Below are 115343 nucleotides of genomic sequence, written 5' to 3'. Positions count from 1 at the left end.
CCGCGCCGCAAGTTCATCATCGCCGACACGCCCGGCCACATCCAGTACACCCGCAACATGGTGACGGGCGCGTCCACGGCCGACCTGGCGATCATCCTGGTGGACGCCCGCAAGGGCATCCTGGAGCAGTCGCGGCGGCACGCGTTCCTGACCACGCTGCTCCAGGTCCCGCACCTGGTCGTCGCGGTCAACAAGATGGACCTCGTCGACTACGACCGCGGCGTGTACGAGCGGATCGTGGACGAGTTCACCGCGTTCGCCTCCAAGCTCGAGGTGACCGACCTGACCTTCATCCCGATCTCGGCGCTGCACGGCGACAACGTCGTCGAGCGCAGCGTCAACATGACGTGGTACGAGGGGTCGTCGCTGCTGCACCACCTGGAGCACGTCCACATCGCGTCCGACCGGAACCTGATCGACGTGCGGTTCCCGGTGCAGTACGTGATCCGCCCGCACGCGTCCACCGACCCCGACCTGCACGACTACCGGGGGTACGCGGGGCAGGTCGCGGGCGGGGTGCTGAAGCCGGGCGACGAGGTGGTGCACCTGCCGTCCGGGCTGACCACGACGATCACCCACATCGACGGGCCGCGCGGCCCGGTCGCGGAGGCGTACGCGCCGATGTCGGTGACGCTGCGGCTGGCCGACGACATCGACATCTCCCGCGGCGACATGATCGCCCGGCCGCACAACCGGCCGGAGGTCGCGCAGGACATCGACGCGATGGTGTGCTGGATGACCCCCGACCGGACCCTCATGCCGCGCGCCAAGCTGGTGATCAAGCACACCACGCGGACCGCCAGGGCCGTCGTGAAGGGCCTGCACTACCGGCTGGACGTCAACACCCTGCACCGCGACGAGGAGGCGACCGGCCTCGGGCTGAACGAGATCGGCCGCGTCTCGCTGCGCGTCACCCAGCCGCTGTTCGTCGACGACTACGGCCGCAACCGGCTGACCGGCGGCTTCATCCTGATCGACGAGGCCACCAACAACACCGTCGGCGCCGGAATGATCACCGGCGCGCGCTGAGCCGGGGCGCCGCGGGACGCCGTCCCGCGGCGCGCTCGGAAAGCATCCGTCCAGGCTCCCGGTCCGTCCCCCTCGATTCCCCTCGATAGCAAGGCAGGCCATCGATGCCCCCTTCCGTCGGCGTCGTCCTCCCGACGCACAACCGGCCGGAGCTGCTGCGCCGCGCGCTGGAGTCGGTCCTCGCCCAGGAGTACGACGGCGACCTGCGCGCCGTCGTCGTGTTCGACCGGGCCGAGCCGGACGCCTCGCTCGCCGGGGACCGCGTCGAGGTGATCGCCAACACCCGGGCGCCGGGCCTCGCGGGCGCCCGCAACACCGGCATCCAGCACCTCGGCACCGACCTCGTCGCGTTCTGCGACGACGACGACGCATGGCTGCCCGGCAAGCTCGCCGCCCAGGTCAAGGCGCTGGAGGCCGAGCCCGGCGCGGTGCTGTGCAGTTCGGGCATCGTCATCGACTTCGACGGGCGCGAGCTGCCGCGCCTCGCCGGGACGACCAGCGTCACCTACGACGCCCTCATCAAGGACCGGATGATGAGCGTCCACTCGTCCACCTACGTGGCGCGCCGCGAGCCGCTGATCGAGATCGGCATGGTGGACGAGACGATCCCCGGCAGCCAGGGCGAGGACTGGGACCTCGCGCTCCGCGCCGCGCGCCGCCACCCGGTCGTGAACGTCGACGAGCCGCTCGTCCGCGTGCTGTGGGGGCTGACGTCGTACTACGCGCAGGCGTGGGAGACGAAGGTCGCGGCGCTCGAATGGTTCCTGGAGCACTACCCGGAGATCGGCCGCGAGCCGGGCGCGGCCGGGCGCGTCTACGGGCAGCTCGCGTTCGGGTGCGCCACGGTCGGCCGGCGGCGGGACGCGCTGCGCTGGTCGGCCCGCGCGCTGCGCGCGAACCCGGCCGAGCGGCGGGTGCCGTTCGCGCTGGCGGTCGCGTCCGGGGTGGTGTCCGGCAAGCGGGTCCTGCTCGCCCTGCACACCCGGGGACGCGGAATCTGACCGATGCCTGCCGTTTCCCCGCTTCCACCACCTTTTCCCATGTCGCGACGCTAGTGTCCCCGCTACCGCCCCCGCGTCCGTCAAGGCCGTCCCAGTGTTAGAAGGAGCCCTTCCGTGCACATCTCCGCCCGCCGCATCGCCGCGTCCGGGACGCTCGCGCTGGCGCTCACGCCCGCGCTCGCGCTGACCGCCGTCCCCGCGCACGCGCAGGTCGACCTCGACGCGGTCGCCGAGGGCATCACCGAGAGCGGCTACTACGTCGACTCGCACGCGAAGTACTACCAGTCGGACGGCGCGCAGGAACTGCTCCGCACGGCGCAGGGCCGGTCCGTGGCGGTGTTCATCGCGATCGTCCCGGCGGGGAACGACCCGGCGGCGATCCTCCAGCGGCTCCCGGGCCTGATGCACCGCAAGGGGACGTACGCGGTCCTGGCGGGCGACCAGTTGAAGGTGTCGTCGAACGCGCTGCCGGACGCGCAGGTGAAGTCCGCCTACACGAAGGCCGTCGCGGGCGCGAAGGGCAAGCCCGACCTCGCGCTGCTCCACTTCGTCCGGACGCTGCCCGAGTCGAAGTACGCGCCGCCGAAGCCCGGCAAGCCCGGCAACAACGGCAAGCCCGCGCCCGCCGCGCAGACGCAGCAGGAGGAGCGGACGCTCGCCCAGTCGCAGCCGACCGGCCCCGCGACCGGGTCCGTGGCCGCGAGCCCGAAGGACGACGGCGGGTCGGCGATGCCGTTCGTGCTGGGCGGCGGCGGCCTCGTGGTCGTCGCGGCGGCGGCGGGCGGGTTCCTGCTGCTGCGGAAGCGGTCCGCGAAGCCCGCGGCGGCCGGGGCGCCGGCCGGGGGCGGGCAGCCGCTCGTGCCGCCCGCGCAGCCCGCGGCCGACCCGGGCGAGGCGCGGGCCGAGGCCGCCAAGCCCGAGCCGCCCAAGGACGCCTGAGCGTCTTCCAGGAGGGGTCAGGGCGTTCGGGGGGCCACGAGCAGGATCAGGTGGCGTTCCCCGGCGCCCGCGGACACGCTCTTCCCGGGGGCGCCGCCGAGCGACGTCGCGACCTTGCCGGGACGGCTGCGCGCCGCCCGCCGTCCGGAGCCGAGCTGGCCGCTGCCGCCCGCGCCCCAGGTCAGCGGCGTCCCGTCGGTGAGGATCGCCGCGCCGTACGCCTCGCCCGCGAACACCTGGGCCGCGCCGCGGAGCTTGCCGTCGCCGTCCTCGTCGACCACGTGGACGGGGGACGTGCGCAGCGTCAGCGTCCCGTCGCCGAGCTGCCCGGCGGTGTTGTTGCCCCAGGCGACGACCGTGCCGTCCTTGCGGAGCGCGTAGTTGTTCTTCTCGGCGGCGGCGAGCGCGATGACCCCGCCGAGGTGGCCCTCGCCCTCCACGCCCGACACGAGCGTCGGGGTGAGCCGGTCCTGGCGCGTCCCGTCGCCGAGCTGGCCGAGGTCGTTGTGGCCCCACGCGGCGACCCGCCCGTCGTTCAGCAGCGCCAGGCCGTGCTGCCCGCCGACCGCGACGCGGACGACGCCGTTCAGCCGCCCGGCCCCGTACAGGCCGCGGACCGGCACCGGCAGCGCCCGGTCCTCGCGGGTGCCGTCGCCGACCATGCCGAACGTGTTGGCGCCCCACGCGAGCACCTGCCCGTTGCGGCGCAGCGCCAGCTCGGTGCGCCCGTCGGCGGCGATCGCCGTGATCCCGCTGAGCGGGCGCTCCCCGTCCGGGGACTTCACGGTCGTCGGGTAGAGCGGGCTCTCACGGTCGCCCGTGCCGCGCTGGCCGGACGCCCCGACGCCCCACGTCACGACGGTGCCGTCGCGGCGCAGCGCCATGGAGAAGTCGGTGTTGGCGCTGACGGCGACGACGTCGCCGAGGTGGCCGTCCTGCCCGTCCGGGGCGAGGACGGGGACCGGGACGCGGCTGTCGCGGGTCGTCCCGTCGCCGAGCTGCCCGTGGTCGTTGGCGCCCCACGCGACGACCGTCCCGTCGCCCTTGACGGCGAGCGAGTGCCGCCCGCCGCCCGCGACCGCGCGGACCCCCTCCAGGCCGACCGGGGCGAGGTTCGGGTCCTTGGCCGGGCCCGGACGGCCGAGCTGGCCGTTCTCGTTGAGGCCGCTCGTCCAGACGGCGCCGGCCGGGCCGCCCGCCGCACCGGCGGCGGGCGGCGCGGACGCGGGCGGCGACGCGGCGGGCGCCGCCGTCCCGCCGCAGCCCGCCGCCAGCACGCCGAGCGCCACCAGCGCGGCCGTGAGACGCCCGCCGATCACGCCTTCCGGACGCACGCGAACAGGTGCCTGCGGTAGTTGTCCTCGTAGGGCGGCCGGGCGTCCTCGTCCGGGCCGAGGTCGACGATCTCGTCGAAGCCGGTGTTCTCGCGCAGGAACCGCTCGACGCGGGCCGGGTCCCAGCCGCGCAGCGACTCGGCGAACCACTTCTCGTTGTCCTGGCCGGTGTCGAAGAACAGCACCCGCCCGGTGGCGCGGTCGAGCAGCCTGATCAGCTCCTCCGCGCTCACCGACCCCCGGCCGAGGACGAAGTGGTGCAGCAGGCTGAAGCACGACACGACGTCCCAGTGGCCCTCGTCGTGCCCGCCGAGGAACTCGACGGCGTCGCCCGTGGAGATCACGCCGTCGGGGAGGCCGTACACGGCCTTGCCGAGCGGGACGGCCAGCGGGTCGCGCTCGATCCCCTCGGCCTCGAACCCGCGTCCCGCCATCTGCGACACGAACCAGCCGTAGCAGCTCGCGACGTCCAGGTACCGGCCGCCGGAGACGCCGCGCTCGGCGAGGAACGCGTCCATCTTCGCGAGCCGGTCGGTGCACTGCCGGACGGTCGTCCAGCCGGTCTCCAGCTCGGGCGCGTCGATCGGCTGGTACAGCTCGTGGGTGCCGTCGAGCCAGCTCATCTTGAGCAGCAGGTCCTGCAGGGGAGTGGTGACGGGCAGCCACTTCGCGACGACGCTCGCGCCGTCCGCGCCGCTCATCGCCGCGATCGCGAGGCGGTGGTGGCCGTCCAGGATCTGGAACCGGTCCGAGCCGCGGACGGGCGCGACGAGCACCGGGTCCTGCGGGCCGCTCTGCTGCGGGCGCGGCGCCCCTCCCGGGACCTCCTCGCCCCGGTAGCGGGCCACGAACGCGCGGGCCGCCGCGAGGACGCCCGCCTCGTCGGCGCCGCCGAAGTAGTTGCCGCCCGCCTCGATGCAGCGCAGCCCGAGCCGCCCGTAGGCGCTGCCGAGGATCTGCTCGTCGGTCAGGTCGGCGTGCTCGTCGGCGAGCCGCAGCAGGCCGACGTGCGGGCCGTCGAGGAACGGGGTGGACGGCCACAGCAGGTCGCCGGTGCGGTCGGCGAACTCGCGGGCGGTCCAGCCGCCCTGCGCGCCGACCAGCAGCTTGTCGAACCGGACGGGCACCTTCCACGGGCGGCGCAGCACGGCGGTCGACACCGCGACGCGCGCCGCGGCCGGGATCGGCAGCGAGCGCCCCGCGTCGACCAGCCGTCCGTACACGGGGCCGCTCGGCGCGAGCCCGCTCTTGCGCAGCACCGCACGGGACTTGCGGCGCACCTGGTCAATTCCTGTCATGGTTCCCGTGGGGGGACGAGCCCCCCACACCCCCTCGCTCAATCATGGGTTCAGTTGGTGGCTGGTGTCGTGTCGGGGACCGGCGGGACGGTGACGCCCGCGGGCCCGGATGCGGGCCGGCGGCCCCGCCGTCCCGGGAGCAGGGAGGCGAAGGCGGTCAGGGACAGCCGCTCGCGGCCGGCCCAGAGGAGGACGACGTACAGGACCGCGCCCGGGACGAGCCCGGCGGCCAGCGCGGCCGGACTGGAGCCCGCGACGAGCCGGACGGCCAGCGGCACCGCGGCGAAGCTCACCACCGCCGAGCCGCCCGCCCAGAACAGCCCGGCGCTCGCCGGGGACATGCCGAGGATGCGGCGGACCTGGACGAGCGCCAGCAGCGTCCGGACGAGCAGCCCCGCCGCCCGCGCCGCCGCCGCGCCCGCGATCCCGAACGGCGGGATCAGCAGGACGTTCAGCACCAGGTTCACGGTCAGCGCGGCGCTCTGGTTGACGAGGCTCAGCCCGCTGCGCCCGGCCATCAGCAGCATCACGTCGCGGGCCCCGGTCGCGGTCGCGACCAGCATCGCCATCGCGAGGATCACCGTGACGGTCTCGCCGGTGCCGCGGTACCCGTCGCCGAACGACGCGACGTACACCGGCGCGCCCACCGCGATCGACAGGTGCACCGGCCAGGCGAGCACCAGGTTCCAGGACGCGCACACCGCGAAGATCCGCTGCGCGCCGGTCCGGTCGGACAGGGCCATCAGCTTGCTCACCGCGGGCTGCATGACGTTCTGCACGGCCTGCGTGACGAGCTGGCTGATCACGATGAACCGGGTCGCGGCCGTGTAGATCGCCGCCTCGCGGGGCGAGCTGAGCGCCGCGACGAGCACGATGTCGGCGCGCTGGAACGCCGTCTGGCAGATCTGCGCGAACGCGCGCGGCCCGGTGAACCGCCAGAAGTCGCTCGCCAGCGGCCCCCACCCCGTCTGGGCCGGGGAGTGCGGGGGGGCGCCCTCCCACGATGAGCCGGAACCTCCCGGCGCGACCGGTCCGGCCGCGGCGGACGGGGCCCGGCCACGGCGGCTGATCTTGAGGTACCAGAGCGCCGCGACCACGATGCACGGCAGGTAGGGCGCGGCCCACGCGAACGCCAGCCAGGTCGCGTCGTCGGACAGCACCGCCGCCGCGATCACCCCGGCGACCTGGAGCGTCTGCCGCAGGATCTTGTCGACGAGGACGGTCGGCCGCATCGACCCGTAGCCGCGCGTCGCCGCGAGGAGCGCGTCGTGCGCCCCGGCGAGCGGCAGGAACAGCGCCAGCACCCGCACCATCCCGACCGCCTGGCCGGGGTCGTCGGCGCCGATGTGGCCCGCCGTCCACGACGAGGTCGCGGCCAGCACGAGACCGGCGACCGCCGCCGTCGCCGCGACCGGGACGAGCGCGACCGGGACCGTCCGCAGCGCCGCCGCCCGGTCGCCGAGCGCGAGGTGCCGGGGCAGCCAGCGCAGCAGCCCGGCGTCCGTGCCGAGCCCGGACACCGCCTGCAGGATGATGAACAGCGACGTCGCGGCGAAGAACGTTCCCGCGATGCGCTGCGAGTACAGGTGCGCGACGAGGAAGACCAGCGCCAGGCCCTGCACGCCGGCGACCGCGGCGCCCACGAGGTTGAGGGCGCCGCCCCTCGCCAGCCTGTTCAGATTGGGCCCGCCGGACGGCTCCGGTTCAGGACCCGGCATGGCGGCCCGCTTTGTGCGGCTTCTTCCCGTAGCGGGGCATGCCGGGGCCGGGCTCGGCGGCGGCCGGGCCCTCCGGCGCGTCGTCGGGCTGCTCGGGCGGCATGTACTTGGAGATGTCCTCCTGCGTCCGCGTCGAGGCCGACTCCAGCGCGGCGGCGGCCTCGGCCTGCTCGGCCGCCGCGTCGGCCTCGCCCTGGGCGAGGTCCGACGGCGGCGCGGGCGGCTTCGGCGCGACCGGCTTGCCCGGACCCGAGGGCGGTTCGAGCGCCAGCGGGCCGCGCGGCCGCGCGGACCCCTGCGGCGGGGCGCCGCGCCGCGAGCCGCCCGGCGCCCGGCGCGGCTGCCGGGACGGCGCCTGCCGCGGATCGCGGGGCTGCTGCTTGATCTGCGGCTGCTGCTTGATCTGCGGGAGGGCCTGGGTGGTCAGGGACGCGGCGTCGGCGTCCTGGTCGTCCTCGGCGCGGGGACCGCCCGGCCAGTAGCCGCCGTCGTCGGACGGGTCGGGACGGCGCGGGTCGTCCGGGACGGGCTGCTCGTCCGCCCAGCCGAGGGACGCGTCGCCCGGCACCCGGGTCTCGCCGCTGCCGCGCGTGTCCGCGGGCACCCGCGTCTCGCCGCTGCGCTGCGGCGCGCGGGCCTGCCGGGGCGGCGCGGCCTGCCGCTGCGGGCGGCCGCCGCGCTGCTCCGGCGGCTCCAGCAGGGCGCCGAGCACGGTCACGCCCGCGCGCTCGGCCTCGATGTACGCCTGGCGCAGCTCCTCGCGGGTCGTCACGCCCTGGTTCACGACGAGGACGACCGCGTCCACGAACGTGCACAGCGCCTGCGCGTCGGCGTCGTGCAGGCTCGCCGCGTTGACGACGAGGTACTCGCTGCGGCGGCGCAGCACCTTCACGGTCTCGCGCATCCGCGGGCCGCTGTAGCGGTGCGCGGCCTCGCGGGCGCGCGGCCCGCGCGGCAGCAGCCGGAGCTGCGAGTCGGTGTGGATCAGCAGGGTGGCCGGGTCGGTGCCGCTGAGCAGCGTGTCCGACAGGCCCTTGCCGGGACGGGCGCCGAACAGCCCCGTCATGTCGGCGTCCTCGGTGGTCGCGTCGATCATGATGGTCTTCGCGCCCGCGAACGCCAGCGACACCGCGAGGTTGGCGCTCGCCAGCCGGGCGCTGCCGCCGGGCGTCGCGCTCGTGACGAGCAGCGCCACCGGGGTCTGCGGCGCGGTCGCGACGACCGCCGCGCGCAGCCGCCGGTACGCCTCGCCGACCGGGCTCTTCGGCGCGCTGACCAGGGCGAGCGTGTCGCCGCCCGGACCGCCGGAGGGGATCGTGGAGAGCGCCCGGACGCCGAGCCCCTCGATCGCCTCGGCGTTGCGCAGCCGCTGGTTCAACCGCTCCCGGAGCAGCATGATCACGAAGCCGGCGACCAGCCCGAGCAGGAGGCCGCCCGCGCCGTACATCGCGGGCCGGACGATGCCGGGGCCGCTCGGCGCGGCCGCCGGGGTGATGACCTGGCCCGGGTCGATCGGGGTGCTCGCGATGTCGTTGGACTGCTCGTCGATCACGCCGAGCTGGTTGTTGTAGGCGGTGATCCGCTGCGCGATGGTCGCCTTCTTCGACCCGGACGCGAGGGCCAGCTCGCGGTTGGCCTGGTCGAGCTGCCGCGTCACCTTCGCCGCCTGCGCCTTGAGCTTGGTGAGCTGGTTGTTCACCACGCTCTGCGCGCGCTGCGTCCGGTACTCCAGGTAGGCGTCGGCGAACGCCTGCGCGCCCGCGCGGGCGTCGCCGGAGTCGCCCGTCGTGTAGGTGAGGCTGAGCACCTGCGTGTTCGGCGGGGCGGAGACGCCGATGGCGCCCTCGGCCTCGTGCCCGAGCTTCTTCGCGACGATCCGCGCGACCCCGTCGGTGGCGACGAGCTGCGCCTCCGTCTGCAGGTTCACGAGGTCGTCGCCGCGGCCCTCCGGCGAGTACGGGTTGCCCTCAAGGGGGGTGACGAGGACGGTCGCCGTCGCCTTGTACGGCGGCGGGATCACGATCTCCAGCGCGATGCCCGCGCCCGCCCCGGCGACGCCGAGGACGATCAGCATCGCCGCGTACCGCCGGACCAGGGCCAGGAGCTGCCCCCCCTGCGGGTCTGCCGTCTGGTCAGCTCCCACGACGAATCCCCTCATCGATCCGCGGATGTCTTTTCATCACGACTTTAACCGCGTGTTGCACATGGACGGTTCCGTTCATCTCAACCTCGTCCGGGAGCGGTGGCTCGGTGCGGGGATCTTGCCGGAGGTCCCACCGGGGGCTCCGCCGGGGTGCGCCGCGTGGTCCGGGGCGCCGGGCCCGCGAGCGCGGGGGAGGTCAGCACGATGGCGCGGGGCGGGTTCGCGGACTGGTCGAGGGCCAGCACGCCGCTCGCGACCTCCCGGTCGAGCGCGCGGCCCTTCTCCACCACGACCAGGACGAGGTCGCTGGCGGCGGCCGCCGCGATGGTGTCGGCGCCGGTGATGTCGGGCGTGGTGATCACGACGACGCGCGACTCGCGGCCGGCCTTGTCGACGGCGCGGGTGAGCTGCCGGTCGTCGTCGCTGCGCACCAGCCGCACCCCGAACGTGCGGGGGACCGGGTCCGGGGACGGCGGCTCCGCGTCGCCCTCCCCGGCGATGCGCAGCACGGTCGACGCCGAACCGCCCTCGGTGCACAGCTCCGCCAGCTCGTAGGCCAGCTCGGTGCCCGCCGCGCCCGGCACGCCCGCGACCAGGACCGTCCGCGCCTCGGCGTCGAAGACGAGGTTGCGCAGCCGGCGGCAGACCTCGCGGTGCCCGCCGCCGAGCGTGCTCGCCTCCACCATGATCGGCAGCCGGGAGTGCAGCCGGATGTCGGCGGGCCGCCGGATGCGCCGCGGCCGGGTCTCGCGCAGCAGCACGAACGCGACCCAGGCGAGGAGGCCGAGGCCGATCCCGGTCGCGACGGACACGTCCCGGTTCGGGTCGTCGCGGTGCCGCGGCAGCGTCGCCGCGCGCAGCACCTCGCCCGGCTGCTCCGCCCTGCTCTTCAGGCCGGAGATCTGCTGCTGGACGTCCCGGATCTGCTTCATGATCGCCTGGCGGCGGGTGCGGGTGGTGACGCGGCGCAGCTCGTCCTCGTCGCCGGGCAGGGCGTCGAGCTGCGTCTTCAGCAGGTTGAGGTTCTGCTCCAGGGCCGTCCGGTTGCGCTCCTGGATCTGGCCGAGGATGCGGGCCCGCAGGCCCAGGTACGCCTCCGCGACGACGGAGGCGCCGTCCCGCGCGGTCCGCGGCGACCGCGCCCGGACGCCGATCGTGAACACGTGCGTGTTGGACGGCACGCTCAGCTCGACGCGCTCGCGCAGCTCGTCCCGCGAGGCGTGGAAGCCCGGCTTCGCCGACAGCGTGGACAGCACGCTGTCGGACCAGACGAGCTGCGCCTCGGTGTCCATCGTCGTCTCGCGCGGCTGGCGCTTGTTCGTGTCGATCGACGACCCGATGTTGATGCCCGGGTGCAGCGCCACCGGCGGCGCCAGCACCGAGATGTGCGCGGTGTAGGTCGCCGGGGTCAGCGCGACCTTGGCGCCGCCGAGCGCGCAGCCCGCCACCACCGCGATCACCAGCGCCGCGAGGTGCCGCCGGACGGCGCCCGCGTACCGGGTCACGGGGATCGAGTCCGGCGCGAGCGGCGGTTCCGCCTGCACGCTGGACGGGCCGAGGGTGCGCTTGCTCATCGCCGCCGGGTCACCCTGCCCTCCGCCGCCAGGCGGGCTCCGCGCCGAGCAGGGCGGCGAGCTTGTCGTCCCAGGGCGCGTAGTGGTCGGCCAGCCGGCGGTGCAGGTGGTCCGGCAGCGGCGAGCCGGGGCGCGCGTTGTGCCGCTCGAACGAGTCGGGCCGCCACGCGGGCAGGCCGAGGAACTCCAGGATCGCGTCGTAGCAGGGCTCCGGCTCGGCGAAGAAGTCCTCGGCGTAGGCGACGTGGACGCGGTCGCGGCCGAACAGCTCGAACAGCCGTCCGATCTGTTCGGCGTACTGGCCCCGGTCGACGTAGGAGTGGTGCCGGTGGCTGTGGCTGACGTACGCCGGGTCGGCCTTGATCCTCTCGACCTCGCCCGCGAGCCGCTCGGCCTCCAGGTCGAGCGCCCGCTCGAACGGCTCGGTCTCGAACCCGCGGGCCAGCTCGTGCTTGTGCGCCGAGTACGCGCGGATCACCGGGTCGCGGAGCAGCGCGACCAGCTTCACGTCCGGCAGGTCGCGGGCGATGCGCTCGGGGGCCAGCGGATGGTGCATGTAGTACCCGGCCGACTCGAACGCCAGCGGCCGCGCGTCCGGCATGGCGGCGGCGACGCGCCGCTCGGCCCGCGCCCGCACCGGGAAGTGCCCGCGGTACCAGCCGAAGCCGCGCGGGTAGTTCACGTCGAAGTAGTGCACGCCCTTGTGGAAGTTCGGCTGGACGACCGCCGGGTGCGCGGCGAGCGCCCGGAACAGCGACGTGGTGCCGCCGCGCTGCGTCCCGACCATGAGGAAGCCGGGCATGACGCGGGCGCCGGAGGTGAGGCGTCCGCTCGCCCGGGTGGCGGCGCGGCCCGCCTCCTTGACCCACTGCGGGGCGTCACGGCGTGAGATCACGGGTTCCTCCCGGCGATGGTGGAGTGGAGCAGGGAGAGCAGGCGCTCGGTGTCGGCGCGCAGCGGCTCGCCGATCGGCTCCTGGGCGGCCAGCAGGTAGCGGCGGCACAGCTCCAGCAGGTACAGCCGGACGGTCGCGTCCGCCGCCGCGCCGGTCAGGCCGAGCGGCTCCAGGACGGCGGCGGCGCCGTCCGGCCACGTGGCGTAGGGCGGGCCGGATGCCGTGCGCCTTTCCTTCTGTAGGGCCTCCTGGAGCCGGTAGTGCAACAGGTCGAAGCCGTTCGGGACGCCGCGTCCGAAGCGCTCCCAGTCCCACAGGCGGAGGACGCCGCGGTGCCAGGCCATGTTCCAGGGCGTCCAGTCGCCGTGCCAGGCGCCGAAGTCGAGCGGCAGGTCGCCGTGCGCCTCGCCGGTACGTTCCACGACCTCGCCGAAGCGGGCGCGCTGCCCCTCGTCGAGGACATCGGCCACGCTCGCGGCGGTCGCGTCCCAGAAGGGGCTGTCGCGCAGCGGCGTCCGCTCGACGCCGCCGACCTCGAACAGGGCCCGCATCTCCGCGACCGGGGCCCGGCCGCGCGGGCGCCAGCCGCGCGCGCTCGTCGGCAGCGGCTCAAGGACGAGCAGGTCGAGCGCCCGCCACGTGCCGTGGTGCAGCAGCCGGGGGACGTGGACCCGGCCGTCCAGCCGCCCGTTCAGGTAGGTCAGCGCCGCGGCCTCCCCGGCGAGCAGGCCGCGCGCCGTGCCCGTGTCGCCGACCTTGACGAACGCGACCGGCTCCCCGTCCGGCGACAGCACGTGCAGGATCGGCTTGCGGTTCGCGCGGGCGCTGCCGAGCCCGATGCTGACCACGACCGGGCGGCCGAGCAGCTCGGCGAGCCGGTCCTCGATGGACGGCCCCCCGCCGGTGATGCGGAGGCGGTCCTTCAGCGTCCGCTCCGGAAGCCCGGTGCGGACCGCCGTCGCGGTGAGGCCGCGCGACACCCGCTGCTTCACGCCGAGGTCGTGGCTGTACCGGCGCAGCGCGCTCGCCGCCGCGCCCGGCAGCCCGGCCGGGACGAGCAGCCGCGGGTGCTCGGCGTCCGGCAGGAACGCCAGTTCGCGGCGGGCGCCCTCGGACCGTCCGGGACCGACGGCCGCGACGGCGGCGTCCGGCCACAGCTCCCGGGCGGCGTCGATCCAGGCGTCCCGGACCCGCTCGCCCGCCCGCTCGCCGGTCGGGGCGCTCATCGGGACGTCCCGGCGGTCAGCGCCCGCGCGAACGGGTGCACCTGGTCGCCGGTGGCGTCCCGCCTGGCCCGCCACATCAGCGCCACCGCGATCATCACCGTGTACAGCGGTACCTCCACCATGTCGTAAGTGATCATGAAAAGGGCGAGGGCGATCAGCACCGAGCACCCCGCGAGCGAGTAGGCGCCGCGGTCCCGCCAGTGCCGGAAGAAGCGGATGAGGAAGAACGCGGCGAACGCGACCGTCCCGACCAGGCCGTTGGCGAACAGCAGCAGCCACAGGTGGCCCTGCGTGCCGAGCGGCGGGGAGCCGCACGCCTTGCAGCCCTCCTTGTCGCCGCCGGAGACCTGGCCGAGGTCGCCCTGCACGTTGCGGGTCGAGCCGAACCCGACGATCGGGGACCCGGCGAGCACGCTGCGCGTCGTCTCCTCGGCGAGCATGGTGCGGCGGTTGTTGCTGTGCGGGTTGTCCAGCCGGTCCTGGACGAGCCCCGGCAGCGGCGACAGCGCGACGACGATCGCCCCGGCGGCGGCCATCCCGGCCGTCCAGGCGATCACCCGCGGGCCGCCCACCTGGATCAGCTTGACCACCCCGAACAGCCCGATCGCGCCGAGCGCGCCCCACAGGCCCCGGTTCAGCGAGTAAACGACCGGCCACAGCGACGCGGCGAGGATGGCGAACCCGGCGATCCGGCGCCGCGGCTGGGCGCGCAGGATCCAGGTCAGCAGGAAGTACGGCAGGAAGAAGGCGTACGCGGCGCCCCAGGTGTTGGCGTAGGCGAACGGCGCCATCGGCCGCGACTGCTCGAAGCCGAGGATCGACTCGATGTCGGCGACCTTCGGATGGACGATGTCGCGCACGAACGAGTTGCTCGTCAGCCCGTGCGGCAGGACCATCTCCATCGGCGACGTCAGCTGGATGGACGGGAAGAACGAGCCGATCAGGCCGCCCACCGTCGTCACGATGAACATGTAGCCGAGCAGCTTGCCGATCCGCCCGGACGGCAGCTCGCGTTCGCTCAGGTTGCCGATGTACAGCAGGACGACCGTGAACGAGACGTACCAGGCGAGCCGCCACCCGTAGACCAGGAGGCGGCTGAACCCGCCGCCCGGCTCGGCGAGCGGGGCGTCCGCCCACAGCACGAGCAGGCCGAGGACGACCCAGACCAGGAAGAACAGCCACGCCGCGAACCCGAACGGCGCGACCAGCGTGCCGCGCCGCCGCCACAGCGTCATCGCCATCGGCACCGTCATCACGAGCAGCACCACGTTGGCGAGGCCGAGGATCCACCACAGCGGGAAGCCGAGGAACGCGACGCTGAGCGGCCAGCCCGGCCGCAGCCGCCACGGCAGCAGCCGCGCCGGCGCGAGGGGCGTGCTCCCCGCGATCCCTCGCATCCCGGTCAATCAACGCTCCGTTCCCCTGGACGCACCGCCCGGTGCGCGGATCCCGCCGGGCGCCCGGACCGTCCGTCCGCGCGCCCGTCCAAGTGTCCGTCCGGGCGTCCGTCCGCGCACGGGCCGCCCCGCCGCGACTGGAGGACGTTCACCCCGCAGCCAGGGGCGACAACGGAGCGTGGCCGTTTTCGGCCACTATTTCCGGTCGTCCGAAGGGGGGTGGGAGGCGTCCTCCCGAGGTGCGCAGCGTACCCTGCGGGGCACGCTGGCCGTTCTCGCGGACCCGCGGCACGGCGCCGGTCACCTTCCCGCGCACAATACGACACATCACAGGGCAGCTATGCCTCGACTTTGCACGGAGGGCTTGATGGGCAGACGTAGGTGGGGGGCCTTCGCCGCTGGGGCGGTGCTGGTGCTGGGAACGCTGACGGGCCTCGCCGTCGCCGTCCCGGCACAGGCCGACCAGCGGGGATCCGAACCCGGGCACGGGCGCGTCGTCAGCGCCGACCCGGCGGATCACACCCCGCACGTCGTGGACGGCACCGTCCAGTCGATCATCAAGATCGGCTCCAAGATCTACGTGGGGGGCTCCTTCACCCAGGTGAAGGAGGCGGGCTCGAACAAGCCGGTGCTGACCCGCAACCGGCTGTTCGCCTTCGACGCCGGGACCGGCGCGATCGACCCGGACTTCACGCCCAGCCTCAACAAGGGCGAGGCCAGCGTCCTGCTGCCCGCCCCGGACGGCCAGTCGATCTACGTCGGCGGCACCTTCAGCGAGATCAACGGCGTCCGGCACTTCGTGCTCGCCCGGATCAGCGCGCAGACCGGCGCCCCGATCGCCGCGTTCGACCCGCAGCTCGACGCCCGCGTCCGCGACCTCCGGTTCGCCGGCGGGCGGCTCTACGTCGGCGGCACCTTCACCACGGCCGGCGGCGCCCCCCGGGTCGCGCTCGCCACGCTGAACCCGCAGACCGGCGCCCGCGACGACTTCGTCGACCTGTCCTTCGCCGGGACGCAGACCGGCGACGGCATCACCACGATGTACAAGTTCGACATCAGCCCCGACGGGTCCAAGCTCGTCGGCGTCGGCAACTTCAACTCGGTCGCGGGCAGCACCCGCCGGCAGATCGTCATGCTGGACCTCACCGGCCAGTCCGCGCAGCTCGCGAACTGGGACACCGTCCGCTACGCCGACCAGTGCTCGCAGTCGTTCGACACCTACATGCGCGACATCGAGTTCTCGCCGGACGGCAAGTACTTCGTCGTGACGACCACCGGCGCCTACGGCGGCACCGCGAAGCTGTGCGACACGCAGGCGCGCTGGGAGAGCGGCGCGACCGGCGGCGGCCAGCAGCCCACCTGGGTGAACTTCACCGGCGGCGACACCACCTACGCCGTCGAGATCACCGACACCGCGATCTACACCGGCGGCCACTTCCGCTGGGCCAACAACCCGTTCGCGGGCGACCGTCCCGGCCAGGGCGCCGTCGGCCGCGAGGGCATCGTCGCGCTCGACCCCGTCAGCGGGCTTCCGTTCAGCTGGAACCCCGGCCGTGACAAGGGCGTCGGCGTGTTCGACATGCTCGCCACCGACGAGGGCCTCTGGGTCGGCAGCGACACCGACAACATCGGCGGCGAGTACCACCAGAAGCTCGCCCTGCTGCCCATCACCGGCGGGAAGGCCGTCCCGAACCTCGTTCCCGGCAAGCTTCCCGGCAACGTCTACTACGCGGGCGGCACCGGCTTCCTCGCGCAGAACTACCTCAAGCACCGCTCGTTCGACGGGACGACCGCCGGCGCCGAGGTGAGCGACAACACGGGCGGCGTCGACTGGCGGCAGGCCCGCGGCGCGTTCATGCTCAACGGCGAGCTGTTCTACGGCGGGTCCGACGGCACGTTCCGCCGCCGCACCTTCGACGGGACGACGCTCGGCGCCCCCACCACCATCGACGGCGCCGACCAGCTCACCTCGATGACGACCTGGCACGGCCAGGTGCCGAACATCACCGGCATGTTCTACTACAAGGGCCGGATCTACTACACGCGCGGCGGGTCCGCGCTGTACTACCGGACCTTCAACCCCGAGAGCAACGTCGTCGGCGCCCTGGAGTCCACCGCCGTCGGCAACCTCCCGGGCATGAACTGGTCGTCGGTCGGCGGCATGTTCGTCGACGGCGGCAACCTCTACTACGTCAGCAACAGCAGCGGCAGGCTGTACCGCGTCGCGTTCTCCGAGGCGGGCGTGCCCTCCGGCAACAGCACCCAGGTGAGCACCGCCGACTGGCGCGGACGCACCGTGTTCGTCTACGCGGGCACGCCGAACCAGGCGCCGACCGCCGCGTTCACGGCCAACTGCGACGCGCTCAACTGCTCGTTCAACGCCGCCGGGTCCTCCGACGAGGACGGCACCATCGCGTCCTACGCCTGGGACTTCGGCGACGGCAAGGACGGCACCGGCGCCACGCCGCAGCACGCCTACGAGCAGGCCGGCACCTACACCGTCAAGCTGACGGTGACCGACAACCGCGGCGGGACGGGCACCAAGACGCAGGACGTCACGGTGGCGCCGAACCAGGCGAACATCGGATTCCGCGGCGGGTCGGGCGGCAACGCCAACGTCAAGACCGCGTTCGCGCAGATCCCGCCGACCGTCCAGCCGGGCGACGGCCTGATCATGGTGCTGACCTTCAACAGCAGCACGGTGTCGATGGCGACCCCGCCCTCGGGCTGGACGCAGGTCGACTCGCAGTCGGTGGGCGGCGCGACGTCCGTCCTCTGGAAGCGGGTCGCGCAGGCCGGTGACGCCGGAAGCCAGGTCAACGTCGGCCTGAGCGACTACACCAAGGCCGACATCCGGCTGCTGGCGTACGAGAACACCAACGCCACCGACCCGGTCGCGGCCGTGGCCAAGGGTATCGACGGCGGCACCGTCACCGACCACACCAGCCCGACGGCCACCGTGGGCGACTTCGGCGGCTGGGCGGTGACCTACTGGGGTGACAAGTCGTCCACGACCACGTCCTGGACGGCCCCGGCCGGCGTCACGTCCCGCGGCACCGGCATCGGCTCCGGCAGCGGCCGCATCACGTCGCTGATCGTCGACAGCAACGGCACCGTCGCCACCGGCGGCTACGGCGGCAAGACGGCGACCACCGACGCGGCCAGCCGCGCGGCGATGTGGACGATCATTCTCGCTCGTAAGTAGCCCTGTTTGTCCAGGGGGGCGACCCCCTGGAACCCCCGTTACGAACGGCGGGGCGTTCCCGAGTCCGCGTTCGCGGCTCGGGAACGCCCCGCCGTTCGGCTGTGTTTGCCCAGGGGGACGACCCCCTGGAACCCCCGTTGCGAGCGAGGGGCCGCTTCCCGAGCCGCTGGCGCGTCTCGCGAAGCGGCCCCTCGCTCGGCGGGTCGGGCGGCCTCCGGGCGCTGGGCGCCCTACGGCCGCCCGACCCGTGGCCTCGCTCAGGTCGAGTCCAGAAGGGTTGAAATCGGGCTCGTCCAAGAGGGCGGTCTGGCGCCGTGACAGGGCAGGCGAGTCCGGCAGGGTGTCGAGGGGGCGGGTTCGGGGGCGTGCGGTGGTGTGGGGCGGCGTCGGGGAAAGCAGTGGGTCCCCGGCCGAGCCTTCGGCCGGGGACCCACTGCCTATTTGGGTTCTTGGTGCTTTAGCAGAACTCTCGCCAGGCTGTCTTGCTCTGGGGGTCCAGGAGGCGGAAGTCTCCGGTGCTCCAGTCGAGGTCGAAGTAGGCGACCCAGAGGGCCTGGTTCTTCGCGAGGTAGGCGTTGGTGGCTCTCAGCCAGGCGGCGCGGCGGTCGCCGTTGTCGCCCTTGACCAGGAAGCTGCCCGTCTCGGCCACGCCGAAGGGGAGCTTCTCGGCCCTGCTGGTGGCGATGACCCGGTCGTACATGAGGGACGGGTCGTCGTAGCGGCCCTTCTTCCAGCCGAGGTTGTACACGTCCCAGCCGAGGACCTGGATGACGTCGCGGCCCGGGTAGTAGTCGCGCCAGTCGCGCTTGGACAGCGGGTCGAGGCTCCAGCCCATGAGGACGAGCGTGGCGTGCAGCCTCGGGTTGCCGGCCTTGTCGGCGAGGGTCCGCAGGCGGCGCCAGGCGGCGCGGTAGTCGGCGGCCGTGAACTCGCCGGAGGCGATGTTGTCCTCGGGCTCGTGGTAGTAGACCCAGTAGACGTCGCGGTCGCTGGGCGCGGTCGCGAACCAGGTGGTGAACGCCTTGTCGTACTTGCCGGACAGGACGTCCTTCGGCGCGAGCTTGAACGAGATGATCGGCGGCCGGTGGCCGGTGTTCGGGTTGCCGGGCCACGCCGGCGGGACGCCGCGGTAGAACAGCCGGACGGTCTCAAGCCCGCCGTACTCGCCGTCCATGCGGGTCAGGGCGCGCTGGAACGTCTCGCCCGACTTGAGGTTGAGGGAGACGCCGCAGAGCGTCCGGCCGCCGCCGGGAGTGCCGCCGGACGGCGGCGTGGTCGGCTCGGGCACCTCCCAGGTGGGCTCGGGGCCGGGCGTCGGCAGCGACGTCGCGGTCTGCTCGGGCGTCCCGCCGGAGGCGGACGGGGACGGCGACGGCCGGTCGCCGCGCCGCGTCCTGAGCACGAGGCGCGGGCCCTCGCCGGTCTCCCGCGAGTGCAGGGAGGCCGCCGACCCGGGGCTGCCGTTGGTGATCGCGAACGCGTACCGGCCGGGGCCGGTCACGACGGAGCCGACGTCGAACAGGATCCGGTCGCCGCGGGTGACGGCGGTGGCGACGACCGGGCCCGCGACGGGACGGTTCGTCCAAGACGTGTCGCTCTCCGTCCAGGAGCCGGGCAGGCTGCGCAGCTCCACGTCGCGGGGCCGGTTCTCGGGCCGGTCGAAGACGACCTCCACGCGGGCCTTCGTGACGCGGGGGGTCCCGGCGGGGACGTCGAACGCGACGTACGCCTCGGTGTGCCAGGACGGCCACAGCGACGCGGTGATCTTCTTCGCGGTGCCGAACCCCTTGCCGGGCATCTCGCGGACGACGTAGGTGTCCGCGGCGGCGGGCACGACGGTCCCGGACCCGGCGGACGTGGTGCGGGCGTCGCGGTCCAGCGCGCCGCCGCCGAGCGCGATCGCGCCGGCGGAGCAGCCGACGACGATGAGGGTGCCCGCGGTCGTGAAGTAGAACGCGGGCCGCGGCCCGCGCCGCCGGGCGCGCCGCGCCCGGCCGGGCGGGACGGGCTGCGAGCGGCGCGGGCCGGGCCGGTGATGTCCACCGGGGAACGGGTCGTGTTCAGCCACTGCCGCCCCCTTCATTTCAATGGTCTTTGCCCTCTGTTCACCGCATAGGGCCCGTTTTGTTACCGCCCTTTATCTCACAAGGCCGCTTTCTTCACACCCGTCACGTCCGGAGGCGGCCGGGCTCAGCCCAGCGGGAACATCCCCACGCGGCCGTGGTACTCGTGGCCGAGCTGGTCGGTGTCGCTGCCGACGAGGAGGCCCTTGGGGTCGGCGACGAGGGCCTCGACGCCGTGCCCGAGCGTCCGGGTCGGGTTCCACGAGAGCGCCTTGCCCGTCGCCGGGTTCAGGGCGCCGAGGCCGGGCCGCGACACCGCGCCGGGACCGGCGGAGTCGTGCCCCTGCGGGTTGTCGAGCCAGCGCTGGTGCCCGCCGACGTACACGGCCGCGCCGGTGATGGACGTGGACAGCAGCGTGTCGCCGCCCGTCCAGTTCACCCAGGTCGGCTTCTTGCCGGAGCCGGTGGCGGACGACTCCCAGCGCGCGGCGGAGTCGCACAGCGTGCTGGTGCCGTAGGGGCCGCCGGTGGTGACGACGACGAAGTACTTGCCGTCCGGGGAGAAGTCCATCCCGCGCATGTAGGTGTCGAACGCGCCGAGGTTGCAGGCGTCGGCGTACTCGGTCGTCGCCCAGGTCGACAGCGACGCCGCGCCCGCGCCCGTGTTGATCACCGCGATCTGCGGGCGGCTCTGGCCGTTGACCTTGGTGAACGTCCCGTTGATGACCAGCTTGGTGTCGGCCGGGTCGACCGCCAGCTTGTACACCTTGAGCGCGCCCGAACGCGGCGTGGTGACGCTGAAGTTGAAGCCCGCGTCGGCGGCGCCGGTGAGGGCGTCCACGCGGGCCACGGCGGTGCGGGCCTTGCCGCCCGCCTGCGTGAACGTCCCGCCGATGTAGAGCCGGGAGCCGCGCCGCACCATCGTCGTGACGCGGTAGTTCACGTTCGGCTTGAAGCCGGTGTGCAGCTTGTTGGTGGTGGTGTTGAGCGAGGCGACCGTGCCGGTCTTGGCGCCGTTGACGTTCGTGAACGTCCCGGCGAGGTAGACCCAGCCGCTCGTGCCCGCCTGCAAGGCGTGGACGGTGCCGTCCACCTTCGGGACGAAGGCCGTGCTGACCTTCCCCGTGCTCATGTCGTACGCGAAGAGGTTGTGGCGCTTCAGCGTGGGCTTGCCGCTGCCCGCCTCGCGCACCTCCTCGAAGTTGCCGCCGACGACGACGAGGCCGCCCACGACGGCGACGGCGCGGACGGTTCCGTCAAGCACGTGCGGGGTGTTGTTCACCGGGTTCGCCGAGACCACGGACCCCTGGGCGAGGTCGGCGGACGCCGGGCCCGCCGCGGCGGTCAGGGCGGACGCGGCGAGAGCGGTGGCCGTGATGCAGGCGATTGAACGGCGCATGAATGTGCTCCGGGGTGCGGCCGGGAATAGTGATGACATCCTGTACTACCACAAAGCGGGAAAGCCGGCGGCCGTTCCGGGAAAGCGCTACGGGAAGGAGACCGCGATCACGTGTCCCGGCTCTTGCCGTTCCGGATTCGGTGGACCAGAACCCGGGTCAGATATGCGCCCAGTTCGACGGTGTAACGGCGCCAGAGCCGGCGCGGTTCCCTGGCGAGCCGGTACAGGAAGCCGATCCGCAATTTCAGCACCCAGGCCGGATAGTAGTCGCGCCGTTCGGCGAGGTGCTCGAAGTAGGCGCCGCAGGTGATCACGACGGGCGCGGTCAGCTCGTCCCGGTACTCGGTGACGAACCGCTGCTGGAGCGGCGTGCCGAGCCCGACGTGCAGGATGTCCGGGGCCGACTCGTTGATCTCGGCGACGAGCCGCGCCGCCGTCGCGTCCGGGATCCGGCCGTTCTCGGCGGCCCAGTGGCCGTGCTGCGTCCCGGCGATCTCCAGGCCCGGGTACCACGTCCGGACGTTCTCCGCCGCCGCCTCCGCGACGCCGGGAGCGTTCCCGAACAGGAAGACGCGCCAGCCGTGCTCGGCGGGCTGGCCGAACAGGTGGTCGGTGAGGTCGTCGTTCGCCATTCGCCCCGGCACCGGGCGGCCGAAGATCCGCGCGGCGAGCACCACGCCCCAGCCGTCCGGGAGGTTGAGGTCGAAGCCGTTCATGAGGTCGCGCAGCGCGCGGTCTTTCTGCGCTTTGAGCACGTAGTCCGGATTGGCGAAGGTGACGGTCAGCTTCGTCCGGTCTTTGATCGCCGTTTCCACGAACGTCCGGAACTGCGCGACATCGGTGCGGCTGACCCGGACGCCGAGGACGTCGACGGTGTCATGCGGCCATCGTTGGTCCACGCTCGCCCTGCTCTCCTGACGTGCCCGCGAGGCCGGGCGGTACGACCGGAGAGTGCAGCGTATCCCGGTTCCGGGCGGCGCGGTTCCGCAGCACGAGCGCCACGGCGACGGTGCCGGAGGTCAGGACGACCATCGTCCACGCGAGCGGGACGGCCCCCACCCCGAACATCTTCAGCGAGGACGCGACGAGCACGAGCGCCAGCACGCGGCGGATCAGCCCGCCGGGCGCCCGCGAGGAGATCTTCGAGCCGAGGTACACGCCGGGGATCGACCCGACGAGCAGCGCGGCGGTGACCTCCATCCGGAAGTCGCCGAACAGGATGTGGCCGACGGCGGCCGCGAACACCAGCGGGACGGCCTGGAGCAGGTCGGTGCCGACGAGCTGGTTCGCCTTGAGGGACGGGTAGAGCGCCAGCAGCGCGACGATGATCAGCGAGCCGGAGCCGACGGACGTGATCCCGACGATGAGCCCGCCGACCACGCCGACCAGCACGGTCGGCACCGGCCGCACCTTCACCCGGGAGGCGCCCTCGGCCTCGTCGGCGGGCGCCCCGCGGACCCGGCGGCCGAGCACCCCGCGCGCGACGAGCCCGGCCGCCGCGATCATCAGCGCGACGCCCATCGCCTTGCCGATCAGGTCCTCGACGGACGCGCCGTCGCCGAGCGCCTTCGCCAGCAGCACGCCGGAGAACGCGGCGGGCACCGAGCCCGCGCACAGCCAGCCGACGAGCCGCAGGTCGATCGTGCCCTGCCGGTAGTGGACGGCGCTGCCGACCGGCTTCATCACGGCGGCGGCGACGAGGTCGCTGGACACGGCGGCGAGCGGGCTGACGCCGAAGAACGTCACCAGCATCGGCGTCATCAGCGCGCCGCCGCCCATGCCGGTGAGCCCGACGATGATGGCGACGAGGAACGAGCCGAACGCCATCGTCCAATCGAAGTCCATTGGCATGACCTACCAGGCATATAGGAAAACTCGTCCGTCAGACTAGGACATGCGCTGCACACCTGTTAACCCGGGTCGCGGCCGACCGGCAGTGACCGATCAGGCACCGGGAGTCAGGCGGGCCGAACCCAGCCGCCGTCCACGAGGAGGTCGAGGACGCGGCCGACCGCCTCGTCCGGCGCCATCGTGGACGTGTCGAGCACGAGGTCGGCGTCGTCCGGCTCCTCGTAGGGGTCGGAGATCCCGGTGAACTCGGGGATCAGACCCGCCCGCGCCTTCGCGTACAGGCCCTTGCGGTCGCGGCGCTCGCACTCCTCCAGCGGCGTCGCGACGTGCACGAGGATGAAGTCGCCCACGGCGGACACCATCCGGCGCACCTCCGCGCGGGTCGTCGCGTACGGCGCGATCGGCGCGCAGATCGCGGTGCCGCCGTGCCGGGTGATCTCGGCGGCGACGAACCCGATGCGGCGGATGTTCAGGTCGCGGTCGGCGCGCGAGAACGTCAGGCCGGACGACAGCATCGTCCGGACGACGTCGCCGTCGAGCAGCGTGACCGTCCGGCCGCCGCGCTCGACCAGCGCGTCGGCGAGGCCGCGCGCGACCGTCGACTTCCCCGACCCGGACAGGCCGGTGAAGAACACCGTGATGCCGCGCCGCACCTTCGGCGGGCGGGCGATCGCCAGCTCGGCTGCCACCGCGGGCGGGGTGAACCAGTCGGGGACGGGCTCGCCCGCGTCGAGCAGCTCGCCCAGCCGCTCGGCGGTCAGCTCCGCCTGGACGTGGTCCGGCTCGATCCGCGCGACCGGCCGCCACACCTCGACGTCGGCGTCGTAGGCCCACGGCTCCGGCACCACGATCGGGATCGCGGCGCCGTCCACTTCCGCGTCCGCGAGCAGGTGGGTCGCGCCGTAGGCGGCGGCGACCCGCGCCCGAAGCAGGAGGTCGCGCTCGGGCTCCCCGCCCTCGCGCTCCGGCAGCGGGACGGGGACGATCCGAGCGCCGTCCGGCAGTTCCCGGCGCACGCCGAGCAGCGCCCGGACGAGCGAGTCGTCGTGCTCGCCGCCGAGCAGCGGCAGCACCAGCACCTCCGCGCCGAGCCGCTCCGCGACCTGCCTGAGCTGGCCGAGCTGCTTGCGGTGCAGCGGCTCCCTGGTCGCCACCGCCAGCAGGGGGGCGTCCACCGGGTCCAGTTCGTCGGGGCGGCGGCGCAGGCCGTGGAACGCTCCGTGCGCCGGCGCGCGCAGCGCCTCCAGCGGACCGGCGAGCCGCCAGCCCTGGCCGGTCGGGTCCTGCCACGCCTCGGTGACGTCCAGCAGCGCGACCGGCACGCCCTCCGGATCCTGGAGGACGATCCGCTCGTGCTCCGTCAGCTCCTTCGGCACCGACAGCGTGACCGGCACCGGCCACGGCGTGCCGTCGGCGAGCCGGCCGCCCGCGATCACCATGGCCGCGTCGAACGAGCCGAGGAACCCGGTCAGCGGGCGGTACGCCCCGGCCAGGATCAGCTCGAGGTCGGCGAGCTCCACCGGACCGGGGGTCCAGGCGGGCAGGTCGCGCAGCGTGTCGGGTACGCCGTCGGTCACCGCGGTCTCCGATCTGGCCCGGCGCGCGGCCGGGCGGGTGCGTGCGAATGGGAGTTTCCGCAGGAAAAATACTGCGCCAGGGCGGACGCACGCACCCCCGGACAGCCTCAGATGACCCGGGCGAAACGGTTCTCGGGCTTGCGGATGACGAACGTGACCTCGCTGTGGTCTGCGGTGAGGCGTCCCCTGCTCAGCAGCGAGACCAGCCGGCACAGCAGGTCGGCGGGGCCGGTTCCGGCCCCGAGCGCCTCGATCGACCGGCGGGACGCGTACTCCTCGCACACCACGAGCCCGCGCATCACGCAGTACCACTGCATCCCGGACCGGGACGCGACCCGCTCGTACACCGCGGTCGGCGGGGCCGTCCGTCCGGCGGGCCGCGCCGCCCGCTCCAGGACCCGCTCCGCGCCGCTCCCGGGCGGCATGGCATCGCCCGCGGGCTGCGGGACCCGGGCGTGCGCGCCGCGCCCCTGCCGCGTCCGCCGCCGCCCGCGGCGCGCCGACCTGTGCAGCCAGTGCGGGAGCGTCCGGTCGAGGAACGCGTACGCGGTGTTGCGGTCGCGCAGGTGGACGAGGAGCAGCCCGCCCGGCTTGAGCGCCGCGACGAACCGGTCGAGCACCAGCTCGGCGTGCGGCACCCGCTCGATCAGGTACGTCGCGTGGACGATGTCGAACGCGCGCGGCGGCAGCGGCACGGTGCGCAGGTCGCCGAGGTGCCACGTGTCGAGGTCGGTGCGCTCGACGGTGTGGACGCGCAGCTCGGAGGAGTCCTGGTCGACTCCGGTGACGTGGCGGTCGCGGTCGCCGAGGTCGAGGCCCGTCCCCCAGCCGCAGCCCGCTTCCAGGACGTGGATCCGCTGCAAGGGCTTCTCTAGGGCGTACTGGCGGGCGCGTTCTGAGAAGAGATCACCGTCGCTGGTGGGCGGCGTACGCAGATCGGTCACAGTCTCGCAGCGTAATCGCACGACTGCGCTCCGTCCGCTATTTGCCCTTTCTTGGTAACGGTCGTGTCGCGCTCCGTTCCGGCCGCTCCGTTCCGGGGGCTCCGGGTCCGCGAGTGCCGCGACCTGCGCTCCCGTGCGGGCGGACGGACGGCCGGCGCGGGCGCGTACCCTGGTAGCCGACACCGGGATCCGCTGGGATTCCGGGTTTTCGGGCTGCCCTGGCACGGGGTGCATCGCTGAATTCGCGGGCGAACGGGCGAAGATGACGCTTTCCGGACTTGTTGACCTTGCACGCACCGACCCCGGCTTGGAACGCGCCCTGCGCGCGGCGCGGGCCGACCAGGAGGTGGTCGCGCCCGCCGCGCTGTGGCCGATCCTCGCCGCCGCGCTGAGCCGCGCCCTGGGCGAGCGGGACGGCGGGAAGGGCGTGGTGCTCGCGGTGACCGCGACCGGCCGCGAGGCCGAGGACCTCACCGCCGCGCTGACCAGCCTCCTCGCCCCGGGCCGGGTGGCGCACTTCCCGGCGTGGGAGACGCTGCCGCACGAGAAGCTGTCGCCGCGCTCGGACACGGTCGGGCAGCGGCTCGCGGTGCTGCGCAGGCTCGTCCACCCGGACGCGGGCGGCCCGCCGACCGCCGAGGAGGCCGCGGACGCGGACACGGGCAAGGGCGGCGCGCTGGACGTGGTCGTCACGCCGATCCGCGCGGTGCTCCAGCCGATCGTGTCCGGCCTGGCCGACCTGGAGCCGGTGCGCCTCGGCACCGACGACGACGCCGACATGGACGACGTCGTCCGCCGCCTCGTCGAGGCCGGGTACCACCGCGTCGACCTGGTGGAGAAGCGCGGCGAGATCGCGGTGCGCGGCGGCATCCTGGACGTGTTCCCGCCCACCGAGGAGCACCCGCTCCGGGTGGAGTTCTGGGGCGACACCGTCGAGGAGATCCGCTACTTCAAGGCCGCCGACCAGCGGTCCCTGGAGGTGGCGCGGGGCGGGCTGTGGGCGCCGCCGTGCCGCGAGCTGCCGCTGACGGAGACGGTCCGCGAGCGCGCGAGGTCGCTCGCCGAGGAGCATCCGGCGCTGGCGGAGATCCTCGGCCGGATCGCGGACGGCGACACCGTCGAGGGCATGGAGGCGTTCTCGCCCGTCCTCGCCGACGGGATGGAGCTGCTCACCGACCTGCTCCCGGACGGCTCCGCGCTGCTCGTGTGCGAGCCGGAGCGGATCCGCACCCGGTCCGCGGAGCTGGTCCGGACGAGCCAGGAGTTCCTGGAGGCGAGCTGGGTCAACGCCGCCGCCGGGGGAGAGGCGCCGATCGACCTCGGCGCCGCCGCGTTCCGCTCGCTCGACGACGTCCGCGCCCACAGCACCGAGCTGGGTCTTCCCCGCTGGAGCGTTACAGCGCTGAATCCCGAGGGCGACGCGCTCAACTTGGGTGTCCAGCCCGCGGAGGCGTACCGGGGCGACACCTCGCGCGTCGTCGCCGACCTCAAGGGCTGGACGGACGCGGGCTGGCGCGTGGTGATGGTCACCGCCGGGCACGGGCCCGCGGAGCGGTTCGTCCAGCTCGTCGGCGAGGAGGGCCTCGGCGCGCGGCTCGCCGACCTGGCGGGGCCGCCCGACCCGGCGCTGGTCACCGTCACGACCGGGCTGCTCGACAACGGGTTCACCTGGGAGTCGGTCAAGCTCGCCGTGCTGACCGAGACCGACCTGTCGGGGCAGAAGTCGTCCACCAGGGACGCGCGGCGCATGCCGTCCCGGCGGCGCGGCGGCATCGACCCGCTCCAGCTCAAGCCGGGCGACTACGTCGTCCACGAGCAGCACGGCGTCGGCCGGTACGTGGAGATGGTCAGCCGGACGGTCCAGGGCGCCACCCGCGAGTACCTGATCCTGGAGTACGCGAAGAGCGACCGGCTGTTCGTCCCGACCGACCAGCTCGAAGAGCTGACCCGGTACGTCGGCGGGGAGGCGCCGAGCCTGCACCGGCTCGGCGGCGCCGACTGGCAGAAGGCGAAGTCGCGCGCCCGCAAGGCGGTCAAGCAGATCGCCGGGGAGCTGATCCGGCTGTACTCGGCGCGGATGGCGAGCCCCGGCCACCCGTTCGCCCCGGACACCCCGTGGCAGCGCGAGCTGGAGGACGCGTTCCCCTACGTCGAGACGCCCGACCAGCTCGCCGCGATCGACGAGGTGAAGGGCGACATGGAGAAGCCCGTCCCGATGGACCGGCTGATCTGCGGCGACGTCGGCTACGGCAAGACCGAGATCGCGGTGCGGGCGGCGTTCAAGGCCGTCCAGGACGGCCGCCAGGTCGCGGTGCTCGTCCCGACGACGCTGCTGGTGCAGCAGCACCTGTCGACGTTCTCCGAGCGGTTCGCGGCGTTCCCGGTCGTGGTGAAGCCGATCTCCCGTTTCCAGTCCGACAAGGAGATCGAGGCGACGCTGGACGGGCTCGCGAACGGCACCGTCGACGTGGTCGTCGGCACGCACCGGATCCTGTCGTCGCAGACGCGGTTCAAGAACCTCGGCCTGGTCGTCATCGACGAGGAGCAGCGGTTCGGCGTCGAGCACAAGGAGGAGCTGAAGCGGCTCCGCACGCAGGTGGACGTGCTCGCCATGTCCGCGACGCCGATCCCGCGGACGCTGGAGATGGGCCTCACCGGCATCCGCGAGATGTCGACGATCCTGACGCCGCCGGAGGAACGGCACCCGGTCCTGACGTTCGTCGGGCCGTACGAGGAGAAGCAGATCGCCGCCGCGATCCGCCGCGAGCTGCTGCGCGAGGGCCAGGTGTTCTTCGTGCACAACCGGGTCCGGTCGATCAACAAGGTGGCGGCGAACCTGGCGAACCTCGTCCCGGAGGCGAGGGTCGGGATCGCGCACGGCCAGATGAACGAGCACGAGCTCGAAAAGGTCATGGTCGACTTCTGGGAGAAGAACTACGACGTCCTCGTCGCGACGACGATCGTGGAGTCCGGGCTCGACGTGCCGAACGCCAACACCCTGATCGTCGACCGCGCCGACATGTACGGGCTGTCGCAGCTCCACCAGTTGCGCGGCCGCGTCGGGCGCGGCCGCGAGCGCGCCTACGCCTACTTCCTGTACCAGCCGGAGCAGCCGCTGACCGAGACCGCGCACGAGCGGCTCGCGACGCTCGCGCAGCACACCGAGGTCGGCGCCGGAATGTACGTCGCCATGAAGGACCTGGAGATCCGCGGCGCGGGCAACATCCTCGGCGCGGAGCAGTCCGGGCACGTGGCGGGCGTCGGGTTCGACCTGTACGTGCGGATGGTCGGGGAGGCGGTCCGCGACCTGAAGGAGGGCGGCCGGGAGCCGGAGGCCGTCGAGACCAAGGTCGAGCTGCCGGTCGACGCGCACCTGCCGCACGAGTACGTGCCGGGCGAGCGGCTCCGGCTGGACGCCTACCGGCGCATCGCCGCGATCACGTCCGAGGACGAGATCGGCGCCGTCCACGAGGAGCTGAAGGACCGGTTCGGGCCGCTGCCCGTCCCGGTGCTGAACCTCCTGGAGGTCGCCCGGTTCCGGACGAAGGCGCGCCGCGCGGGGCTCAGCGACGTCACGCTCCAGGGCAACTTCATCAAGTTCACGCCCGCGCGGCTGCCCGACTCCAGGCAGGTCAGGCTCCAGCGGCTGTACCCGAAGAGCATCCTGAAGCCGTCGACCGACACGCTGCTCGTGCCCGCGCCGAAGACGGCGCAGCTAGGCGGCCGTCCGCTGCGCGACCAGGAGCTCCTCACCTGGGCGACGGACCTGGTGGAGGCGCTGTTCCTGGACGGTCCGCCCGCGTCCGGCAGCCGGTAGTCTGGCGCGGATCCCGGCGATCAACGCTCCCTGATCACGACGAGACGAGGAAACCGTGCCTGGTAGGTCCGTGTCCGCGAGGGCCGTGACGGCGGCCGCGGCCGCCGTGCTGGCGGCCGGCGCGCTGGCCGGCTGCGGCAGCACCCAGAAGGCGGGCACCGCGGCGCTCGTCGGCGGCGACCGCATCACCGTCACGAAGCTCGACCAGACCGTCCGCGACTGGCGGCGCCAGTTCCGCGCCGACCCGGCGGCCAACGACCTGCGCTCGAACTCGGCGAACCCGGGCGCGCAGCTCGGCGGCGAGTCCGACTCCGACCTGCGCGGCGCGCTCACCCTGCTGATCAACTTCCGGGTCGCCCGGAAGGTGGCCGACAAGGCGGGCGTGACCGTCACCGGCGGCGAGGTCGACGCGGCCGTCGAGGGGCTGAACAACAAGGGCGGGGCCGAGTCGGTCACGCTGGCGAGCGGCCTGCCCCGCGCGTACACCCGCGACCTGGCGCGGCTGGTCGCCACGCAGTTCGCGGTGATGCAGCGGTTCGGCGCCAGCCCCGGCAACCTCCCGACCCCGCAGACGCAGCAGGCGGGGCAGCGCTGGAACGAGCTGTTCCGCAGCACCGCCGACGGCATGGACATCGAGGTCAGCCCGCGCTACGGCGGCTACGACCCGGGCGAGTTCGCGATCGGCCCGGTGCAGTACCGGCTGTCCACGCCCGATTCGGGTATCTGAGGCGCATGGGCCTGACACTCCTCGCGACCACGCACCGGGTCGCGCCCGGCCTGCTCACCTGGCGCGCGTGGGACGCGCTGCGCACCGCGTCCGCGGTCCGGACGCGGCCGGGGCATCCGCTGCTGCCGGCCCTGCGCGACGCCGGGATCGCCGCCGACGAGGTGCCCGAGCCCGACGCCGCCCGACTGGTCGCCGACGCGCGCTCCGGCGACGTCCTGTGGGTGGCCGCGCCCGAGGGCGACGAGACGCTGATGCGCGAGATCGGGACGCTGGTCGTCGACGACCCCCTGGACGTCGAGGTGCTGCACGGGTCCTACGACCTGCCGGGAGCGCGGCTGCTCGACCTCGTCTCGGTGATGGACACGCTGCGCCGCGAATGCCCGTGGGACCGCAAGCAGACGCACGCGACCCTCGTCCCGTACCTGCTGGAGGAGTCCTACGAGGTCCTCGACACGATCGAGTCGGGCGACTACGGCGCGCTGCGCGAGGAGCTGGGCGACGTGCTGATGCAGGTCGCGTTCCACTCGGTGGTGGCCGCCGAGCGCACGGACGAGACCGCGTTCACCATCGACGACGTGGCGGGCGCGATCGTCGACAAGCTCGTCCGCCGCCACCCGCACGTGTTCGGGGACGTGACCGTCTCCGGCGCCGACGAGGTCAACGCGAACTGGGAGCAGATCAAGGCGGCGGAGCGGGCGGAGAAGAGCGGCGCGGAGGCGTCGGCGCTGGACGGCGTCCCGATGGGCCAGCCCGCGCTGTCGCTCGCCGCGCAGCTCCAGCGGCGCGCCGCCCGCCTCGGCGCACCCGACGACCTTGCCGAGGCTCTTCCGGACGGTAAGGAAACCGACCATCCGGACGTCCGGAACGACGTGGGCGCGCGGCTGTTCGAGATCGTCCGGGACGCGGCCGCGCGCGGGCTGGACGCCGAGTCGGAGTTGCGCACGGTATCGCGGGTATTCCGGGACCGTGTCCGACAGTGGGAACGAAGCCGGGGACCGGAGTGAATCGTCGGGTTTCGCCCCGAACATCGCCGATGGGGTAGTCCGGCCGGGGACACCCGTCTACTCTGATCGCGTGCCGGCTGAGGCTGAGGGTGATACCGGAGATCCTGACGTAGTCAGAGATCTCGTGCCGGCGCGCCGTGCCGGGCGCGATGGAAAGCGGCGGTCCCGGCGGTGGCTGACCCCGTCGACGTCCCGCGCCGAGAAGGCCCGCGCGCTCCGCGGCCTCGGCGCGTTAGGCGGTCTCTCCGGGCTGCTCGTCGCGCTGCTGGTGCTGCCCACCGCGTGCGCGGCCGGGGTCGGCGCGCGCGACGCCTCCGACTGGTTCCGGACCGAGCCGGACGGGCTGACGACCTCCGGCGTCCCGCAGCGCTCCCGGATCCTCGCCGCCGACGGCCGGACGATCGCCACGTTCTTCTACCAGAACCGCGTGGACGTCCCGATGTCGAAGATCGCGCCGGTCCTCCGGATCGCCGTGCTGGCCATCGAGGACAGCCGCTTCTACAACCACGGCGCCATCGACGCGCAGGGCACGCTGCGGGCGCTCGCGAGCAACCTCGGCAGCGGCCAGGTGACGCAGGGCGGGTCCGGCATCACCCAGCAGTACGTGAAGAACCTGCTGCTCACCCAGGCCGACACGGCGGCCGAGCGGGCGGCGGCCAAGGAGATCTCCGCGGCGCGCAAGATCCGCGAGCTGCGGTACGCGGTCGCGATCGAGAAGCGCTACACCAAGGACGAGATCCTGCGCCGCTACCTCAACATCGCCTACTACGGCGACGGCGCGTACGGCATCGAGGCGGCGTCCCGGCACTACTTCTCCAAGCACGCCGCCGAGTTGAGCCTGTCCGAGGCGGCGCTGCTCGCGGGCATCATCCGCTACCCGTACGCCTACGACCCGACGCGGCATCCGGGCGCGGCCCGCGAGCGGCGCAACGTCGTCCTGCACCGGATGGCCGAGCTCGGCTGGATCGACCACGCGGCGGCGGACGCGACCGCGCGGCTCCCGATCCGGCTGAAGGTGGACGACGTGAAGAGCGGCTGCGTGACCAGCTCAGCGCCGTTCTTCTGCGACTACGTCCAGCGGGAGATCCAGACGAACCCGGTGTTCGGGCCGACGCCCGCCGCGCGGGAGAAGCTCCTCAAACGGGGCGGCCTCACCATCCGCACCACGATGGACCCGGTGGCGCAGCGGGCCGCGCAGCGCGCCGTCGACGGGCACGTCCCGCCGAAGAACTCGGCGCACAAGGCGGCGGCGGAGGCGATGGTCCAGCCGGGCACCGGCGAGATCAAGGCCATGGTGGTCGACCGCGCGCTCGGCCCGGACAAGGAACGCGGCAAGACCTGGATCAACTTCGCGGCCGACGCGAGCCACGGCTCCAGCATCGGCATGCAGGCCGGGTCGACGTTCAAGGTGTTCACCCTGGCCGCCGCGCTCGACCAGGGCATGCCGTTCGGGACGCGGCTGATGGCCCCCCGCGAGTTCACCGCCGTCGGCTACCGCAACTGCAAGGGGCAGCGGGTCGGCGACCCGTCCAAGCCGCTGCGCAACTCGGCGGACGGCGAGGGCGGCAGGCGGTTCAGCCTCGTCACCGGCACCCACCACTCCGTGAACACCTTCTTCCTCGCGCTGGAGAAGGAGGTCGGCCTCTGCGAGACGGTGAAGATGGCCGAGAAGCTCGGGATGCGGCAGGCGAGCGGCAAGCCGCTGGAGCAGTACCCGTCGTTCACGCTCGGGTTCAACCCCGTGTCGCCGCTGCGGCTCGCGGCGGCGTACGCGGCGTTCGGCGCGCGGGGCCGCTACTGCGAGCCGGTCGCGATCCGGGAGATCCGGGACGCGTCCGGACGCGAGCTGAAGGTCCCGCCGCGCAAGTGCCGCCAGGCCGTCGACCGGGGCGTCGCGGACGCCGTGAACTACGTGCTGAGCGGCGTCCTCACCAAGGGCACGGCGCAGGGCATGGGCCTCGGCCGCGACGCCGCGGGCAAGACCGGCACCGTCGACGACTTCTCCGCCGCCTGGTTCGCGGGCTACACCCCGGACCTCGCCGCCGCGGTGTGGGTCGGCGACCCGCGCGGCGGCTACCGGTACCCGATGGACGGCCTGTGCATGGACGGCCGCTGCTACGGCTCGGTGTTCGGGGCGACGATCCCCGCGCCGATCTGGCAGCAGAGCATGCTCGGCGCCCTCTCCGGCACGGGCGCGGGCTCCTTCCACCGGCCCCCGTCGGAGTACTTCAGCAAGGGGTCCGGCGAGGACAAGGTGAAGCTGCCCGACGTGCGCGGCATGAAGCTCCGCGAGGCGGTCGCGAAGCTGCGCGAGGCCGGGCTCAAGGTGCAGGTGCGGCAGCCGGTGGAGTCCCGCGAGTACCCGAAGGGGACGGTCGCCGAGATGTCGCCGGACCCAGGCTCGGTCGAGCCCGGCGACACCGTCGAGCTGCGCGTCAGCAAGGGGCCGGGGCCTGGGCACGACGGGCAGCCGCCGGTCCCGCCCACGTTCCCGCCGACCTTCCCGCCGACCTTCCCGCCGCCGGCCGATCCGGGCCGGCAGGCGCCCGCGTGACCGTGCTGTGTGATCGTCCCGTCGGCGGGTAGATCACCAACGCAGTGATTCCGTTCGGGGGGACGATCGTCATGCGAGCCATCGCCGTGTCCGAGTACGGCGCCACACCGGCGCCCATGCAGTTGCCGCGCCCGGAGCCCGGGCCGGGGGAGATCCTCGTCAGGATGATCGCGGCCGGGCTGAACCCGGTCGACTGGAAGATCGCGGACGGGATGCTCAAGGACTCCGTCGACGCGACGTTCCCGCTGATCCTCGGCCAGGACGGCGCGGGCGTCGTGGAGGAGGCCGGCGAGGGCGTGACCCGGCTGCGTCCCGGCGAGCAGGTCTACGGCTCGTTCGGCTCGGTGGCCCGCGGCCTCGGCAGCTACTGCGAGTACACCATCGCCCGCGACGACGGACCGGTCGCCCGGATGCCCGAGGGCATGATCTACACGCAGGCCGCGGCGGTGCCGACCGTGGGCATGACCGCGCTGGGCATGGTCGAGGAGGCCCGCGTGGACGAGGGGCAGACCGTCCTCGTCGTCGGCGCGACCGGCGGCGTCGGGCAGAGCCTCGTGCAGCTCGCCGCCCGCACCGGCGCGAAGGTCATCGCCACCGCCCGCGCCGACATGGCCGGGACGATGCGGCGGCTCGGCGCGGCCGAGACCGTCGACCACTCCAAGGGCGACCTCAACCGGCAGGTGCTCGCCGTCCACAGCGACGGGATCGACGTCATCATGCACACGGTCGCCGACACCGACGGCGCCGAGCACCTGGCCCAGCTCCTCCGCCCCGGCGGGACGTTCGTCAGCACGACCTGGTCGATCAGCCCGGACGCGATGGCCGCCCGCGAGGTGCGCGGCGTCAACTTCCAGGAGCAGCCCTCGGCCGCGCTCCTGGACCGGCTGTCCGACCTCATCGACGCGAGCGAGCTGCGCGTCCGGGTGGAGCGCGAGGTGCCGCTCGAGGACGCCGCGGAGGCCCTCGCCGACAACCGCGCGGGCGGCGCCCGCGGAAAGACAGTGATCCGCATCTGACCCCGACGACGCAGGGAGGACGCATGACCGCAGCGAAGCGAGGATCACTGCGTCTCCCCCTCGGCAGTCGGGGGTCGCCCCCCAGAAAGGCAGGTCCCATGAGTGAGAAGGGCGCGGGCCGTCCGGACGATGACGATGACCGGCGCGAACGCCTTCGCGAGATCGAGCAGTCCCTCGAACGGCTCCGGGCGGACCTCGTGCCGCCGCGCGAGGACGCCGGGGACAACATCGACTCCGCGCAGAACCTCACCGCCCGCGAGGAGATCGCGGGGCAGATCGAGCTGCTGGAGTACGAGCGCGAGCGGCTCCGCTCCGCGCTCGGCCTGACCTGACCGGGACGGGCCTGACCGCAACGCGGTCAGCGCGGCAGGCGCAGGATGAACCGGGCCCCCGGCTTGTCGTCCGCGCGGTCGGCGAGGACCAGCGTGCCCTGGTGCGCGACGGCGATGTCGCGGGCGATGGCGAGCCCGAGGCCGGTCCCGCCCGCGTCGCGGTGCCGTCCCTCGGCGAGCCGCGCGAACCGCTCGAACACCCGCTCCCGGTCCTCGGGCGCGACGCCGACGCCGTCGTCGACGATCTCCACCACGGCGGTGCCCGGCGGCTCGGTGCGCAGGATCACCGTCACCTCCGCCGCCGCGTGCCGGTCGGCGTTGTCGATCAGGTTGGTGAGCAGCCGCGCCAGCTCGGCGCGCCCGCCGTTCACCGTCACCGGGCCCTCCGACAGGACCGTCACCTGGGTGCGGCGCGGGCGGCGGAGCACCTCCTCGTCCGTCAGCGCGGTGAGGTCCACCGGCTCGCGGCGGAAGTTCCGGTCGGCCTCCAGCCGGGAGAGGGCGAGCAGGTCGTCCACCACCGCGGCGAGCCGGTCGGTGTTGATCAGGACGGCCCGGAGCGTCTCGGCGACCTCGGGGTCCTGCGGGCCGGACAGCGCGAGCTCCAGCTCCATCCGGACGGCGGTGAGCGGGCTGCGCAGCTCGTGCGAGACGTCCACGACGAACGCGCGCTGCCGGGCCACCGCCTGCTCCAGCCGGTCGAGGGTCGCGTTGACGCTGGTGGCGAGCTTCCCGACCTCGTCCCGCCGGGACGGCTCGGGCACCCGGCGTTCGAGGTCGGTGGCGGTGATCTCGTCCAGCTCGCGGCGGATCTCCTCCACCGGGCGCAGGGTGCGGCCGACCGACCGCCACGTCCCGTAGCCGACGACGGCGGTGCCGGTCAGGACGCCGATCAGCAGCAGCAGCGCGAGCTTCGGCTGCGGGATCAGCCCCGGCGCGGGCGCCAGCGAGAAGACGTACTTGGCGGACGCCCCCGTCCCGGCCCTGAACTCGACGATGAGGAAGCAGCCCCCGCCGGGCGCGTCGACGTCGCAGCTCCGCCCGTCCCGCCGGCCCGCCGGCGGGACGGGCGGCGGGAAGCGCACCGGCGGACGGCCCTGCATCCGCTCGGACGCGGCGACGACCCGGCCCTGCGCGTCGACCACCTGGAGCAGCTCGTGGCCGGTGCCGCGGATCTCGGGCCGCAGCGTGCCCGCGTTGATCTCGGCGACCACGCGGCCCCCGTTCCGCGCGGCCTCCAGGGTCCGGTCGATGATCGTCTGCTGCCTGCTGCCCGCCAGCACCAGCGTGGACATGGCGCTGGACAGGACGAACGCGACCAGGGTCGAGGTCAGCGTCACCCGGGCCCTGATCTCCGGGCCGAGCGGCCTGACTCGTATGGCGACCTCCCGGGTGCGATCCTGCCGGTACCCGGGGTTTCTTGCCGGACCTGGGCAAACTCGATCGCGTTCGCCGGATAAGAGATCGTCAGTTCTCGTCCACGCCCCAGCGGCGCCGGATGGAGGCGTCCGCCAGCCCGAACAGCCGGTCGATCACGATGCCGATGATCAGGATCACCAGCATGTAGGAGATCATGTCGGCGGTGTTGTTCAGCTCCCGGGCCTGCGACAGCAGCACGCCGAGCGAGGTCGTGTCGCCGATGACGACGAGCAGCTCGCCCGCCATCAGGCTCCGCCACGCGAACGCCCAGCCCTGCTTGAGGCCCGCGACGAACGACGGCAGCGACGCGGGCATGATCAGGTGCCGGTACAGCCCGAGGCCGCGCAGCCCCATGACCTTGCCCGCGCGGAGCAGGATCGGCGGCGTGTAGTCGACGCCCGCGATCAGCCCGTTCGCGATCGACGGCGCCGCGCCGAGGATCACCACGAACAGGATCGCGCTCTCGCTCAGCTTGAACAGCAGGATCGCGAGCGGGAACCACGCGATCGACGGCATCGTCTGCAGCCCGGTGATCAGCGACCCGAACGCGCGGCGCAGGATCCGGAACTGCGACACCAGCGCGCCGATCGCCACGCCGACGACGATGGCGAACGCGAACCCGATGAGGGCGCGCTGCATGGTGAGCGCGACCGAGTGCCAGAACCGGGACGAGGTGATCTGGTCCCAGAACACCGGGAACGTGTCGCGCGGGCCGGGCAGGACCCAGGGGTCCTTCCACCCGCTCCACACCACCACCTGCCAGGCGGCGATCGCGATCAGGACGGCCGTGAGCATCGGCCAGACCGCCGACCACGTCCGCTGGAGGAACCGGACGCGGATGCCGCCGCCGAGCTCCAGGGCGTCGAGGCCCGCGATCTCCCGGTCGAGCCGTCCCGCGGCGTCCCCGCGGGGCTTGTCGGCGGCCCCGCCGGTCTTGTCGGTGGCGTCGTCGTGCCGCTGGCCGCGGGTCGTCGTGTCATGCGCCATGGCGGCCTACCTCCTCGCGCAGCCTGTCGGTGATGGTCCCCGCGAGCGCGGCGACCTCGGGGGCGTCGATGCGGCGCGGCCGCTCCAGCGGGACGGGGAACTCCTCCACGACCCGGCCGGGACGGCTGCTGAGCAGCACGACCCGGTCGCCGAGCCGCACCGCCTCCCGCACGTTGTGCGTGACGAACAGCACGGTCAGGCGGCGCTCCCGCCAGATCCGCTCGATCTCGTCGTGCAGCAGGTCGCGGGTCATGGCGTCGAGCGCGCCGAACGGCTCGTCCATCAGCAGGACGGTGCTCCGCTCCGCCGCCTCCTCCTCCGCGTCGACCGTGCCCGAGGCGTGCTCCTGCTCGGTCAGCGCGAGGGCGCGGGCCAGCGCGATGCGCTGCCGCATCCCGCCGGACAGCTGGTGCGGGCGCTTCTTCGCGAACCCGCGCAGGTGCACCGTGTCGAGCAGCGCGCCCGCCCGCTCCCGCCGCTCGGCGCGGGGGACGCCGCGCATCTTGAGGGCGAGTTCGAGATTCCCCGTGACGGTCAGCCAGGGGAACAGGGCGGGCTCCTGGAACATCAGCGCGACCCTGGAGCCCTGCCCGTCCTTGCCGTCCTTGCCGGCGGTGTTCTGCTGGATCGTTCCGGCGCTCGGCCGGTCCAGTCCGGCCACGAGGTTGAGCAGGGTGCTCTTCCCGCAGCCGGACGCTCCGACCAGGCAGACGAACTCGCCGGGCGCGACGTCCAGGGAGACCCGGTCCAGCGCGAGGAGCGCGGACCGGCCGGTCCCGAACGCCTTCGATACCTCGCTGAGCCGTACGGCCGGCTCGGCGCTCACCTGAACGTCCGCGGTCATTTGTCGCTGACCTGTGCCTTCCCGCTCGCCTTGAGCACGTCGTTGAGGGCCTTCAGGTTGTAGATGCCGGCGAGGTCGGTCTTCTCAAGCAGGCCGATCTCCTCGGCGTGCTGGGCCCCGGTGACGAGAGAGGACGCGACCGGGTCCGTGGTGAAGTCGATCTCCTTGAAGGCGGCGTCGAGGACGTTCTGCTTCAGCGGCTTGCCGCTCAGCTTCGCGAGCGCGTCGTTCGAGACCTTCTCCGCGTCGGCCTTGTTCTGGTTGATGTAGTCGGTCGCCTCGACGACGCCCTGGAGCAGCTTCTTCACCTGCTCCGGGTGCTTCTTCTCGTACGACTGGCTGACGATCAGGTTGGTGATCACGAACTTGCCGTTGGGCCAGAGGGTCTTCTCGTCGACCAGCTTCACGGCCTTGTTCTCCAGGATCAGCCGGGAGGCGTACGGCTCCGGCACCCAGGCGCCGTCGATCTCGCCCTGCGCGTACGTCTGGAGCGTCTGCGCGTTCTCCTGCGGGACGATCTTGACGTCGCCGCTGCCGTCCTTGTTCGCGGTCAGCCCGTTCTGCTTGAGCCAGTAGCGGATGGCGACGTCCTGCGTGTTGCCGAGCTGCGGCGTCGCGATCTTCTTGCCGCGCAGGTCCTTCGGGCTCTTGATCCCGGCCTTGACGACGAGCGAGACGCCGCCCGAGGCCGCGCCGGAGATGATGTGGATCGCCTTGCCGTGCGACTTCGACCAGGCGTTGATGGACGGGTTCGGCCCGACGAACGTCGCGTCGATCGCGCCGGAGAAGAGGGCCTCGACGGCGGCCGGGCCCGCGTTGAACGTCGCCGTCTTGGGCGCGGTTCCGAGGTGCTTGGCGAAGATTCCCTTTTCCACTCCGACGAGTGCGGTCGCGTGCGTGATATTCGGGAAGTAGCCGAGGCGGAGGGGAGCGTCCGCGGCGGACTTTCCGTCGTCGTCGCCTCCACAGGCGCCGAGCGTCCCCGCCGCGACCAGGACGGTCAGTGACACGGCGGCGAACCGCCCGCGAAGTCCACGAAGCATGGTCATTTTCCCTACTAAGCAGGTCGGATTGGCCTGAACAGTAGATAAGGTTGGTAATGCCCACGTCAAGTGACCTGCTACACACGGTTTCGTACGCGCTCGCCCCGCTTTGTAAGTCATCCGGATGGGAACGGCGAGCCAGTTGGGCGGCGGCCGGGCGGCGCGGCTAGGCTCGTGGCCGCACCCGAGTGCGCTGCGCGGGCCGCCGCCGCAGCGCGATCAGCCGCTCTACCAGCAGGGGGTTCCCCGTGTCGTCGATCGAGGCCGTACTCGCCCGGGAGATCCTGGACTCCCGCGGCAACCCCACCGTCGAGGTCGAGGTGCTGCTCGCCGATGGGACCGAGGCGCGCGCGGCCGTGCCGAGCGGGGCCTCAACCGGCCAGTTCGAGGCTGTGGAACTGCGGGACGGCGGTGAGCGGTATGGGGGCAAGGGCGTCCGCAACGCCGTGAAGGCCGTCAACGAGACCATCGACGAGAAGCTCGTCGGGTACCCGGCGTCCGACCAGCGGCTGATCGACCAGTTGCTCACCGACCTCGACGGCACCCCGGCGAAGTCCGCGCTCGGCGCGAACGCCATCCTCGGCGTCAGCCTCGCGGTCGCGAAGGCCGCCGCCGACTCCGCCGACCTGCCGCTGTTCCGCTACGTCGGCGGGTCGAACGCGCACCTGCTGCCCGTCCCGATGCTGAACATCCTGAACGGCGGCGCGCACGCCGACACCAACGTCGACGTCCAGGAGTTCATGATCGCGCCGATCGGCGCGGCGACCTTCGCCGAGGCGCTGCGCTGGGGCGCCGAGACCTACCACGCGCTCAAGTCGGTGCTGAAGTCCAAGGGCTTCAACACCGGGCTCGGCGACGAGGGCGGCTTCGCGCCCGACCTGCCGAGCAACCGGGACGCGCTCGACCTCATCCTGGAGGCGATCCGCAAGGCGGGCTTCGCGCCCGGCCGCGACATCGCGCTCGCCCTCGACGTCGCCGCCACCGAGTTCCACGCCGACGGGCAGTACACCTTCGAGGGCGTCAAGCGGTCCGCGGACGACATGGCCGCCTACTACGGCGAGCTGATCAGCGAGTACCCGCTCGTCTCCATCGAGGACCCGCTCGACGAAGAGGACTGGGCGGGCTGGGAGGGCCTCACCGCCGCCGTGGGGGACCGCGTCCAGATCGTCGGGGACGACCTGTTCGTCACCAACCCCGAGCGCCTCGAACGCGGCATCAAGGCCCGCGCCGGCAACGCGCTGCTCGTCAAGGTCAACCAGATCGGGACGCTCAGCGAGACCCTCGACGCCGTGGCCCTCGCCCAGTCCAGCGGCTACCGCTGCATGATGAGCCACCGGTCCGGCGAGACCGAGGACACGACGATCGCCGACCTCGCGGTCGCGACGAACTGCGGCCAGATCAAGACCGGCGCCCCGGCGCGCAGCGACCGCGTCGCCAAGTACAACCAGCTCCTGCGCATCGAGGAGCTGCTGGACGACGCCGCCCGCTACGCCGGAGCCGCCGCGTTCCCGCGCTTCGACCCGCAGAGCTGACCGCGCGGGCGGCGGCACGGGCAGGACGGGCAGGGGCAGGACGGGCAGGGGCGAGCCACAGGCAGGGGACACGATGGCCGACGACCGGACGGGCTCCGCGCGGGGCCGCGGCGACGAGCACGCCGACGACCGCGACGAGTTCGACGACGAGTCCGGGCCCGAGGCCGGTCAGCGCCGGGCCAACCCGGCGCTGACCAGCCGCGCCGCCATCCTGGCGGTGGTCATGTGCGCGATCGCGCTGAGCCTCGCCTACCCCGTCCGGGAGTACATCGCCCAGCGCAAGGAGATCGCCGACCTCCAGCGGCAGGAGGCGGCGGCCCGGCGGCAGGTGGAGATCCTGGCCCAACGCAAGCAACAACTAGGGGATAAGTCGTACATTGAGCGTGAGGCGACGCGAAGGCTCCATTACTGCCGCCCTGACGTAAAGTGCTACATCGTGCTGCGCGGCCGCGGGGACGACGGGCGGCAGGCCCGCAAGGACGGGCCGACGCGCACGCCGCCGTGGTACGAAACGCTGTGGCGATCGGTCGAGGCCGCCGACCGGCCCCGCTGACCCGCGCGCCGGCGGGCCGGCGCCGGACACGCCGGGCGGGCGCCGGGGCGGCGGGACGTCGGTGGAGCGCGTCGACGGTGGGGCGGAGCTGTCGGAGGGGCGATGTCGAGGACGGATCGCGAGATCCGCGGGTGGGGACGCACATGATCGACGCGCGTGACGCAGCCGGACGTGACGCGGCCGGACGTGACACGGCCGGACGTGACACGGCCGAGCGCGCCGGCCCCGACCAGAACGGGACCGGGCGGAACGGCTCCGGGCGGGGCCTCGCGGAGCGGGATCGGGCCGCGGTGGCGGCGCAGCTCGGCCGCGAGCCGCGCGGCGTCCGCCGGGTGGCGAGCCGCTGCCCGTGCGGGAATCCGGCCGTGATCGAGACGGCCCCGCGCCTCCCCGACGGGACGCCCTTCCCGACGCTCTTCTACCTGACGTGCCCGAAGGCCGCCTCAGCCATCGGCACGCTGGAGGGCGGCGGGGCCATGCGCGGGATGCAGGAGCGGCTCGCCGCCGACCCGGAGCTCAAGGCCGCCTACACCGCCGCCCACGACGACTACCTCCGCCGCCGCGGCGAGGCCGCCCGGGAGGACGGCGTCGAGCCGCTCCCGCCCGGCACGCAGAGCGCGGGCGGCATGCCGGAGCGCGTCAAGTGCCTGCACGCGCTCGTCGCGCACGAGCTGGCCGTCCCCGGCGCCAACCCGTTCGGGCGGGAGGCGCTCGACGCCCTGCCCGACTGGTGGCGCTCCGGCCCCTGCGTCGAGGCCGGCGTCGAGGCAGAGCCGGACCAGGGACAAGAGCCGGACCGGGAAGCAGAGGGGGAGCGGTGACGCGGGTCGCGGCCGTCGACTGCGGCACCAATTCCGTCCGCCTCCTGATCGCCGACATCGCGCCGGGCGAGGGCGGCGGGACGCTGACCGACGTCGAGCGCCGGATGGAGATCGTCCGGCTGGGGGAGGGCGTCGACCGGACCGGGCGGCTGTCGCCCGCCGCGCTGGACCGTACCTTCACCGCCATGCGCGGCTACGCCGACCTCATCGAGCGGCACGGCGGCCGGGGGCGGCGCGGCGCCATCAAGACGCGGGTGGTCGCGACGAGCGCCACCCGCGACGCCGAGAACCGGGCCGACTTCGTCAAGGGCGTCGTGGACATCTTCGGCGTCGTCCCCGAGGTGATCAGCGGGGACGAGGAGGCCGGGCTCTCGTTCACGGGCGCGACCCGCGAGCTGGCGGAGCTGCGCCCGGCCCGCCCGTACCTGGTCGTCGACATCGGCGGCGGCTCGACCGAGTTCGTCATCGGCAGCTCGACCGCCGACGTCGCGCGCTCGATCGACATCGGCTGCGTGCGGATGACGGAGCGGCACCTGCGCGACGACCCGCCGACCCCGCTGCAGATCTCCGGCGCGGCGGCCGACATCGACGCGGCGCTCGCCACCGTCCGCGAGACGGTCCCGGTGGACGAGGCCCGCACCCTCGTCGGCCTCGCCGGGTCCGTCACCACGGTCGCCGGGATCGCGCTCGACCTGCCGGAGTACGACCCGGTGCGGATCCACCTGTCCCGCATCACCGCGCTGCAGGTGCACGACGTGACGCGGCGGCTGCTGCACGCCACCCGCGCCGAGCGCGCCGAGTTCGGCGTCATGCATCCGGGACGGGTCGACGTGATCGGCGCGGGCGCGCTGATCCTCGACCGGATCATGCGGGAGTACGGGTTCGGCGCCGTCGTGGTCAGCGAGCACGACATCCTCGACGGCATCGCCTGGTCCCTGGCCTGACCCGCGCGCCCTGACCCGCGCCCTGGCCGACCCGCGCGTCCGGCCTGCGTCTCAGAGCCTGAGCTGGGTGAGCAGGGCCGGGATCAGCACCGCGTTCGGGTTCTGCTGCGGGACGTACAGCACCGGTGCCGCGCTGCTGGTCTGCTGGATCCAGACGCGGCCGCCGTCCACGGTCGCGCCGGCGATCGACGACCAGCTCAGCGACACCCGGTTCCCGCGGACGCCGCCCGGGTGGACGGTCAGCCCCTGCGCCACGTCGATCGACTCGCCCGCGCGGACGCGCCGCGCCATCTCGCCGACGAGCCGCTGCTCGGCGTACTCCTGGCAGAGCTGGATGAGGCGTCCCCACACGTACTCGGGCTCGCCGTCCCCTCCGGAGGTCAGCGCGTCCTGCTCGATGACGACCTCGACGCGGGGCCCGCCGCGGAACGGGTACCGTCCCGCCTGGAAGATCCACTGCGTGCAGCCGGGCCGCCCGTACGCGGCGGGACGCTCCGCCGCCCAGTACGCCACCCACTCGACGTGCGGCCACGCGAGCGACGCGGTCCCGTACGCGACGAACCGGTCGTCGGCGTACAGCGGCAGGCCGCGGACGTTCTGGTCGAGCGGCCGCATGGCGGGACGCGCGTCCCACGTCGGCTGCTGGAAGTGCGGCGCGGCGTAGTGCGTCCCGTACGCGGGCTCCTCGTCGTGCTCCTCGACCTCCGGCGGACGGTCCTGCGCGGGCGGCAGGCGCAGGCGCGGCGGACGGTCGGGCTCGGGGTTGAGGCGCTCGGTCCAGGTCTCGCCGTCCCACCAGCGCAGGCTTCCCGTGCCGTAGGGGTCTGGATACCAGCCCGGTTGCGACACTGCCTGCCTCCCGCTTCGCCCATGGCGTGCCGGACACCCGCCTCCCCGACCGGCGAACGCATCGTACCGACCGGACAGCGCTCCGTTGGAAGATGGGCGGAACCCGGCCACCGCCTGTGGCGTGCGACGATCGGTGGTATGCCGACCGCCCGCGCCCCCTTCGTGCCGCCCGGTTCCGGGTGGCCGGAAGACCCCGCGAATCCCGGAACCCCCGTCGCGCACGGCCCTGCCGACGTGATCGAGCTGGCCGCCGAGGCCCCCGGTCTCGGCGAGCTGTGCGCCCGCCAGTCGGTGTGCCGGGCCTGCGACCGGCTCGTCGAATGGCGGGAGAAAGTCGCCGTGCAGCGTCGGCGCGCCTTCGCGGACGAGGAGTACTGGGGACGCCCGATCGCCGGTTGGGGCGACCCGGAACCCCGCGTCCTGATCGTCGGGCTCGCGCCCGCCGCGCACGGCGGCAACCGCACCGGCCGCATCTTCACCGGCGACCGGTCCGGCGACTGGCTGTTCGCGTCGCTGCACCGGGTGGGGCTCGCGGCGCGGCCGACGAGCGTCCACGCGGGCGACGGGCAGCGGCTGATCGGCGCGCGGATGGCGGCGACCGTCCGCTGCGCGCCGCCCGACAACAAGCCGACCCCGGTCGAGCGGACGACCTGCCTGCCGTGGCTCGCGCGCGAGGTGGAGATGGTCGCGCCGAGCGTCCGCTGCATCGTGTGCCTGGGCGGTTTCGCCTGGCAGGGCGTGTGGCCCGCGCTCCGGCAGGCGGGCTACGGGCTGCCGCGCCCCCGGCCGAAGTTCGGCCACGCCGTCGAGGTCGAGCTGGCGGCGCCGCCGTCGGCGTCCCATCCCGACCCGGTGCTGCTGCTGGGCTGCTACCACCCGAGCCAGCAGAACACGTTCACCGGCCGCGTCACCGAGGAGATGCTCGACGCGGTCTTCGTCCGCGCCCGCGACCACCACTAGGGGACGCCCGAAGTGGTGCACGCGCCCGGTATGCGGGTACCGCTCCGGACATGCCTTCCGATCACACGTCGCCATCCGACCGCGCGTCGGCGAAGCACATCCTGATCGTCGGCGGCGGATACGTCGGCATGTACACGGCCCTCCGCCTGCAACGCAAGCTGCGCCGCGAGCTGCGGCGCGGCGAGATCGTCGTCACCGTCGTCGACCCCCAGTCGTACATGACCTACCAGCCGTTCCTGCCGGAGGCGGCGGCCGGGAACCTGGAGCCCCGGCACGTCGTCGCGCCGCTGCGGCGGGTGCTGCGGCGCTGCCGGATCCTGAACGGCTACGTGACGGGGATCGACCACGCCTCCCGGAGCGTCAGGGTCCGCCCGGCGGGGGCGCAGAGCGTCGGGGTGCCGGAGCGGGACGTCCCCTACGACCTCCTCGTCGTCGCGCTCGGGTCCATCTCGCGGACGCTGCCGATCCCCGGCCTCGCCACCTGCGGGATCGGGTTCAAGACCGTCGAGGAGGCGATCTTCCTGCGCAACCACGTCCTGCACCAGCTCGACATCGCCGCGTCCAACGCGGGCGACGAGGAGGTCCGCAGGCGTGCGCTGACGTTCGTGTTCGTCGGCGCCGGGTTCGCGGGCATCGAGGCGATGGCGGAGCTGGAGGACATGGCCCGCGACGCCTGCCGCTGGTACCCGACGATCGACGAGCGCGAGATGCGCTGGATGATGGTCGAGGCGACCGACCGGATCCTGCCCGAGGTCGGGCCGGAGATGGGCCGCTGGACGGCCGAGGCCCTGCGCGCCCGCGGCATCGAGGTCAGGCTGGAGACGCTGCTGAAGTCCGCCGAGGGGCGGCACATCGTGCTCAGCGACGGCGAGGAGTTCGACGCGGGCACGCTCGTGTGGTCGGCCGGGGTGAAGCCGCACCCCGTCCTCAAGGAGACCGACCTCCCGCTGGACGACAAGGGCCGCATCAAGACGACCGCCGAGCTGACCGTCGAGGGGGCGGACGGCGTCTACGCGGCGGGCGACAACGCGGCCGTCCCCGACCTGTCCGGGACGGGCGAGTTCACCGCGCCGAACGCGCAGCACGCGGTCAGGCAGGCCAGGCGGCTGGGTGACAACATCGTGGCGGACCTGCGCGGCCGGCCCAGAAAGCCCTACGTGCACGCCTACGTCGGCTCCGTGGCGAGCCTCGGCCTGCACAAAGGCGTCGCGAACGTGTACGGGGTGAAGCTGCGCGGCCTCCCGGCCTGGCTCATGCACCGCACGTACCATCTGTCCCGGATGCCGACCGTCAACCGCAAGTTCCGGATCACCATGGACTGGACGCTGGCGATCTTCTTCAGACGCGAGATCGTCTCCCTCGGCGAAATGGAATGGCCCCGCCAGGAATTCGAACTGGCCGCGGGCCGCCAGGAAGACCGCTGATCAGCAAGACCAACCACCCCAGCCGCCCCCACGATGCCCAGCCGCCCCCCCGATGACCAACTAGCTCAGCCGGGGCCACGGGTCGGGCGGCCGCAGGCCGCCAAGGCCGGAGGCCGCCCGACCCGACGAGCGAGGGGCCGTTTTCCCGAGAGCGAACGCGATTCGGGAAAACGGCCCCTCGCGAGCAACGGGGGTTCCAGGGGGTCGCCCCCCTGGGCCTACAGGAGCATGGGGACGAGTGCGAGACCCTGGCCGGAGCCGGACGGTCCAGCGCCCGGCCGCCGTACCGCGCCGCGTCCGCCCTGGCCTGCGAAAGCGGTCGGCCGGGCGGTCGCGAGATCAGTGCGATTCGCCTGGATCGCGAGGGTCGTACTCGCCCGTAAGCGGTAAAAGGACGCATCGAGATGTCGCGTCGGCTCGATATGATTGCGCCGCCCCTGTAGCCCAATGGCAGAGGCGGGCTCCCTAAAAGAGCCATTGTGTCGGTTCGAGTCCGACCAGGGGCACAATAACCGGATCGGCGCCTCCCCAGGTGTCGATCCGGTGGTGATCGGCTGATCGTCGATGACATTACGGCGCTTACACTGGAAGTCCGGGTCAGCCGAATGGAGGCACTGATGCAGAGTAGAAACCCGGCCTTCCGGGGGAATGCCTTCGGGCGGTCGACCAGCGGCGCGGCGTACGGCGCACCGGCCCGCGGGGCCCCGGGGCACGGGGCTCCGGGCTACGGCGCGGGGGGTTACGGCATGCACGGGGCGCCCGGGTACGGCGTCCAATATCAGGGTCAGAGCGCCCCTCCCGGATATGCGCCGCCGGGTGCCGCGCGTCCCATGACCATGGACGACGTCGTCGTCCGCGGATTCCTCACGCTGGCCACTCTGGTGATCACCGCGGCGCTGGCTTGGGCGGTCGTGCCGACCCGCCTCGCCGTTCCGGTGCTGGTGGTCGCGCTGATCCTGGAGATCGGCATCTGGGCATTCATCACGTTCGGCCGTAAGGCCAACGCGCCATTGGTGCTGGCGTTCGCCGCGGTATACGGCGTGCTCGTGGGGATCGTGAGCCATTCCTACAACGACGTGTTCCACGGCGTGGTGTTCCAGGCGGTGATCGGCACGGCGCTGGCGTTCGCGGCGACGCTCGCCGCGTACTCGCTGCGGATCGTCCGGGTGACGCCGAAGTTCGCCAGGTTCGTCCTCGCGGCGGGCGTCGCGCTGATCGGGCTGATGCTCGTCAACCTGCTGGCGCACCTGTTCGGCGCGGACCAGGGGATCGGCATCCGCGACCCCGGCAGCCCGCTCGCCTACGTGTTCAGCGTCGCGGCGATCCTCGTCGGCTGCTTCTTCCTGCTGCTCGACTTCGACTCGATCGAGCAGGGCGTGCGCGGCGGGGCGCCGGACGAGTTCGCCTGGTACTGCGCGTTCGGCCTGGTGCTGAGCCTCGTGTGGATCTACCTGGAGATGCTGCGCCTGCTCAGCTACTTCTACGGCGGACGCGACTAGCGCGTCCCGAGGCGGCGCCCAAGCCCAGGGCCCCGGACACTGATCAGCCCCACGCCGCGCGGCGTGGGGCTGATCAACGTGGGATCTCCGCGCCGAGGTCGTGCGCGGCTCGGGCGGCACGACTGCGGGGGCATCCGCTGGCGGGATCCCACCGGGTCACAGGTGAAGTTCAGGTCGTGGTGCTGTGCTCTCGGGTCGGCACCGGCGCTCCGCGCTCAGTACCGTCGCGCCCGGCCCAGTCTCAGTAGTGCCTCGCACGGCGGGCGCGCTCGTGCTCGCGCACCAGCGCCGCGGCGTAGCCGTGGGAGAGATTGTGCTCTTCGGCCAGCCAGGAGCTGCGTTCCTCGCAGCGGGTGAACGACGGGCCGTTCTCGATGGCGGAGAACCACTCGGGGATGTCACGTCCAGTGACTTGCGGAATGCGGGCGATCAGCTTGCTGTGCGTCTCCGGCGAGTGGTTCAGTGACAATTGGCACCTCCAGGTCGCGGGGCTCTTCCTGCTGACTCTGCAACAGGAGCCCGGATGTGACAACCCCCTAACGCGGACCTATCCGGGACGTTACGTTGATCTTTTGTAACGGGGATGTCCTCCGGAAACGCGCAGGTGGCCCGCCATGAGGCCGACACGCGCCTCATGGCGGGCCACCCGGGTGCGAGCGGCCGGACGGCGGCTACGAGAGCCGCTCCACGACCATCGCCATGCCCTGGCCGCCGCCGACGCACATCGTCTCCAGCCCGAACTGCTTGTCGTGGAACCTGAGGCTGTTCAGCAGCGTGGACGTGATCCGCGCCCCGGTCATGCCGAAGGGGTGACCGACCGCGATCGCGCCGCCGTTCACGTTGAGCTTGTCGATGTCGATGCCGAGGTCCGCCGCGGACGGCAGCACCTGTGCCGCGAACGCCTCGTTGATCTCGACCAGGTCGATGTCGTCGATCGTCATGCCCGCCTTGGCGAGGGCCGCGCTGGACGCCCCGACCGGCCCGAGCCCCATGATCTCGGGGGACAGCCCGGTCACGCCGGTCGACACGATCCGCGCCAGCGGCGTGACGCCCAGCTCGGCGGCCTTCACGTCGCTCATGATCACGACGGCGGCGGCGCCGTCGTTCAGCGGGCAGCAGTTGCCGGCGGTGACCGTCCCGTCCGGGCGGAACACCGGCTGGAGCTGCGAGACCTTCTCGTAGGTGGTGCCGGGGCGCGGGCCGTCGTCCTTGGCGACGACGGTGCCGTCCGGGAGCGTCACCGGGGTGATGTCGGTCTCCCAGAAGCCGTTGGCGAGGGCCTTCTCCGCGAGGTTCTGCGAGCGGACGCCGAACTCGTCCTGCTCCTGGCGGGTCACGCCGCGCAGGCCCGCCACGTTCTCGGCGGTCTGGCCCATCGCGATGTAGATGTCGGGGAGGACGCCGTCCTCGCGCGGGTCGTGCCAGGTCTCCCCGCCGCCCTCGCCCGCCTTGACCGTGCGGGCCTGCGCCTCGGCGAACACCGGGTTCTGCGTGTCGGGCAGGCCGTCGCTGCTGCCCTTCGCGAACCGGCTGACCGTCTCGACGCCCGCGGAGACGATCACGTCGGCCTCGCCCGCCTTGATCGCGTGGAACGCCATCCGGGTCGTCTGCAGGGACGACGAGCAGTACCGGGTGATCGTCGCGCCGGGCACGTCGTCCCAGCCCAGCAGCACGGACACCACGCGCGCCATGTTGTAGCCCTGCTCGCCGCCGGGCAGCCCGCAGCCGAGGAGGAGGTCGTCGATCTGGCCCGGGTCGAGCTCCGGGACCTTCGCCATCGCGGCGGTGACCATCTGGGCGGTGAGGTCGTCCGGCCGGATCTCCTTGAGCGATCCCTTGAACGCGCGGCCGATCGGGGAGCGGGCGGTTGCGACGATGACTGCCTCGGGCATGTCGGGAACTCCTGTCTGGCGGCGCCGATCGTGGTGGCGAGCGTGTTACCGGACGGTCACCAGCAATCTAACTGTTGCGTCCTGGACAGCCGCAACGCGGGCTCCCCAATTCGTTGACGGTGAGTCCAATGCGCCGGGGGTTACTCGCCGGGACGCGATTCCCGGTCCGGTGATGACTGATGTCCCATGTGGGCGGGACCGCGCGGGCCGGACGCTTGGACGCGGCCCGCCGGATCCCGCCGCCGCTAGCGCGGGTGGCGGCCGGACGCCGGGGAGTCGGATGACCGGCCGGGGCTCGTCAATGGTGACCGGACGGGCCCCGGTCCTGTCAGGCCGAACCTGTCGGGCCGGTCGTGTCGGGCGGGTCGTGTCAGGCCAGTCGTGTCGGGCCGGTCGTGTCAGGCCGGGTCTGAGGCCACGTCGGCGGACCGTCCCGGATCGGTCGCGGGACGGGCGCGGCGGCGCAGCAGCGCGGCCCAGCGCCCGCGCTCGCGGCCCGTCACGCCGCGCACCTCGGTGCCGGACACCTCCGCCGCCTCGGCCGCCGCCAGGTAGACGGGCAGCACGCCCTGCCCGAGCCGATCGGCGACGTCGGGCTCCAGCCCCAGCGCGGACGCGATCGACGGCAGCACGGCCGCGCACGCGGCGGCGTAGCCGCGGGCGGACGGGTGGTACCGGTCCTCGCTGAACATCGAGAGCGGGTCGGCGGCGAACTCGCGGCCGAGCAGGTCGCCGAGGGACACCGAGCGGGCGCCGCGCTCCACCGCCGCGATCGTCTGCGCGGCGGCGAGCTGGCGGCTGGCGCGCCGCGCGATCCACCGGAGCGGCTGCATCAGCGGCTTGACGGAGCCGAGGTCGGGGCAGGTGCCGACGACGACGTGGGCGCCCGCCGCGCGGAGCCGCTCGACCGCGTCCGCGAGGTGCCGGACGGACTCGGCGGGCGGGATCCGCCCGGTCACGTCGTTCGCGCCGATCATGACGACGGCGACGTCCGGCGCGACCTCCAGCGCGCGGTCGACCTGCCCCGGCAGGGCCTGCGAGCGCGAACCGGGGAGGGCGACGTTCGTCAGCCGGACGGGCCGGTCCGCGATCGCGGACAGGCCGGTGGCGAGCAGCGCGGCCGGGGTCTCGTCCGCCGTGTGGACGCCGAGCCCGGCGGCCGTCGAGTCGCCGATCATGACGAGGGACAGGGCCGCGCCGCGCAGCCCGCCGCCGTAGAGCCCGTCCGCGACGGGCGGGTCGCCGTTCGGCGTGGCCGAGATGATCCGGCGGGCGAGTTTGGCCTCCACCACGAGAAGCCCGAACGTGAAGCCGCCGAGGGCGGTGATGCCCCCGCCCCCGTAGGCCGCGGCCGCCGCGATGCGGCGCGCGGTGAATGCCCTCATCATGCTCCGTTGACCCTCCGTGCCGAGGTTCTACCCTCGGCCTCCCGTGTTGATGCCCACCCCTGTTGACGTCCGGCGCCGGTGATGTCCGGTGCTGGTGATGCCCGGCGCTCCCGGTCTCGGCTACCGTCGAAGACGGGGACCTTTCCGGACCCGCGTCCAGGCGGCCCGTCCAGCGGGCGGGCCGACCAGAGGCGCAAGGCTGAGCGCACACACACTGCGCAACACACTGAACGACAAGGATGTCGCGGTGCAGGTACACGACTCGCTCGTCGAGCTGATGGGCAACACCCCGCTCGTCCGGCTGCGCAAGGTGACCGGCGACGGCGCGGGCGGCGGCCGGGGCGCGCAGGTGCTCGCCAAGGTGGAGTACTTCAACCCGGGCGGCTCGGTGAAGGACCGCATCGCCGTCCGCATGATCGACGCCGCGGAGCGCTCCGGCGAGCTGCGCCCCGGCGGGACGATCGTCGAGCCCACGTCCGGGAACACCGGGGTCGGGCTCGCCATCGTCGCGCAGGACCGCGGCTACCGGTGCGTCTTCGTCTGCCCGGACAAGGTCGCCAAGGACAAGATCGACGTGCTGCGCGCCTACGGCGCGGAGGTCGTGGTGTGCCCGACGGCGGTGTCGCCCGAGCACCCCGACTCCTATTACTCCGTGTCCGACCGGCTGGCGGCGGAGATCCCGGGCGCGTGGAAGCCGAACCAGTACACGAACCCGCAGAACCCCGTCTCGCACTACGAGACGACCGGTCCCGAGATCTGGGAGCAGACCGAGGGCCGCGTCACCCACTTCGTCGCGGGCATCGGCACCGGCGGGACGATCAGCGGCACCGGCAAGTACCTCAAGGAGGTCTCCGGCGGCCGGGTGAAGATCATCGGCGCCGACCCTGAGGGGTCGGTGTACTCCGGCGGCAGCGGGCGCCCCTACCTGACCGAGGGCGTCGGCGAGGACATCTGGCCCGAGACCTACGACCGCGACATCTGCGACGACGTCATCGCCGTCTCCGACAAGGACTCGTTCAACATGACGCGGCGGCTCGCCCGCGAGGAGGCGCTGCTCGTCGGCGGGTCCTGCGGGATGGCGGTCGTCGCCGCGCTGCGCGTCGCCGCCGCGGCCGGGCCGGACGACGTGATCGTCGTCCTGCTCCCGGACGGCGGCCGCGGCTACCTCAGCAAGATCTTCAACGACGAGTGGATGGCGGACTACGGCTTCCTCATCCCCGCCACCGAGGAGGCGCGGGTGGGCGAGGTGCTCACCCGCAAGGGCCGGACGCTGCCGGAGTTCGTGCACGTCCACCCGCACGAGAGCGTGCAGACCGCGATCGCGATCATGCGCGAGTACGAGGTGTCGCAGCTCCCCGTCATGAAGGAGGAGCCGCCGGTCATGGCGGCCGAGGTGGTCGGCTCCGTGGTGGAGGGCGACCTGCTCGACATCCTCGTGAAGGAGCGCGCGAAGCTGTCCGAGCCGGTCGAGCTGCACATGTCGCAGCCGCTGCCGACGCTCGGGTCGGGGGAGCCGGTGAGCAAGGCCGTCGGCGTGCTGGAGAAGTCCGGCGCGGCGGTCGTCCTGGTGGACGGCAAGCCCAAGGGCCTCGTCACCCGGCAGGACCTCATCGCGTTCCTGGCCGGGTCGACGTCCGGCGGCTGACGCGCCGAACCACGGAAACACCGAACCACGGAAACGGCGAACCACGGAAACGGCGAAGCGCCGGAGACCTCGGCGGTCTCCGGCGCTTCGTTCTGCCAGATCGGCAGGTGTCGGGTTGCGGGCCCGGCCGGTGGGCGGCGTTTTCAGGCCGGCCCCGCAACCCGACGTCTAGGGGGCGGCCGTCACCGGTACCCGGACGGGAGGTAGTCCTCCCGCGTGTCGGCCGGCCGCGCCTGCTTCTTCGGCTCGTCGCCGTGCCCCGGCCACCATGCCCGGTGCCCGAGCAGGGCGGTGATGCCCGGCACCAGGAACGTCGACATGACGAACGCGGACAGCGCGATGCCGATCGCGACGGAGAAGCCCATCTGCTTGAGCATGGACACCGGCGCGAGCATCATCACCGAGAACGTCCCGGCGAGGATGAGGCCCGCCGCGGCGACCGTCGGGCCGCCGTGCTGGACGGCCAGCGCCGCCGCCTTGCGCGGCTCGTTGCCCTCCTTGGCCTCCTCGCGGAGCCGCGCGGTCATCAGGATGTTGTAGTCCGTCCCGATGGCCAGCACGAACAGGTAGAGCACAATGGGCAGCTGGAACGTCACCCCGGCTTCTCCCTGCGCGCCCTGGAAGACGTACACCGCGGAGCCGAGCGTCGCCGCGAAGCCGAGCAGCACCGCGATGACCAGGTAGATCGGCGCGACCACCGACCTCAGCAGCAGCGCCAGGATCAGCGCGATCAGCACCGCCGCCACCGGCAGGATGACCGACAGGTCGCGGTTGTTGACCGTGTTGATGTCGGCGAAGATCGCCGTCTGGCCGCCGACGTAGGCGCGGGTGCCCTCCGGCGCCGCCTTGTGGACGGCGGGCGTCAGCTCGTCCTTGACCAGGCTGATCGACTTGTTGGACGCCGGGTTCGTCTTCAGCACGAGGTCGACCCGGGCGACCGACTTGTCCTGCGCGGGGACGGCGGGCTGGACCCGGCCGACGCCCGGCGCGGTCTGCGCGGTCTGGCTGAACGCGGCGAGCTGCTGCTGCGTGAGCGGCTGCCCGTTCTGGCTCTTGATGAACACCTGGACGGGCGTCGTCAGACCGGGCGGGAAGCCCTTCTCCATGTCCTTGGTCGCCTGCGCGGACTCGGTGTCCTGCGGGAACCCGGCGGCGAAGTCGTAGTCCGCCTTGAACCCGAGGGAGCCGAGCGCGAGCACGACCATGACGAGCCCGGCCGCGGCCGCGGCGACCGCCGGGCGGCGGCCGACGCCGCGCCCGATCGCGCTGGAGATCGAGCCCTTCGGCTCCTTCTTCCACGCCTTGGACGGCCAGAACACGGCCGTGCCGAGCAGCGACACGAGCGCCGGGAACAGCGTCAGGGCAGTGATCCCCATCACGACGACGGCGATGGCGAGGGACGGGCCCCAGGCGCTGAACACGCCGAACGTCGCGAGGAGCAGGACGAGGAACGTCACGGCGATCGCGGCGGCGGCCGAGGAGATGACCTCGCCGACCCGCTCCACCGCGGTGATCATCGCGGTCTTCTTGTCGTCCCCGGCCCGCAGCCGTTCGCGGAACCGGAACATCAGGAACAGGTAGTAGTCCGCGCCGATGCCGAAGAGCACGATCAGGATGATCGTACTGAGACTGTCGTCACCGGAGAAGCCGAAGATCTTCGACGCGACCCCGATCAGTCCCATCGCGACCTGCATGGTCACCATGATCACGATGATCGGCAGCACTGCGGCGAGCGGCGCCCGGAAGATCAGCAGGATCAGCCCGACGATCAGCACGAAGGTGGCGATGCCGACGATCTCGAAGGACTTGTTGAACGAGTCCTCGTTGTCGACGAAGCCGGCGACGTCACCGCCGACCTTGGCCTCCATCCCGCTGCCCTTCAACAGGGTCGGGAGGTCCTTGCGGATCTGCTTGACGGCGTCGCCCTGCTTCTCGCTCTCCGCCTGGCTGGTGCCCTTCATCGGCACCATGATCACCTGGACGGCCTTGTTGGGCGCGACGGCCTCCGGGCCGGTGGCGAAGTTCTGCACCGTGGGCGGCTTGTGCGAGTTCAGGGACGCCGCGGCCTGGTTGACCTTGGCGGAGTCCTGCGCGGTCAGCGGCTGCCCGTCGGTCCGCTTCACCACGATCAGGGAGGAGGTGTCCTCCTGCTGCGGGAACGCCTTCTCGGCGATGTCGAGTGCCTGCACCGACTCGTACTTCGAGGGCAGGAAGTCGCCCTGGTCGGACTCGGTGGTGAGCTTGGGGGACAAGGCGATGATGAGGATCGCGGCGAGGAGCCACGCCCCGATCGTCCACCATGGATGTCTCACGACGAAGCGCGCGAGCCCAGCGAACATGCGTCTTCCTTAACTCAGGGTGTTCGGATATCAGAGTCAGAGCGAGCACTCAGGATGCGTACTCGTGATGGATATGGGTGCAAGGTCGTTCGGATACTCGTAAAACGGTAGAGAACGTTAAGGGGTGCTGTGGTCAACCTGCACGCCGAAATGAGGTGTGATACCTGCGGGGGAGCCCCTCATCCTCTAGGAGGGCGGGGCGCTGGATAACCTCGTACCCATGGACAACGACGTTCACCGCGGTATCGGTTCCCGGCACGGCTTCGACACCGTGGCCATCCACGCCGGGCAGGAGCCGGATCCCGCGACGGGGGCGGTCGTACCGCCGATCTACCAGGTCTCCACCTACAAGCAGGACGGCGTGGGCGGGCTTCGCGGCGGCTACGAGTACTCACGCTCGGCCAATCCGACGCGTACCTCTCTGGAGGTATGCCTCGCCGAGACGGAGGGCGGCGCGCGGGGGCTGGCGTTCGCGTCCGGGCTCGCCGCCGAGGACGCGCTGCTGCGCGCAGTGTGCCGTCCCGGCGACCACGTCGTGATCCCGAACGACGCCTACGGCGGCACCTACCGGCTCTTCGCGAAGGTCGGCGAGCCGTGGGGGCTCTCGTTCGACCCCGTCCCGCTCGCGGACATGGCGGCCGTGCGGGCGGCGATGCGTCCGGACACCAAGATCGTCTGGGTGGAGACGCCGACGAACCCGCTGCTCGGCATCGCCGACATCGCGGCGCTCGCGGCGGTCGCGCACGACGCGGGCGCGCTGCTCGTCGTCGACAACACGTTCGCCTCGCCGTACCTGCAACGGCCGCTCGACCTCGGGGCGGACGTGGTCGTCCACTCCACGACCAAGTACATCGGCGGGCACTCCGACGTGATCGGCGGCGCGCTGGTCGTCGCGGACGGCGGGCTCGGCGACCGGCTGGCCTTCCACCAGAACGCCATGGGCGCCGTCGCGGGCCCGTTCGACGCCTGGCTCACCCTGCGCGGGATCAAGACGCTCGGCGTCCGGATGGACCGGCACTGCGCGAACGCGGAGAAGATCGCGGAGATGCTGGGACGGCACCCCGCCGTCCGGCAGGTGCTCTATCCGGGGCTGCCCGACCATCCGGGCCACGAGATCGCGGCCAAGCAGATGCGGGCGTTCGGCGGCATGGTCTCGTTCCGGATGGAAACGGAGGAGGACGCCGTCGGGGTGTGCGAGCGGACGAAGCTGTTCACGCTCGGGGAGTCGCTCGGCGGCGTCGAGTCGCTGATCGAGCACCCGGGGCGGATGACGCACGCCTCGGCCGCCGGGTCGCCGCTGGAGGTGCCCGGCGACCTCGTCCGGCTGTCGGTCGGGATCGAGGACGCGGACGATCTCATCCGTGATCTTGAGATGGCGCTGGACCCGCTCTGACCAGCGACGATGCCTCGCCGCCGGGGCGTCGGGCAAAGGCGAGCGGCCTAGTCTTCCCGCCACGAACCTGATCAAACATCTATTATTGGCGCGCCAGGTTCGCGAAGAAGGGGCCCGGGGTGCGAAAGATACTGGTCTGTGGGGCGGCGTTCGCCGCGACGTGCGTCGCCGCCGTGGCCGTCCCGGGCGGGGCGGAGGCGACCCCGACGCCCTCGCCGCCCGCCGCGTCCATCGCGCCGAGCGAGGAGACGTCCGCGTCCCCGTCGCCGCCGCCCGGCGTCGAGTCGCCGTCGACATGGACGGAGACGCCCCCGCAGGGGCGGACACCGCGCGCCGGCGAGCCGGACGCCACCGTCTCGGCCGAGGCCGTCATGGTCACGCCGCGGCTCCCGCGCGCCCGAAGCTACGCCTACGGCAAGGACCCGAACCAGCGGATCGACGCCTACTGGCGCAAGGAGGGCCCGAAGGCGCAGCCGCGCCCGGTCGTCCTGATCCTGCACGGCGGGTACTGGATGCAGGGCGACAAGGGCTCCTGGAAGTACTTCGCGCGGCGGCTGACCGAGGACGGCTTCGTCGTCATGTCCGCGAACTACCGGCTCACGCCCAAGGCGCAGTGGCCCGCGCAGCGCGACGACGCGCTGTCGGCCCTCGCGTTCGTGAAGAAGTACGCCCGGCACTGGAACGCCGACCCGACCCGCGTCGTCGTGCTCGGCGCCTCGTCCGGCGGGCACCTCGCCACCCAGGTCGGCACGTTCGGGACGGGCGGCGCCCAGGTCCGGGGCGTGATCGCGCTGTCCCCGCCGAACGACCCGTACCTCGCCTACCAGGACGGCGCCCTGGCCGGCGCGACGCCCAGCCAGCGCAAGCTGCGCCGGGCCGTGGTCGACCTCGTCCACTGCGTGCCCGGCGCGGTCACCGGCGTGCTCGCCGCCCCGGACTGCTGGCAGCGCCTCGACGACGCCAACACCACCACGCACGTGTCGGCGGGCGACGCGCCGATGCTGCTCATGCACGCGACGGGCGACTTCGTCCCGGTCACGCAGAGCAACGGGCTGGCGGTGGCGCTGCGCGAGGCGGGCGTGCCGGTGACGGTGAAGACCGTCCAGGGCAAGCTGCACGCCTCCCAGCTGTTCGAGGACGAGCACACCTACCCGACGGTGCTGGCCTGGCTGAAGAACCGGCTGCGGCCGGGCCGCTGACCTACCCCCAGGCCCACCCCGGGCCGCCGATGCCGGGCCGCCCCGGGCGGCGCGGTCAGGCGTTCCAGACCATCAGGACGAGGATCACCAGCCAGATCAGCGCGACGACGCCGGAGATGGCGGCGATCCGCCCGCGCTCCACCTGGGCGACGTCCCCGCCCGGCCTCTCCCGGGGCTTCTCCTCGCCTTCGGCCGCCGCCGCCTCCTTCGGGGCGGGCGGGGCCTCGGCGGAGGCCCCCGCGGCGGCCGCGGCGGTCTCCAGGAGGTGCGCGGCCTTGCGCTGGTCCCGCTCGACGATCAGCAGCAGGACGATCGCGACGATGAACAGCGTCATCGACACCGACAGCCACGCCTCGGCCAGGTCGTCCCCGGCGAGCGCCATCCCGAACAGGAAGATCGCCAGCGTCCCGACGCCGTAGATCTGGGTGGTCCGGTGCAGGTAGCGGACCACGGTCACGTTGCGCTTGCGGATGTAGCGCGGCGTGGACATCGTCGCGGCGGTCAGCGGCCCCAGCGTGAAGATCGCGAAGCCGATGTGCAGGATGAGCAGCAGGCGGTCGGAAGTCGACATGACGCAGACCTTAGCCCCCCTCGCGGGGGCTCAGCGGCGTCCGCGCCGCACCCGCAGGTAGTCGCTGACGACGTACTCGCCGAGGCGGTCGGCGTCCGGCGCGAAGACCCGTCCGCCGTTGCGGCGGGCGACCTCCTCCACGAACGAGACGAGCCGCCGGTCCTCGGCGAGCATGAAGAAGTTCATGCAGGCCCCGCGCCGGGTCATCTTGTCGACCTCGGCGAGGGTGAGGACGAGCGTGTCCGTGGACGGCGGATAGTCGAACAGGGAGCGGCCGTCCGGGCGCAGGTGCGCGGTCGGCTCCCCGTCGGTGACGACGAGGACGATCGGCTCGAAGTCGGGGTGCCGGTCCAGATGGCGTCCCGCGATCATGAGGGCGTGGTGCAGGTTCGTGCCCTGGACCATGTCCCAGTCGAGGCCCGCCATCTCCGTCGGGTGCAGCACCCGCGCGTAGTTGGAGAACCCGATGATCTGGATGGCGTCCTGCGGGAACTTGCTGGTCACGAGGGTGTGCAGAGCAAGGGTCGTCTGCTTGGCGACCGCCCAGGTGCCGCGCAGCACCATCGAGTACGACAGGTCGACCAGCAGGCAGACCGCCGCGCCGGTGCGCCGCTCCGTCTCGTGGACCTCGAAGTCGTCCACGCCGAGCCGCACGCCGTTCGCGCGGCCGTTCGACTGCGGCGCTGACGGCGGTCCCGGCTCGATCACGCTCGCCGTGGACGCGGGGGCGGTCGGCCCCGCCGCGCCCTCCATCGCGCTGCGGCGGATGGCGTTGCTGACCGTCCGGACGACGTCGAGCGGCTGCTCGTCGCCGAACCGCCACTCCCGGCTCGCGCCGGTCAGCTCGCCCGCCTGGCCCGCGTCGCGCTGCTCGTGGTCGCCCTGCCGACCGGTCGTGAGCTGCGCGAACACCCGGCGCAGCGCCGTCTCGCCGAGCCGCCGGACGGCCTTCGGGGTCAGCTCCAGCTTGCCGCGGTTGCGCCGCAGGTAGCCCTGCCGCTCCAGTTCCGCCTCGATGCGGCGCAGCTCGGCGAGGTCGTCCACGGCCTGGCGGCCGAGCGCCCGCCGGACGGCCTCCTCATCGACGTCGTCGAGCCGCGCGCCGGGGTAGTCCTGCCCGAGGGCGGCCTCCAGCTCGCTGAGGTCGGCGAGCTCGGCCAGCGCGGTCGTCGCGTCGCCCATGCCGAGCGGGTCCTCGCCGGTCATCTGCTCCGGCTGCCCCCAGCCGAGGTCGGGCCGCCGGGACCGCAGCGCGTCGCCGAGCCTGGACATCTCCATGGCGAGGCCCGCGTCCTGCATGACCTGGTCCATCAGCCCGGCCAGCTCGGCGCGCTGCTCGGGGGAGAGGGAGGCGAGCAGGCGGTCCATCGCGGCGGCGCGGCGGGCGAGCGAGTCGACCAGCTCTTCGAGGTTCGCCGGGGCGTCGGGGAACATGTCCCCGTACTCGTCCATGAAGCGGTCGAAGTCGGCCTGGGTGTGCTCGCCGCGGGCGTCGCGGTCGAGCATCCGGTTGAGCGCGGCCATCATGTCCTTGACGCGTTCCATGGCGGCCGGGTCGCTGTTCTCCAGCGCCTGCTTCATGCCCTGGAACTGCGAGTCGAGGACCTCGCGCCGGAGCAGGTCCTTGAGCCGCTCGAAGGTGGCGCGGGCGGCGTCCGAGCGCCAGTCGTACCCGGACAGCCGCCGGATCGCCTGGGACGTGTCGGACGGCAGCGTGTCCAGCTCCGCCTCCCGCAGCCGCGCGTCGTCGCCCGGGTCGGGGAACAGCTCGGCCCGCTCCTGCCCGATCGCCGTGTCGAGGAGGGCGCGGGCCTCCTCGAGCGTCCCGTCGAGGCGGCCGCGGTCGCGCAGGGCGCGGCGCCGCTCCCGCACCTGGCGGAGCATGTCGTCGAGCCCGCGGCGGTTCCGCGCGCCGGGCAGGCCGCGGCGCAGCAGCTCGCGCAGCGCGTCGTCCGGACGGGTGCCGTCGAGCACCGAGTCGCCCATCGCGTCGAGGGCGTCCCGGACGTCGTAGGGCGGGGCGAGCGGGTCGGGCCCGTCCTCGTATGCGCCGTAGCGGTATCGGCTCATCGAATCCCCTTGCGGTGGAGACCTGGGATCAGGGGCCCGGCCTGCGGCCGGGTCGGGTGCGGCGTGTCGTACGCGGCGGTGTCGTGTGCTTCAGCGCGGTGTCGTGTGTAGGCGCGGTGTCGTGTGTGGGCGCGGTGGTGTCAGGTCCGGTAGGTGGCGGTGCCCTCGGAGCCGCCCGCGCCGACGTCCTTGGACAGCCGCCGGGTCAGGAACAGCCCCTCCAGGGCGAACTCCAGCGCGGCCGCGGCCTGGCCGGGGGACTCCCCGCTCATGCCGAGCCGCTCCATCATCTTCGCGAGGCCGGGCACGGGCCCGAGCCGGCGCAGCAGCTCCGTCGCCGTCACCAGCTCCCCGGACTCGACGGTCTCGCCCGCGTCGAACTTGTCGAGCAGGCCGTTCAGGTCGGCGGCGCCGAGCGTCCGCCGGTAGGTCTCGGCGACGGCGCGGCGCAGCAGGTGTTCGAGGACCTCCTGCTCGCGCCCCTCCTCGCTGACCTCGAACTCGACCTTGCCCATCAGCGACGGGACGATCGCGGGCAGGTCGCAGACGCGGGCGACGGCGTGGTCCTCGCCGGTGAGGGCGGCGCGGCGGACCGCGCCCGCCGCGACGGTCTCCGCGGCCGCGAGCGCGAACCGCGCGGACACGCCGGAGCGGGCGTCGACCGCCGTGGACTCGCGGACGAGCCGGGTGAACCGCCCGATCACCTCGATCAGGTGGTCGGGCACCTCGGCGGGCAGGCCCGCGAGGTCGGCGAAGTCGGACTCCTGGCGGATCAGCGCCAGCTCGGCCTCAAGGGCGAGCGGGTAGTGGGTGCGGATCTCGGCGCCGAAGCGGTCCTTCAGCGGGGTGATGATGCGGCCGCGGTTGGTGTAGTCCTCGGGGTTGGCGGACGCGACGAGCAGCACGTCCAGCGGCAGCCGCAGCGCGTAGCCGCGGATCTGGACGTCGCGCTCCTCCAGCACGTTCAGCAGCGCGACCTGGATGCGCTCTGCGAGGTCGGGCAGCTCGTTGATGGAGAACACGCCGCGGTTGGTGCGCGGGACGAGCCCGAAGTGCACCGTCTCCGGGTCGCCGAGGGTGCGGCCCTCGGCCACCCTGATGGGGTCGACGTCGCCGATGAGGTCGCCGACGCTGGTGTCGGGCGTGGCGAGCTTCTCGCCGTACCGCTCGTCGCGGTGCTTCCAGTCGACGGGCAGCTCGTCGCCCTTCTCGGCGGCGAGGCGGCGGCAGCGCACGCACACCGGCGCGTACGGGTGGTCGTTGATCTCGCAGCCCGCGACGACGGGCGTCCACTCGTCGAGGAGCCCGGCGAGGGTGCGGATCAGCCGCGTCTTGCCCTGCCCGCGCTCGCCCAGCAGGACGAGGTCGTGCCCGGCGAGGAGGGCGCGCTCCAGGTGGGGGAGGACGGTGTCGTCGAACCCGAGGATGCCGGGGAAGCGCGGCTCACCGGTTCGCAGCCGGTGCAGCAGGTTGCCGCGGATCTCGGCCTTCACCGACCGCTGGACGTGACCGCTGGTGCGCAGCTCGCCCAGAGTGGACGGGCGTGGTGCGGATTCACATGGTGTGGATTCACTCGGGTTGGAAGAACGCACGCGACCGACACTACGTCGCGGGTCAGCGGAATCGCACCCTTGACCCTAGGATTCGTCCGCTATGCCCTGCCTTGACGGCGTTTCGCGGCGCGCCCCGCTGTTTGTTCGGAGTCGCGTCTTGTTTGGGTGGATATGGCGTGGCGGGGGACACTGGAGGTGTGAAGCGAACCGGTGAACGGAGTGAATACTTTCATCGGACATCGAGATGACCGGGATGAAGGCATTGACTTGGGAGGCGGTGCCGATGGCGCGATTCGGTGATGGCCTGGCCCTCGGACCCGACCTGTCCAAGGCCGCCGCGTCCGCGGTCGAGCAGGCGCTCGCGCCGCTCAGCGCGGCGCCCGACCTGGTCTGCGTCTTCATGACCGGGGACGATCCGGACGCGATCGAGGAGGCGGCGGCCGCCGCGGCGCGGGCGGCGGGACCGGCGGTGCTGCTCGGCTGCAGCGCGTCCGGGGTGATCGGCGCCGGGCGCGGCGTGGAGGACGCGGGCGCGGTCAGCGCGTGGGCGGCGGTGCTGCCCGGCGCGCGGCTCGACCCGTTCCGGCTGGAGACGCTGAAGGCCGACGACCGGCTGATCGTGGTCGGCATGCCGGAGGGCCAGGACGACGACGTCGTCGGCGTCCTGCTGACCGACCCGTACAGCTTCCCGGTGGACGCCTTCGTCGAGCGCTCCGACGACGCGCTCCCCGGCCTGCCGCTCGTCGGCGGGCTCGCCGAGGGCAGCGAGCGCGGCGACGTGCGGCTGTTCGTCGGCGGCGAGGTGTACCGGGACGGCGCGGTCGGCGTCGTCATCGGCGGCGCCGTGACCGCCGCGACCGTGGTCAGCCAGGGCGCCCGCCCGATCGGGCCCGACATGGTGGTGACGCGGGCGGAGGAGAACGTCCTGTACGAGCTGGCAGGGGTGCCCGCGCTGGAGAAGCTGGAGCAGATCGTCGTCGGGCTGCCGGAGGAGGAGCAGGAGCTCGCCGGGCACGGCCTGCTGATCGGCGTCGCGATGGACGAGTACGCCGACGAGCACGAGCACGGCGACTTCCTCGTCCGGGGCGTCGTCGGCGCCGACACCGACAGCGGCGCGATCGCGATCGGGGACGTCGTGGACGTCGGGCGCACCGTCCGGTTCCAGGTCCGCGACGCCGGGGCCGCCGAGAAGGACCTCGCCGCCCTGCTCGAACGGTTCGACATGGCTCCCGTCGAGGGCGCGCTGCTGTTCTCGTGCAACGGGCGCGGGCAGGCGATGTTCCCCGACTCCGACCACGACGCGAAGGTGCTCGACCGCGCGTTCGGCCCGGCCGGAGTGGGCGGGTTCTTCGCCGCCGGTGAGATCGGCCCGGTCGCGGGACGCAACCACGTGCACGGCTTCACCGCGTCCATCCTGGCGTTCGGCGGCGCGTCGGAGCCCGCATGACACCGGTCTCCGGGGCGCCCGTCCTCGCGGCGGACATCGGCGGGACGAAGCTCGCCGCCGCCCTCGTCGGACCGGACGGGCGCGTCACGGCGTCCGGCCGCGTCCCGACCCCGAACGAGCCCGGCGTCGACGGCGAGGAGCTGTGGCGGACGCTGGAGGCGCTGCTCGGCAAGCTCGTCGCGGACGCGGGCGACCCGCCCCTCGCGGGCGTCGGCGTCGGCTGCGGCGGGCCGATGACCTGGCCCGCCGCCGAGGTGTCGCCGCTGAACATCCCGGCGTGGCGCGGGTTCCCGCTGCGCGCCCGGCTGCGCGCCCGGTATCCGGGGCTGCCGGTCCGCATCCACAACGACGCGATCTGCGTCGCGGTCGGCGAGCACTGGCGGGGCGCGGGGCGCGGGCACGACGACGTCCTCGGGATGGTCGTCTCAACCGGCGTCGGCGGCGGGCTGATCCTCGGCGGGCGGCTGGTGAACGGGGCGAGCGGCAACGCCGGGCACATCGGGCACGTGATCGTCGACCCGGGCGGGCCGCCGTGCGCGTGCGGCGGGCGCGGCTGCCTGGAGGCGGTCGCGCGCGGCCCCGGGCTGGTCGCGTGGGCGCGCGAGCAGGGCTGGCGGCGCGGCGACGGCACGGCGACCGGGGTGGAACTGGGCGCCGACGCGCGCGGCGGCGACCCGGTCGCGGTCGCCGCGATGCGCCGCGCCGGACGCGCCCTCGGCATCGCGATCGCGTCCGCGGCGCACCTCTGCGACCTCCAGGTCGTCGCGATCGGCGGCGGCCTGTCGCAGACCGGGTCGCTGCTGTTCGAGCCGCTGGACGAGGCGTTCGACACGCACGCGCGGATGGAGTTCGCGCGGCGGGTCCGGATCGTCCCGGCGTCGCTCGGGCAGACCGCCGGGCTCGTCGGCGCGGCCGCCCTGGTCTTCGCCCAGGACCGCTACTGGAGCGCGGGCTGACCGCGCCCCTGGCCGCGCGTGGTTCGGAGGTCGCCCGGCGGGTGCGAGGATCGTAGGCATGCTCTCCCTCACCGTCGAGGACGTGCGCGCCGCCCGGGACGTGCTCCGCGAGGTGGTCGTGCCGACCCCGATGATCCCGTCCCGGGTGCTGTCGGAGCAGATCGGCGGGCCCGTCCTGCTCAAGTGCGAGAACCTGCAGCGCACCGGCTCGTTCAAGATCCGCGGGGCGTTCCTGCGGATCTCCCGGCTGAGCGCGGCCGAGCGGGCCCGCGGCGTCGTCGCGGCCAGCGCGGGCAACCACGCGCAGGGCGTCGCGCTCGCCGCGTCCATGCTCGGCTGCCGGGCGACCGTGTTCATGCCGGTCGGCGCGCCGCTCCCCAAGATCGCCGCGACGCGCGGCTACGGCGCCGAGGTCGTCTTCCCCGGCCCGACCGTGGACGACTGCCTCATCGCCGCCCGCAAGCACGCGGACGAGTCGGGCGCGGTGTTCATCCACCCCTTCGACCACCCGGACGTCGTCACGGGCCAGGCCACCATCGGGCTGGAGATCATGGAGCAGTGCCCGGACGCCCGCACGGTCGTCACGCCGGTCGGCGGCGGCGGCCTGCTCGCGGGCGTCGCGGCGGCCGCCAAGGGGATCGCGCTCGCCGCGGGCGGCCCCGACGTCAAGATCGTCGGAGCGCAGGCCAAGCGGGCGGCGGCGTTCCCGCCCTCGCTCGCGGCCGGGCGCCCGACGCAGATCGAGATCGACCGGACGATGGCGGACGGGATCGCGGTCGGCCGTCCCGGCGACCTCACCTACGCCATGTTCACCGAGCTGGTGGACGCGGTCGTCACCGTGACCGAGGAGTCCATCTCGCAGGCGCTGCTGCTGTGCCTCGAACGCGCCAAGCAGGTCGTCGAGCCCGCGGGCGCGGCCGGGGTCGCGGCCCTGCTGGAGCACGCCTACGCGGTCGAGCCGCCCGTCGCGGTGCTGCTGTCGGGCGGCAACATCGACCCGCTGCTGCTGTCGCGGGTGCTGCGGCACGGCCTCGCGGGCGCGGGACGGTACCTGGTCGTCCGGTGCCGGTTGAAGGACCGTCCGGGGGCGCTGATGACGCTGCTCGGCGAGCTGGCCGAGCTGGGCGTGAACGTGCTGGACGTGATGCACGAGCGCGTCGCGGCGCGGCTGCCCGTCGAGGAGGCCGAGGTGCTGCTGCACCTGGAGACGCGCGGCGCCGACCACTCCGAGGACGTCGTCGGCCGCCTCCGCGAACGGGGCTACACCCTCACGCTGAGCTAGCCGTCCGTCCGGCGCTCAGCGTGAGGGCGGTGAACTCACACGCTCGGCTTGCCCTCGGAGTACAGCCAGGTCTTGGCCCAGCCGTCCACGTTCTTGTGCGCGAGCCGCCCGGCGAAGCGGACGAAGTCGGCGGTCGAGGCGTTCCCGTACCGGTGCGCGGCGGGCCACTCCCGCAGCAGGCGGTAGAACGACCGGTCGCCGATCGTCTTCCGCAGGGCGTGGACGGCCATCGCGCCGCGGGCGTACACGAGCCCGTCGAAGATGTGGTCGCGGCCCGGGTCGGCGACCTTGCCCTTCCACAGCGCGCTGTCGGCGGGCGCCTTGTACGCCTGGTCGAAGCTGGTCTGCACGGGCGTGCCCTCGAACCGCTCCGCGTACAGCCACTCGGAGTACGTCGCGAAGCCCTCGTTCAGCCAGATGTCGGACCAGCGCGCCGGGGACACCGCGTCGCCGAACCACTGGTGGCCGAGCTCGTGCGCGAGCAGCCCGCCGTCCGGGATGGCGCCCGGCCTGCGTCCGAGGTCGTACACGGGACGGCCCTGCGTCTCCAGCGCGTACCCGACGCCGGCCTTCACCACGATCCCGCCCGTCGAGGTGAACGGGTAGCGCCCGTACAGGGACGCCTCGAAGTCCGTCACCTGCCCGGTCTGGTCGTGGAACTTCCGCGCGTCGCCCGCCGTCACGGCCTGGACGCGGTCGGTCGCCGTGAGGTTCGGCACGCCGCCCTTCGTCCGGCCGGACAGGGTGTCGTACTTGCCGATCGCGAACATCGACAGCTCGCTCGCCATCGGGTTGCGGACGTCCCAGCGGGTCGTCGTCCAGCCGCCCTTCGTCGACCTGCCGCGCAGGTCGCCGTTGGCGAGCGTGGTGAGGCCGCTCGGCGCGGACAGGGTGAAGGTGTACGTCGCCTTGTCGGACGGGTGGTCGTTCACCGGGAAGACCGTCGCCGCGCCGATCGGCTGGTTGAGCATGACGGCGCCGTCCGCCGTCGGGATCCAGCCGGACGTGCCGAGCGCCTCGTCGTTCACCGTCTGCGGGACGCCCGAGTACGCGACCGTCACTGTGAAGGTCCGGTTCTTACGCAGCCCGCCCGGCGGGGTGATGACCAGCTCCTGCGCGCCCGTCCGCTTGTAGGACGCCTTGCGCCCGTCCACCTTCAGGGACGAGATCGTCAGCGGGCCGAGGAAGTCCAGGTCGAAGCGGGACAGGTTCTGCGTCGCCCGTGCCTTCACCCGGGTCACCGCCCGGATGCCCTTCGTCGCCGGGTCGTACCTGAGCCCGATGTCGTAGTGCGCGACGTCGTAGCCGCCGTTGCCCATGTCGGGGAAGTAGGGGTCGCCCGCGCCCGGCGCCCCGGGCGTGAACCGCGCGGCGGCGACGGCGGGCGCCGCCGGCGCGGCGAGCACCGCGGCGGCGCTCACCGCCACGGCGGCCAGGACTCTGGGGGATCTGCTCATCGGCCTCGTCCTCAGGTCGTCGGTCGTCCTCGGTTGGCGGTCCGGCCCCCGGTTTCCGGCCCGGCCGGCCGTGGTCAACTGTCATGACCGTGATCAAGACTTGCTGGTGACCCGCGTCCCCGGCAAGCGCGGTTCAGTCTTAAATCGGCTGAAAAAGGACGGAATCTGTGGCCGGATCCGGCAGTCGGACGCCGTTCGCACGGTTGGTCCGTCCGGTGGACCCGGTTCCGGCCCAGCCTCACGGGCCTTTACGGGCGTCCGCCATGGGACTCGCCGGTCTTTCCGCTGGCTTGGCCGAATCCCCGCCGCGGCGTCACTTCGACGGGCGGCCCTGCTCGTACAGCCAGTCGTTGAAGAACCCGTCCAGGCTCTTGCCGGAGACCTGGTTCGCGGTCGCGATGAACTGCCGCGTCGTCGCGCCCGAGTGCCTGCGCTCCTTCGTCCAGGTCTGGAGGATCTTGTAGAAGACGCCCTCGCCGACCTTGTCGCGCAGCGCGACCAGCGTCATCCCGCCCCGGTCGTACACCGAGCGGCCGAACATCTGCTTGCGCCCCGGGTTGCCGGGCGGGACGTCCCACAGCTCCCGCGCCCCCGCGCTCCGGTACCGCTCGTCGAACTGCTCCTTGACGGTCCGGCCGCCGGTCTTCTCCTCCCACAGCCACTCGGCGTAGGTGGCGAAGCCCTCGTTCAGCCAGATGTCCTGCCACTTCGTCACGCTGACGCTGTCGCCGAACCACTGGTGCGCCAGCTCGTGCGCGACGATCGTCGGCTGGAGCCCGAACGCCCCGTACACCGGGCGGGTCTGCGCCTCCAGCGCGAAGCCCACGTCCGCGTTGTCGATCAGCCCGCCGGTGGAGGAGAACGGGTACGGGCCGAACAGCTTCGTCCACTCCTCGGTGACGTCGGAGTTCAGCTTGTGGAACCGGTCGATGTTCACGGTCATGAGGCTCTGGTCGACGGCGGTGATGACCGGGACGCCGCTCGGGGTGCGTCCCGTCCGGACGCCGAACCGGCCGACGTCGACCGTCGCCAGGTACGTCGCCATCGGCGCCTTGACGTGCCACTTCGACGTCGTGTCCGCGGTCAGCGACACCGGCTCGACGGACGGCAGGCCCGTCCCCGGCGACTCGCTCGGCGGCGTCCCCGGCAGGTTCGGCGGCGAGCCGGGCTGGTTCGGCGGGAGCCCGCCGCCGCCGGTGTCGGCCGGCGGCGTCTCCGGCTCCCCGTTCGCGATCGCGGTCAGCCCCGGCGGCACCGTGATCTCGAAGTCGAACGTCGCCTTGTCGCTCGGATGGTCGTTGCTCGGGAACCAGGTGTGCGCCCCGCTCGGCTGGCACGCGACGAACACGCCGTCCGGGGTGCGGATCCAGCCGTACTTGCCGAGCGTCGAGTCGGTCACCGGCCGCGGCGTCCCCGCGTACTGGACGACCGTCGTGAACTTCGCGCCCTTCTCCAGCGGCTTCGCCGGGGTGACCTCCAGCTCGCTGCCGCCGCGCTGCTGCCGCGCGGGCGCCCCGTCCACCGTGATGGACGACACGTCCAGGCCGGTCAGGTCCAGGTTGAACCGGGCGAGCCGCTCGGTCGCCAGCGCGGTGATCGTCGCGGTGCCGTCGAGCTGCTGCGGCCCGTCCGGCGTGATCTTCAGCTTGAGCGCGTAGTTCTGGACGTCGTACCCGCCGTTCCCGTCGCCCGGGACGTAGTCGTCGCCCGCCGTGGTCGGCCCCGCCGGGCCCGACACCGCGCCCTCGGGCGGCGGACCGGCCGGCCCCGGGTCGTCGTCGCCGAACGGCGCCACCTGGCAGGCGGCGGTCAGCGACCCCGCGACGGCGAGAGCGGCCAGTCCCGCGGCGCGGCGGGACACGGGCCGCGCACCACGACGGGACGGGCTGGGGGACTTTCCGGCCTTATGCACGCCGACAAGCGTGCCCGTGCCACCCCCACCCCGCAACCTGGACGTGTCCGGTCGTCGTCAGCGACGGCGCGCGTAGGGGTTGGGAGCGGTGGGGTCGGCCTTGACGACGATCGTCCGCGCGACCTTGCAGTGCAGGGCCTGCTTGCGGCGGTCCCACAGGATCCAGGCGACGTCGACCAGGCCGATGCAGCCGCAGAAGCCGCCGAGCACGCTGTAGAAGGCGGAGCGTCCGGCGGCCTGGCCGGAGGTGATCGCCCCCTGGTCGTCCTGCCGGACGACGCGGATGCGCAGCAGCATCTTGCCGAGCGTCTGCCCGAACTTCGCGTGCATCAGCCAGTAGTAGAGGAAGCCCAGCACGACGCTGATCGCGTTCGCGCCGGACTGCGCGCCGTTGAAGAAGGAGTCGTTGGAGTCGGGGTGGAAGACGCGGTCCCAGTCGATGAACGGGATCGAGACCAGCCCGGACACGATGCCGACCAGGATCAGGTCGACGATCGCCGCGCCCAGCCGCGCCCAGCGGCTCGCCAGCCCCTCGGCCGGATCGGGGTACCCGCCCATGCCGCCGTAGGACGGCCCGTAGCCGGACTGGTCGGGATACCTCGGGTACTGCGGTGGCGGCTGCTGCTGCCCGTACCCCGGCTGCCCGCCGTACCCAGGCTGCTCGCCGTACCCCGGCTGGCCTCCGTACCCGGGTTGGCCCCCGTAGCCCGGTTGCTCGCCGTAGCCCGGCTGGCCTCCGTATCCGGGTTGGTCGCCGTAGCCGGGCTGGCCTCCGGGCGGCTGCTGGCCCTGGCCGCCGTAGGGGTCCTGGCCGTAGGGATCCTGGCCGTGGGGCGGCTGGCCGCCGGGCTGCCGCTGCCCGCCGTAGGGCGGTCCGCCGTACGGGCCCGGACGGTCGGGCGGCGGCTGCTCGTCAGGCCGCCGGTCTTCCGGCTCTCCCCCGGACGCGGGGTCGTTCGGCGGTTGCGTCATGACCGTTGGATTGGCCGTGGCGCAGGCTTCCAAACATCGCCGCGTCCGGGAGGATCGGAATGTTTACCCCCGGATGATCAAGAGTTGCCGGGGCCGGACGGCGGTTGCGCCGGTGGTTGCGGCGGCGGGGCGGAGCGGGCGTACGGGTTCGGCATCCACGCCGCCGCCTTCACGACCACCGTCCCGGCGACCTTGTCGTGGAGCGCCTGCCGCCGCTGGTCCCACAGGATCCAGGCGTTGTCGAGGAGGCCGACGAGCCCGAGGATCCCGAGGACGGGCGACAGCAGGTTGACCACGGACGTCCCCACGGTGATGACGTACACGAACGCCTGCCGCCCGGCCGCCTGGTCCCAGCTCACCGCGGAGTGGTCGGACGCCTTCACCAGCCGGATGCCGAGCGCCTTCTTCCCGAGCGTCTGCCCCCACTTCGCGTGCGTGACGGTGAAGTACACGAAGCCCAGCAGGAACACGATCGCGTACCCGATGACCAGGCGCGGGATGTTGTACATGTCCAGCGGGTCGGTCATCGGCTCGCCGGACGAGATGGAGTCCTCCATCCTGTCCCAGCGGATCGAGAGCAGGACGGCGGGCGTCGCGAAGACGCTCAGGAGCAGGCTGTCCAGGACCCCGGCGCCGAGGCGGTGGGCGCGCCCGGCGATGAGGTCCTGCGGGCCGCCGTGACCGGGCGGCCCGTAGCCGGGCGGTCCGTAGCCGGGATGGCCGCCGTAGCCGGGCGGGGGGTAGCCCGGCTGTTGCGGGTGGCCGGGCGGCGCGGCGGGCGGTCCGTAGCCGATCGGCGGCGCGGCGGGCAGCGGGGCCGCGCCCGGCTGCCCGCCGTAGGTGCCCTGGTAGGGCGGCGGGCGCTCCGGCGTCTCGGCCGCGCCGGGCGCCGCCTCCGCGGGGGTGTCCGGGGCCTGCGGGTCGGGGGATTTCCATCCGCCGCCCTCGGGCCGGGGGTTCTCAGGCGGTTCGCTCATGGGCCACAGTGTGCCGTCAAACGGCGGGACGGGTGCCGCCGGACGGACGTCCGGCCCTGGACGATGGCGCCGTCCAGGGCCGGGCGACCCCCCGAGTCCGAGGGGGAGTGCGGCGGATCAGAGGTTGCCGCGGCGCTCCTGCTCCCGCTCGATCGCCTCGAACAGGGCCTTGAAGTTGCCCTTGCCGAAGCCCAGCGAGCCGTGCCGCTCGATGAGCTCGAAGAACACGGTCGGCCTGTCCTGGACGGGCTTGGTGAAGATCTGCAGCAGGTAGCCGTCCTCGTCCCGGTCGACGAGGATCCGGCGCTTCTGCAGCTCGTCGATCGGGACGCGCACCTGCCCGATGCGCTCGCGCAGCTCCGGGTCCTCGTAGTAGGAGTCGGGGCTCTCCAGGAACTCGACGCCCGCGGCCCGCATCCGGTCGACCGAGGACAGGATGTCGTTCGTCGCGAGCGCGATGTGCTGGACGCCGGGACCGCCGTAGAACTCCAGGTACTCGTCGATCTGCGACTTGCGCTTGCTCTCGGCGGGCTCGTTCAGCGGGAACTTCACCTTGCGGGTGCCGTCCGCGACGACCTTCGACATGAGCGCCGAGTACTCGGTCGCGATGTCGTCGCCGACGAACTCGGCCATGTCGGTGAAGCCCATGACGCGGTGGTAGTACTCGGCCCACTCGTCCATGCGCTCGACGTTGCCGACGCAGTGGTCGATCGCCTGGAAGTAGCGCTTCTCAGGGGGCTCGACGATCGGGTCCGCGGCCTCGAACCCGGGCAGGTACGGGCCGGTGTAGTTCGAGCGGTCGACCAGGGTGTGCCGGGTCTCGCCGTAGGTGGCGATGGCCGCGACCGTCACCTTGCCGTGGTCGTCCTCCAGGACGTGCGGCTCCTCCAGGCCCGTCGCGCCCTTGGCGAGCGCGTGCCGGTAGGCGTGCTCGACGTCCGGGACCTCGATCGCGAGGTCGACGACGCCGTCGCCGTGCTCGGCGATGTGCCGCCCGATCTCCGTGCCCGCCTTCACCGGGCCGCGGAACACGAACCTGGCGCCGCCCGACTCCAGGACGTGCACGGCCTCCTCGGGACTGCCGTTCTCCGGGCCGCGGTAGGCGACCCTGCGCATGCCGAACGCGGTCGAGTAGTAGTGCGCCGCCTGCTTGGCGTTGCCGACGGCGAAGACGACGGCGTCCATGCCCTTGACCGGAAACTCATCCATGCCACCTAATCTCCGCAACCGGCTACAAGGTGCGCAAGAGTCGTCTGAATCCCTGGTCAATCTGTACAGTGGGCCAGGATGATGACCGGTCGCTCTGTACATCATGACCATGTGTGCGGGCGGCCCCGGCGGGGGAGGGCGGCGGCGTGCCGATCGACGCGCTGGACGGACGGCTGATCGAGCTCTTCACCGCCGAGCCGCGGATCGGCGTGCTGGAGGCGTCCCGGCGGCTCAAGGTCGCGCGCGGGACCGTCCAGGCGCGGCTCGACCGCCTGGCCAGGGACGGCGTCGTCGCGGGCATGGGCCCGGAGATCGACCCGGCGGCGCTCGGCTACGGCGTCACGGCGTTCGTCACGCTCCAGCTCCGCCAGGCGGGCGGGCACGACCCGGTGGCGGCGCGGCTCGCGCAGGTGCCCGAGGTCATCGAGGCGCACACCATCACCGGGCCCGGCGACATGCTGTGCCGCGTCGTGGCGCGCAGCAACACCGATTTGCAGCGCGTCATCGACGTCATCGTGGACGTCGCGGGCGTCGAGCGCGCGTCGTCGGTGATCTCCCTGGCCACCCAGGTGCCGTACCGGACGCTGCCGCTCGTCCGCGCCGTCGCCGCCCAGCGCAACCGCTGACCGGCGCGGCGTGACCGCTGACCGGCGCGACCGCTGACCGGCGCGGCCGCTGAACCGGAGAGGGCCCGGCCCCGGACACAGCGCCGCCGGGCGGGTTTCTGCCCGCCCGGCGGTTCCCGGCTCCGCGATCGGCGTTCCGCGATCGGCGCGGCCGGCTCAGAAAGACGCCGGCCGCGGGGAAACGGTCAGCCGACTCCGTACGGGGTGGCGTCGAGGATCTCGACGGTCATGCCGCGTCCGTTCGGCAGGGTGTAGGTGGCCTTCTCGCCGACCTTCTTGCCGTTGATCGCCGCGCCCAGCGGCGACTTGGGGGAGTAGACGTCGATGGGGGCGCCGACCTCCTCGCGGGAGGCGAGCAGGAAGGTGACCTCCTCGTCGTCGCCCTCGAAGGAGATCGTGACGGTCATGCCCGGCCCGACGACGCCCTCGGTGCGCGGCGCCTCGCCGACGCGGGCGTTCTCCAGGATGCCCTGGAGTTGCAGGATGCGGCCCTCGATCTTGCCCTGTTCCTCCTTGGCCGCGTGGTAGCCGCCGTTCTCGCGCAGGTCGCCTTCCTCCCGCGCCGCCTCGATCTTCTGCGCGATCTCGATGCGGCCCGGGCCCGACAGGTGCTCCAGCTCGTTCTTGAGCCGGTCGTACGCCTCCTGGGTCAGCCAGGTGACGTTGTCAGCGCGGGTCTCGGTCACGGGTACTCCTCATCCACATGTAGCGATCCTCCGCCCGCTCCCTGGGCGGATGTCACATCGACATGAAGTGCGGCCGGGTGAAACCTCTAGCCTATCCGGTGGTTGCGGGTAAAGGTTCCCTGATCTCGGCGTCTGCAATCCGCCATTCGTACTTCGGCCTTCACGGGGCGTATCGGGCGCCCGACCGTTACACCCGTCCGCTACATCCGGCCTTACACCGCGCGGCAGTCGTGGATGCGCGCGCCGGTCGCCCTTCGGGCCGTGTGCAGCGTCTCCGTCCCCTTGGCGCCCGACCTGCCCGCCGGGACGGTGACCTCCCGCTCGTCCAGCACCGCGAACTTCTCGTCGTAGGCGTCGACGGTGCAGCGGACGGCGTCGTCCTTCCCCTTGGCGACGGTGTAGTTGACCGTCACCGAGGCGTCGGAGATGTCGTAGCTGACCATCTGCGCGACGATGCCCGGCGTCTGCCCCGCGTAGGCGGCGATGATGCCGAAGCCGCCCGCCGCGAGCGCGGCGACCGCGCCGATGACGACCAGCCCGAGGCGCCCCCGGCGCGGCTCCGGGCGCGCGGGGTCGGACGCGGGTTCCTGCGGCACGCTCGTCGTCATGGCGGGGAATCTCCGTGCGATGTCCGGACGTTGTCAGGGACAATTCTCGTCTGTGTTGTCGCGTGCCTCGAACCGGGGGCCGCTCACCGAGTCCGGAGAGGGAGATCCCCAGGTGTCCGAGGCGATCGAGGAAACGACGAGGCGGCCGGCCGGGGGCGAGGAGCCGCTGCGCCTCATGGCGGTGCACGCGCACCCCGACGACGAGTCCAGCAAGGGCGCCGCGACGATGGCGCGGTACGTCGCGGAGGGCGTCGAGGTCCTCGTCGTCACCTGCACCGGCGGCGAGCGCGGCGACATCCTCAACCCGGCGATGGACCGTCCCGAGGTGAAGGCCGACATCGGCAAGGTCCGCGAGGCGGAGATGGCGCGGGCCCGCGAGATCCTCGGCGTCCGGCAGTCCTGGCTCGGCTTCGTCGACTCCGGCTACCCGGAGGGCGACCCGCCGCCGCCGCTGCCGGAAGGCTGCTTCGCGCTCGAACCGCTGGAGACCGCCGCCGAGCCGCTGGTGCGCGCCGTCCGCGAGTTCCGCCCGCACGTGATGCTCACGTACGACGAGAAGGGCGGCTACCCCCACCCCGACCACGTGAAGTGCCACGAGGTCTCGGTCGAGGCGTTCGACGCGGCGGGCGACCCGGAGCGCTACCCCGGCACCGGCGAGCCCTGGCAGCCGCTCAAGCTCTACTACCACATGACGTTCAGCAAGGAGCGCGTCCTCGCCCTCCACACCGCGATGGAGAACGCGGGCCTGGAGTCGCCCTACGCCGACTGGATGAAGCGGTTCGACGAGGACGACACGGGTGAGCGCGCCAAGTGGGAGATCACCACGCGCGTGCCGTGCGCCGACCACTTCGAGACCCGCGACCAGGCGCTGCTCGCCCACGCCACCCAGATCGACCCGAACGGGTTCTGGTTCGTCGTCCCGCTGGACGTCCAGCGCGAGGCATGGCCCACCGAGGACTACCATTTGGCCAGGTCCCTGGTCGACACCGAACTGCCGGAGGACGACCTGTTCGCCGGCGTCCGGGAGAAGGTGTGTCTCTGATGTCTCCCCTCGCCGTCCCGCTCGCCCCGCCGCTCGCCGCGCTTCCGCTGAACGACGACACGGTCAGCCCCGGCATGCTCGGCTTCGGTGTCTTCGTCGTCCTCGCCGTCGCGACGGTCTTCCTGTTCCGCTCGATGGGCAAGCAGCTCAAGAAGATCCAGGCGCCGCGCGAGGCCGACCTGAGGCAGCAGGAGTGGGAGCGCGCCGAAGCGGCGAAGGCGGCGGCCGGGAAGGCCGCTAAGATCGACGACGCCGCGAAGAACGGCGGCGCCGGCGACGGGGACGGCGCCTGACGCTCGCTCGACTCGACAGCGGAAGAACCGGGGGCGCCCATGGCGGAGGCGGCGGCGCACCGCACGGAGACCGTGCCGGCGCCCGGCCAGGCCCGTCCGCACAGGTCGGACGCGGTGCTGCGGGAGCGCGGCGAGGAGGGCGCGCGGGTCACGTTCTTCGAGCTCTTCTTCGACCTCGTCTTCGTCTTCGCGATCACCCAGCTCTCCCACCTGCTGCTGGAGCACCTCACGCTGCGCGGCGCCGCCGAGACGCTGCTGCTCCTGCTGGCCGTCTGGTGGGCGTGGATGTACACGTGCTGGACGACGAACTGGTTCAGCCCCGACCATCCGGCCGTCCGGCTGATGCTGGTCGCGGTGATGATCGCCGGACTGTTCATGGCGGCGATGCTGCCCGGCGCGTTCGGCGGCGAGGCGCTGTGGTTCGCCGCCGCCTACGTCGCGATCCAGGTCGGCAGGACGGTCTTCGTCGTCGTCTGCACCTGGGGCCACGCACTCGGCCCGAACTTCCAGCGCGTGCTGTTCTGGCACACCTGCTCCGGCGCGCTGTGGATCTCCGGCGCCCTCGCCGACGGCCACGAGGCCAGGGTGGGGCTGTGGCTGCTGGCCCTCGCGCTGGAGTACCTCGCGCCGTGGCACGGCTTCGCGACGCCGCTGCTCGGCCGGTCCAGCACCGCCGAGTGGACGATCGACGGCGCGCACATGGCCGAGCGCTGCCAGCTCTTCCTGATCATCGCGCTCGGTGAGACGGTGCTGGTCACCGGCGCCACGCTGGCCGGGCACCCGCCGTCCGGCGCGGTCGCGGCCGGGTTCGTGTCGGCGTTCGTCGGCACCGTCGCGCTCTGGTGGATCTACTTCGACCACACCGCCGAGGCCGCCGCCGCGCAGATCGCCGCGTCCCCCGACCCCGGACGCCTCGGACGCTCCGCCTACACCTTCATCCACATCGTGATGGTCGCGGGCATCATCGTCGGCGCGGTCGCGGACGAGAAGGTCCTCGCGCACCCCGGCGGCCGCCTCGGCACCGCGTTCGCCGTCGTCGCGCTCGGCGGCCCGGCCCTGTTCGTCGCCGGGCAGGCGCTGTTCAAGCGGGTCGTCTTCGGCGGGTTCACGCGCGCCCGGGTGGTCGCGATCCTCGTCCTCGCCGGGCTGGCCGCGCCCGCCCTGCTCACCGGCGCGTTCACGCCGCTCGCCCTGCACGTCTGCGCGTCCGCCGTGGTGGTGGCGCTGGCGCTCTGGGACGTCCGCGCCTACCGGCGGCTGCGCCGGATGAACGCGCTGCCGGGGCCGTTCGTCACCGGGTGACGTCCGGTTGACCCGGCCGCCGCCGGGGAGGATCTCCGGCGTGCGCGCGAACTTCGAGGACTCCCTCCGGGACCTGCCCCCGGCGGCGGCACGGCTGTTCCGGCTGCTGGCCGTGCTGCCCGGCGACGACGTCGGCCCGGCGGCGGCCGCCGCCCTCGCCGACGTCCCGGAGGACGAGGCCCGGACGCTGCTCGCCGCGCTCGCCGACCGCGGTCTCGCGGCCGAGTCGGCGGACGGCCGCTACGGGCTTCCCGGCCCGGCCCGCGCCCTCGCCCGCGAGCGGGCCGAGCGGGACGAGACCGAGGCCGGACGCGAGGCGGCGCTGCGCCGCCTCCTCGACCATCTCCTCACCGTCGCGGGCGAGGGCGGGCTCCACACGGACGGGCTGGCGCTGCTGGAGCGCGAGCGCTGGTCCGAGGCCGCCGACGAACTGGCGGAGCGCCTGGACGCCGCCGAACACGACGACGACCCGCACGCCGCCCTCCTCGCCCGCCTCGACCTCGCCCGCGCGCTGATCGGGACGGGCGACCTCGACCGCGCCATCGACCTGCTCGGCCTGCTCCCGGACGAGTTCGCCGCCCTCCCCGAACCGGACCAGTACAACCGGGCCCGCGCGCTGTCCAGCCTGGGCGAGGCGTACCTGCGGGCGCGCCGTCCCGTCGCCGCGACGAACTTCTTCGGCCAGGCGCTGGAGATCCTGCGCAAGGAGGACGTCGTCGACCTCCAGGCCGAGATGTTCGTCCACCTGGCCGAGGCCGCCCGCCAGCGCGGTGACCACGTCGCCGAGAGCGCGGCGCTCGACCGCGCGGCCGAACTGTACGAACGGGTCGCCGCGCAGAGGCCGTGAGCGGTCAGGCTTTGCGGTGGTCCCAGCTCACGACGCGGTCGGGCTCCATCACGACGAGGACGCGCTTGGCCACCGCCCGCTCGATGCCCTCGGCGACCACCGGGTCGATGGGCTCGCCGATCTCGGGGACGGGCAGTCCCGCCATCCGCGAGCCGACCACCATGCCGACCTTGTTCCTCGGCTCCGGGTCGTCGATGACGACGCCGCGCCCGTAGAGGGACACGCCGCGCAGCTCGCCGTACTCGACGCCGTCCTCGACCAGGCAGGTCATGGTCGGGTTCCGGCGCAGGTTCAGCACCTTCTGCGACGCCCGGTAGGTGGTGAAGGCGATCTTGCCGTCGAGCAGCGCGTAGAACATCGTGACGAGGTGCGGCGCGCCGTCCCTGCCGACGGTCGCTACCTGCACCTTGTAGCTCTCCGCGAGGTAGGCCGCGACCTCGTCCGGCGTCATCCTGATCTGCTCGCGCTTGCCGCCTGCCAACGGGGCCTCCTCGTATCGGGCTCGACTTCGGGCCGACTCGGGCACGATGCGGAAAGCATAACCAAGCGCTTGATCGTGTCCGGGACGCGGCACCATGGGGGGATGTCCGCGCGAGATCTGACCGTCCTCGGCTCCGCCAGCGCGGTGCCGACCAGGGTCCGCAACCACAACGGCTACCTGCTGCGCTGGGACGGCCACGGCCTCCTCTTCGACCCCGGCGAGGGGACGCAGCGGCAGATGACCCTGGCCGGGGTGTCGGCGTCCGACGTGACGTGGATCTGCGTGACGCACTTCCACGGCGACCACTGCCTCGGAGTGCCCGGGATCGTCCAGCGCATCGCCCGCGACGGCGTCGCGCACCCGGTGGACGCGGCGTTCCCGGCGAGCGGCGCGCGGTTCTGGGAGCGGCTGCGGCACGCCGCCGCCTTCCACGACACGGGCGTGATCCGGGAGCGGCCCGTCGCCGGGGACCGGATGGCGCTCGACACCGGGGACGCGCCGTTCTCCCTGGTCGCGATGCGCCTGTCCCATCCGGTGGAGGCGTACGGCTACCGGCTGGAGGAACCGGACGGCGTCACGATGCTGCCCGCCGAGCTGGCCGCGCGGGGCGTGCGCGGGCCGCAGGTGCGGCGGCTCCAGCGGGACGGCCGCGTCGTCACCCCGGACGGGCGCACCGTCACGCTCGACGAGTGCAGCGTGCGCCGTCCGGGCCAGAAGTTCGCGTTCGTCATGGACACCCGGCTCTGCGACGCCGTGGCGGAACTCGCCGACGGCGTCGACATGCTGGTCATCGAGTCGACGTTCCTCGACGCCGACGCCTCCCTCGCCGCCGAGTACGGGCACCTCACCGCGTCCCAGGCGGCGAAGGCCGCGGCGGGCGCGGGCGTCCGGCACCTGGTCCTCACGCACTTCTCCGAGCGGTACCGAACCGACGACGAGCCCCGGTTCGCCGACGAGGCGGCCACGGTGTTCGGCGGCGAGGTCACGCTCGTCCACGACTTCGACCGGATCCCGATGCCGCCGCGTCGACTGTCCGGACGCCGGGCAGGGCAGGATGATGGCCATGGCTGAAGAAGTCGATGTCGTGGTGATCGGTCTGGGCCCCGGCGGCGAGGACGCGGCGGGACGGCTGGCGGAGGCGGGCCTGTCCGTCGTGGCCGTCGAGTCGCGGCTGGTGGGGGGCGAGTGCCCGTACTACGCGTGCGTCCCGACGAAGATGATGGTGCGGGCCGCCGGGCTCCTCGCGGAGGGCGGGCGCATCCCGGGGATGGCGGGCGAGGCGTCGGTCCGCCCGGACTGGGCGCCGGTCGCGGCCCGGATCCGGGACGAGGCGACCGGCGACTGGGACGACAAGGCCGCCGCCGACCGGCTCACCGGCAAGGGCGCGCGGCTCGTCCGCGGGCACGGCCGCGTCACCGGCCCCCGCGAGGTCACCGTGGACGGCCAGGTCTTCCAGGCGCGCCGGGGGATCGTCCTCAACACCGGCACGTCGCCCGCCGCGCCGCCCGTCGACGGGCTCGCGGGCACCCCGTACTGGACGAACCGCGAGGCCGTCCAGGCGACGGAGCCGCCCGCGTCGCTGCTCGTCCTCGGCGGAGGCGTCGTCGGCGTCGAGATGGCGCAGGTGTTCTCCCGCTTCGGCAGCCGCGTCACCATCGTCGAGCACGGCGATCGGCTGCTCGCCAACGAGGAGCCCGAGTCCAGCGCGCTGCTCCGCGACGTGTTCGAGCGCGAGGGCATCGGCGTCCGCACCGGGGTGGCCGCGACCGGCGTCGCGTACGAGAACGGCGAGTTCACCCTCCGCCTCGGCGACGAGGCCGTCGTCGGCGACCGGCTCCTCGTCGCGACCGGGCGCCGTTCGAACCTCAAGGGCCTCGGGCTCGACGCCGTCGGCCTGGACGAGAACGCGCGGGGCGTCTCCGTCGACGGCCACATGCGCGCGGCCGAGGGCGTGTGGGCGATCGGCGACATCACCGGGATGGGCGCGTTCACGCACGTGTCGATGTACCAGGCGGCGATCGCCGTCCGGGACATCCTCGGCGAGGAGGGCCCGCCCGCCGTCTACCGCGCCGTGCCGCGCGTCACCTTCACCGACCCCGAGATCGGCTCCGTGGGCCTCACCGAGGCGCAGGCGCGCGAGCAGAACCTGCCCGTCCGCACGTCCGTCTCCCCGATCCCCGGGTCGACGCGCGGCTGGATCCACAAGACCGGCAACGACGGCCTCATCAAGCTCGTCGAGAACACCGAGTGGGGGACGCTGGTCGGCGCCACCGCCGCGGGCCCGTCCGGCGGCGAGGTGCTCGGCTTCCTCGCGGTCGCCGTCCACACCGAGACCCCCACGGCGTCCCTCCGCGAAATGATCTACGCCTACCCCACCTTCCACCGGGCCATAGAACCCGCCCTCACCGCCCTCGCGGAGAAGACGTCCGGGGCGTGAGCCGCGGGACGGATCGGGCAGGATCGGAGGCATGAACCGGCTCAAGGACGCGACAAGCCCGTACCTGCTGCAGCACGCCGGCAATCCGGTCGACTGGTGGGAGTGGAGCGGCGAGGCGCTGGCCGAGGCGCGGCGCCGGGACGTCCCGGTTCTGCTGTCTGTCGGATATGCGGCATGCCACTGGTGTCACGTCATGGCCCACGAGTCCTTTGAGGACGATGAGACCGCGCGGTTGATGAACGAGCGGTTCGTCAATATCAAGGTCGATCGGGAAGAGCGGCCGGACATCGACGCCGTTTACATGGAGGCCACCCAGGCCATGACGGGCCAGGGCGGGTGGCCGATGACGGTGTTCATGACGCCTGAGGGGCATCCGTTCTACTGCGGGACGTATTTCCCCCGTGCGCAGTTCAGGGCGTTGTTGCAGGCCGTCCACAAGGCGTGGACGGAGCAGCGGGAGGAGGTCGTCGGCCAGGGGCAGCAGGTCGTGGCGGCGCTGACGTCACGCGGGTCGGGGCTCGCGGGCGAGGGCGCGCCCGGCGAGGGGCTGCTCGCGCGGTCGGTGCAGGCGCTCGCCGCCTCCTACGACGCGGCGCGCGGCGGGTTCGGCGGCGCGCCGAAGTTCCCGCCGTCGATGGCGCTGGAGTTCCTGCTGCGCCACCACGCCCGGACGGGCGACGACGAGGCGCTCGCCATGGCCGGGCACACCCTGGAGGCGATGGCGCGGGGCGGCATCTACGACCAGCTCGGCGGCGGGTTCGCGCGGTACTCGGTGGACGCGGGGTGGGTCGTCCCGCACTTCGAGAAGATGCTGTACGACAACGCGCTCCTGGCGCGCGTGTACGCGCACTGGTGGCGGGTGACCGGCACGCCGTTCGCGCGGCGGATCGCGCTGGAGACGTGCGACTGGATGCTCCGCGACCTGAGGACGGACGAGGGCGGCCTCGCGTCCGCGCTCGACGCCGACAGCGAGGGCGTCGAAGGCAAGTACTACGTCTGGACGCCCGACCAACTGCGCGAGGTCCTCGGGGACGAAGACGGCGCCTACGCGGAGTCCCTCTTCAAGGTGACGGGCACGTTCGAGCGGGGAACGTCGGTTCTCCAGCTTCTGCATGACCCGGACGACGTCGACCGGTACGAGCGGATCCGGACGGCCCTGCTGGCGGCGCGCGCGCACAGGATTCCTCCCGCGCGGGACGACAAGGTGGTCGCGGCCTGGAACGGTCTCGCCGTCGCGGCGCTCGCGGAGTGCGGGGCGCTGTTCGACCGTCCCGACCTCGTCCGGGCGGCGGAGGAGATCGTCCGGCTGCTGGTCGACGTGCATCTGAGCGACGGGCGGCTCGTCCGGACGTCGCGGGGCGGGACGGCGGGCGCGAACGCGGGCGTCCTGGAGGACTACGCCGACGTGGCCGAGGGCCTGCTCGCCCTGCACGGCGTCACCGGCGACCCGCACCATCTGCGGCTGGCGGGGGAACTGCTGAACACCGTCCTGGAGCGGTTCGGGGACGGCGAGGGCGGCTTCTACGACACCGCCGACGACGCCGAGCGGCTGTTCCGCCGCCCGCAGGACCCGACGGACAACGCGGCGCCGTCCGGGCAGTTCGCCGCCGCGGGCGCGCTGCTGTCGTTCGCCGCGCTGACCGCGTCGGACTGGCACCGGCAGGCGGCGGAGGCGGCGCTCGCCCCGGCCGCGAAGCTCGCCGACAAGCACGCCAGGTTCGCCGGGTGGGGGCTCGCGGTGGCGGAGGCGCGGGCGGCGGGCCCGGTGGAGGTCGCGGTGATCGGCGACCCCGCCGACGAGCGGACGCGGGCGCTGCACCAGACGGCGCTGATGTCGGTCGCGCCCGGCGCGGTGGTGAGCGTCGGCCCGCCGGACGCGGAGGGCGTCCCGCTGCTGGAGGGGCGCGGGCTCGTCGACGGCGTCCCGGCGGCGTACGTGTGCCAGGGGTTCGTGTGCCGCCGGCCGGTGACGTCCGCGGCGGACCTGAGCCGCGAACTACGTGGGCAATTGGACTGAGAATCCATTTTATGGCACCGTGATGTTGATCTCGTTCGGGCTTGGTGTTACCACTCAGTAGTAGAGCCGGGGCTGACCCAACGGGGCACCGCGGACGGGCGTGACGGGTGGTGCGCCGGGTATCTGGACGGTGGCCGACCAAGTGAGTCATAGTCGTGTATCGAGGACGGTCAAGACGCGCCGCGGCAGGACGACCTTCGAGGGAGCGCAGCAGTGGGAAAGCCGAACCGCCGGGTCCTGCCGACGATCATCGGCGTTTCGGTGCTCACCACGCTCGCCGCGAACGTGGCCGTGCTGGTGGCGCGCGAGGGTAATGGTCCGGCGACCTCGCCGCGGGCCGACGGCCGCGCCCGGTTCGTGGCCGCGTCCGGCGGCACGGGAGTGCCGACCGGGGTCGTCGCGCCGCTCGGCAAGCGGCTCACGCCGCACGTGCTCGTCGCCGCGCCGTCCACCCTTCCGGCCGACTTCGTCGAGAAGGTCCGCGCGGCCAAGGGCGTGCAGGGCGTCGAGGTCGTGGACGCCGTCCAGGGCATGGTCGCCGGTAAGCGCGTCGGGCTGATGGGCGTCAACCCGTCCACGTTCCGGAACTACACGCCGAAGCCCACCGCCAGGTCGGACGCGCTGTGGCGCAACGTGGCGTCCGGCGACGTCGCGATCTCGTTCACGATGGGCAACGACGGCGGCGTCGAGCTCGGCAGCCAGGTCCCGGTCGGCGGCAAGCGGAGCCCGTCGCGGCTGCGCGTCGGCGCGTACGCGACGATGGGCATCGGCGACGTCGACGCCGTCATCTCGCACACCACCGCGCAGATCCTCGGGATGCCGAGCGGCAACGCGATGCTGATCAGCGTCCCGAAGACCGAGCCGAAGGCGTTCGTCAAGAAGCTCCGCAGGACGCTGCCGAAGCAGGCGAAGGCCGTCGAGGTGAACCCGGAGATCGACGTCCCGCAGGGCGGCGACGTGCCGCGGTCCGACGGCCAGGTGATGACCGCGCACCAGATCCAGACGGTGATCCGCGCCGCCTACACGCGGCTCGGCTGGCCGTACGTGTGGGGCGGCGAGTCCGAGGCCGAGGGCGGCTACGACTGCTCCGGGCTCATGCAGTTCGCGTTCGCGCGGGCGGGCATCAGGCTGCCGCGCGTCGCCGCCGACCAGGCGCGCACCGGCTGGGTGATCCCCTATGCCAAGGCCCGGCCCGGCGACATGCTGATCTGGGCGAACGACCCGACCGCGCCCGGCTACATCTCGCACATCGCCCTCTATCTCGGCAACGGCAAGATGATCGCCGCGCCGCGCCGGGGGACGGTCGTGCAGGTCCAGAACGTCTACACGCGCAACATGCGCGGCGCCGTCCGGGTCAGCCCCAAGCTGGCCAACACCCTCGCCGGTTGAGCCGGTTGAGCCGGTTGAGCCGGTTGAGCCGGACGAGCTAGAGCGGGCAGCCGCGGCCGAGGAACTCCAGGTTGCGGTCGATCAGGCCGGGCAGCGCGTCGTGGTCGATCTTGCCGTCCATGAACTGGTACATCGCGGCCTGCATGACGCCGAGGACGGCCCAGCCGAACGCCTCGACCTCCGGGTCGTCGGCGGGGCGGCCGGTCCGCTCGGCGACCACCTCGTTGATCACCTTGAACGTGCCCCCGCGCAGCGACTCGAACGTGCGGGCGCGCAGCGCCGGGACGGTCGCGGTCAGCCGCATCCGCGTCTTGATCGTCTCGATCTCGGACGTGTAGAGCTGCGGCAGGACGTCCTGGAGCACGGCGCGCAGCGCGTCGAGCGGCGGCACCTCCGGCGGCTGCTCGCGGAGCAGCTGCGCCATGACCGGGTCGTACTCGTCGGTGACGACCACGTCCTCCTTGGTGGGGAAGTAGCGGAAGAACGTGCTGGGCGAGATCTCCGCCGCCGCCGCGATCTGCTCCACCGTCGTCTCGTCGTACCCCTGCTCGGTGAAGAGCCGGAGGGCGTGGTCCTGGATGGCGCCGCGGGTCCGCAGCTTCTTGCGCTCCCGCAGCGGGAGGCGGGAGATCCGGTCCTGCAGCCGGTCGACCAGCCGGTCAGGGGACGACGCGCTCATGTGCCGATTCTCGCCCATCGGCGGCGGGCGTCGCATCCTCGCGCGCCCGTCCCGGCTGGACCAGCCAGAGCAGGACGGCCACGGCGAGCGCGCCCGCCCCGCAGGCGGCGAGCACCGCGTCCATGCCGTGCGCGTAGGCGTCGCGGGCGGACGCGAGCAGCCCGCCGTCGTGCAGGCGCCCGGCGACCGCGACGGCCCCGCCGATCGAGTCGCGCGCCGCGTCGGCCGCGTCGGCGGGCAGTCCCGCGGTCGGCACGCGGTCCCGGTAGAGCGCGGACAGCAGGCTGCCGAGCCCGGCGACGCCGAGCGTCGCGCCGGTCTGGCGGAGCGTCTGGACCAGCCCCGACCCACGTCCGGCCTGGTCGGCGGGGAGCGCGGCGAGCACGGCGTCCATCGCGGGGATCATGGTGAGCCCGGTGCCGATCCCGATGACGACCAGCCACGGGACGGTCGCCGCGTACCCGTCGCCCGCGCCGGACAGCGCGCCCCACCCGAAGCCCGCCGCGAGCACGAGCAGCCCGGTCACGATGATCGGCTTGTGCCCGGCGCGGGCGGCGATCCGGTCGGTGGCGACCGCGCCCGCGATGAGGCCGAGCAGCATCGGCGTCAGCCGCAGGCCGGTGCCGAACACGTCCGCGCCCTGGACGGCCTGCAGGTACTGCGGCAGGACGAACAGGACCCCGCCGAGCATGAGGTTCGCGGCGACGGCGGCGACCGTCGCCGACACGAACCGGGCGTCCCGGAGCAGCGCGAGGTTCAGCATCGGCTCGGCGGCCCGCCGCTCCCAGCCCACGAACCCGGCGATCAGCAGCGCGGACAGGACGAACGAGCCGAGCACCACCGGGTCGGACCAGCCGCGCGACGGCGCCTCGATCACCCCGTACACCAGCGCGACGATCCCGGCCATCGACAGCAGCGCGCCCGCGAGGTCGACGCGCGGCGCGGCCGGGTCCCTGGACTCGGGCAGCAGCAGCGCGATCGCGACGCCGCCGACCACGACGACCGGGACGTTGATCAGGAAGATCGAGCCCCACCAGAAGTGCTGGAGGAGCCAGCCGCCGAGCAGCGGCCCGAGCGGCAGCCCGAGCGCGGTGGACGCCGACCACACGGCGACGGCCCGCGTCCGCTCGGCGGGCGGGAAGATCGCGGGGAGCATCGACATGGACAGCGGCGTCACGATCGCCGCGCCGACGCCCATGAACGCGCGGGCCGCGATGACCCCGCCGGTGCCGTCCGCGAGCGCCCCGCCGAGCGAGGCGGCGCCGAAGATCCCGAGCCCGGCGAGCAGCAGCCACCTGCGGCCGAACCGGTCGCCGAGCAGCCCGGCGGGGAGCAGCAGCGCCCCGAACACGAGCAGGTAGGAGTCGACGATCCACTGCAGTTCGCCGGTGCCCGCGTGGAGGTCCTCCGACAGCGTGGTCAGCGCGACGTTGAGGATCGTCATGTCGAAACCGAGCGCGAGCATGCTCAGCGCCAGCGCCGCGAGACCCAGCCAGCGCCGGGTGCTGCCGACCTCCATGAAGGCCACCTCCAAATAGTTCTAACTCTCAAATGAGAGTAACTATCAAAAGAAGCCGGATGTCAAACGGTGTCGAGGCTGGCGCTTGTGGGAGCAGCGATGTAATTTTAATTACATGAATACGAGCGAAGCGGTGGAGCAGTTGCGCGGCTGGTTCTCCGGGCGGCTCCCGGACGACTGGTTCGACGGCCCGCCGGAGGTCGTCCTCGACCGCGAGGAGGTCAGCGTCGTCGGGCGGCTGCCCGAGCCGGACGCGGCCGCCGAGGTCTCGGAGGCCGAGCGGGCGGGCGTGATCGCCGGGCACGTCCAGCGCTTCCGCGAGGACACCCGCGAGCTGCGCATCGGGATCGCCCGCGAGGCCGAGCGGCGCTTCGGCCACAAGGTCTCCTGGGGCGTCGAGTGCGGCGGCGAGCGGGAGATGTTCACGACGCTGTCGGTGCCCGTCATGACGCGGCTCCGCCAGCCCGAGCGGCGCGTCCTCGACACGCTCGTGGAGGCGGGCGTCGCCCGCAGCCGCAGCGACGCGCTCGCCTGGTGCGTCCGGCTCGTCGGCAAGAACACCGACGAGTGGCTCGCCGAGCTGCGCAGCGCGCTGGAGCACGTCGAGCGGGCCCGCGCCGCCGGCCCGCGGGCGTGATCGGCGCCTTCCTTACCCGATCTCGATGATCATTGGGTGTGATCATGGGCCCGACCTCGCCTAAGGTGCCATGAACAGTGGCCGGGACGGGATCGGGAGGTGGTCGGACGGTGCGCGGGCTGCGCTGCCTGGACGGCTCCGACCTCGCCGTCGTCCCGGTCGCCTCGCTCGACCGCGGCGGCAACCCGTTCGAGGTGACGCTGGAGCTGCGCCGCGACGGCGACTCGTTCGGCTCGGTGGGGGAGCGGTGCGGGTACTTCCTCGCCGACCTCGCCCGCCGCGTCGCCGAGGCCAGGACGGACGGCTCCGCGCAGGCCGCCCGCTGGCCCGACCCCGACGACCGGTTCCCCGACCCGTCCCCGGGCGACCCGTCCCGCGAGCCGGAGCTGTTCGCGTTCCGCTACCGTGACCGCGGCGACGTGATCAGCACCGGCGAGCTGCGCTGCGCGCTCCGCACGTCCTCGATCTGGCTCGGCGGGCAGCAGTCCGCCGCCGGACGGTGGCGGGTCGCGCGGCGGGCCGTCCTGGAGGCGTGGGGCGCGGGCGGGCGGGGCGTGCGCGCCGTGCTCACGTCCGCCGACCTCGCCCGGTTCCTCGCCGAGCTGCTGGCCCAGGCCGACCGGGAGGTCCCGGGCGGCGTGGGCGGGCGCCCGCCGCTCGGGGACGGGCCGGAGCAGGCCATTGCCCTCGGCCGAAGCATCCCTCGCGTTAGCCTGACATGACGGGAACGGCAGGAAAAGTGTCGCGGCCGGGCCATAATTGAGCGTTCTCCCGCCAGGGACGGTCGCTCGAAGGGAAGCCCATGGGGGTTCGGCGTACGGGAAGGCCGCGCGGCGGGATGGCACGAGCCCGGATGGCACGGGGCCGGATGTCCGGCTGGACGTCACGGAATGCGCGGCGGGACCGCGTGCGCCGCCGCCCGTCCGACGACGGCGGCCCGTTCGTCGCCGCGATCCGCCGCAGCGGGCCGTACGCGGCCGTCCGCGACGTCGTCTACCGCATGTACGAGCGGCGCGTCGAGAAGTCGCTGCCGACCGACGTCACCCCCCGGCACGTCGGCGTGATCCTGGACGGCAACCGCCGCTGGGCGCGGTCGATGGGCCTCGCCGACGTCAACTCCGGGCACCAGCGCGGCGCCCAGAAGATCTCCGAGCTGCTCCAGTGGAGCGCGGAGGCGGGGGTGGAGCATGTCACACTGTGGCTGCTGTCCACCGACAACCTGAACCGTCCGGCGGCGGAGCTCGACCCGCTGCTCGACATCATCGAGAACACCGTCCGCAAGCTCGCGGACGACGGCTGGCACGTGAAGCCCGTCGGCGCCCTCGACCTGCTGCCCGGCAAGACCGCCCGCGTCCTCAAGGACGCCGGCGAGGCGACATCGGACGCACCCGGTCTGATTGTGAACGTCGCCGTTGGGTATGGAGGTAGGCGTGAGATCGCTGATGCGGTGCGCTCACTGCTCATCGAGCAGGCGAGCCGGGGCACCAGCATCGAGGAACTCGCCGAGATCCTCGACGTGGAGCACATCGCGGAGCATCTCTACACGCGCGGCCAGCCCGACCCCGACCTGGTCATCCGCACCTCGGGGGAGCAGCGCCTCTCCGGCTTCATGCTCTGGCAGAGCGCGCACTCGGAGTTCTACTTCTGCGAGGTCCACTGGCCGGACTTCCGCAAGGTCGACTTCCTCCGGGCGATGCGCTCGTACGCCGCGCGGCACCGGCGCTACGGTTCCTGACGGCCGTTCCGCGGCCGCACCGCCCGCGCGGCGGACCTGCGCCACCGGCAGTTCCCCCATGACCAGGGAGATCGAGTGGCCACATCCTCCGCGCGCCGTCCCAGCCTGCCTGGGAACCCTCCCGGGACGGACGTCCCGGACCGGCGCACGTACGTCCTCGACACCAGCGTCCTGCTCGCCGACCCAGGGGCCGTGACCCGGTTCGCCGAGCACGAGGTCGTACTCCCCATCGTCGTCATATCCGAGCTGGAGGCGAAGCGGCACCACCCAGAGCTCGGATACTTCGCCCGGCAGGCCCTCCGCCTGCTGGACGACCTGCGCGTCCGGCACGGCCGGCTGGACGAGCCCGTCTCCGTGGAGGGCCCGGTCGGCGACCAGGGCGGAACGCTCCGGGTCGAGCTGAACCACTCCGACCCGACCGTCCTGCCGGACGGGTTCCGGCTCGGCGACAACGACACCCGGATCCTGTCGGTCGCGGCGTGGCTGGCGCGCGAGGGACGCGACGTCGTCCTCGTCTCCAAGGACCTGCCGATGCGGGTGAAGGCGTCCGCGGTGGGCCTCGCGGCCGAGGAGTACCGGGCGGAGCTCGCCGTCGTCGAGTCCGGCTGGACGGGCATGCGGGAGATCGAGGTCCCCGCCGCGCTCGTCGAGGAGCTGTACGAGACCGGGGCGACCGACATCGAGGAGGCCCGCGAGCTGCCCTGCCACACCGGGCTGCGGCTGCTGTCCGAGCGCGGCTCCGCCCTCGCCCGGACGCTGCCCGACAAGTCCGTGAAGCTGGTGCGCGGCGACCGGGAGACGTTCGGGCTGCGCGGCCGGTCCGCCGAGCAGCGGATCGCGCTCGACCTCCTGATGGACGACGACGTCGGCATCGTCTCGCTCGGCGGCCGCGCCGGGACGGGCAAGTCCGCCCTCGCGCTCTGCGCGGGCCTGGAGGCCGTGATGGAGCGGCGCAAGCACCGCAAGGTCGTGGTGTTCCGCCCCCTGTACGCGGTCGGCGGGCAGGAGCTCGGCTACCTGCCGGGCACCGAGAACGAGAAGATGTCGCCCTGGGCGCAGGCGGTGTACGACACCCTGTCGGCGGTCACCACTCCCGAGGTCATCGAAGAGGTAGTGGACCGTGACATGTTGGAGGTCCTGCCGCTCACCCACATCCGCGGCCGGTCGCTGCACGACGCCTTCGTGATCGTGGACGAGGCGCAGTCGCTGGAGCGCGGCGTGCTGCTGACCGTCCTGTCGCGGATCGGGGCGGGGTCGCGGGTCGTGCTGACCCACGACGTGGCGCAGCGCGACAACCTCCGGGTCGGGCGCCACGACGGGGTCGCCGCGGTGGTGGAGAAGCTGAAGGGCCATCCGCTGTTCGCGCACGTGACGCTGACGCGCTCGGAGCGGTCGCCGATCGCCGCGCTGGTCACCGACCTGCTCGGCGATGTCGGCTGACGGTCCGCGTCCGGATCCCGGCCGTCCGCGTCCGCGGGCGGCCGGGATCCGCGTTTCCGGGCATGCGCCTATTCCGCCACTTATCGTGATCATTCAGCCTCATGGCGTGCCTTTGTGATGAAGGTCACAGATTACCGGCCGAGCGCGGAGATCCCCTGGTCTGGTCGCGGTTTCGGCGCCCGGTCCGGCGAGTTGACAAACGTCCCGGCGGAAGCATTTGTCTCGTTTCGGTTGCGGAGCCTCCCACGGCCTCGGGCATTGTGTCTCCCCGTAAGCACCCCCGAGCGGTGCCGGGCCGGAGCGCGTCCCCTCGAACGAACGCGCGCGACGGGCGGGCGCCGGCCCTGCTCCGGAGCCGCCCCGCGGCGGACCGGACCGGGGGTGAGGCATCTCGTGCGCGTGTCCATGCGCGTGCGACCGTCGGAAGGACCGCCTTGTACGGAGACCGTCCCGGGTCCCCTAGGCGAGACGATCGACAGAGCTTCGACCCCGCGGAGCCGTGGCGGGCCGCGGCTCCCTCCCCGACTTCCGACCAGGCGCGGCACCCGTCCGAGGCGCCCCTGGTCTCCCAGGCGCAGCCCGCCGCCCAGGACACCCTCGCCGCACCGGTCGCCCCGCACGAGGACGACGTCAAGGTCGCCGGCGAGCGCCCCCGGACCGGCGGCCCGACCCCGGGCGGCACGTTCGGCTTCGAGGCCGAGCCGCTCGGCGCGGCCGGGGCCGACGACCGCGACGAGATCACGTCCCGCGGACCGGCGCCGCGCCGCGCGGGCCGCTCGGGCCAGGGCGGCGGCGCGGGCCGGCGCAACGGCGTGCGGATCGCCGCGATCGCGGCGGGCGCCGCGGTCGTGCTCGGCGCCGCGACCGCCGGCGCGCTCGCGCTGACCGGCGGCGGCTCCGACGACGGCACGCAGACCGTCAAGCCGACCAAGCAGCTCGCCGACGCGGCGGCGCCGAAGGTCGACCCGAAGGTGCTGGAGGAGCAGCGGCGGCAGCTCGCCCTGGAACGCGCCTCCCGCGAGACGCGCGAGGACGGCGGCAAGGGCCCGTCCCTGCTGCCGAAGGGCGAGCCGCTCCCCACCAAGACGCCGAAGCCGGGCGGCGGCGACGGCGGAGGCGGAGGCGGCGGGCCGACCGGCGACCCCGTCCCGGCGGGCGAGGCGCAGCGGATCGCGAAGGGCCTCCTGCCGGGCTACGGGTTCGGCGGCTCCGGCCAGTTCGGCTGCCTCGTGAACCTGTGGAACAGGGAGAGCGGCTGGAACACCCACGCCGCGAACCCGTCCGGCGCGTACGGCATCCCGCAGGCGCTGCCCGGCTCGAAGATGGCGAGCGCCGGGCCCGACTGGCAGAACAACGCCACCACGCAGATCAAGTGGGGCCTCGGCTACATCAAGAGCCGCTACAAGACGCCGTGCGGCGGATGGTCGCACTTCCAGTCGGCAGGCTGGTACTAAACCCGGGAGACGTCGTTCAGGCGCTCGGCGGCCGGGTCATCCGGAGCACGTCGAGCGCCTCGTCCAACTGCTCGACGGTCAGCTTCCCCTCGTCGACGTAGCCGCGTTCCAGGACGACCTCGCGGATCGTCCTGCGCTCCCGCAGCGCCTGCTTGGCGACCTTGGCCGCCTCCTCGTACCCGATGTACCGGTTGAGCGGCGTCACGATCGACGGGGACGACTCGGCGTACTCGCGCAGCCGCTCCACGTCGGCCTCGACGCCGTCCACGCAGCGGTCGGCGAGGAGCCGCGAGGCGTTCGCCAGCAGGGTGATCGACTCCAGCACGTTGCGGGCCAGCATCGGCAGCATCACGTTCAGCTCGAAGCTGCCGGCCGCCCCGCCGAACGCGATCGCCGCGTCGTTCCCGACGACCTGCGCGGCGACCTGCGCCACCGCCTCCGGGATCACCGGGTTCACCTTGCCCGGCATGATCGACGACCCGGGCTGCAGGTCGGGCAGCCGGATCTCGCCGAGCCCGGCCCGCGGCCCCGACCCCATCCAGCGCAGATCGTTGGCGATCTTGGTGAGGCTCACCGCGACGGTGCGGAGCGCGCCGCTCGTCTCGACGAGGCCGTCCCGGGCGCCCTGCGCCTCGAAGTGGTCGCGGGCCTCGGTCAGCGGCAGCCCCGTCTCCCGGACGATCTCCGCGATGACGCGCGCCGCGAAGCCCGGCGGCGTGTTGACGCCGGTGCCGACCGCCGTCCCGCCGAGGGGCAGCTCCGCGAGCCGCGGCAGGACGGCCTCCAGCCGCTCCACCCCGCGCGCGACCTGCGCCGCGTAGCCGCCGAACTCCTGGCCGAGCGTGACGGGCGTCGCGTCCATCAGGTGGGTGCGGCCGGACTTCACCACGGTCGCGAACTCGTCCGCCTTGCGGGCCAGCGCTGCCTGGAGATGGCGCAGCGCGGGCGTCAGCTCGTTCAGGACGGACCAGGTCGCCGCGATGTGGATGGACGATGGGAACACGTCGTTGGACGACTGAGAGGCGTTCACGTGGTCGTTCGGATGGACCGGACGGCCGAGCCGCTCCTCCGCCAGCGTCGCCACGACCTCGTTCGCGTTCATGTTGGACGACGTCCCCGACCCGGTCTGGAACACGTCGACGGGGAACTGGTCGTCCCACCGGTTGTCCGCGACCTCGCGGGCGGCCTCGGCGATCGCCGCCGCGACGTCCGCGTCCAGCACGCCGAGCTCGGCGTTCACGACCGCCGCCGCGGCCTTGATCCGGCCGAGCGCGGCGATGTGCGCCGACTCCAGCGTCCGCCCGGACACCGGGAAGTTCTGCACGGCGCGCTGCGTCTGCGCCCGCCACTTCGCCGCCGCCGGGACCCGGACCTCGCCCATCGAGTCGCGCTCGACCCGGAACTCCTGCTCGTCCATGGAAGCCTCCCGTAGCGTCCACCGCCGTCCTTCATGGCAGCCAGGCGGGTGGCTCACGCATTCCCCGGGGTGAGGCGGCTCACTCCCCGCCCGTCACAGCCCGCCCGTCACTGCTTGTTGAGGGCGTAGTTCCGGCGCTCGCCGGGGGTGCCGAGCGGCTTCCGCAGGCCGTTGACCCAGACGTCGCAGGCGGACGCGTCGTAGATGACGGCGTTGATCCGGGGCTGGTCGTACTGGCGCGCCTCGCTCTCGCGGAGGGTCTCGTCGCTGAGCACGGGGCCGTCCGGGACCGATACGAAAATCTTGCACGCCGAGTTGCGGGCCCGGACGACCAGCGTGCTGGTGGCGACGCCGGCCGGGACGTCCTGCACGCCGCCCGCCGGGCTCGACGCCTCGGTCGGCGACGGCCCCGGGCTCTCCCGCATCATCCCGACGATCAGCGCGGTGGCGCCGATCCCGCAGGACGCGACGGTCGCGCTGACGAGCCCGATCACGACCGCCACCCGGTAGCGGGGCGTCGGCGGGCGCCGTCCGGTCCGCGGACCGGCGAGGGCACGCTCCAGACGGTCGACGGCGCGGGCGTGGCTGAGCCTGCGCGTCGGGTTCTTCTCCAGCAGCCCGGTCACGACCGACGTGAGCGCGCCCGCGTTCTGCGGGGCCGGCGTCGACTCGTTCGCGAGCGCGCTGAGCGTCGCCATCACGTTCTCGCGCTCGAACGGCGGGCGGCCCTCCAGCGCGGCGTACATCGTCGCGCCGAGGGACCACAGGTCGGAGCGCGGGGTGGCCTTCTCCCCGGCGGCGACCTCGGGCGCCACGTACGCGGGCGAGCCCATGAAGTGGCCCGTCTTCGTCAGGCTCGCCGAGCCGGACGAGAACGCGAGCCCGAAGTCGGTGAGGACGACGCGGTCGCCGTCCAGCAGCACGTTGCTCGGCTTGAGGTCGCGGTGCACGATCCCGGCCTTGTGCGCGGTGCTGAGGGCGTCCAGCAGGGCGCGGCCGATGTGCGCGACCCGCTCGGGCGGCAGCGGGCCCGAGCGCTCGATGAGCTGCTCGAGGCTGGGCGCCTCGATCATCTCCATCACGATCCAGGGCCGGCCCTGCTCGATGACCACGTCGTACACCTCGACGATGGAGTGCGTGCGCAGCTGCGCGGGCGCGCGCGCCTCCCGGAGGGTGCGGCGGTAGAAGACCACCCGGTCGTTCTCGGAGAGGTTCTCGGGGAGCCGCAGCTCCTTGATCGCCACGGCGCGATCGAGGAGCTCGTCGTGCCCTCTCCACACGGTGCCGTTGGCACCCTGACCTATCTCCGAGACCAGCCGGTAGCGCGTCGCTAGAACGAGGCGCTCTGACTGTGACATGGCGGAAAAGATACCGGAGTGGCCAGGCGGTCAGCGGGGAGACCTCATGACCGACTTGGATTTCCGGCCGATAAAGTGATCTACCAGCAAGAAACCATCAGCGGTGGTCAAGCCGGAAGTCCCGGGCCGCGATTTCGGGCGTCCCGCCAGGGAGTTCGGCGCCTTCCGTCAGCGCCGTCCGTCAGCGCCGTCCGTCAGCGCCTTCCGATGGTGAGGACGGGGCCGGTGGTGTCGGCGAAGAAGTCCTCGCCCTTGTCGTCCACGACGATGAAGGCGGGGAAGTCCTCGACCTCGATCTTCCAGACGGCCTCCATGCCGAGTTCCGCGTACTCCAGGACGTCCACCTTCTTGATGCAGTCCTGGGCGAGGCGGGCGGCGGGGCCGCCGATGGAGCCGAGGTAGAAGCCGCCGTGCTCCTTGCAGGCGTCCGTGACCTGCTTGGACCGGTTGCCCTTCGCCAGCATGACGAGCGAGCCGCCCGCCGCCTGGAACTGCTCGACGTAGGAGTCCATGCGCCCGGCGGTGGTGGGGCCGAACGAGCCGGACGCGTAGCCCTCGGGCGTCTTGGCCGGTCCCGCGTAGTAGACGGCGTGGTCGCGCAGGTATTGCGGCATGGGCTCGCCCGCGTCCAGCCGCTCCTTGATCTTGGCGTGCGCGATGTCGCGGGCCACGACCAGCGGGCCGGTCAGCGACAGCCGGGTCTTGACCGGGTAGCGGGTCAGCTCGGCGCGGATCTCGTCCATCGGGCGGTTCAGGTCGATCCGGACGACCTCGTCGTTGAGGTGCTCGTCGGTCGTGTCCGGGAGGTACTGGGCGGGGTCGGTCTCCAGCCGCTCCAGGAACACCCCGTCCGCGGTGATCTTGGCGAGCGCCTGCCGGTCGGCGCTGCACGACACCGCGATCGCCACCGGGCAGGACGCCCCGTGCCGCGGCAGCCTGATCACCCGGACGTCGTGGCAGAAGTACTTGCCGCCGAACTGCGCGCCGATGCCGAGCTTCTGCGTCAGCTCGAACACCTGGAGCTCCAGCTCCAGGTCGCGGAAGCCGTGCCCGAGCGGGGAGCCGCCGGTCGGCAGCGTGTCGAGGTAGTGGGCCGAGGCGTACTTGGCGGTCTTCAGCGCGTACTCGGCGGACGTCCCGCCCACCACGATCGCCAGGTGGTACGGCGGGCAGGCGGCGGTGCCGAGGGAGCGGATCTTCTCCTCAAGGAACGTCAGCATCCGCTTCGGGTTCAGGACGGCCTTCGTCTCCTGGTACAGGAACGACTTGTTCGCGCTGCCGCCGCCCTTGGCCATGAACAGGAACTTGTAGGCGCCGCCCGGGGCCGCGTACAGCTCGATCTGCGCGGGGAGGTTGCTGCCGGTGTTCTTCTCGTCCCACATGGACAGCGGCGCCATCTGGGAGTAGCGCAGGTTCAGCTTCGTGTAGGCGTCGTAGACGCCGCGCGAGAGGTGCTTCTCGTCGTCGCCGTCCGTCAGGACGTGCTGGCCGCGCTTGCCCATCACGATCGCGGTCCCGGTGTCCTGGCACATGGGCAGGACGCCGCCGGACGCGATGCCCGCGTTCTTCAGCAGGTCGAGCGCGACGAACCGGTCGTTCGGGGACGCCTCGGGGTCGTCCAGGATGCGGCGGAGCTGGGCCAGGTGCGCGGGGCGCAGCAGGTGCGCGATGTCGCGCATCGCCGTCTCGGTCAGCAGCCGCAGGGCCTCCGGCTCGACCTGGAGGAACGTCCGCCCGCCCGCCTCGAACGCGGAGACCCCGTCGGAGGTGAGCAGCCGGTAGTCGGTCTCGTCCGGGCCGAGCGGCAGCAGGTCGGTGTGGGCGAACTCAGGCATCTCAGACAGTTCCTCGCGCGATCGACGTGTCAGGAGGGTATGGGCTCACAGGTTACGGGCTGGGGCGGCGCCTGCTCACGGGGGCCGTGCCGGTCGCGGCGGGCGCGCAGGCCGACGACCACGCCCGCCGCGACCAGCGCGGCGCCGGTCAGGTCCGCCGGGCCCGGCCGGCCGAGGCCGAGCGCGACCGTGGTGACCACCGCGCTGATCGGGATGAGGCCCGCGAACAGCCCGGCGCGGTCGGCTCCGAGCCGTCCGATGGAGCCGTACCAGAGCAGGAACGCGACCGTCGTGACGACCACCGACAGGTAGCCGAAGCCCGCCAGCTCGGCACCGGTGGGGACGCGGAGGACGGACGTCCCGTCCGCGACCAGGCCGACCGCGAGCAGCATCGGCGCGGCCAGCGCGGACGAGTAGGCCGAGACCCGCAGCGGCCCGAGCCGCGGCAGCAGCGGGACGGCCAGCAGCGAGAAGCACACCTCGCCCGCGAGCGCGCCCAGCGACAGCAGCAGCCCGCGCACGCTGCCGCCGCCGGACCCGGTGGCGAGCGCGGCCCCGGCCGCCACCACGCACGCCGACAGGACGAGCGCGGGCGACGGCCGCCGCCCCTCCAGCAGCGGCCCGGCCAGCGCGAGGACGATCGGCACCGCCGCGATCACGGTGCCGATGGTGGCGGGGCTCGTGTCCCTGGTGGCGGCGACGATGCAGACGTTGAAGGCGACGAGGCCCGTCCCGGCGAGCGCGGCGAGCAGCAGCCAGTCCCGGAGCGCCGGGCGCCGGTGCCGCCCGCCGGTGAACCGCGCCACCGCGAGCAGGATCAGCGCCGCGACCGCGTACCTGGCGGCCTGCCCGCCGAAGACCGGGTAGTCCGAGATCGTCGCGGAGACGGCGGTCAGCGTCCCGACGAGGAACATCGCCGTCCCGGCGCCCGCCATGCCGCGTCTGTTCGCAGTGTTCATGGAAGAGAACGCTAGAAGGCGGTTGGTCCATGAAGAAGGGCCAATGGAGGCGTGCGAAAGTGGACCAAATACCGTGTGGTGACGCGCGCACTCCGTCTTGACGCTGAGAGTCATGTGACCGACCTTCATCTCCCCCTCGACCGGACCGCGGGGCGGCTCGCGGCCCAGATCGCCGCGGGCTTCCGCGCGGCCGTCCGGTCCGGCCGGCTGACCGCCGGGACCCGGCTGCCGTCGAGCCGCGACCTGGCGCGCGACCTGGACGTCTCGCGCGGCGTCGTCGTCGCCGCCTACGAGCAGCTCACCGCCGAGGGGTTCCTGGTCGCGCGGCGCGGGGACGGCACCCGCGTCGCGCCGCTGGCCCGCCCGGACGAGGCCCGGTCCGCGCCGAAGCGCGTCCGGCACCCGTCGTGCGACACCGCCCCGGAGCCCGAGGTCCAGTACGACCTGTGGCCGAGCAAGCCCGACCTGTCGGCGTTCCCCCGGGAGCGGTGGATCGCCGCCGCCCGCTCAGCGCTGCGCACGCTGCCGCACGACGCGCTGACCTACCCGGACCCGGGCGGCGTCGGCGTGCTGCGCGCCGAGCTCGCCGGGTACCTCGGCCGGGTCCGCGCGGCGCACGCCGACCCGTCCCGCGTGGTGATCATGAACGGGGTGGCGCACGGGCTGTCCGCGCTGCTCCGGCTGCTGCGCGCCACCGGGCACACGATCCTCGCGGTCGAGGACCCGACGAGCGACCGGCAGCTGCCGATGCTGGAGGCGTCCGGGCTGCGGCTCGTCCGCGTCCCCGTGGACGGCGACGGGCTGGACGTCGCCGCGCTCGCCCGGACCGGGGCGCGGGCCGTGCTCGTCACGCCCGCGCACCAGTTCCCGACCGGGGTCGTGCTGTCGGCGCCCCGGCGGGCGCAGCTCATCGCCTGGGCGCGCGACGTGGACGGGCTCGTCGTGGAGGACGACTACGACGCCGAGTTCCGCTACGACCGCGAGCCCGTCGGCTGCCTCCAGGGCGTCGACCCGGACCGGGTCGTGCTGCTCGGCTCGGTGAGCAAGTCGCTGGCCCCGGCGCTGCGCCTCGGCTGGGCGGTCGCGCCGCCGCGGGTGGCCGAGCGGCTCACCGCGCACCGCGGCGTGACCGACCTCGGCGCGCCCGTCCTGGAGCAGTACGCGCTCGCCGAGTTCCTCAGGTCGGGCGGCTACGACCGGCATCTGCGCACCATGCGGCGCCGCTACCGGGCCCGGCGGGACGCGCTGGCCGACGCGCTCGCCGTCCACCTCCCGGACGCGGCGGTTCGCGGCGTGTCGGCGGGTATCCACCTCTACGTGGAACTGCCCGCCGGGTGCGACGAGGAGGCCGTCGTCGACGCCGCGCTGCGCGCCGGGGTGTCGGTGGCGGGCGCGCGTTCGACGTGGTCGCACGGCCGGGCGGAGGGCGCGGCGCCCGCGCTCGTGCTCGGCTACGCGCGGCTGTCGGAGAGCCGCCTGGTCAAGGCCGCGCAACTGCTGGGTCAAGCGGTTGCGGGCGGTGCTCGGGGGTAGGAACAGCATCCCCGGTGTAGGAGGTATGCATGAGTCTGGAAGAGGCCGCGCGGCAGCTCAAGATGGCCGGCCACGACGCGCAGGTGGCCTTCGACTGCGTCGGCCTGGGCGACCTCGAAAGGGCGCAGGAGCACGCCGTCACGCTGCGGGCGGCGGCCGACGCCGCCGAGGTGGCGCTGAGCCGCGCACTGACCGACCTGACGCCGGAAGAGGCCCAGGCCGAGGGCGAACGCGCGATCAAAGCCCTCGAAGACGCCTGACCGCTCCCAGGAGGGCCCCCGCTCGCGCCCAGGCGCGGCCGGGGGCTCGCTTTCGTCTTCGGGAGTCGTGCTCGGGCGACGGTGCTCGGGCGACGGTGCTCGGGCGACGGTGCTCGGGTGGCCGGGCTCAGGCGTCCGGGCTCGGCTCAGGCGACGGGGCGCTCCATCGCGGGGGCGTCGGGCCGCGCGCCCTTCACCGGGTCCGGGGCGAAGCCCTTCGCCGTCGCGAACACGACCAGGACCAGCGCCGCCGGGACGACGAACGCGATCCGCAGCCCGTGGTCGGCGCTGAGCGGCGCGATCGCCCCGACCACGGCCGCGCCCAGCACGAACCCGACGTAGTTGAAGATGTTGACGCGGGCGACCGCCACGCCGAGGCCGGTCGGGTCGACCCGTCCGGCGGCGGAGAAGGACACCGGGGCGATCACGCTCAGCCCGAGCCCCGCGACCGCGAACGCGGCGATCGCGACGGCGGCGTTCGGCGCCGCGACCACGCCGGCCATCCCGGCGAGCCCCACCGCCCCGCCGAGCCGGACGACCCGCACCGCCCCCGACCGCCGGACGGCGAGGTCCGCGACCGCCCGGCTGGCCACCATCGTGACCTGGTAGGCGACGTAGCCGAGCGGCGCGACCCAGTCGCTCGCGGACAGCTCGTCGTCCAGGTACTTGGCGCCGTAGCTGGAGATCGCGGAGTCGGCGAGGTAGGCGACGGCCATCGCCGCGCCGACGACGAGGATCGGCCGCCACGGCACCCGCCGCCCGGCCGCCTTCAGCTCGGCGGCGGTCGGCCCGTCGCCCTCCTCGGCGCGCCGGTAGAGCACGCGGCCGGTGGCGAGGGACCCGGCGACCCCCGCCGCGGCGGCGATCGCGAAACCGGCGAACAGCGGCAGGTCGATCTTGTTGGTGAGGGACGCCCACAGCCCGCCGAGGATCCCGGCGACGCTCCACACCGCGTAGAAGCCGGTGATCAGGCTGACCCCGTACCGCCGCTCGACCGCGACGGCCTGCGCGTTCATGGAGGCGTCCACCGCCCCGACGAACAGCCCGAACGCCGCGACCGCCAGGTAGAGGGCCAGGTCGCTGTCGCCGGTGAGGCCGATCAGGGCGATCGTGACGGCGACCGCGGGCTGGGACGCGCGCAGCACCGGACCGCTGCCGAACCGCGCGAACAGCGCCCCGGACGCGACGCTGCCCACCCCGGCGATCAGCGGCACCATCAGCAGCACCAGCGAGAGGGTCGCGTCGCTGAGGTGGTGCGAATCCTGGATCCGCGGCACCTGCGTGACGAGCGAGGCGAAACAGAGCCCCTGGACGGCGAACGCCGCGTACGCGGCGAACCGGGCCCGGCGGTCCCGCTCGGTGACCGCCCGGCCCGTACGGCTGCCCTCGCTCATGCGGCCCTGCCTTCCTGGGGGCGCCCCCAGACCCCCGAGGCGGGGCGGCATGATCCTCGCTTCGCCGAGGCCGTGCCACCCCTGCCACGCAATGTGAATAAGTTTCGCGTCAGCGTAGGGACAGGTCGGGCCACCGGTCAACGGCCCGGCCGGGACCGGTCCACGGGCGTCAGGCGATGAGCCGCCTGCGCATCCCGCGGACGGCGATCGCCCACATCAGCGCCGCGAACGCGATGAGCCCGCCGAGATGCCCGAGGTCGGCCAGCGGGTCGAGCCCGAACACCGCGTCCCGGACCAGCTCCACGCAGTGGTAGAGCGGGTTGAGGTAGGAGACCTTCTGCGCCCAGTCCGGCAGCGAGTCGATCGGGAAGAACGTTCCAGCGATCAGGAACAGCGGCGTCACGACCCCGGTGATCACGTAGTCGAACGAGTTGATCGACGGGACGACCGACGACGTCCACATGCCGAACAGCCCGAAGCCGAGCGCGGTGAAGAACGTCACGAACGGGACGAGCAGCATCCCCGGCGCCGGGTCGAGGCCGAAGAACATGCCGACGACGATCGGCGTGCACGAGTACACCGCCGACTTCGCCGCGATCCACAGCGCCTCGCCCGTGACTAGCTCGTGGACGTCCACCGGCGCGGCCAGCATCCCGTCGTAGGTGTGCTGGAACACGCGCCTGATGTAGCCGTTGAACATCCCCGGGAACACCGAGGTGAACAGCGCGGCCGTGCCGACGACGCCGGTCGCGACGAAGTCCAGGTACCGGTAGTTCCCGATCACCGCGACCATCGAGCCGAACCCGTAGCCGAACGCGAGCAGGAAGAACGTCGGCTCCACCATCGAGGCGAACGACTGCGACTTCCAGTACCGCTTGTAGAGGGCCAGCTCGTGCCGCCAGATGCCCCGCACCGGCGCCATCTCGAACCGCCGCAACCGCGGCGCCCGCTCAGCCTGGACGCTCATTCCCGCTCCCTACAGGGGGACGACCCCCGCGCCCCCCGGTTCGCTTCGCTCATTCCTGCTCCCTGCGAGGGGACGACCCCCCGCGCCCCCCGGTTCGCTTCGCTCATTCCTGCTCCCTGCGAGGGGACGACCCCCCGCGCCCCCCGGTTCGCTTCGCTCATTCCACGCGCTCCCCAGTAAGCACCACGAACACGTCCTCCAGGTTGGCGGCGCGGCGGACGCCGTCCGGGCCCAGTTCGTCCTCCAGGGACGGCGGGATCGTCTCGGCCTTCAGCACCGACACCGACGGGCCGGTGCGGCGGGTCGGCAGCCCGGACTCGCGCGCCAGCCGCTCCACCTCCGTCAGCCGGTCCGGCGGCCCGTAGTGCTCGACGACGCGGTCGCCCGCGTACTCGGCGACGAGGTCGGCGGGCGAGCCCCGGGCGATCACCCGGCCGTGCGACATCAGCGCGCACTCGTCCGCCAGCCGCTCCGCCTCCTCGATGTAGTGCGTGGACATTAGGACGGTCGTGCCGCGCGCCCGCAGCCCGTCGATCAGGCCCCACAGCTCGGCCCGGACCTGCGGGTCGAGGCCGACGGTCGGCTCGTCCAGCAGCACCAGGGCGGGACGGTGCACGAGCCCCCGCGCGATCAGCAGCCGCCGCCGCATGCCGCCGGACAGGTCGTCCACCTTCGTGAGCTGCCGCCCGGTCAGGTGCGCGATCTCCAGCGCGTCGTCGACGGCCTGCCGCCGCATCCCGCGCGGCACCCGGTACAGGTGCGCAAACACCTCCAGGTTCTCGCGGGCCGTCAGCTCCTCGTCGAGGTTGTCCTGCTGCGGGACGACGCCCATCGCCGCCCGCGCCCGCTTCGACTCGCGCGGGACCCGGAAGCCGAGCACCTCGATCTCGCCCTCGTCGGCGATGGCCTGGGCGGTCAGCATCTTCATCGTGGTCGACTTGCCGGCGCCGTTCGGGCCGAGCAGCCCGAGGCAGACGCCGGTGGGGACCCTCAGGTCCAGCCCGTCCACGGCGGTGAAGTCGCCGAACCGTTTCACCACGCCGCGGAGGCTGATCGCCGCCGCGCCGGAGCTCGCCCGGGCAGCGGCGATCCGCGTACGTTGCAAGGTCATGCCCCCACATTAGGAAAATTCGTTGACATAACCCCACCCGTTTTCCGGTGGGGCTCCCGCCCGGTGCGGGGGCTAACCTTCTGGTGTGCCCCACCCCGATGACCGGTCCCGCCCCGCGGCGGGGAAGGCGACGCCCGTGCGCGACCTGCGCGCGTCCGACGCCGACCGGGACCGGGTCGCCGCCGTCCTCGGCGAGGCCCTCGCGGACGGCAGGCTCACCGCCGACGAGCACGCCGACCGCGCCGGCCGCGCCTTCGCCGCCCGCACGCTGGGCGAGCTGACCGGGCTCACCGCCGACCTCATCCCGGCGGAGGCGCAGCCCATCCTGGTGGACGACCGCCCCGTCTCGGTCTTCTTCGGACGCACCCGCCGCGACGGGCGCTGGGTCGTCCCCGTGAAGCTCCCCCTCCTCGCCCTGTTCGGAACGGTCGAGCTCGACCTGCGCGAGGCCGTCCTGCAGCGCCGCCACATCGTGGTCGACTCCCTCGTGCTCGGCGGGCGGATCAGGCTGCTCGTCCCGGACGGCGTCCGCGTGGACGTCACCGGCCGCACCATCCTCAGCACCCGCGACCTGCGCGCCCGCCCGGCGGCCGAGGGCCCGACGATCGAGGTCGGCGGCACGCTGATCTTCGGCTCGGTGCGGGTCCGGACGCCGAGGCGGACGCTGCGCTCGCGCGTCAGGGGCCGCCTCGGCCGCGGCCGCTAGCCGCCGCGTCCCCGGCCTTACACGGCGGTGTCGAAGTTGATGGCGCTGTAGGCGCGCAGCTTGCCGAGCTGGTGCTCGCTGGAGATCGTCCGGATCGTGCCGCTGCGGGAGCGCATCACCAGCGAGTGCGTGACCGCCGTGCCCTTGCTGTACCGGACGCCGTCGACCAGCTCCCCGTCGGTGATGCCGGTCGCGGCGAAGAACACGTCGTCCGAGGTCACGAGGTCGTCGGTGGTCAGGACGCGGCCGAGGTCGTGGCCCGCGTCCGCCGCCTTGCGGCGCTCGGCGTCGTCCTGCGGCCACAACCGGCCCTGGATGACCCCGCCGAGCGCCTTGATCGCGCACGCCGCGATGATGCCCTCGGGAGTGCCGCCGATGCCGAGCAGCAGGTCCACGCCGGTGCCGGGCCGGGACGCCATGATCGCGCCCGCGACGTCGCCGTCCAGGATGAACTTGATCCGCGCGCCCGCCTCCCGGACCTCCTTGACGATGCCCTCGTGGCGCGGGCGGTCCAGGATGCAGACGGTCACGTCGTTCGCCGAGGAGCCCTTGGCGCGGGCGATCGCGCGGATGTTGTCGGCGATCGGGCGCTCGATGTCGACGGCGTCCGCCGCCTCCGGGCCGGTCACGAGCTTCTCCATGTAGAACACCGCGGACGGGTCGAACATCGACCCGCGCGGCGCCACCGACAGCACCGCGATCGCGTTGCTCATGCCGAGCGCGGTCAGCCGCGTCCCGTCCACGGGGTCGACCGCGACGTCGCACTCGGCGCCGGAGCCGTCCCCGACCTCCTCGCCGTTGTAGAGCATGGGCGCGTTGTCCTTCTCGCCCTCGCCGATCACGACGACGCCCCGCATGGACACCGTGTTGATCAGCTGCCGCATGGCGTTCACGGCGGCCCCGTCCGCGCCGTTCTTGTCGCCCCGCCCGACCCAGCGGGCCGCGGCCATCGCGGCGGCCTCGGTGACCCGGACCAGCTCCATCGCCAGGTTGCGGTCCGGCGCCGCGGGCTCGGTCGTGAGGGGGGACAAGACGCCGGTCTCCTCGGCGGGGGCGGAGACGGCGCCGGCGGACGCGGCGGCGGAGGCGGGGTTCGACACGGCGCCGGAGGCGGGGTCGGGGGCGGGGTTGGACACGTCTGGCATGGCGGCGCGGCCCTTTCGGTCGGTGGTCAGTCGGATTCTCCGTGGGCCGGACGTCCGGCAACAAATTGGACCAGACCAGCCGTACCGCGCCACGTACCGGCACGGATGGCCACGTACGGCCCCGAGACGGATTTGACGGTCGCCCGGGCAAGGGATCGTTTCCCCCTGGGAGAGGGCGTAATCTCAGGCATCATGAGCAGCCACATCGACGTGCCGTCCGGTGAGGTGACGCGGAACGGGGACGCGGCGACCGCCGACACCCCCGCGCGCACCTCCGACCGCGGGGCGGCCACGCGCGGCGCCCTGCTGGCCGCGGCCCGGGACGTCTTCTGCGAGTCGGGCTTCGCCCAGGCCGCGGTGACCGACATCGTCGCCCGCGCCGGCGCGAGCGTCGGCAGCCTGTACCACCACTTCAACGGCAAGGCCGACCTGTACCTGACGCTGTTCGAGGAGTTCCAGGCGGGGCAGCAGGAGCGCACCCGCAAGGCGATCAGCGCCGTCCGGGAGGCGGGCGAGACCGACCCGATGCGGCAGTTCATCGCGGGCGCGGGCGCCTACCTCGACGGGTGCCTGGAGCAGCGGCACGTGTCCCGGCTGTTCATCTCGGGCGACGGCCCGCCCGGCTTCGACCGGGTCATGCGGCAGCGGCTCGGCAAGTGGGCGCGCCGCAACGCCGCCCTGTTCCACACCGCCGACGGCGGCGTGGACGAGGCCCTGGTCATGGTGCTGACCGGCGCGATGGCGGGCGCGGTCTCGGAGATCTCCCTGATGGACGACGAGGACGCCGCGCGCCGCCTCGCCGACGAGATCATGGCCATCGTCGGGACGATCAGGAACCCCCGTACGGGGCAGCGCTGACCGTGCGGGATGCTGGAGGGGTGACCGACAAGACCCCGTCCTCCGTCCCGGACGCCGCGACCGACGCCGCCGACGCGGCCGACGCGCCGCCGCCGGAGGGCGCGTCCGGCGGGCGTCCCGTGGTCGAGGTGAGCCCGGCCGTGCACAAGCGGCTGACCACCGGGCTCGGCGGCTTCGCGATGGCGATGGGCGCGTGCCTGGTGCTCGTCTTCGCGATCTACCTGATCGCGCCGCGGAGCGAGAGCGAGGTCGAGCCGGTCGTCGACTACGGCTCGCAGCTCTGGGCGATGCGCGGCGACGCGCCGTACACGGTGCACGCGCCGGAGGGGCTGCCGCCGGGGTGGCGTCCGACCAGCTCCCGGCTGACCGGGCTCGGCTCCGGCGCGAAGGGGCCCGTCGCCTGGCACCTCGGGTTCGTGACGCCGAGCGACGAGTACGCGGCGCTGGAGCAGAGCAACGAGAAGGCGTCCGAGTTCGTCCCGCGCATGGCGAACAGCAGCAAGCCGACCGGGACGCGGACGGTGAACGGCGTCGCGTGGACGACGTACCTGAACAAGGGCAAGAAGGCCAACACCCTCGCCCGCACCCTCCCGGACGGGACGAGCCTCGTCGTCACCGGCACCGCGTCCTACGCGGAGCTGGCGGTCCTGGCGGGCGCGCTCAAGCCGCAGGCCAAGACCGGCGGCCTCACCCCGTCGGCGACGGCGACACCGCGCTCCTAGACGGGCGCCGGGGCTCCTAGAAGGGGGCCGGGGCGTCGCCGTTCTCCGGACGGTCCAGCGCCGCGGCGAGCCGCGCCCGCGCGCCCTCCAGCCACTCCTCGCAGACGGTCGCGAGCCGCTCGCCCCGCTCCCACAGCGCGAGGGACTCCTCCAGCGTCAGCCCGCCCGCCTCCAGCCGCCTGACGACGTCAGCCAGCTCGTCCCGCGCCTGCTCGTACGACGGCTTCTCCGCCGTCCCCTTGTCCTCGGCCACCCGACCCACCCTATGGCTCCCCGCGCTCGGCCACGGTGACTCCGAGGCGGCCTCCGGCGAGCCGGACGTGCAGCGCCTCGCCGTCCTTGACCTCGGCGGGCTCCCGCACGACCGAGGCGTCCTCCCGCTGGACGATCGCGTACCCGCGCTCCAGCGTCGCGGCGGGGGACAGGGCGAGCAGCCGCGCGCGGGTGTGCGACAGCTCGTCCCCGGCCCGGTCGAGCGCGCCGGACAGGCACCGCCGCGCCCGGTCGCGCAGCGCCGCGACCTGCTCGGACTGCCGCTCGACCTCGCGCACCGGGTCGGCCAGCGCGGGCCGCGACCGGACCGCCGCGAGCCACGCCAGCTCCCGCTCGACGGCCCCGGACAGGCAGCGCCGCCCCCGGTCCCGCAGCTGCCGGACGAGCTGGAGCTGCTCCCGCACGTCCGGGACGGTCTTCTTCGCCGCGTCCGTCGGGGTGGACGCCCGCACGTCCGCGACAAGGTCGAGGATGGGGGAGTCCTGCTCGTGGCCGATCGCACTGACCACCGGAGTACGGGCGGCGGCGACCGCGCGGACGAGCGCCTCGTCCGAGAAGGGCAGCAGGTCCTCCATGGCGCCGCCGCCGCGCGCGATGACGATCACGTCGACCTCGGGGTCGGCGTCGAGCGCGCGCAGCGCCTCCATCACCTCGCCGACCGCGTACGTGCCCTGCACGGCGGTGTTCTCCACCCGGAACGCGACGGCGGGCCACCGCCGCCGCGCGTTCTGCAGGACGTCGTGCTCGGCGTCGGAGTCGCGCCCGCAGATCAGCCCGATCTTGCCGGGCAGGAACGGGAGCGGCCGCTTGCGCTCCGGCCGGAACAGGCCCTCCGCGGCCAGCACGCCCTTGAGCCGCTCCAGCCGGGCCAGCAGCTCGCCGACGCCGACCGGGCGGACCTCCAGGACGCTGAGCGAGAACGTCCCGCGGTTGATCCAGAAGTCGGGCTTGGCGTGCACGACCACGCGGGCGCCGTCGGCGACGGCGGGCCCGGCCGCCTCGAACACGGCGCGCGGCCCGACGAGGCGCACCGACATGTTGGCCACGGGGTCGCGGAGCGTGACATAGACCGTGCCGCCGCGGGCGTTGAGATCGGTGATCTGGCCCTCGACCCAGATGCGGCCGAGCTTGCCGATCCAGCCGCTCACCGCCTGCAGGACCGTCCGCACCGGGACGGGGGATTCGGCCGTGGTCTCCATCGCCATGCGGGCAGCCTACGGTGCGCGCCGTGACCGGGCGCGCCATGATCCGGTGTGACGGAGGAGACACGCCTCCGGCCGCCAAAGCTTAGACACGCTAACTTAGACTCGCTAAGTAATTCGAGGAGAGGGTCACGTGACCGCATCCGAACACGACCTCGCCGAACAGCTCAACCGGCTGCTCCGGGACGTCGTGCTGATGCTCAGGCGGGCCAACGCGGACCAGCCGATCACCAGCCAGCAGCTGTCCGTACTCGGCTCCCTGGAGCACGGACCGCGCCGGATGACCGAGCTGGCCGCCGAGCACGGCGTCCGGCTGCCGACCATGACCGCGCAGATCAACCGGCTCGAACGCGACGCCCTGATCGCGCGCGGCCGGGACGGCGCCGACGCCCGCGTCGTCACCGTCCGGCTGACCGGCGCGGGACGCGAGCGGCTCGCCGAGGGCCGGGAACGCCGGATCGGCTTCCTCGCGGACCGGTTCGCGAACCTGACGGACGCGGAGCATGCGGCGGTCGTCGAAGCGCTGCCCGCCCTGCGCAAGCTCCTCGGCCCACCCTGATCTCTTGACGGAGGTGTCCATGCACGCGAGGCCAGCGGCGACGGCGGAGAGCGCCCCCGTCAGGGGCGGCGGCATCCTCAGACAGCCGATGTCGGTATGGGCGACCGCGTTCGCCGCGGTCGTCGCCTTCATGGGAATCGGGCTGGTCGACCCCATCCTGCCCGCGATCGCCGCGAACCTGGACGCCTCGCCCAGCCAGGTGTCCCTGCTGTTCACCAGCTACTTCCTGATCACCGCCGTGGCCATGCTGATCACCGGCTGGGCGGCCAGCCGGATCGGCGGCAAGCGGACGCTGCTGATCGGGCTCTCGCTCGTCGTCGTGTTCGCCACGCTGTCCGGGACGTCCGACACGGTCGGGCAGCTCGTCGGCTTCCGCGCCGGATGGGGCCTCGGCAACGCCCTGTTCGTGGCCACTGCCCTTGCCGTCATCGTCGGCGCGGCGTCGGGTGGCGCGGAGTCGGCGATCATCCTGTACGAGGCGGCGCTCGGGCTCGGCATCTCGCTCGGGCCGCTCGCCGGGGCGCTGCTCGGCGACATGAACTGGCGCTTCCCGTTCTTCGGCACCGCGATCCTGATGGCGGCCGGGTTCCTGCTGATCGCCACGCTCCTCAAGCCCACGCCGAAACCCGCGCGGAAGACGCGGCTGAGCGCGCCGATCAGGGCGCTCGCGCACGGCGGGCTGTCCACGACCGCGTTCACGGCGCTGTTCTACAACTACGCCTTCTTCACGGTGCTGGCGTTCACGCCGTTCGTCCTCGGGATGGGCGCGCACGGCATCGGGCTCGTGTTCTTCGGCTGGGGCGTGATGGTCGCGCTGGCGTCGGTGTTCGGCGCGCCGTTCCTGCAGCGGCGGTTCGGGACCGTCCGGGTCATGTACCTGGCGCTCGGGCTGCTGACCGTGTTCCAGCTCGGGCTCGCCGTCCTCGGGCACGACGGGATCATCGTCTGCACGATCCTGTCCGGGATCCCGATCGGGCTGAACAACACGGCGTTCACCGAGGCCGCCATGGAGGTCTCCGACAGCCCGCGGCCGGTCGCGTCCGCCGGGTACAACTTCGTCCGCTGGATGGGCGGCGCCCTCGCCCCCTACATCGCGACGAAGCTCGCCGAGAAGGTCAACGCGGACGTCCCGTACTTCGTCGGCGCCGCCTGCTGCGCGGTCGCGATCGGGATCCTCGCCGTGCGCCGCCGCCACCTGGACGCCCTGGAGCGGGTCGACATCGACCACGCCTTCCAGGACGCTCCGGCCACGGCCTGACCCTCGTCCACGCGAAAGCCCTGGGACGCTCCGTCCCAGGGCTTTGCGCTTTTCGCTTGTGCCGCTCAGCCGTGGCCGTTCAGTTTCGCGATGCGGCGCTCGTACATGCGGACGACGTCCTCGCGGGCGGCGTGCTCGCGCTCGTACTCGCGCAGCAGCCTCACCTGGTCGGCGGACAGGCCGCGCAGGCGCGCACGGAGCTGCGGCAGCGTGGCGTTGTCGTAGTCGGGCACCGGCAGCTTCGCCGCCTCGCCTCCGCCCTTCGCCTTCCCGGCGGCCTTGCCCTCCGCCTTCGTCCCGCTCCCGGCCGCCTTGGGCTTGTCGGCGGCCTTCGGAGCCTCGGCGGGCTTCGGCTTGTCGGCGGCGGGCTTGGGCTCGGTGGTGTCGGCTGGCTTGGGGGACGGGGTGGGCTCGGCCTGCGGCGCGGGCTCCGGCTTCGGCCCGGCGGGCTCCGGGGACGGCGCGGGCTTCGCGTGGTGCCTGCCCAGCGCGCCGGGCTTCGCGGGCTTCGGCGGCGGGCCGGGACGGGCGTGCTTCGGCGTGTGCCGCGTTCCGGCCGTCCCGCCGGCCTCGGCGCCGCCGCCGGGCTTGCCCACCGAGATCTCGTCCGTGGACGGGGCGGGACGCGGCTTCGGCCGCGCGGGCGGCTCCGCGACCTTGGCGCGCGGCGCGGACGCGGGCTCCGGCTCCGGCTCAGGCTCCGGCTCGCGCTCGTCGCCGCGGACGCGCTCCACCACGCGCCCGACCACCTTCTCGGCCGTGCCCTGGACGTCGTCCCGCAGCCGGTCGAGCACCGGGCGGACGCCGCCGCCCTCGGTGATCTCCTTGTAGTCGCGGGTGACCCGGTCGCCGAGCAGGAGCGCCCGGCCGACCCCGAACATCGCGAGCCGGACGGCGTGCAGCGGGAGGTCGCGGACCTGCTCGCCCACCGTGTCCTGGAGCTGCTCCTTGAGGCGGCGCGGCGATCTCGTCATCGTCTTTCCTCTTCCTTGCCGTGCTGAGCACCGGGTCGGGTCGTGCGCCGGGTCACGCGGCATCTCTCGTCGACGTTCACTCTGCCCCATGGGTGCGATGGCGGTCACCCCGGGGTTAATGGATTTGTGTCCAAAAGCGGCGTGCGGTGGGTCACACGGCGGGCGCACCGGCCGCCCGGCGGTCGCCCCGGTCCGGGACACGTCCTCACAAAACCGCTGGAACCGCCCGCCAGGCTGCGGCAACGGCGGCGGACGCCCGTGTCCACCCTACGTCCCGTGCCGCGCGAAGCCCGTGAGGCGACTCGTACGATGGGGGCATGACCGCGAACAGCCAGCGCCGTGTCCTGCTCGCCAAGCCGCGTGGTTACTGCGCGGGCGTCGACCGCGCCGTGCAGGCGGTCGAGATCGCCCTGGAGAAGTACGGGGCCCCGATCTACGTCCGCAAGCAGATCGTGCACAACGTCCACGTCGTGAAGACGCTGGAGGAGCGCGGCGCCGTCTTCGTGGACGAGACCGAGGAGGTCCCCGAGGGCGCCATCGTGGTGTTCTCCGCGCACGGCGTGGCGCCCGTCGTGCACGAGGAGGCCCAGGGCCTCAACCTCCGGACGATCGACGCGACCTGCCCGCTGGTCACGAAGGTCCACAAGGAGGCGGTCCGGTTCGCCGCCCAGGGCTACGACATCCTGCTCATCGGGCACGAAGGGCACGAGGAGGTCATCGGCACCACCGGCGAGGCCCCCGACCACATCCACCTCGTGGACGGCCCGGACGACGTCGCCAACGTGCACGTCCGCGACCCCGAGAAGGTCGCGTGGCTGTCGCAGACCACCCTGTCCGTCGACGAGACGATCGCCACCGTCGAGAAGCTGCGCGAGCGGTTCCCCAACCTGACCGACCCGCCGTCCGACGACATCTGCTACGCCACGCAGAACCGGCAGACCGCGGTGAAGGAGATGGCGGCGCGGTCCCAGCTCGTCATCGTGGTGGGCTCGACGAACTCGTCCAACTCGGTGCGGCTGGTCGAGGTGGCCAAGGAGCACGGCGCCGACGACGCCTACCTGGTCGACTACGCCGAGCAGATCGACCCGGCCTGGCTGGACGGCGTCACGACGGTCGGCGTCACGAGCGGCGCGTCCGTCCCGGACGAGCTGGTCCAGGACGTCCTGGCGTGGCTGGCGGAGCGCGGGTTCGGCGAGGCGGAGGAGATCGAGTCCGTCCAGGAGAGCATGCGCTTCTCGCTGCCCAAGGAGCTCCGCAAGGACCTGCGCATCACGCCGGTCTAGACCCCGCTGAGCCAGTCGACTGCCGGGCTAGTCGACGTCGCCGTGGTGGAGGCGGCGGCGGTCCTGGCCCGTGCCGGGGGACTCGTCCCACCGGACGGGGTTCTCGTTCTCCTCCTTCTCGAAGAGGCGGAACCCGGCGAGCTTCTCCCGCAGGTCGCGGATGTTCGTCCGCAGCCCGCGGGCCAGGCAGACGACCACGACGAGGACCGTCCCGAAGAACAGCCACGGCGCGGTGGCCGCGAGCGCCGTGAGCACCCCGACCGTGACGCCGCGCAGCAGGGACCCGTCGCCCACGGTGTCGGCGAAGACGACCAGGACCGTGGCGCCGAAGAACACCAGCGGCGGGCTCACGACCAGGGTGAGCAGGTCGGCCGGACGGGTGGCGAACGCGGCCAGCGCGCAGCCCACCGCGAACCCGGCCCCGGCGAGCAGCGGCACGCCGAGCCAGCGGGACAGCAGCCCGCACACGACGCCCGCGGCGAACATGACGACGATCCCGCCGCGCCCGGTGAGGGCGATCGGGCCGCCCGCCGAGACGGCCGCGGCGCGGGCCCGCCGCGGCGATCCGGAGGCGCCGCGCTCACGTCCCACTGAACCCCCTGGAGCCGGCGATGCGCCGCCGGGCGCGCCGCGTACCGTGGTCGAACTCATGGCCACCTCTTCCCGGTGGGGGGACGGCTCTCCGTGCCCCCCGATTCGCTCCGCTCATGGGTCGTTCGCCGATCGCTCTGCTCTGGGATGGCCCGCTCGCCGAAACCTATCGGTTCCGCGGCGGGGGCAGACCGGGACCAGCTCTCGTCAGGGGCCTCGCCGTCCTCCTTCTCCTCGGTGTACGGCTCGTCGGCGGCGGTCAGTTCGGCGGCGGTCAGTTCGGCGGCGGTCAGTTCGGCGGCCGAGAGCGCGCGGGGGCTCTCCTCGACGGGGGACGGGCCGTGCAGGCCGTCGTCCACGACGCCCAGTTCGTTCAGTTTGCGCGCGCTGACCAGGACGCGGGTTTCGAGCGACCCGACCGTCCGGTTGTAGGACTTGACGGCCCCGGTGAGGGCGCGGCCCAGGTCGTCGACGTGCTGGCCCATCGTCCCGAGGCGCTCGTACAGCTCCTTGCCGAGTTCGAAGACCGCGCGGGCGTTGCGGGAGAGCGCGGCCTGCTGCCAGGCGTACGACGCGGTGCGCAGCATGGTGATGAGCGTGGTCGGCGTCGCGATGTGGACGCGCCGCCGCATCGCGTACTCCAGCAGGGCCGGGTCGCGGTCGAGCGCGGGCGCGAGGAACGCCTCGCCCGGGATGAACAGGACGACGAACTCCGGCGCGGGGGAGAACGCCTGCCAGTACGACTTCGCCGCCAGCCGGTCGACGTGGTCGCGCAGGTGGCGGGCGTGCGCCTCCAGCCGCACGGGATCGCCGCTCTCCGCCGCCTGCAGGTACGCGGCGAGCGACACCTTGGAGTCGACCACGATGTTCTTGCCGCCGACGAGCCGGACCACCATGTCCGGACGGACGGTCCCGTCGACGGTCGCCGCGCTCGCCTGCTCGTCGAAGTCGCAGTGGTGCGTCATCCCGGCCAGCTCGACGACGCGGCGGAGCTGGAGCTCGCCCCACCGCCCGCGCGCCTCCGGCCGCTGCAGCGCCCGGACCAGCGACTGCGTCTCGCGCCTGAGCTGGTCGGAGCTCTGCCGGACGAAGTCGACCTGCTTCGCCAGCATCGCGTGCGACTCGCGGCGTCCCGTCTCGACCTCGCGGAGCTGCTCCTCCACCTTCGCGAGGGTCTCCTTCAGCGGCGCGACCAGGTGCTCGACGGCCTGCTGGCGGCGCTGCAGCTCGCCCGCCGCCTCGGCCCCGGCCGCCTTGAGGCGCGCGTCGGCCAGTTCGAGGAACCGCTGGTTGCTCGCGTCCAGGGCCTTCGCGGACAGGCTCTCGAAGTGCTCGGCCATCCGCTCCTCGGCGTAGGCGAGCTTCTCCTCGGCCGCCCGCGCCCGCGCGATCAGCGCGCCCTGCCGGCCCGTCGCGAGCGCGTACCCGGCGACGACGCCGAACACGGCGCCCACGAGGAGACCGGCGAACAGCGCGACGTCCATCGCCTCATCGTGGCAGCGCCGCGCCGATCGGCGGCCGCGACGCGCCGTGTCGCCGCCCGTCCCGGGACATTTGGCCCAACCTTCACCCTCTCGCGGGCCGCCGGAGGTTCCGGGCAGCCCGAGAGGTTCGCCGACGCCCATAAACTTGCGGCCGTGAGCCTCTCCATCGGAATCGCCGGGCTGCCCAACGTCGGCAAGTCCACCCTGTTCAACGCGCTGACCAAGAACGACGCGCTGGCCGCCAACTACCCGTTCGCGACCATCGAGCCCAACGTCGGCGTGGTCGGGGTGCCCGACCCGCGGCTCGGCGTCCTCGCGGAGCTGTTCGGCTCGCAGAAGATCATCCCGGCGACGATGGAGTTCGTGGACATCGCGGGCATCGTCAAGGGCGCGTCCGAGGGGCAGGGGCTCGGCAACAAGTTCCTCGCCAACATCCGCGAGACGAACGCGATCTGCCAGGTCATCCGTGCCTTCGAGGACCCGGACGTCACCCACGTGGACGGCGACGTCGCCCCGTCCCGCGACATCGAGACGATCAACACCGAGCTGATCCTCGCCGACCTCCAGACGATCGAGCGCGCGCTGCCGCGCCTCGACAAGGAGGCCCGCACCAAGAAGGACAAGGACAAGCTCGCCGTCGTCGACGCCGTCACCGCCGCGCAGAAGCTGCTGGACGACGGCGTCACCCTGTTCGCGGGCGCCGCGGCCGCCGGGATCGACCTGGAGCTGCTGCGCGAGCTGCACCTGCTCACGGCGAAGCCGTTCCTCTACGTCTTCAACCTCGACGAGGGCGAGCTGACCGACGAGGCGCTGCGCGGGCGCCTGCGCGACCTGGTCGCCCCGGCCGAGGCCGTCTTCCTGGACGCCAAGATCGAGGCCGAGCTGATCGAGCTGCCGGACGACGAGGCCCTCGAACTGCTGCAGGGCATGGGGCAGGAGGAGTCGGGGCTGTCGCAGCTCGTCCGGATCGGGTTCGCGACCCTCGGCCTCCAGACGTACCTGACGGCGGGCCCCAAGGAGGCGCGCGCCTGGACGATCCGCAAGGGCGCCACCGCGCCCGAGGCGGCCGGCGTCATCCACACCGACTTCCAGCGCGGCTTCATCAAGGCGGAGGTCGTGTCGTTCGACGAGCTCACCAAGGCCGGGTCGATGGCCGCCGCCCGCACGGCGGGCAGGGTCCGCATGGAGGGCAAGGACTACGTCATGCAGGACGGCGACGTCGTCGAGTTCCGCTTCAACGTCTGAGCGTCTTCGACGTCCGGGTTCTCGTTTCTGGGCAGGCGCGTGACCTCTGTGATTTTGGCTACAGATGGTTCTCGTGGGCCCTGTGGGCCTGGTGACTCCGCTTGGCGTCCCGTGACGCCTCAAGGGGCCGCTGAGCTGGGAGTTCTGCCGGAAATCATCCTGAATCCGACACAATGCCGGTTTCTTTCGGAAACAGATTGCGGTCGTGGGCGACACCAGGTGAGCAACTGACCGCCGACTCGTGCCGCTTGTCCGGATCCTTGACCTGCGCACTGTTCGGAGGCCCGGATAGGGGATCGTCACCGTTTGGCAATCTTCCCCGTTCCTGCTGAGGTGGATTGCATTATCCACAACCGCGTGCCGGGGCTGTGCTTCGCTGCGATGCGCTGGAACAATTGACGCTCGTGGTTACCCTGGGCCCGAGGTGGGTTCAGAAAAGCCACCGGGCAGGACGACCACGCACACACGACCAGGCATACACAGCAGGCATACACCAGCAGGCACACAGGACCGCGCCGACCGGGGGCGAGGCGCGAGCGGAGGCAGGATGGCTCGCAGGTCGGCCGCGGGACGCGGCCGTGACACCGCCGTTGTCGAGGAGACGGCGGCGCCCGGCCGGGCGCTCGCCTCCTCCGCCGACCCGTGGGACCTGCCGGGCGGCGACCGGCGCCGCGGCGGCTCGGACGGCGGCGGGCGGCGCGGCGGGCGCTGGGGCGGGTCCGGCGGCCGCTGGTGGGTCTGGGCCGGACGCGCCGTGCTCTGGGCGCTGATCATCGTCATCCTGGTCAACGGCGTCCGCGCGCCGCTCGAACGGTTCACCTCCGACGACTCGTCCGG

Annotated in this window: 96 protein-coding genes and 1 tRNA gene (2 of these 97 running past the window's edge); 48 read left to right on the top strand and 49 right to left on the bottom strand. The window is 73.0% G+C overall.

What is annotated here, in order from left to right; all coding sequences use genetic code 11:
* From FXF68_RS16335 to FXF68_RS16325, 3 genes are all read left to right on the top strand, one after another.
* Positions 1–1029, top strand: partial view of a sulfate adenylyltransferase subunit 1 gene (locus tag FXF68_RS16335; protein WP_148760811.1) — the 3' portion only. The gene continues 234 nt to the left of window position 1, outside the view; the window shows 1029 of its 1263 coding nt (coding positions 235–1263); the start codon falls outside the window, past its left edge; its stop codon occupies positions 1027–1029.
* A gap of 104 nt (positions 1030–1133) precedes the next feature.
* The gene (locus tag FXF68_RS16330) at positions 1134–2030 is read left to right on the top strand and encodes a glycosyltransferase family 2 protein (RefSeq protein ID WP_148759997.1); all 897 of its coding nucleotides are present in this window, start codon (positions 1134–1136) and stop codon (positions 2028–2030) included.
* A 114-nt stretch (positions 2031–2144) separates the two neighbouring features.
* Positions 2145–2969, top strand: a complete 825-nt coding sequence (locus tag FXF68_RS16325; protein ID WP_148759995.1) for a hypothetical protein — start codon at positions 2145–2147, stop codon at positions 2967–2969.
* 17 nt (positions 2970–2986) lie between these two features.
* Here FXF68_RS16325 and FXF68_RS16320 read toward each other — a convergent pair whose 3' ends face one another.
* The 8 genes from FXF68_RS16320 to FXF68_RS16285 form a co-directional block, all read right to left on the bottom strand.
* Positions 2987–4288: an RCC1-like domain-containing protein gene (locus FXF68_RS16320; RefSeq protein WP_148759993.1), complete on the bottom strand. Its 1302-nt coding sequence runs from the start codon at positions 4286–4288 to the stop codon at positions 2987–2989.
* Positions 4285–5601 (bottom strand): hypothetical protein, encoded by a 1317-nt coding sequence (locus FXF68_RS16315; RefSeq protein ID WP_246178736.1) that lies wholly within the window; start codon positions 5599–5601, stop codon positions 4285–4287. The genes FXF68_RS16320 and FXF68_RS16315 overlap by 4 nt, the downstream gene beginning before the upstream one ends.
* A 50-nt stretch (positions 5602–5651) precedes the next feature.
* Positions 5652–7319 (bottom strand): polysaccharide biosynthesis C-terminal domain-containing protein, encoded by a 1668-nt coding sequence (locus FXF68_RS16310; RefSeq protein WP_148759991.1) that lies wholly within the window; start codon positions 7317–7319, stop codon positions 5652–5654.
* Entirely contained in the window at positions 7306–9462 is a 2157-nt protein-coding gene (locus FXF68_RS16305) for a polysaccharide biosynthesis tyrosine autokinase (RefSeq protein WP_148759989.1), read from the bottom strand. The genes FXF68_RS16310 and FXF68_RS16305 overlap by 14 nt, the downstream gene beginning before the upstream one ends.
* Before the next feature lie 80 nt (positions 9463–9542).
* Positions 9543–11036, bottom strand: a complete 1494-nt coding sequence (locus tag FXF68_RS16300; RefSeq protein WP_148759987.1) for a GumC domain-containing protein — start codon at positions 11034–11036, stop codon at positions 9543–9545.
* A gap of 10 nt (positions 11037–11046) precedes the next feature.
* Positions 11047–11931: a sulfotransferase domain-containing protein gene (locus tag FXF68_RS16295; protein ID WP_148759985.1), complete on the bottom strand. Its 885-nt coding sequence runs from the start codon at positions 11929–11931 to the stop codon at positions 11047–11049.
* The gene (locus FXF68_RS16290; RefSeq protein ID WP_148759983.1) at positions 11928–13157 is read right to left on the bottom strand and encodes a hypothetical protein; all 1230 of its coding nucleotides are present in this window, start codon (positions 13155–13157) and stop codon (positions 11928–11930) included. The genes FXF68_RS16295 and FXF68_RS16290 overlap by 4 nt, the downstream gene beginning before the upstream one ends.
* A complete protein-coding gene (locus tag FXF68_RS16285; protein ID WP_148760807.1) occupies positions 13154–14554 on the bottom strand; it encodes a hypothetical protein in 1401 nt (466 codons plus the stop codon). The genes FXF68_RS16290 and FXF68_RS16285 overlap by 4 nt, the downstream gene beginning before the upstream one ends.
* 367 nt (positions 14555–14921) lie before the next feature.
* On the opposite strand from FXF68_RS16285, the gene FXF68_RS16280 reads away from it, so the two are divergent.
* A complete protein-coding gene (locus FXF68_RS16280; protein WP_187437953.1) occupies positions 14922–17759 on the top strand; it encodes a PKD domain-containing protein in 2838 nt (945 codons plus the stop codon).
* A gap of 457 nt (positions 17760–18216) precedes the next feature.
* On the opposite strand, the gene FXF68_RS16275 is transcribed toward FXF68_RS16280, so the two are convergent.
* The 6 genes from FXF68_RS16275 to FXF68_RS16250 form a co-directional block, all read right to left on the bottom strand.
* The gene (locus FXF68_RS16275) at positions 18217–19827 is read right to left on the bottom strand and encodes a CBM96 family carbohydrate-binding protein (protein WP_187437952.1); all 1611 of its coding nucleotides are present in this window, start codon (positions 19825–19827) and stop codon (positions 18217–18219) included.
* Between the two features lie 122 nt (positions 19828–19949).
* Positions 19950–21221, bottom strand: a complete 1272-nt coding sequence (locus tag FXF68_RS16270; RefSeq protein ID WP_148759979.1) for a hypothetical protein — start codon at positions 21219–21221, stop codon at positions 19950–19952.
* A gap of 107 nt (positions 21222–21328) precedes the next feature.
* Positions 21329–22120 (bottom strand): WecB/TagA/CpsF family glycosyltransferase, encoded by a 792-nt coding sequence (locus FXF68_RS16265; RefSeq protein ID WP_148759977.1) that lies wholly within the window; start codon positions 22118–22120, stop codon positions 21329–21331.
* Complete coding sequence (locus FXF68_RS16260; RefSeq protein ID WP_187437951.1) at positions 22098–23066, bottom strand: sulfite exporter TauE/SafE family protein; 969 nt, start codon at positions 23064–23066, stop codon at positions 22098–22100. Before FXF68_RS16260 ends, FXF68_RS16265 begins: the two co-directional genes overlap by 23 nt.
* A 113-nt stretch (positions 23067–23179) precedes the next feature.
* On the bottom strand, positions 23180–24649 hold the full coding sequence (cysC, locus tag FXF68_RS16255; RefSeq protein ID WP_148759975.1) for an adenylyl-sulfate kinase: 1470 nt from the start codon (positions 24647–24649) through the stop codon (positions 23180–23182).
* A 107-nt stretch (positions 24650–24756) separates the two neighbouring features.
* Positions 24757–25593, bottom strand: coding sequence for a class I SAM-dependent methyltransferase (locus tag FXF68_RS16250; RefSeq protein ID WP_148759973.1), 837 nt, complete (start codon positions 25591–25593; stop codon positions 24757–24759).
* Positions 25594–25855: 262 nt separating this feature from the next.
* Between FXF68_RS16250 and mfd the strand changes: the two genes are divergently transcribed.
* From mfd to FXF68_RS16220, 6 genes are all read left to right on the top strand, one after another.
* The gene (mfd, locus tag FXF68_RS16245) at positions 25856–29410 is read left to right on the top strand and encodes a transcription-repair coupling factor (protein WP_148759971.1); all 3555 of its coding nucleotides are present in this window, start codon (positions 25856–25858) and stop codon (positions 29408–29410) included.
* Between the two features lie 70 nt (positions 29411–29480).
* Positions 29481–30137: a SurA N-terminal domain-containing protein gene (locus FXF68_RS16240; protein ID WP_148759969.1), complete on the top strand. Its 657-nt coding sequence runs from the start codon at positions 29481–29483 to the stop codon at positions 30135–30137.
* Positions 30138–30142: 5 nt separating this feature from the next.
* Positions 30143–31141, top strand: coding sequence for a nucleoside triphosphate pyrophosphohydrolase (locus tag FXF68_RS16235; RefSeq protein ID WP_148759967.1), 999 nt, complete (start codon positions 30143–30145; stop codon positions 31139–31141).
* Between the two features lie 124 nt (positions 31142–31265).
* A complete protein-coding gene (locus FXF68_RS16230) occupies positions 31266–33695 on the top strand; it encodes a penicillin-binding protein (RefSeq protein WP_246178735.1) in 2430 nt (809 codons plus the stop codon).
* Positions 33696–33766: 71 nt separating this feature from the next.
* Complete coding sequence (locus tag FXF68_RS16225) at positions 33767–34711, top strand: NADP-dependent oxidoreductase (protein ID WP_187437950.1); 945 nt, start codon at positions 33767–33769, stop codon at positions 34709–34711.
* A gap of 98 nt (positions 34712–34809) precedes the next feature.
* The gene (locus tag FXF68_RS16220) at positions 34810–35043 is read left to right on the top strand and encodes a hypothetical protein (protein ID WP_148759965.1); all 234 of its coding nucleotides are present in this window, start codon (positions 34810–34812) and stop codon (positions 35041–35043) included.
* Between the two features lie 26 nt (positions 35044–35069).
* Here the strand turns inward: FXF68_RS16220 and FXF68_RS16215 are convergent, their stop codons facing one another.
* The 4 genes from FXF68_RS16215 to FXF68_RS16200 all read right to left on the bottom strand — a co-directional run bounded on the left by FXF68_RS16215 (position 35070) and on the right by FXF68_RS16200 (position 39336).
* The gene (locus tag FXF68_RS16215; RefSeq protein ID WP_246178734.1) at positions 35070–36383 is read right to left on the bottom strand and encodes a sensor histidine kinase; all 1314 of its coding nucleotides are present in this window, start codon (positions 36381–36383) and stop codon (positions 35070–35072) included.
* 127 nt (positions 36384–36510) lie between these two features.
* Positions 36511–37449 (bottom strand): ABC transporter permease, encoded by a 939-nt coding sequence (locus tag FXF68_RS16210; RefSeq protein ID WP_148759963.1) that lies wholly within the window; start codon positions 37447–37449, stop codon positions 36511–36513.
* On the bottom strand, positions 37439–38293 hold the full coding sequence (locus tag FXF68_RS16205) for an ABC transporter ATP-binding protein (protein WP_148759961.1): 855 nt from the start codon (positions 38291–38293) through the stop codon (positions 37439–37441). Before FXF68_RS16205 ends, FXF68_RS16210 begins: the two co-directional genes overlap by 11 nt.
* A complete protein-coding gene (locus tag FXF68_RS16200) occupies positions 38290–39336 on the bottom strand; it encodes an ABC transporter substrate-binding protein (RefSeq protein WP_148759959.1) in 1047 nt (348 codons plus the stop codon). Before FXF68_RS16200 ends, FXF68_RS16205 begins: the two co-directional genes overlap by 4 nt.
* 248 nt (positions 39337–39584) lie before the next feature.
* Here FXF68_RS16200 and eno point away from each other — a divergent pair, with 248 nt between their 5' ends.
* From eno to FXF68_RS16180, 4 genes are all read left to right on the top strand, one after another.
* The gene (eno, locus tag FXF68_RS16195) at positions 39585–40868 is read left to right on the top strand and encodes a phosphopyruvate hydratase (RefSeq protein WP_148759957.1); all 1284 of its coding nucleotides are present in this window, start codon (positions 39585–39587) and stop codon (positions 40866–40868) included.
* 73 nt (positions 40869–40941) lie between these two features.
* Positions 40942–41421 carry a septum formation initiator family protein gene (locus FXF68_RS16190; RefSeq protein ID WP_148759955.1) on the top strand — a complete coding sequence of 160 codons (480 nt, stop codon included), beginning with the start codon at positions 40942–40944 and terminating at the stop codon, positions 41419–41421.
* Positions 41422–41564: 143 nt separating this feature from the next.
* Positions 41565–42242 (top strand): DUF501 domain-containing protein, encoded by a 678-nt coding sequence (locus FXF68_RS16185; RefSeq protein ID WP_148759953.1) that lies wholly within the window; start codon positions 41565–41567, stop codon positions 42240–42242.
* Positions 42239–43186: a Ppx/GppA phosphatase family protein gene (locus FXF68_RS16180; RefSeq protein WP_148759952.1), complete on the top strand. Its 948-nt coding sequence runs from the start codon at positions 42239–42241 to the stop codon at positions 43184–43186. Before FXF68_RS16185 ends, FXF68_RS16180 begins: the two co-directional genes overlap by 4 nt.
* A 51-nt stretch (positions 43187–43237) precedes the next feature.
* Here the strand turns inward: FXF68_RS16180 and FXF68_RS43060 are convergent, their stop codons facing one another.
* Entirely contained in the window at positions 43238–44035 is a 798-nt protein-coding gene (locus FXF68_RS43060; RefSeq protein WP_148759950.1) for a DUF2510 domain-containing protein, read from the bottom strand.
* Between the two features lie 138 nt (positions 44036–44173).
* Here FXF68_RS43060 and FXF68_RS16170 point away from each other — a divergent pair, with 138 nt between their 5' ends.
* From FXF68_RS16170 to FXF68_RS16155, 4 genes are all read left to right on the top strand, one after another.
* Positions 44174–44995, top strand: a complete 822-nt coding sequence (locus tag FXF68_RS16170; RefSeq protein ID WP_148759948.1) for a uracil-DNA glycosylase — start codon at positions 44174–44176, stop codon at positions 44993–44995.
* Positions 44996–45045: 50 nt separating this feature from the next.
* The gene (locus FXF68_RS16165) at positions 45046–46419 is read left to right on the top strand and encodes an NAD(P)/FAD-dependent oxidoreductase (RefSeq protein WP_148759946.1); all 1374 of its coding nucleotides are present in this window, start codon (positions 45046–45048) and stop codon (positions 46417–46419) included.
* A 433-nt stretch (positions 46420–46852) separates the two neighbouring features.
* Positions 46853–46925 (top strand) — tRNA-Leu (locus FXF68_RS16160).
* Positions 46926–47024: 99 nt separating this feature from the next.
* Positions 47025–47918, top strand: a complete 894-nt coding sequence (locus FXF68_RS16155; RefSeq protein WP_342787133.1) for a Bax inhibitor-1/YccA family protein — start codon at positions 47025–47027, stop codon at positions 47916–47918.
* A 241-nt stretch (positions 47919–48159) separates the two neighbouring features.
* On the opposite strand, the gene FXF68_RS16150 is transcribed toward FXF68_RS16155, so the two are convergent.
* From FXF68_RS16150 to FXF68_RS16140, 3 genes are all read right to left on the bottom strand, one after another.
* Positions 48160–48387 (bottom strand): DUF4287 domain-containing protein, encoded by a 228-nt coding sequence (locus FXF68_RS16150; RefSeq protein ID WP_067896470.1) that lies wholly within the window; start codon positions 48385–48387, stop codon positions 48160–48162.
* A gap of 202 nt (positions 48388–48589) precedes the next feature.
* Positions 48590–49810, bottom strand: coding sequence for an acetyl-CoA C-acetyltransferase (locus FXF68_RS16145; protein ID WP_148759942.1), 1221 nt, complete (start codon positions 49808–49810; stop codon positions 48590–48592).
* Between the two features lie 398 nt (positions 49811–50208).
* Positions 50209–51198 carry an SGNH/GDSL hydrolase family protein gene (locus FXF68_RS16140; protein WP_148759940.1) on the bottom strand — a complete coding sequence of 330 codons (990 nt, stop codon included), beginning with the start codon at positions 51196–51198 and terminating at the stop codon, positions 50209–50211.
* Between the two features lie 247 nt (positions 51199–51445).
* On the opposite strand from FXF68_RS16140, the gene FXF68_RS16135 reads away from it, so the two are divergent.
* Positions 51446–52843, top strand: coding sequence for a cystathionine beta-synthase (locus FXF68_RS16135; RefSeq protein WP_148759938.1), 1398 nt, complete (start codon positions 51446–51448; stop codon positions 52841–52843).
* Between the two features lie 182 nt (positions 52844–53025).
* On the opposite strand, the gene FXF68_RS16130 is transcribed toward FXF68_RS16135, so the two are convergent.
* Positions 53026–55182 (bottom strand): MMPL family transporter, encoded by a 2157-nt coding sequence (locus FXF68_RS16130; RefSeq protein WP_148759936.1) that lies wholly within the window; start codon positions 55180–55182, stop codon positions 53026–53028.
* Positions 55183–55402: 220 nt separating this feature from the next.
* On the opposite strand from FXF68_RS16130, the gene FXF68_RS16125 reads away from it, so the two are divergent.
* Together FXF68_RS16125 and FXF68_RS44475 are read left to right on the top strand one after the other, a co-directional pair.
* On the top strand, positions 55403–56575 hold the full coding sequence (locus FXF68_RS16125; RefSeq protein WP_148759934.1) for a cystathionine gamma-synthase: 1173 nt from the start codon (positions 55403–55405) through the stop codon (positions 56573–56575).
* 119 nt (positions 56576–56694) lie between these two features.
* Entirely contained in the window at positions 56695–57774 is a 1080-nt protein-coding gene (locus FXF68_RS44475; RefSeq protein WP_281292213.1) for an alpha/beta hydrolase, read from the top strand.
* Positions 57775–57829: 55 nt separating this feature from the next.
* Here the strand turns inward: FXF68_RS44475 and FXF68_RS16115 are convergent, their stop codons facing one another.
* The 3 genes from FXF68_RS16115 to FXF68_RS16105 all read right to left on the bottom strand — a co-directional run bounded on the left by FXF68_RS16115 (position 57830) and on the right by FXF68_RS16105 (position 62007).
* A complete protein-coding gene (locus FXF68_RS16115; RefSeq protein WP_148759932.1) occupies positions 57830–58345 on the bottom strand; it encodes a DUF2269 family protein in 516 nt (171 codons plus the stop codon).
* 30 nt (positions 58346–58375) lie between these two features.
* Positions 58376–60415, bottom strand: a complete 2040-nt coding sequence (locus tag FXF68_RS16110) for a vWA domain-containing protein (RefSeq protein ID WP_148759930.1) — start codon at positions 60413–60415, stop codon at positions 58376–58378.
* Positions 60416–60555: 140 nt separating this feature from the next.
* Positions 60556–62007 (bottom strand): sigma 54-interacting transcriptional regulator, encoded by a 1452-nt coding sequence (locus tag FXF68_RS16105; RefSeq protein ID WP_148759928.1) that lies wholly within the window; start codon positions 62005–62007, stop codon positions 60556–60558.
* 244 nt (positions 62008–62251) lie between these two features.
* On the opposite strand from FXF68_RS16105, the gene FXF68_RS16100 reads away from it, so the two are divergent.
* From FXF68_RS16100 to ilvA, 3 genes are read left to right on the top strand one after another with little or no spacing between them, the layout of a single operon-like run.
* Positions 62252–63415 carry an FIST signal transduction protein gene (locus FXF68_RS16100; RefSeq protein ID WP_148760793.1) on the top strand — a complete coding sequence of 388 codons (1164 nt, stop codon included), beginning with the start codon at positions 62252–62254 and terminating at the stop codon, positions 63413–63415.
* Complete coding sequence (locus tag FXF68_RS16095) at positions 63412–64371, top strand: ROK family protein (RefSeq protein WP_148759926.1); 960 nt, start codon at positions 63412–63414, stop codon at positions 64369–64371. The genes FXF68_RS16100 and FXF68_RS16095 overlap by 4 nt, the downstream gene beginning before the upstream one ends.
* Positions 64372–64429: 58 nt before the next feature.
* Entirely contained in the window at positions 64430–65653 is a 1224-nt protein-coding gene (gene ilvA / locus FXF68_RS16090) for a threonine ammonia-lyase (protein ID WP_148759924.1), read from the top strand.
* A 35-nt stretch (positions 65654–65688) separates the two neighbouring features.
* Here ilvA and FXF68_RS16085 read toward each other — a convergent pair whose 3' ends face one another.
* From FXF68_RS16085 to hppD, 5 genes are all read right to left on the bottom strand, one after another.
* Complete coding sequence (locus tag FXF68_RS16085; protein WP_148759922.1) at positions 65689–67110, bottom strand: M1 family metallopeptidase; 1422 nt, start codon at positions 67108–67110, stop codon at positions 65689–65691.
* Between the two features lie 313 nt (positions 67111–67423).
* Positions 67424–69022: a M1 family metallopeptidase gene (locus FXF68_RS16080; protein WP_246178732.1), complete on the bottom strand. Its 1599-nt coding sequence runs from the start codon at positions 69020–69022 to the stop codon at positions 67424–67426.
* Between the two features lie 57 nt (positions 69023–69079).
* Positions 69080–69994, bottom strand: a complete 915-nt coding sequence (locus tag FXF68_RS44470; RefSeq protein WP_148759918.1) for an RDD family protein — start codon at positions 69992–69994, stop codon at positions 69080–69082.
* 77 nt (positions 69995–70071) lie between these two features.
* A complete protein-coding gene (locus FXF68_RS16070; protein ID WP_148759916.1) occupies positions 70072–70971 on the bottom strand; it encodes an RDD family protein in 900 nt (299 codons plus the stop codon).
* A 117-nt stretch (positions 70972–71088) separates the two neighbouring features.
* Positions 71089–72180 carry a 4-hydroxyphenylpyruvate dioxygenase gene (gene hppD, locus FXF68_RS16065; RefSeq protein ID WP_148759914.1) on the bottom strand — a complete coding sequence of 364 codons (1092 nt, stop codon included), beginning with the start codon at positions 72178–72180 and terminating at the stop codon, positions 71089–71091.
* Positions 72181–72293: 113 nt separating this feature from the next.
* On the opposite strand from hppD, the gene FXF68_RS16060 reads away from it, so the two are divergent.
* On the top strand, positions 72294–72806 hold the full coding sequence (locus FXF68_RS16060; protein ID WP_246178731.1) for an Lrp/AsnC family transcriptional regulator: 513 nt from the start codon (positions 72294–72296) through the stop codon (positions 72804–72806).
* Between the two features lie 185 nt (positions 72807–72991).
* On the opposite strand, the gene greA is transcribed toward FXF68_RS16060, so the two are convergent.
* Complete coding sequence (gene greA, locus FXF68_RS16055; protein WP_148759912.1) at positions 72992–73492, bottom strand: transcription elongation factor GreA; 501 nt, start codon at positions 73490–73492, stop codon at positions 72992–72994.
* A 212-nt stretch (positions 73493–73704) separates the two neighbouring features.
* Positions 73705–74100 (bottom strand): DUF4307 domain-containing protein, encoded by a 396-nt coding sequence (locus tag FXF68_RS16050; RefSeq protein ID WP_148759910.1) that lies wholly within the window; start codon positions 74098–74100, stop codon positions 73705–73707.
* A 175-nt stretch (positions 74101–74275) separates the two neighbouring features.
* Between FXF68_RS16050 and mca the strand changes: the two genes are divergently transcribed.
* Genes mca through FXF68_RS16030 form a run of 4 tightly spaced genes read left to right on the top strand, consistent with a single transcriptional unit; the run spans position 74276 to position 77584 of the window.
* The gene (gene mca / locus FXF68_RS16045) at positions 74276–75142 is read left to right on the top strand and encodes a mycothiol conjugate amidase Mca (protein ID WP_148760789.1); all 867 of its coding nucleotides are present in this window, start codon (positions 74276–74278) and stop codon (positions 75140–75142) included.
* Positions 75142–75435: a hypothetical protein gene (locus tag FXF68_RS16040; protein ID WP_187437949.1), complete on the top strand. Its 294-nt coding sequence runs from the start codon at positions 75142–75144 to the stop codon at positions 75433–75435. Before mca ends, FXF68_RS16040 begins: the two co-directional genes overlap by 1 nt.
* A 39-nt stretch (positions 75436–75474) precedes the next feature.
* Positions 75475–76737 carry a low temperature requirement protein A gene (locus FXF68_RS16035; RefSeq protein WP_148759908.1) on the top strand — a complete coding sequence of 421 codons (1263 nt, stop codon included), beginning with the start codon at positions 75475–75477 and terminating at the stop codon, positions 76735–76737.
* 40 nt (positions 76738–76777) lie between these two features.
* Positions 76778–77584: a tetratricopeptide repeat protein gene (locus FXF68_RS16030; protein WP_148759906.1), complete on the top strand. Its 807-nt coding sequence runs from the start codon at positions 76778–76780 to the stop codon at positions 77582–77584.
* A gap of 4 nt (positions 77585–77588) precedes the next feature.
* On the opposite strand, the gene FXF68_RS16025 is transcribed toward FXF68_RS16030, so the two are convergent.
* Positions 77589–78065: a pyridoxamine 5'-phosphate oxidase family protein gene (locus tag FXF68_RS16025; RefSeq protein WP_148759904.1), complete on the bottom strand. Its 477-nt coding sequence runs from the start codon at positions 78063–78065 to the stop codon at positions 77589–77591.
* 102 nt (positions 78066–78167) lie between these two features.
* Here FXF68_RS16025 and FXF68_RS16020 point away from each other — a divergent pair, with 102 nt between their 5' ends.
* The 4 genes from FXF68_RS16020 (at position 78168) to FXF68_RS16005 (ending at position 83908) form a co-directional block, all read left to right on the top strand.
* The gene (locus FXF68_RS16020; RefSeq protein WP_148759902.1) at positions 78168–79136 is read left to right on the top strand and encodes a ribonuclease Z; all 969 of its coding nucleotides are present in this window, start codon (positions 78168–78170) and stop codon (positions 79134–79136) included.
* Complete coding sequence (locus FXF68_RS16015) at positions 79129–80502, top strand: dihydrolipoyl dehydrogenase family protein (protein WP_148759900.1); 1374 nt, start codon at positions 79129–79131, stop codon at positions 80500–80502. Before FXF68_RS16020 ends, FXF68_RS16015 begins: the two co-directional genes overlap by 8 nt.
* Positions 80503–80533: 31 nt before the next feature.
* Entirely contained in the window at positions 80534–82519 is a 1986-nt protein-coding gene (locus FXF68_RS16010; RefSeq protein ID WP_148759898.1) for a thioredoxin domain-containing protein, read from the top strand.
* A gap of 213 nt (positions 82520–82732) precedes the next feature.
* Positions 82733–83908, top strand: a complete 1176-nt coding sequence (locus FXF68_RS16005) for a C40 family peptidase (RefSeq protein WP_148759896.1) — start codon at positions 82733–82735, stop codon at positions 83906–83908.
* A gap of 37 nt (positions 83909–83945) precedes the next feature.
* On the opposite strand, the gene FXF68_RS16000 is transcribed toward FXF68_RS16005, so the two are convergent.
* Positions 83946–84587 (bottom strand): acyl-CoA-like ligand-binding transcription factor, encoded by a 642-nt coding sequence (locus tag FXF68_RS16000; protein ID WP_148759894.1) that lies wholly within the window; start codon positions 84585–84587, stop codon positions 83946–83948.
* Positions 84568–86106, bottom strand: coding sequence for an MFS transporter (locus FXF68_RS15995; RefSeq protein WP_148759892.1), 1539 nt, complete (start codon positions 86104–86106; stop codon positions 84568–84570). Before FXF68_RS15995 ends, FXF68_RS16000 begins: the two co-directional genes overlap by 20 nt.
* A 115-nt stretch (positions 86107–86221) precedes the next feature.
* On the opposite strand from FXF68_RS15995, the gene FXF68_RS15990 reads away from it, so the two are divergent.
* From FXF68_RS15990 to FXF68_RS43055, 5 genes are all read left to right on the top strand, one after another.
* Positions 86222–86743, top strand: a complete 522-nt coding sequence (locus FXF68_RS15990) for a hypothetical protein (protein WP_148759890.1) — start codon at positions 86222–86224, stop codon at positions 86741–86743.
* Positions 86744–86853: 110 nt separating this feature from the next.
* On the top strand, positions 86854–87465 hold the full coding sequence (locus FXF68_RS15985) for a hypothetical protein (RefSeq protein WP_246178730.1): 612 nt from the start codon (positions 86854–86856) through the stop codon (positions 87463–87465).
* Positions 87466–87596: 131 nt separating this feature from the next.
* On the top strand, positions 87597–88478 hold the full coding sequence (locus FXF68_RS15980) for an isoprenyl transferase (RefSeq protein WP_281292212.1): 882 nt from the start codon (positions 87597–87599) through the stop codon (positions 88476–88478).
* A 75-nt stretch (positions 88479–88553) separates the two neighbouring features.
* On the top strand, positions 88554–89918 hold the full coding sequence (gene phoH2 / locus FXF68_RS15975) for an RNA 5'-3' helicase PhoH2 (protein WP_148759888.1): 1365 nt from the start codon (positions 88554–88556) through the stop codon (positions 89916–89918).
* A 434-nt stretch (positions 89919–90352) separates the two neighbouring features.
* On the top strand, positions 90353–91372 hold the full coding sequence (locus tag FXF68_RS43055) for a lytic transglycosylase domain-containing protein (RefSeq protein ID WP_222869958.1): 1020 nt from the start codon (positions 90353–90355) through the stop codon (positions 91370–91372).
* Between the two features lie 16 nt (positions 91373–91388).
* Here FXF68_RS43055 and FXF68_RS15965 read toward each other — a convergent pair whose 3' ends face one another.
* From FXF68_RS15965 to FXF68_RS15950, 4 genes are all read right to left on the bottom strand, one after another.
* Complete coding sequence (locus FXF68_RS15965; protein WP_148759886.1) at positions 91389–92789, bottom strand: class II fumarate hydratase; 1401 nt, start codon at positions 92787–92789, stop codon at positions 91389–91391.
* Positions 92790–92896: 107 nt separating this feature from the next.
* Positions 92897–94147: a serine/threonine-protein kinase gene (locus FXF68_RS15960; RefSeq protein ID WP_148759884.1), complete on the bottom strand. Its 1251-nt coding sequence runs from the start codon at positions 94145–94147 to the stop codon at positions 92897–92899.
* Positions 94148–94341: 194 nt separating this feature from the next.
* The gene (locus FXF68_RS15955) at positions 94342–95982 is read right to left on the bottom strand and encodes a fumarate hydratase (RefSeq protein WP_148759882.1); all 1641 of its coding nucleotides are present in this window, start codon (positions 95980–95982) and stop codon (positions 94342–94344) included.
* A 29-nt stretch (positions 95983–96011) separates the two neighbouring features.
* Positions 96012–96941 carry a DMT family transporter gene (locus FXF68_RS15950; RefSeq protein WP_148759880.1) on the bottom strand — a complete coding sequence of 310 codons (930 nt, stop codon included), beginning with the start codon at positions 96939–96941 and terminating at the stop codon, positions 96012–96014.
* A 114-nt stretch (positions 96942–97055) separates the two neighbouring features.
* On the opposite strand from FXF68_RS15950, the gene pdxR reads away from it, so the two are divergent.
* Together pdxR and FXF68_RS15940 are read left to right on the top strand one after the other, a co-directional pair.
* Positions 97056–98474, top strand: a complete 1419-nt coding sequence (gene pdxR, locus FXF68_RS15945; RefSeq protein ID WP_148759878.1) for a MocR-like pyridoxine biosynthesis transcription factor PdxR — start codon at positions 97056–97058, stop codon at positions 98472–98474.
* 29 nt (positions 98475–98503) lie between these two features.
* Positions 98504–98734: a hypothetical protein gene (locus FXF68_RS15940; RefSeq protein WP_148759876.1), complete on the top strand. Its 231-nt coding sequence runs from the start codon at positions 98504–98506 to the stop codon at positions 98732–98734.
* A 146-nt stretch (positions 98735–98880) separates the two neighbouring features.
* Here FXF68_RS15940 and FXF68_RS15935 read toward each other — a convergent pair whose 3' ends face one another.
* The 3 genes from FXF68_RS15935 to FXF68_RS15925 all read right to left on the bottom strand — a co-directional run bounded on the left by FXF68_RS15935 (position 98881) and on the right by FXF68_RS15925 (position 102206).
* Positions 98881–100128 (bottom strand): MFS transporter, encoded by a 1248-nt coding sequence (locus FXF68_RS15935; RefSeq protein ID WP_148759874.1) that lies wholly within the window; start codon positions 100126–100128, stop codon positions 98881–98883.
* Between the two features lie 169 nt (positions 100129–100297).
* Positions 100298–101095, bottom strand: a complete 798-nt coding sequence (locus FXF68_RS15930) for an ABC transporter permease (RefSeq protein WP_148759872.1) — start codon at positions 101093–101095, stop codon at positions 100298–100300.
* Positions 101096–101252: 157 nt separating this feature from the next.
* A complete protein-coding gene (locus FXF68_RS15925; RefSeq protein WP_187437948.1) occupies positions 101253–102206 on the bottom strand; it encodes an ABC transporter ATP-binding protein in 954 nt (317 codons plus the stop codon).
* 85 nt (positions 102207–102291) lie between these two features.
* Between FXF68_RS15925 and FXF68_RS15920 the strand changes: the two genes are divergently transcribed.
* On the top strand, positions 102292–102912 hold the full coding sequence (locus FXF68_RS15920; RefSeq protein WP_148759870.1) for a DUF1707 SHOCT-like domain-containing protein: 621 nt from the start codon (positions 102292–102294) through the stop codon (positions 102910–102912).
* 17 nt (positions 102913–102929) lie between these two features.
* Here FXF68_RS15920 and glpX read toward each other — a convergent pair whose 3' ends face one another.
* The gene (glpX, locus tag FXF68_RS15915) at positions 102930–103895 is read right to left on the bottom strand and encodes a class II fructose-bisphosphatase (RefSeq protein ID WP_222870000.1); all 966 of its coding nucleotides are present in this window, start codon (positions 103893–103895) and stop codon (positions 102930–102932) included.
* A 354-nt stretch (positions 103896–104249) separates the two neighbouring features.
* On the opposite strand from glpX, the gene FXF68_RS15905 reads away from it, so the two are divergent.
* Both FXF68_RS15905 and FXF68_RS15900 read left to right on the top strand, forming a co-directional pair.
* A complete protein-coding gene (locus tag FXF68_RS15905) occupies positions 104250–104915 on the top strand; it encodes a TetR/AcrR family transcriptional regulator (RefSeq protein WP_148759868.1) in 666 nt (221 codons plus the stop codon).
* 20 nt (positions 104916–104935) lie between these two features.
* Positions 104936–105637 carry a DUF4245 domain-containing protein gene (locus tag FXF68_RS15900; protein WP_148759866.1) on the top strand — a complete coding sequence of 234 codons (702 nt, stop codon included), beginning with the start codon at positions 104936–104938 and terminating at the stop codon, positions 105635–105637.
* Between the two features lie 16 nt (positions 105638–105653).
* Here FXF68_RS15900 and FXF68_RS15895 read toward each other — a convergent pair whose 3' ends face one another.
* Both FXF68_RS15895 and xseA read right to left on the bottom strand, forming a co-directional pair.
* Entirely contained in the window at positions 105654–105890 is a 237-nt protein-coding gene (locus FXF68_RS15895; protein ID WP_222868631.1) for an exodeoxyribonuclease VII small subunit, read from the bottom strand.
* A 10-nt stretch (positions 105891–105900) separates the two neighbouring features.
* Positions 105901–107115 carry an exodeoxyribonuclease VII large subunit gene (gene xseA / locus FXF68_RS15890; RefSeq protein ID WP_148759864.1) on the bottom strand — a complete coding sequence of 405 codons (1215 nt, stop codon included), beginning with the start codon at positions 107113–107115 and terminating at the stop codon, positions 105901–105903.
* A 130-nt stretch (positions 107116–107245) separates the two neighbouring features.
* Here xseA and FXF68_RS15885 point away from each other — a divergent pair, with 130 nt between their 5' ends.
* Together FXF68_RS15885 and FXF68_RS15880 are read left to right on the top strand one after the other, a co-directional pair.
* Positions 107246–107671, top strand: coding sequence for a MarR family winged helix-turn-helix transcriptional regulator (locus FXF68_RS15885; protein WP_246178729.1), 426 nt, complete (start codon positions 107246–107248; stop codon positions 107669–107671).
* A 19-nt stretch (positions 107672–107690) separates the two neighbouring features.
* Positions 107691–108929, top strand: a complete 1239-nt coding sequence (locus tag FXF68_RS15880) for an MFS transporter (protein ID WP_148759862.1) — start codon at positions 107691–107693, stop codon at positions 108927–108929.
* A gap of 65 nt (positions 108930–108994) precedes the next feature.
* Here FXF68_RS15880 and FXF68_RS15875 read toward each other — a convergent pair whose 3' ends face one another.
* Positions 108995–109903, bottom strand: coding sequence for a DUF8129 domain-containing protein (locus FXF68_RS15875; RefSeq protein WP_148759860.1), 909 nt, complete (start codon positions 109901–109903; stop codon positions 108995–108997).
* A gap of 317 nt (positions 109904–110220) precedes the next feature.
* Between FXF68_RS15875 and FXF68_RS15870 the strand changes: the two genes are divergently transcribed.
* Positions 110221–111186 carry a 4-hydroxy-3-methylbut-2-enyl diphosphate reductase gene (locus FXF68_RS15870; protein ID WP_148759858.1) on the top strand — a complete coding sequence of 322 codons (966 nt, stop codon included), beginning with the start codon at positions 110221–110223 and terminating at the stop codon, positions 111184–111186.
* A 27-nt stretch (positions 111187–111213) separates the two neighbouring features.
* On the opposite strand, the gene FXF68_RS15865 is transcribed toward FXF68_RS15870, so the two are convergent.
* Together FXF68_RS15865 and FXF68_RS15860 are read right to left on the bottom strand one after the other, a co-directional pair.
* Positions 111214–111777, bottom strand: a complete 564-nt coding sequence (locus tag FXF68_RS15865; protein ID WP_246178728.1) for a DUF6542 domain-containing protein — start codon at positions 111775–111777, stop codon at positions 111214–111216.
* A 56-nt stretch (positions 111778–111833) separates the two neighbouring features.
* Positions 111834–113261 carry a DNA recombination protein RmuC gene (locus FXF68_RS15860; RefSeq protein ID WP_148759856.1) on the bottom strand — a complete coding sequence of 476 codons (1428 nt, stop codon included), beginning with the start codon at positions 113259–113261 and terminating at the stop codon, positions 111834–111836.
* Positions 113262–113414: 153 nt separating this feature from the next.
* Here FXF68_RS15860 and ychF point away from each other — a divergent pair, with 153 nt between their 5' ends.
* Together ychF and FXF68_RS15850 are read left to right on the top strand one after the other, a co-directional pair.
* On the top strand, positions 113415–114506 hold the full coding sequence (gene ychF / locus FXF68_RS15855) for a redox-regulated ATPase YchF (RefSeq protein ID WP_148759854.1): 1092 nt from the start codon (positions 113415–113417) through the stop codon (positions 114504–114506).
* 547 nt (positions 114507–115053) lie between these two features.
* Positions 115054–115343: the 5' end (the start) of a conjugal transfer protein gene (locus FXF68_RS15850; protein WP_148759852.1), read on the top strand. Its footprint extends 748 nt past the window's final position; 290 of the gene's 1038 nt are visible here — the first part of the coding sequence; it begins with the start codon at positions 115054–115056; its stop codon lies off the right edge, out of view.

It is taken from the genome of Actinomadura decatromicini (assembly GCF_008121305.1).
GTDB lineage: Bacteria > Actinomycetota > Actinomycetes > Streptosporangiales > Streptosporangiaceae > Spirillospora > Spirillospora syzygii.
Note: the sequence above shows the minus strand (reverse complement) of the source record. Positions and strands in the feature narration are given on the sequence as shown.

Coding starts and splice junctions, on each gene's coding strand:
- FXF68_RS16280 (WP_187437953.1), top strand. CDS start 14,922: ATGGGCAGACGTAGGTGGGGGGCCTTCGCCGCTGGGGCGGTGCTGGTG.
- mca (WP_148760789.1), top strand. CDS start 74,276: ATGGCGGTGCACGCGCACCCCGACGACGAGTCCAGCAAGGGCGCCGCG.
- FXF68_RS16100 (WP_148760793.1), top strand. CDS start 62,252: ATGGCGCGATTCGGTGATGGCCTGGCCCTCGGACCCGACCTGTCCAAG.
- FXF68_RS15930 (WP_148759872.1), bottom strand. CDS start 101,095: ATGAGCGTCCAGGCTGAGCGGGCGCCGCGGTTGCGGCGGTTCGAGATG.
- FXF68_RS15960 (WP_148759884.1), bottom strand. CDS start 94,147: ATGTCACAGTCAGAGCGCCTCGTTCTAGCGACGCGCTACCGGCTGGTC.
- FXF68_RS16125 (WP_148759934.1), top strand. CDS start 55,403: ATGGACAACGACGTTCACCGCGGTATCGGTTCCCGGCACGGCTTCGAC.
- FXF68_RS15875 (WP_148759860.1), bottom strand. CDS start 109,903: ATGACGAGATCGCCGCGCCGCCTCAAGGAGCAGCTCCAGGACACGGTG.
- FXF68_RS16235 (WP_148759967.1), top strand. CDS start 30,143: ATGGGCCTGACACTCCTCGCGACCACGCACCGGGTCGCGCCCGGCCTG.
- FXF68_RS16070 (WP_148759916.1), bottom strand. CDS start 70,971: ATGAGCGAACCGCCTGAGAACCCCCGGCCCGAGGGCGGCGGATGGAAA.
- FXF68_RS15940 (WP_148759876.1), top strand. CDS start 98,504: ATGAGTCTGGAAGAGGCCGCGCGGCAGCTCAAGATGGCCGGCCACGAC.
- FXF68_RS16270 (WP_148759979.1), bottom strand. CDS start 21,221: ATGCGCCGTTCAATCGCCTGCATCACGGCCACCGCTCTCGCCGCGTCC.
- FXF68_RS16095 (WP_148759926.1), top strand. CDS start 63,412: ATGACACCGGTCTCCGGGGCGCCCGTCCTCGCGGCGGACATCGGCGGG.
- FXF68_RS15905 (WP_148759868.1), top strand. CDS start 104,250: ATGAGCAGCCACATCGACGTGCCGTCCGGTGAGGTGACGCGGAACGGG.
- FXF68_RS16050 (WP_148759910.1), bottom strand. CDS start 74,100: ATGACGACGAGCGTGCCGCAGGAACCCGCGTCCGACCCCGCGCGCCCG.
- FXF68_RS16010 (WP_148759898.1), top strand. CDS start 80,534: ATGAACCGGCTCAAGGACGCGACAAGCCCGTACCTGCTGCAGCACGCC.
- FXF68_RS16225 (WP_187437950.1), top strand. CDS start 33,767: ATGCGAGCCATCGCCGTGTCCGAGTACGGCGCCACACCGGCGCCCATG.
- FXF68_RS16155 (WP_342787133.1), top strand. CDS start 47,025: ATGGAGGCACTGATGCAGAGTAGAAACCCGGCCTTCCGGGGGAATGCC.
- FXF68_RS16220 (WP_148759965.1), top strand. CDS start 34,810: ATGAGTGAGAAGGGCGCGGGCCGTCCGGACGATGACGATGACCGGCGC.
- FXF68_RS16085 (WP_148759922.1), bottom strand. CDS start 67,110: ATGAGCAGATCCCCCAGAGTCCTGGCCGCCGTGGCGGTGAGCGCCGCC.
- FXF68_RS16115 (WP_148759932.1), bottom strand. CDS start 58,345: ATGTCGACTTCCGACCGCCTGCTGCTCATCCTGCACATCGGCTTCGCG.
- FXF68_RS16315 (WP_246178736.1), bottom strand. CDS start 5,601: ATGACAGGAATTGACCAGGTGCGCCGCAAGTCCCGTGCGGTGCTGCGC.
- FXF68_RS16110 (WP_148759930.1), bottom strand. CDS start 60,415: ATGAGCCGATACCGCTACGGCGCATACGAGGACGGGCCCGACCCGCTC.
- FXF68_RS15990 (WP_148759890.1), top strand. CDS start 86,222: ATGAATACGAGCGAAGCGGTGGAGCAGTTGCGCGGCTGGTTCTCCGGG.
- FXF68_RS16290 (WP_148759983.1), bottom strand. CDS start 13,157: ATGAGCGCCCCGACCGGCGAGCGGGCGGGCGAGCGGGTCCGGGACGCC.
- FXF68_RS16205 (WP_148759961.1), bottom strand. CDS start 38,293: ATGACCGCGGACGTTCAGGTGAGCGCCGAGCCGGCCGTACGGCTCAGC.
- glpX (WP_222870000.1), bottom strand. CDS start 103,895: ATGGAGCTGGTCCGGGTCACCGAGGCCGCCGCGATGGCCGCGGCCCGC.
- FXF68_RS16040 (WP_187437949.1), top strand. CDS start 75,142: ATGTCTCCCCTCGCCGTCCCGCTCGCCCCGCCGCTCGCCGCGCTTCCG.
- FXF68_RS44470 (WP_148759918.1), bottom strand. CDS start 69,994: ATGACGCAACCGCCGAACGACCCCGCGTCCGGGGGAGAGCCGGAAGAC.
- hppD (WP_148759914.1), bottom strand. CDS start 72,180: ATGGATGAGTTTCCGGTCAAGGGCATGGACGCCGTCGTCTTCGCCGTC.
- FXF68_RS16310 (WP_148759991.1), bottom strand. CDS start 7,319: ATGCCGGGTCCTGAACCGGAGCCGTCCGGCGGGCCCAATCTGAACAGG.
- ilvA (WP_148759924.1), top strand. CDS start 64,430: ATGCTCTCCCTCACCGTCGAGGACGTGCGCGCCGCCCGGGACGTGCTC.
- FXF68_RS16035 (WP_148759908.1), top strand. CDS start 75,475: ATGGCGGAGGCGGCGGCGCACCGCACGGAGACCGTGCCGGCGCCCGGC.
- FXF68_RS16170 (WP_148759948.1), top strand. CDS start 44,174: ATGCCGACCGCCCGCGCCCCCTTCGTGCCGCCCGGTTCCGGGTGGCCG.
- xseA (WP_148759864.1), bottom strand. CDS start 107,115: ATGGCGATGGAGACCACGGCCGAATCCCCCGTCCCGGTGCGGACGGTC.
- FXF68_RS16165 (WP_148759946.1), top strand. CDS start 45,046: ATGCCTTCCGATCACACGTCGCCATCCGACCGCGCGTCGGCGAAGCAC.
- FXF68_RS15935 (WP_148759874.1), bottom strand. CDS start 100,128: ATGAGCGAGGGCAGCCGTACGGGCCGGGCGGTCACCGAGCGGGACCGC.
- FXF68_RS16330 (WP_148759997.1), top strand. CDS start 1,134: ATGCCCCCTTCCGTCGGCGTCGTCCTCCCGACGCACAACCGGCCGGAG.
- FXF68_RS16000 (WP_148759894.1), bottom strand. CDS start 84,587: ATGAGCGCGTCGTCCCCTGACCGGCTGGTCGACCGGCTGCAGGACCGG.
- FXF68_RS16145 (WP_148759942.1), bottom strand. CDS start 49,810: ATGCCCGAGGCAGTCATCGTCGCAACCGCCCGCTCCCCGATCGGCCGC.
- FXF68_RS16020 (WP_148759902.1), top strand. CDS start 78,168: ATGTCCGCGCGAGATCTGACCGTCCTCGGCTCCGCCAGCGCGGTGCCG.
- FXF68_RS15870 (WP_148759858.1), top strand. CDS start 110,221: ATGACCGCGAACAGCCAGCGCCGTGTCCTGCTCGCCAAGCCGCGTGGT.
- FXF68_RS15880 (WP_148759862.1), top strand. CDS start 107,691: ATGCACGCGAGGCCAGCGGCGACGGCGGAGAGCGCCCCCGTCAGGGGC.
- FXF68_RS16285 (WP_148760807.1), bottom strand. CDS start 14,554: ATGCGAGGGATCGCGGGGAGCACGCCCCTCGCGCCGGCGCGGCTGCTG.
- mfd (WP_148759971.1), top strand. CDS start 25,856: ATGACGCTTTCCGGACTTGTTGACCTTGCACGCACCGACCCCGGCTTG.
- FXF68_RS15980 (WP_281292212.1), top strand. CDS start 87,597: ATGGCACGGGGCCGGATGTCCGGCTGGACGTCACGGAATGCGCGGCGG.
- FXF68_RS16140 (WP_148759940.1), bottom strand. CDS start 51,198: ATGATGAGGGCATTCACCGCGCGCCGCATCGCGGCGGCCGCGGCCTAC.
- FXF68_RS16190 (WP_148759955.1), top strand. CDS start 40,942: ATGGCCGACGACCGGACGGGCTCCGCGCGGGGCCGCGGCGACGAGCAC.
- FXF68_RS15995 (WP_148759892.1), bottom strand. CDS start 86,106: ATGGAGGTCGGCAGCACCCGGCGCTGGCTGGGTCTCGCGGCGCTGGCG.
- FXF68_RS15955 (WP_148759882.1), bottom strand. CDS start 95,982: ATGCCTGAGTTCGCCCACACCGACCTGCTGCCGCTCGGCCCGGACGAG.
- FXF68_RS16260 (WP_187437951.1), bottom strand. CDS start 23,066: ATGGACTTCGATTGGACGATGGCGTTCGGCTCGTTCCTCGTCGCCATC.
- FXF68_RS15950 (WP_148759880.1), bottom strand. CDS start 96,941: ATGAACACTGCGAACAGACGCGGCATGGCGGGCGCCGGGACGGCGATG.
- FXF68_RS16200 (WP_148759959.1), bottom strand. CDS start 39,336: ATGCTTCGTGGACTTCGCGGGCGGTTCGCCGCCGTGTCACTGACCGTC.
- FXF68_RS16015 (WP_148759900.1), top strand. CDS start 79,129: ATGGCTGAAGAAGTCGATGTCGTGGTGATCGGTCTGGGCCCCGGCGGC.
- FXF68_RS16300 (WP_148759987.1), bottom strand. CDS start 11,036: ATGAGCAAGCGCACCCTCGGCCCGTCCAGCGTGCAGGCGGAACCGCCG.
- FXF68_RS15860 (WP_148759856.1), bottom strand. CDS start 113,261: ATGGACGTCGCGCTGTTCGCCGGTCTCCTCGTGGGCGCCGTGTTCGGC.
- FXF68_RS16210 (WP_148759963.1), bottom strand. CDS start 37,449: ATGGCGCATGACACGACGACCCGCGGCCAGCGGCACGACGACGCCACC.
- FXF68_RS15925 (WP_187437948.1), bottom strand. CDS start 102,206: ATGACCTTGCAACGTACGCGGATCGCCGCTGCCCGGGCGAGCTCCGGC.
- FXF68_RS16130 (WP_148759936.1), bottom strand. CDS start 55,182: ATGTTCGCTGGGCTCGCGCGCTTCGTCGTGAGACATCCATGGTGGACG.
- FXF68_RS15965 (WP_148759886.1), bottom strand. CDS start 92,789: ATGGACGAGCAGGAGTTCCGGGTCGAGCGCGACTCGATGGGCGAGGTC.
- FXF68_RS16185 (WP_148759953.1), top strand. CDS start 41,565: ATGATCGACGCGCGTGACGCAGCCGGACGTGACGCGGCCGGACGTGAC.